The following is a 115,343-nucleotide window of genomic DNA, read 5'->3' on the forward strand; positions in this document are numbered from 1 at the left end:
CGTTCCGTGCAAGTATCGGGCTTTGGTGAGTGTAGCCACCTTACCCCGCCATGACGCCTCGTATCCGCTTCCTGTTCGTCAGGCCAGCGTTTTGCCTCGGGCTGCCTTCAGATTCCCCCTCGCGAGGGACACCCTTGCCGTCGGCTAGCACTTCCCCTTGCAGGGCGTGCAGGGGACTTTCACCCCCAAGTCATCCTGAAGCACCACCCCCAGGAACAGCGCCGGTCAAGGCGCTGCGCGCCATGCCTGGCGCACTACCAAAAAACCCTCCAAGATTTATGGAGGGTTTATATTTTATTAACCTTATACAGAGTTAACAACATTTCATTTTATTGATCAAGATCTCTCGGGCTTTGCAATACCTATTAGCAAGGCTAACTTATAAGTAGTTGAGTAAATCTTAAAGTAATAACACAACAAATATGCCAAAAACTTTCTAGAAAATGAGAGTCCTTTTCTACCAAAAATATTTAACTGTCTTCGTGGAGGAAAATAGCCTTTAAGAAGAATTAAGAAAAAGGTATTTTTAGAAGCATTATTTTTATTGCATACTTCCCCACCGATCACCCTTTTGCGTTTTTTAAGCATAGCTTTCATATCGGCACGAGCAGGATGATTTACAATAACGTCTGGAGCATACTCAATAGATATACCTTTATCTTTTGCTCGCCAGCCCCACTCATTATCGCCTCCTGACATTAATGTATCGTTAAAAAGCCCAACCGTATCAAAGTGTTTCGCCAATGTAATCATATTGGCAGTTGCTGCTCCTCCAGTCTGAGCATATTTTTCCTGATCAAAGGCAAAAGCCTTCTCATAAATTTCGACTAGGGTAAGCTTATCAGACTTAAAAAAAAGCTCTATTTTTCCTGCTATTCGCTCTACGCCTTTATCAAAATGGTTAATAGCAGCTTCCAACCAGTAAGGATCCGGAATACAATCCGAATCAGTAAAAGCAATAATTTCACCTTTCGCCAATTTTAAAGCTGCATTTCTTGCAGCATATGATCCCGGCTTTCCCTCTTTAATGATACAGAAATTGTGAGGCAAAGAGAAATCAACAGGTGGTGTATCCTCTGGTGCATTATTTACAATAATAACTTCAAAATCATCCTGGGGAAATGTTTGGTTTTTCAAAGCATTAACACACAGCTTCAATCGAGCCCAATCATGATAAGTAGGCACAATTACTGAAGCTCTTGGGCTGCTAACCTTCGTAACCCCACCTGCATCCTCTATCGCACTTTTACATTTCACCGCTTTTTCAAATTCATAAAAAGACATTTAGTTGCTCTCCCCGTAATTATTAAAAACCTGAAATAATTGACGTCTGATGCTCAAGCGAAGTTTTCAGGCTTGGGGTGATATATTCCAGATAATTTCGTGTCAGGTGGTGGGTATCAGACCACATCAATCTTTCATCAAAATATGCCGGACATAATCCCTCAACACAAATTAATTCGGTAAAGTCTATGGAGATAAACAGAGGTATTTCACCTACATACGCATCTGCAGGATTAACAGATAGCAACACTTCTTCAATGGGTCGAGCGCATAGGCTTGCCTCATGACGGTTCTTCCAAACGCAATAGCTTGGATCACTTTCAAACCAAGGATTATCTCTTATACCCATTACTGGAATACCTAAAGCAGATATTTCCTTCCATTTTTCCACATGTCCAGCAGGAACAAACTCAACAGGATTCCCTACTACTAATCTATTATCACGGGGACGATTCGACCTCGTCGAATTTGTTATAACAAGATCAGGGGACAGGTCACTTAAATAATCAACAATATTTTCATTCCATAACTTACAAGTATCATTACCTTCCACAATTTCATAGCCAAGGGAACAAGAATTCTTTATGATACTTATCACTTTAAATCCATATTCATTCCCTAGAATTGAGAAAAAAGGCTCCCACTGACCTATATGTGACCCGCCTACGAGTGCGACTACATTTTCTGAAGAGGTATCTCCAAAATAACAAGATGAAATTTTGGACTCTGTAATGACCGTAGCACAACCATTATCTCTGTCCATGGTCTCGCCTAAGTCATTAGAAATGGCAGTAACATACCCATAGTTCAAATTGGAAGCATCGTCTTGTATAGAAATCTTACCGCCCTCGAATGCAGATTTTTTAAAATCAACTTTTACATCATGCAGATTTTCAATATAGTATTTAGCACCCAATCCAAGTGTAACCGAAGGAATGAAAAATGAAAAACCTGCAATATAGGAGATACAAACCCTAGACTTAGGTATTTTCCTAAAAGGCTTTTCAATCAACCAGGTCGTAATACTAGCCAGCAAAACTCCTAATACAACAATGGTCATACCTTTTACAACGCCTAAATTTGTTGTTTCATAATAGTGCTGAAAAAAAACCAATATCGGCCAGTGCCAAAGGTAAATGGTAAAAGACATGGCACCCAGCATGACAAGATATCTATTTGACAACAACCTATTCACCAGTGTACGTTTTTCAGGTTCGTTTCCTGAAATAATGATAAAAGCAGCTGAAACAACAGGAAATAGCGCGACATATCCAGGGAAATTCCAGTCGCTAGGAAATGCTATACCGATGCTAAAGAGAATAAAAACACCTAGAAAAGAGATGATTGATGCCGTTTTTTTATTCAACTTAATATAAGGAATAAATATAGCAACCAAGACACCGACTAGAAACTCCCAGACTCTTCCCAAAGGATTAAAATAGGCTGTGTTAGGAGTAAAATGCGTAGAGACCAACGAGTAAACAAAAGAAATAAAAAAAACTATAGAAACTCCCAACATTAAAGGTATCAATGATTTCATTTTGTTTGAAATATACAATAGTGGCCCAATAAGCAAAGGGAGAAAGGCATAGAATTGCACTTGAATTGATAGCGCCCAATACTGTTGAAAAGGGCTTGCTGGGTCTCCAATTTGTAAGTAATCAACCTCTCTTCTTATTAGCAATAAGTTTTCTAAATGCCCTGCGCTAAAAATAAATTCATGTATTGTAGCCACCCAGTAAACAGGTGGTACAAAAAAATAACTGAGAATGAAAGTCGTTAAGAGTACAACATAAGCGGATGGAGCCACCCGTTTAATAATTCCTCCCCAAAAATGAAAGGGCTTTATATTACCATCCCTTGCATACTGACGAAGCAACATTCCGGTCATTAGAAAACCAGATACAACGAAAAATACATCGACACCTCCAGATACCTTCTGAAACCAGATATGGAAAACAAGCACCAGCATCGCGCCGATGGCACGAACTCCTTGTATATCCTTACGATACTTGTTATCTAGAGTATAAACATCAAACGTTTTGTTCACTTCTATCCTCCTTAATAAATAGCAAAAACATTCAACACATCTACCCACAGATGCCCTTGAGGGCCTCCAGAGGAGAGTTTAAAGTCTGCGTAAAGGAGTTTTCGGCAAAAATAGATAATTTTCTTACTCATCAACGGGTATTTTCTAGAAAAACCAACCTCGAGTTAAATCAATTAGCTCCTAAGTAATCATTCATTAGTATTTTGATAAAATCATCTATGTATTTCGTATTCACTTGCTCACCATCTTCAGCATTAACCGTTAACACTGGTAGTCCTCTTTTCTCAAATTCCCCCGATCACTTTTTTTCTTTTTTTTGAGCTTTTCTACAATATTCAGCAATTTCATATTCATGTTTATTTTTATAATATGGCAACAGGTTAGGTTACCAGTCTTCCTATAACACATAAGAATGCGCTCCGCTATAATTTCTGGCCGAGCGGTCATATACACAATAAACCTTTTTTCCATCAGCTTACTAAATAAAGCCTTATCCTTTCCCCAATTATCACTAATTTCATATCTGAAGTGGTGAAAAAGACCTTCGTCTATTACCAACACAGTCGGAATTTTTTTATCTTCAACATATTTATCTCTTGCTCTTGGAGTAATAACGTACTGGGAATACTTAAACCTTTATTTTTCATTCTCCAAACTTATTAACTTGTAATCTAAAATTCTTTTATAAGCACTATCGATGTTCGTATTACGTTGTAGTCTGGCAATCCACAGTTTTGCAAGAATCAAACCTTTAATTAACCTCTTTTCTTCCATATAATCTATCAGAGTACTCTTTCCCACCCCTGGACACCCTACAACTTCTATAAAAAGTGATTTATTTGCGTTCTCTATCTGATAATCAAAGACACCTTTCACAAAAAAATGCGCCTTATACTTAAAAGTACGCAGTTGACCTAACCAGTTTTTTGCGATGAATTCTAATTGTGTCATGGCCAATCACCTAATAAGGAAAATGTTGCATAGATTTATTATTATTCGCTGAGATATGCTGACGTCAGACAGGATAGTTAGTGTTAGCGATACAACAGTTACCGCGAATCCTCTGAGAATTGCGCCGTTATTTAGACAGTTTACTTCACCACTTTAATTTCGAAAAAACCTCTGCAATAAAAAAGAAAATTTTTAACCACTTAGCACACGCTCCCGTAATCTACAGTAATATGACTGAGGTATTACTAGAGTCGCCAAGGTCATCCACTGGCGGGGCCGCATGCTAAATAGTATTAATGAGCATATATCTTTCTTAACCGACTTTCCAACTATCTTTTTTTCAACCGCCCATGACAATATTTTACGATTAATGGCGGCATTTAGATAATGTTTTTCAAGCCACGTCAGGCCAACTTCACATTCACTCTTTAAGTCTAAGCAAGGATGAATTTGAATCATATTATTTTTGTCGCTTACCACGCCACTATTATGAAGCAACCACATGCTCGTAACGGTGGGATCATAGTGAACCATTTTAAGACTGCATATAACTTTTAACCAAAAATAAACATCCCCAGCACGTCGGTATCGATCAACAGGAAAACCACCAAGGGCCATGAATGTATTTTTATGTATGCAAGCGCCGTTCATGTGAATGAAATCAGAACGTGAGAACGCTGCTAAAGCTTCCTGTCGACTCATGACTCCATTTTTTAGAGGTTCACTTCTCGGAATTACTATATTTCCTTCCATCTTCCGAAATGCATTTACAAAAAGATTAACAGATGGGTTTTCGGAAATAGCATTAGCAAACCTTGAAAGGTGGTCATACACAAGCAGGTCGTCTGCATCAAAAAAAACCAACCATTCAGCTGTTGCCTGCTGTGCTCCATAATTGCGTGCTGCGTAGCCACCTGGGCCTGGCTTATCTCGCTGGAACAATCGCAGCTTACCCTTGCGTTCCTCTTGCAATAAAATCTGGAGAGACCCATCTGTAGAGGCATCATCAACGACAATAATTTCAAAATTCTTAAAGGTCTGATTATAAAGACACGAGAGAGAGTCCAACAAAGTTGAAGCCTTGTTATGAACAGGCACTATGACAGAAAACTTATACATAAACTCACCTCGTCTTAAGCTATTAGCCAACTTTAGCCAAAAAACTATAAACTTTCACATTTATAAATTCTCAATGGAAGACATTGACTTTTAACCGGTGAGTCAATGTATTCAATTTCAGGTGAAAACAAAAAACCTTCAACCAACCCAGCTGTTACAATACCAGCTTTTTTTAACTGTCTTCTTCGTAATAATTTTAATATCATATATAAATCTAAACACATAATTTTTACTACGACATGAGCTGGACGATATTTTTTTGTGACAAATATTCTATTTCTTATTAAGTACTTATAATACTGAAGGCGTACCTCACTATTTTCAGAAATAATATTTAGCACTCCTTTCTCTTGCCGTAAATGCATCACTTTGCTGGCACCCACAACAAACCCGGGAACATCTTCCGTTATTCTTAATGTATATTCAGTATCCTCGCCCCATATGAACATATCGGAAATAGGCAAACCATACCTGTCAATGGTACCGCGGGGAACAAGAATAGATACAAAAGTTGCTCGATCAATGGAGACAACACCATATTGAGCAAATTTTGGCCAATCTTTATATCCAATATGATTAATTTTTTTGTTGATAGAAGGTGAATTAGTTACATAACCATTTTCAGTAAAAGCAGTAGAGATCAGGTAGGCTCTGTCAATACCATTTTCATCCAAGGTATTATCTGCTTCAATCAATCTTTGCAAGGCAAACGGCTCCGGAATGACATCATCGTCCATCATCCAGATATAATCAGCTCCTTCCTTATATGCGAGACGAAACCCAGCATTGAATCCACCTGCAGCACCTACATTCTGCGACAGCAAATACACTTTTAGATTCGGATAGTCCAATTCACTTAGCATTTCTTGTGTATTATCATCGCTAGCATTATCGACCACAATCACCTGGTCACAAATGCATGTTTGTGAATAAATGGCAGCTAAACATAGCTGTAGCAAATCCTGCCGATTGTAGGTGAGTATCACCGCGATCACCTTGCTCATAGTGTCCCCTGCATAATCATGCCCTTGAAAACTCAATACAGCGTTTAATTATTGACTAACATATACATGCGATTAATACGGCAGCACCTGACCTTAGTTACCATTTTAATATAATAAACATTTTTGTTTGATATAAAGAGAAGCCTGGAATTTCGTGCATTCGTAAAATGCAAATGGAGAACATACACACTTTATGTCGCTAATTATTTAGGATTATGCTATTCCAGGTGCGATCCCTAAAGCATATCAAAGATGAGCATCATTATAATTTCCAAAGGCTCACCCTTTTCAAGCGACGCCGGATGCTTCTTGGAATGTTATTATAAAAAAATTTAACAAAAGCAATTGGAAAATAGTAAAAAGGAGCTTTAAGCTGTCGTAATTTTTTTATACTAATTTTCAATGAATTAAATGTATAACTCAATCGATTTCCGACTTCAAAGCTCTGTCCTTCATGAAGTCGTTTAACTGTTAGCGGTAAATCCACTTGGTAAAATATAAAACCTTTTCTCAGAGCGCGTACCCACAGGTCTATATCGACCTGTCTAAACAATGCTTCATCGTACCCTCCAACCTCATCAAAAAATCGTCGAGAGAACAATATAGAGCTATGATTTATTGGATTGTTAACATAAAAACTATCACACCCCATTGGTGTGACGGAGAATCCTCTACTAATAACTAACTCCCCTTCCCCTTCTCCATAAACGATCTGGCTAGCTGTTACGACAAGCTCCACATTTGGAAATAGGCTTATAGTAGCGACCTGCTGCGCCAATTTTTCGGGTAGCCATTGGTCGTCTGCGTCGATATTGGCCAGCCACGGATAACGAGTATGATTGACAGCAAGGTTAAGCGCCCGCGCACGACCAACACCTTGCGTATCCACTAACTGAACCTGGACAGGGGCCATGTGACGTAACTTCTTGAGCACTTCCCAGGTATCATCGTCTGACCCATCGTTGACCACAACAACTTCTTTAGGTAGATAGGTTTGAGAAAAAACGGAAGAAAGACTTGATTCCAGGTATTTGGATCCATTTTTCACAGTCATAATGACAGAAATATCAATCTGATTCATTAGGCCACCTCCATGGCATCAGACAAGCTGATGATGAGAACCTTTTCTATTAATAATAATTATCATTAACAGACAGTAAAAACTCACTAGCATATTAACTACAGAACTAACAATTTATTTAGCCAGAAAATAATTTATATCTCTTTTCTATCGGCGAAATTTCATATTGACTACTTTCCATATCAATAATTTTATTTTATTCTTGGCAAAACGAGCCCCAAGCTGATCTTCAGGATTATATATACGGCTATCACTAAAACAGAAAACAGGCTTACCTGCTTCTCGACAAATTAGTTTTGCTTGATAAGAATTAAACTCGACAAACAAGTCCGCCGTGGATGCAACAAAAGTCTCAACCTTGAATTTCACCTGCGAATCAATAGTCATGACATTCTTATTATTTTTCTTCATAACGAGATTACGATACGAAACCCCGTTATCCATCAGTAAAGCTTCTACCTTATGTCGGTTTGACTCACTCTGAGACGTAACGATTGTATCGATATCTCTTGAAGGAAGGTAACGAAAGCGTGTAGTACCTGTATCATCGCAAAGTTCGTTTTCTGACATCATCCCCTCAAGACAAATACAAGACCTACTCATTACATTATGATGAAATATATTCCATTCAAAAGCTCTTGGATGGGGAAGAAATTCAAGAATAATATCTACATCACTTCTGATTGGCTTGCCTGAGTAAATAGCCAGTGTCGATGCACGTGCTGCTAACCAATCGGGGAGCGCGTTAATTTCGTTTCTTATTGAACCTCCGGTCATTATACTGTCGTCTACAATAAGAACTTTTTGTGCCTCCCAGGGAGAGTTCAAATCTTTTCTCACGCATCGCGTAAGCCCTTTTTTCAATGGATAATTATTAACCCAGGATGAAATATCCGTACAATTTATATTTAGTGCAAGTGCAATCATGTAGGCGGGAACCATACCACTTCTTGGTACCCCGACGACTAAGTCCCAGTCACCAGAAAATTTTTCAAAATTCTTTGTAATATCCCTGCCGAGATCACCATATGACTTGAACTGAATCTGCATTAAGTTTTCTCCGACAACTCGCTCAATATTTTCAGCAACAGCTATCTACCACCCATTTAGCTGATACAGATAGATATATGGTGACCACCAATCGAAATACCTATTGCATCAGTGATGCCGCAGCTATTAAATTAGATAAAATCAGGAAATTAGTATCGAGGCTGTTAGTACTTTTGCAGGGTATAATGTAGATAACACGCAGCACTACGCTACAATTTTATTTAGCAGTAATAGTATCAAATGGTTTTTGCACCCTATTACGAAGCTCTGGTTTTCCTATACCCATTGCTTCAAGCATAACGGCATTGACTTTATGCACATCGTATTTATCTTTAGCAATCTCGTGGGAGCGCTGTCCCATGGTTTTAACTAAAGCTGGTCTGTCAATAAAGTGTTGCATGGCTTTAACAAGCGCATCGACATTTTTTACAGGTATCAAGTAGCCGTTATCGCCATTAGTGACGGTTTCTCGACATCCAGGTGCATCGGTAGTGATGACCGCTCGCCCCATAGACATGGCTTCCAGAATTGAGCGCGGCGTGCCTTCTCGGTAATAACTAGGCAGTACAAAAACGCTACTCTCGGCAAGTGCCAGGCGCACATCATTCAGCCAACCCAAGTGTTCAAGCGATCCCTCTCCCACCCAAGTATCCAGCTCTTGTTGCGAAATCGTATCGGGGTTGCTGTCGATATCACCAGCCAGTTGAAATACTACCTCAGGGTGCTGCTGCTTGATTCGCCTAGCTGCCTCAGCGTACTGGCGGACACCTTTGTCTGCCAACAAGCGAGCAACCAATAAAAAACGTGGCGGCCCATCAGGTAAAGGGGCTGTAGCAAAATGCGCCATATCGACCCCTGACCCATTGAGCACTTGGGAAGGTACGCGATCGCGTAGTATTCCCAAATCACGAAATAAGCTTTCATCATCGGGGTTCTGGAAAAACACCTTATCCACCTTATTCAAAGCTGCCGAATAAAGTCTACGCACCAGATGGAAAACCAGAGCGCGCTTACCGCGTGCCTCTCCGGCAAAGGCATATCCCAGGCCAGTGATCAATGCATAACGTTGAGGAACCTTCGCCAGCCAAGCCGCCAACATCCCATACACCACCGGCTTGATGGTATATGCCAGAACGACATCGGGTCGTATATTACGCATCAACAAGTAAAGTGCTTTTAGCGTCAAAAAATCATACCACGGGTTAAGGCCTGTTCGTTGCATGGGGATATCGTGAACAAATACTCCCCAAGCCTCTAACTGGCGGCATGTCCTTGGATCATCATGTAACCCTGGTGATGCCGCATGTACTTCTAATCCTGCACTAATCAGGCTTTGTACGAGCGGCCCCCGAAAATTGACTAAGGAATAGCTTGAGCCCGACACTAGCAGAAAGCGACGTTTTGGTTTATTAAGCTTAGAGTTCATGCTGCCTCCTCAACGAACACCAGATAGTAAAAAATTACCAGCTAAAAACATATAAATTCGAAAATATAAACGCCTACTTATAATAAAGACCCATGCATAACATAAATGCATCCTTAAAGTAGTGAATATAAACAAAACCATGTGATACATGGAATATTTAATTAGAAGCTAGATATGAAGATTCTAATGGGCTGGGCCTACCTACTGAATAATAAGTAAATCCTTTCGCCCTCATTCGGCGCGGCTCATAAATATTACGCCCATCAAAGATAGTGGGTTCAGTTAATTTCTCTTTAATAAGATCAAAATCAGGTGCACGGAAGTTCTGCCACTCCGTGACGATAATCAAGGCGTCAGTATTCTTTAAAGCTGCTTCTTTGGTTCCACAAAGGATTAAGTGATCATGACTCCCGTAGAGACGCTGAGCTTCTTCCATGGCTTCCGGATCATAAGCCTGCACCTTGGCACCAGCTGCCCAAAGTGCCTCCATTAGTACCCTGCTGGGGGCATCGCGCATATCATCAGTGTTGGGCTTGAATGAAAGCCCCCAAATGGCGAAGGTCTTACCCTTTAATTCAGCATGGAAGTGCTGGCTTATCTTATTGAATAGCGTGTTTTTTTGCTCTTTATTACGCGACTCCACTGCTTTGAGTAATTTGGCGTCAAAATCAATGGTATTCGAGACGTGGATAAGAGCCTGCAGATCTTTAGGAAAGCACGAACCGCCATAGCCCACACCGGGATAAATGAAGTCGTAACCAATGCGTGGATCCGAGCCTATTCCTTTACGCACCGCCTCAATATCGGCACCCAGACGCTCAGCCAGGTTTGCCATTTCGTTCATAAAACTGATTTTGGTAGCCAACATACAATTAGCTGCATACTTGGTCAGTTCGGCACTTTTTACATCCATCACGATGATCTTGTCGTGATTACGATTGAAGGGGGCGTATAGCTCGCGCATGACTTCAATCGTGGCATCGCACTCTGTGCCGATAATAATACGATCAGGCTTTTGGCAGTCTACGACCGCACTACCTTCTTTTAAAAACTCAGGATTAGACACCACGTCAAACGCGATATCATTGCGTCCGCGCCTTTCCAGCACTTTTTCCACCTCGTCACGCACTTTGTCAGCACTACCTACAGGTACGGTGGATTTGTTAATGATAATTTGGTTCTGCTCCATATGTTCGGCAATGGTGGCAGCCACAGTGAGAACGTACTTGAGATCAGCACTACCGTCTTCGTCCGGTGGAGTTCCCACAGCAATAAACTGCACTTGGCCATGGTTGACTCCCGCGGCCGCATCGGTAGAAAACTCAAGGCGCCCAGCGGCGTAGTTCTCTTTTACTAAAGATTCTAGACCAGGTTCATAAATAGGGATGTTGCCCTGCCTAAGTTGTTCGACCTTATGATCATCTAGATCGATGCAAACAACATGATGGCCAACTTCAGCCAGAATAGTTCCTTGAACCAGGCCTACGTAACCCGTGCCGAAAACTGTAACGTTCATTGGATTTCCTAACTGGAGAGTAAAGTGGTGAGAAAAATTAGAGAGAAGTTTTATTTAGGCAAGCTATGAATTTCACTTATGGTGCTGCTCGCCTTATTTGGCGAATAGTAACTTCGATACCATTCGACAAACTTGGCAACGCCATGAAAAACTGATGTGGCGGGCCTATAACCAACCTTTTTTTCTAATTCACTTGAATCCGCATAAGTGTCTGGAACATCGCCAGGCTGCAAAGGCAGTAGATCCTTGATGGCCTTTCTACCTAATGCTTTTTCAATGGCTTCGATATAGATGTTGACCGTCACAGGATCATTATTGCCAATGTTGAAGATACGAAATGGCGCATTGCTGGTAGCAGGGTCAGGGTTATCGCTATTCCACTCAAAAGCAGGAGTGGCTATATCATCACTGGCGCGAATAACGCCCTCAACAATATCATCCACATAGGTGAAGTCGCGGGTATGGCAGCCATAATTGAAAACCTGGATGGGCTCATTGGCCAAAATATTTTTGGTGAATTTAAAAAGCGCCATATCTGGGCGCCCCCAGGGGCCATAGACGGTGAAAAACCTTAGCCCGGTGGTCGGTAATCCAAACAAATGACTATAACTGTGGGCCATCATTTCATTGGCTTTTTTGGTGGCAGCATAAAATTGCAGTGGATGGTTGGCTCCTTCATGCTCGGAAAACGGCATTAAAGTATTAGCGCCATAAACACTACTGGTACTGGCGTACGTCAGGTGCGCAATGCTGGAGTAACGACACGCCTCCAAAACATTAGTAAACCCAATCAAGTTACTTTCCACATAACTAAGTGGGTTTTCCAGCGAATAACGAACCCCTGCTTGGGCAGCTAGATGAATAACTCGGTCAAAGTGGTGTTCATTAAAACACTCGGCCACCGCCTGTTGATCAGCTAGATTAGCGCGAATAGAAAGGTAGTCGTTTCTTGTCTCTTTCGCCGTCTGCTCAAGAATTTTTAGGCGCGCCTCCTTAATGGCAGGGTCATAATAGTCATTGACGCTATCAAAGCCGACGACACTATCACCGCGCTCCAGTAGCCGCTTGGCAGTGTGAAAGCCGATGAATCCGGCATGGCCGGTAACAAGAATCTTCATTTAATAACTCCATGACGTGGGAGGAATAGAGGGCATTGGCAGGAGTAGGGCAAATAACAGCGCTAATCTCAGCTGCGTACAAAGCGCTGAATATGGCGCCAGCTCACTCGCCTCAAGCCATCCAACGTCAAGGGCACCAGAGCCACTGAACGCACCATGGCAAGTAACGGACGCGGAAGCTCACTCAGACATAAGGTTCGCGGCAGGCCGGTATAGGGAAACCAACATTGTCGATAGGAGCTCTGCCGGGCTGAAGGAGGTAAATCGCCGGTAAAAATCGAAGGTACGGCGTACCAGGCATAGTTGCCTTTCAGCGTCTTTATTTCGTCAGAACCGGGCTGTAGAAACTCGAAATCGATAATCTTTAGCCCTTGGCAAGGGTCATAGATAAGGTCATGCGGATTAAGATCGATGCATTCATAGCCAAGACTGCGATAGTGCAAAATAACGGCTCTCACGCGCTCGATGGCCCAGATAGGCAGCAAACCATGATTAGAAAAAGGCGCACGAGGCGATAAAATGCGTTCCATGCAATTGGCATAGCGCTCAAACACTAGATAATGAGTACCGACTTCTAGCAGACGGGATACTTCTGGCAGAGAGGCACCGAGTTCACGCGCCTTTACTTCACGCTCTAGGTAGCGCTCACGCCCAGGCCGAAATGTCTTGCAAATCGCCTCAGTGCCATGAAAATCCACCAGCTCTACTTTGGCTCGGCAAACCTCTTTACTTAGGTCAGCTAATACCGGGTAAGGTGTGCGAAATGCTGCATCGTTGCTTAGGGCTGCTTCACGTATCTTACCGATCTGCTCGGGCACCAAGGTTTTGAGATACTTAAACGCCTGATCCGCATCGCGGGAGCAATGTATCGGACTCTGTTGTTCTGCTTTGCTCTCCTCTGGAGAGAGCGTGGCACTGAAGGTTGCCCTGATGGTAGGTAGTCTTAAATTGGGAGAGTCACTCGACATCCGCTTCACCGGTACTGGATGGACATCCTGTACCACAAGCAGAAAAACTGGCGGCGACCCACTGCTGGCAAAATTTCCTTGCTCTTGTCCATCATCAAGAACCCACTGAGCGAGCGCCTGTTGCTGCCCACTTTCGATTGGCACGCTACACAACACATTAAATCCATAGTGATCAAGCAACTTAAGAAGGGTGTCCAAATACGCCAACTCACACTCTCTAATCAGAAAAACAGTAATCCCGGATAGCCACTCTTGTTGCTCGTCATCAGATTGTTTGTTCGTCATGACTTGCCTCCTTGTGCTAAAGAGAGCACTTATTTTTAAATAAGCATTGATGACATGCTCAATAATGCTTTTCGCATCACTCAAGCATGAAAAGTGGTGATCAGAGCGAGGGGGAAACGGCTCAGTCGCTATGGCGTAGGCGCCGGAAGTAAACGGGTTGCAGCAAAGTTGGTAAGATTCCGTCGTCTTGTGATAGCCAGCGATTCAATAAGATTCTCAACCTTCTTTGGGTACGGAGCGTAATACAGGGCCTAGTCTGGCGACCGACCTTAAGGCTGTGTTCGTTGCATCAACATGTTGGCGTTGCGTATCTGAGGTCATGGTCTGACGCGCTTTCCATACCAGGTCGGCTATTTCGTCCAAAGGGTTGTAGTCCAGTGGAGCCGACTGCAACAACTGGCGGATACGCAGGTGATCAGTAGCGATAAATGCCTGCTCCAGCTGCTTTAAAAAGGCTTCGAGCCTCGGCCATTCCCAGAAGCGCTCTTTTGAAGTCATGATACGATCATGGCGCGTCTTGCTGACGTCATGACCTATCAACAATTCCTCGTAAAGCTTTTCACCAGGCCGCAAGCCGGAATAGATGATTTCGATATCCCCTTCAGGATGCGCAGCGTCTCTTACCTCCAATCCCGAAAGGCGAATCATATTCATGGCCAGATCATGAATGCGTACCGGTTCGCCCATATCGAGCACGAAAACCTCCCCACCTTCCCCCATGGCGCCAGCCTGGATAACCAGCTGAGCAGCTTCGGGAATTGTCATGAAATAGCGGGTGATATCCGGGTGAGTCACCTTCACGGGGCCGCCCTGCTCAATCTGCTGACGAAACACTGGGACAACGGAGCCACTTGAACCCAGAACATTGCCAAAGCGCACCATGCAGAATCGAGTGTTGGACTGAGAATGTGCGAAGGCCTGACAGATAAGCTCAGTCAAACGCTTGGATGCACCCATGGCATTGGAGGGGCGAACCGCTTTATCGGTGGATACCACCACAAAGGTTTCAACATTGGCCGACATTGCCGCCTTGGCCAGATTCAATGTGCCAAAGACGTTATTACTCACTCCTTGCACGAGATTAAATTCCACCATCGGCACATGCTTGTAAGCAGCAGCGTGGTAGACAGTATGCACCTCGAAACATTCGAACACTGCCTTAAGACTGCCCGAATGCTGCACTGAGATAAGCAATGGTTTTAGCTCGCACCGTGACGCGGTGCTTTCGATATGTTGCTTCAACTCTTGCTCAATGGCGTATAGCGCAAATTCGCAGTTATCGATCAAAAGCAGGCGGACAGGATTCTGATCAAGAATCTGACGACACAGTTCACTGCCTATCGAGCCTCCTGCCCCCGTCACCATGACCGATTTATCGCGGATATTGGCCTCCATCAGTTCGGGGAAGGCAGGCACAGACTCCCTACCCAATAAGTCCTCCAGCGCCACATCGCGAAGTTCACTGATTTTGGCTCTACCGGCAATTACATCGGCGCTACCAGGAATTGTCTTAAGAGGCACGGAAAGGCCCGAAAGCCAGTGCAGTATCTCGCGGCGACGCCAACGTGGGGCGCTGGGGATAGCTAACAAGACCATTGTGGCGCGGTGTTCTTGAACCAGAGCAGCTAATGCTACCGGCTGATGTACCCGCAGCCCTTCTACCATGGCGCCTTCCAATCCCCGCCAGTCATCAACGAAGGCCACCGGCTGGTATTCCTCTCCATTGCGCAGAGCAGCCACCAGCTCGCAACCCGCGGCCCCTGCCCCATAAATCACCACTGGCTTGCGCTGTCGAAGCTGACTGTGGCGATACAACTCTCGCAATAGAAAACGCAGGCTACCGATACCCAACAATAAGAGCAGCGCATAAATGATGATAATAGATAGTCCAATGGGCGAGTTAACCATGTAACTGGCCGGCGCTACTAACAAAGTCGATGCCAGCACAACAACAGCGATAGTGGATACAGTGGCATGGCTCATGTAGCGAATGACGGCGCGATAAAGCCCTAACCAGCGGAAAAGCAAAAGGCTTATCGGAACTAACACGCTGATGGTCATCCACAAGGAAATGCTGCTGAGTGGTTGTAGGCTTTCCAGGTGAATCATTGTGGCAAGTTGCAGGCTACCCACCACAATCAAACCATCAAATACAACAAGTACCCGGCGCTTTATGGAGCGCGGCGCCATTGATAACGACTTTATTAAACTAGCCATAGTTATCTCTATCCGTCCTTGCGGGTTGCCAAGTTACGGCGCTGGCAGCCGCATTATTGAAGTGGGCGATCAAAAACGAGATTTTGACGGGAAGCCGCTATCGAGCCTTCTCGATAGAGATGCCAACAGATCACTAGTAGTACCCAGAATAACGTCGCGCGCAGCCCGTTATGAGTAGTGGAATAAATCAATGGCCCTGCTACTCCAGCCCAGATGTAAAGGGGAGCTCGGCGCAATACGGTGGCTATTATCGATAGGAAAAGCACTAGGCCTGGCAAGCCATAAGCAAACAACATGTTAATAAAGGAGGAGTGGATTTCGGCCCCATCATATGGTGCAAAACGCTGCCGTTCGGCTTCTCCTGCCCCCAATATTGCGTAGGCGGGAAAGTTAGTCAGTCGGTCAAACTTGCGTTCTTCATACACACTATCAATTTTGCTTGGTGCTCGATCCATACGCGCTTCCAGGTTGCGCAACACCTGCCCCTCAGTACTAATATTGGCGAGCACAACACCTCCCAATAATAGTGGCACCAGCAGCAACAGGCGCGCAAAGTACTTGACCTGCTTAGCATTTGCTATGGCCCAGCCGATCCCCACCATAGCCCCACCTCCCATAGCGGCCAACGACGACGCCGATAAGATCCCCAACACGCCGCTAGCTAGCCCGGCCAATGCCAAAGGCCTCATTTTAGGGTGAAAATCATCGAGCATTAACAACACCACTACGCCACATAGCGAAAAGTAGGCCAGCTGATTGGGATTATTAAAGCTGCCAGTGGTGCGGTTGATCCCCAAGGCTAATTGCACTAACACATGGCCACCGGCGATCACTAGCGCAATAGAGATGCTATTTCGAATAAGCCCTATGGCACGTTCACCGTAAACGCTTAGGAAACGCAGCAGCCCCATACCGATTAAAAAATTGAACAGGAAAAACTGGGCTGGTCTAAAAAATTCAGTGGTTTCCATCACTAACGTCCAGCTAAGGCATACCATTACTACCCACAACACCATTAATCCCCAGCACATAGCGAAGGGTGAAACTTTCAGGTGTTTGTCTCCTAATGACATCAAAAGCATCACGCCGGCAAAACCGATCAGCACAAAATCAGCCAGCTGTGGCCCACCGCTGGGAAACAAATAAAGGCTGCTTAGCGAAAGCCCCACAAACAGCAATAGCGCACCGATCAGATTCATGGCGATACCTTTTTTCTACTGTGGCTAGAGGTTAGCCATCATCTGGAAGGTATGATTGCGACTGGCCAGGTCATCATAAGTACCTGCATCACTTACTTGCCCGTCCTCAAGCATATAAATTATGTCGCACTCTTTGACCGTGGCCAGGCGGTGGGCAATAAGCACCACCGTCATTTGGCCTGCGAAGCGCTGGATATCTTCCATCACACGACGTTCGGTGATCCCATCCAGAGCACTGGTGGCTTCATCAAAAACTAATACACTGGCTTGCTGATAAAGAGCACGGGCGATACCCAAACGCTGACGCTGTCCCCCTGATATCTGCACTCCGCGCTCCCCGATTCTAGTTTCGAGCCCTTCGGGAAATCGCATGATCAGTTCATCGAGTTGCGCCATGTGTAGGGCTTCTTTGACTCTCTCAACATCAATATTTTCGCGTTCAATGGCAAAGGCGACGTTTTCGAGGATCGTGGCATCGGACAGAAATATCTGTTGCGGCACAAACCCCACACTGGCATGCCAATTCCGCAAGTTCTCCTGCGTTAAAGCCACACCATCAATGAGTATTTGCCCTTGCTGAGGCTCGATCAGACCCAGCAATAGATCCACAGCAGTACTTTTACCACTGCCAGAAGCACCGACTAAGCCGACCATCTTGTTGACCGGAATTGTCAGAGTCAGGCCATTCAGCGCCCGTGCTCGCGCTCCTGGGTAGTCGAAGGCGACCTCATGAATTTTGATTTCTCGCTGAGGAACCCACGGCATTGACTGAGCAGCAGGCTTAGATTCACTGCCTGTTTTCAGTTTTATGGTTTCCTCACTGCTGGCGATCAAATCTTCACGGATTGCATCATAAGCCGCCAGGTTGCCGCGTATTTTAGTAATGGAGGTATAGATTTTCTGAAAGCCAGGCAGCATCTTGAAACCGGCTAGGGCATAAATTGAAAGCGCCGGCAAAATGGCGCCCAGATTGCCTTGGTAGAGGTTAAGCAGGTAAAGAACCAGCAGGATTACCGAACCAAAGGCCACTAGCTCGATAGCATAACGGGGTGCCTCACTCAGTCCTTGTGTTACACCTTGGCCTCGCGCTATGCGGTTGCTGGCCTTTTCAAACCGCGTGGTAAAACTCGCCTGACGATGCAATAAAAGAAGATCTTTGATGCCTCCAAACCCTTCAGTCATCAGCTTGAAGCGTTTCGATTGAGCCTCAGATATACGCCTTCCATTAATGCTGAGAAAGCGCCGCACCGTCTGATAAAGCAGTAGATAAGTGGCGAGGAATATCACTAAGCCGGATATTGCTACAACAGGGTTATAGATAAAGATAGCCAAGCTCATCAAGGTCACCATGACCGCCTTGGCGTTGAGCTCCATCGCTGGATTTATCACCTTTGTCGTAACGCGCTGGACTTCAACGGAGACCTTGCTGATCAGGACACTGGTATTCTGGCTCGAATGAAATAACCAAGGTTGATACAGATAATAACGATAGAGGCGGCTAGAGAGTTCCGCTCCCACTTGCTCACTGTAGAGCGACAGCCGCCAGGTGGTATACATGGAAATTAGCGCTGCCATTAACAACACTCCAAGTACCATACCGCCCAATAGACTCAAGAAGGACTTGTGGCTTTGCATTCCGCTATAGGTATAAGCCCAGGCTAACCAACCATTGCCCTGGAGTTTGCTCATATCTCCGACCACCGCCATAAAAGGCCCAATGGCGATGACACTGGCAATTTGAGCTAGCGCCATCACAATGATCAGTGCCTGAAGCCCTAACAATCGGCGGCGCTGTTGTTGCGTTAGTAAAGAATAAAATTCGCGCAATTGATTAAGCATATTGGCTCACCGGTAAGCATAGAGGTAGCTGCCATAGTATCCGTGACGGCTGCTGGTCGGCTTCTTAACACCATTTAGAATTCCACCTTTGAGCCTCACACCAGCACTCTCAAGACGACGCTTAGCGGCTTTGATTTCGCCAGGAGGGTTCGTGTCGAACCGCACCACCATTAGACTGGTACCAACCAACTTGCCGACTACCGAGGCATCGGTTACCGCCAGAATCGGGGGCGTATCCACGATTACCAGGTCATAGTGCTGGCTTATCGTGTCTAGAAAGTCGTGAAAACTCTGCTGCATCAAAAGCTCTGATGGATTAGGCGGTACGCTTCCTCTTGCCACATAATCAAGTCCATCAAGCTCACTATGGCGAATGGCCTCCTCCACACTGATACGCCGTGCCAACAACTCTGAAAGTCCCTTTATTCCCTTACCGTGAAAGGCATGGTGCAAATGGCCGCGGCGCATATCAGCATCGATTAACAACACTTTTTGGCCAGCCTGGGCACATACCGCCGCTAAGTTCGCGGCTATGAAGCTCTTACCTACCCCCGGACTAGCACCAGTAATCATCAACCGATTGTTATCGGATTCGAGCATGGCGAAGTAGAGGCTGGTACGAAGCCCACGCAATGCCTCAACGGCAATTTCAGCGGGTTTCTTGACGGCCAGCAAGCCACGAAAAACTTCTTGGGCTTTCTTGGCACGACGCGGACGAATACGCTCGGTAAGCCCTGCCTGTTCACCGGAATTCGGTAAGGTGGCATAGACAGGCAGACCCAATTCTTCAAGCTGCTCGGGGGTTTTGATAGACCGACTAAGCAACATACGAACGATCACTAATAACATTGCCAACAAGGCGCCAAACAGGCCGCTAACAGCGGTTATTAAAGGGATACGTGGAGCAATGGTACCGGGGGACAGCATGGCCGCATCCAAGATACGCACATTGCCTACTGTGCCAGCCTTCACCAAACGCATCTCTTGAAGCTGGTTGAGTAGCTGGACATACACTTGCTGATTGACCTGAGTATCCCGAGTAAGACGCAGCACTTCCTGTTGGGTTTCGGGTAATTCACTCACCAGAGCGTTAAGTCGGTCACGCTCGGCTTCTAGCTGGCCGCGTTGTCTCAGTAACGTTTGGTAGTTAGGGTGTGAAGGACGGTACCTCTCAGCCAGATCCGCTTCCCGCATAGCCAACTCACCAAGCTGGTTTTCCACATCGACTACCCGAGTAAGCAGGTTCTGTGTCTCGAACGTCAGGTCGACAGAGTCACGCTGAGCTCGGTAATCGTTGAGCATGCCTTCGGCATCTGACAATTGGTTGCTAACCTGAGGAATTTGCTCGTTGAGAAAGGCGATCTGTTTTTCTGCTTCTTCTGAATGACGCTGCACGTTTTGAGTCAAAAAAACGCTGGTCAGCGTATCTAGTGTTGGCTGAATCTGGTTTTGATCCGCCCCGTTCAACGTCAGTTCATAGACGCCCGACTCTAACCCACGCGGAATGATTTCAAAGCGATTCTTCAGCTCACTTATTGCACTAAGAGCAGACGTTCTTACTAATGTGAATTCTGCGCCGGGGTGGGCCTCTGCCTGGCTGACAAAAAGACGATACCCCAATTCATCATTCTGTACCGTTTCCCCAACGCTACCAGTAAGCAGCGTTTCTTCTTCCAGCAGCAGCTCGAATTCACCGCCGTCGAGAAGCCGCAACACATGCTCCCCCCCCACGTTCTCCTCGGGAACATCGAAACGAGCGACTCGCAGTGATTCCCCAGCCCACACATAGGGGTTACTCCAAGCATCATCCACAGAGTCTGCTAACCACTGGCGAATGAATTCAGGCGTGAGGCTCTCGAACCACTGCTGATTAACTCCATGATGAACCAGAAAGTCCCCCACCACCGGCAACCTACGCGGCTCAACCTGAATGGCAAGGTCAAGACGGTCAGCGGTTTCACCCAACACCATACGTGACTGCAGAATTTCGAGCTCAGCAGAGGTAGGGTTGCCTTGTTGCGGCTCTCCCAATGACTCCATAAACGCCAAGTTCGATCCTCGGGTCTCTATCTGAACTAAGGCATCGGCCTGATAAATTCTCGGCTGAGAGCTGGCATTAAAGTAGCCCGCCAGCAGAAAAAATCCCGTCACCGACACAATAAACCAGCGATGATCGGACAGCGTGTCTACCAACTTACGCAGATTAAGCTCATCGCTCTCTCGAGGTGCTGGCGACGGCGCTGGTGAAGGGAAATTAGTCATGGAGATGCCTCATCACTCAGAAAATATATTAAAGCTCACCGGCATCAATAGCAGACGTTGCAAAGTCGCCTGGCAAACTAACTGATGGCAACAGCAGGGAGATCACAGAGTTCCAGCGAGCCAGCGGTGCTGACGTCACGTACACCACATCCTGCGGCTCAAGAGGAAAGCGTGTTCCTAGCAATAAGCGAGTGGCATCCTGAATATCCAACTGATAGACGGTGGCAATTTTCTCGCTACCCGGCGGGTTTCCCCTTACTACGAAAATACCCGACGGCTGGGCGCGATTTTCATTCACACCACCTGCCCTTCCCAATGCATCCGTCAACGTGATGCGTTCATTGCCCAGGGCAATGGCACCTGGACGGCTAACCTGTCCCAGAACGACCACGTTTTGATTTTCCATGGTGGGCACGTGAAGTAGATCGCCATCACGCAGTAACCGGTTTTGTGTCATATCCCCTTGACGCATCATGGCGTAAAGCGATATCACCTCTTCACCACCATTGCGGCTTAGGGTGACATTACGCCAATCCGCATTATCACGTGCCCCGCCTACTTCACTAATGGCATCAAGTACCGTCATCGGCACAATACTCAGAGGCAGAGTGCCGGGGTTTTCCACTGCACCACTGATGTACACTTTTTGGGAGTTAAACGCCGCAATGCCTACCTCTACCTGCGGCTCATTGATTACTGCGGACAATCGCCGTGCGATTAACTCGCGCACCTCGTCAAGCGTCATGCCCTCGACTCTCACACGCCCTACGTAGGGATAGAACATCGTGCCATTGGGCCGTATACGGTTCCCGGTTTCCGCAGCGGAGCGCTCGGCACCGGCAGGAATCGTTAATTCTGGATGGTCATAGACGATCACGCTTAAAATGTCCCCAGGCCCTACCCGATATTCGTAGTCTTGCACTTCTTGATTCAATGCTTGAGACGTGGCTTGCGTGGTAGGCTCTTCTGGGACATACAACCTATCTACAAACTCTGGTGTAATGGGTTGTACGTCCACTCGGCCATCAAGCGATTGGTCGAGCTCGCTTTCATCAATATGCCCGCCTGGGGCCATGGCACAGCCACTTAATATCCCCAGCAGCATGATGAACATTAGATAGCGAACCAGCCGCAATGGGTTTTTTCTGGTTTCTACACCTTCTATTTCTTTGAAATTATTCATTTTTTGTTCCCTTTGCTTTGTGTCTTACCACGCTACCGCCCGGGGATTTTAAATGGCATTTCCCAGAGCCTATTTGGAAACTCGCCTTGGCAGTGCAACCTTCGAGCCGCCATAAGACATGAATGCCATTACGGCAGACAAATATAATGTTACATAAAAAAACAAAAAACATACTTTGATTTACTTCATTGCTGAGGATGAGATAGCTAACGCTATTTAGGCGTTTAGAAATGAGGTTTGGCGTCATGGGTGAGAGGAGAGGAGATCATGCCTAGCGGTATTAAACATTTAATGATAATAAAAAATTTATATTTAAAATTAACGGTGATTTTCAACCCAGTTGTCCAAATGGCTGCACTTAAGCAGCCTGTTTATTACGCTCGATTTCCTGCACTTTCCCTGGGTTAAGCGACACTGAACCAGTGACCTCCCAGTTTCGGGTGCTGCCCGACCAGCGTTTCGGATATCGGCGCTTAGCGCTTTCATAAACCGCTTTACGGCGTTCAAGCCGTTTTCGATCAACACCACGATGCCGGTCAGCTGGCGTGACATATTGGATGCCACTGTGAAGGTGCTGTTCGTTGTAAGCCCGCTCGAACACCAACATCCATTCTCGTACCGCGCTCAGCGATGTAAAGCCCTTGGTGGGCCACGCTGGGCAATATTTGACGGTACGGAACAGTGATTCCGAGTAAGGGTTGTCGTTGCTTACTCTCGGTCGACTGTAAGACATCAACATCCCTAGCTCGGTTAACCTCGCTTTGAGTGTATAGGACGTCATTGGCGCCCCATTATCCGAGTGCAACACCGGTGGCTGATGCCAGCATTTCTCACGCAATAAGGCACGCTCCATCAGCTGTTTAGCCAAATCGCCCGCTTCCGTCTCATGAACTTCCCAGGCAATGATTTTGCGGCTGTAGATATCCATGATCAGGTAGAGATACCAGTGCTGGCCTCGTACAACGGAGGCGCAATAGCTAATATCCCAGCTCCAAATCTGGTTCGGCCCTGTCGCCGTAAAACTGGTCGGCGCGGGGACTGTGCGGCGTGCTTTCGTACGGCCACGATGGTGCTGCTGGTGATGCTTTTTCAAGACCCGATAAAACGACGATTCGGAGGCCAGATAGACGCCGTTGTCTGCCAGTAAGGGCACGATTTGAGACGGCGGCAAGCTCTGATACTCGGGACGATGACAAGTGTTCAAAATGGTCTGCTCTTCCTCATGCGTCAGCTGATGCGGCTGCCTGCCTTGTGCCGCCTGTGGACGCTGATCCTCAACAACAGTGCCACACTCAGATCGCCAACGCTTTAGTGTGCGCTCGCTTACATCGATAATACCGGCTGCTTGATAGCGGGAAGCACCACCCACAACCGCTTCGTCAAATAGCGCGATGAGCCTTGCACGTTCGTCGAGCGGCGTTAGTCGTCCTCGCCGCTGTCGGGATCTTCGCTGTACAAGGCGTCGAGCTTTTTTGAGAGCACCAGTAACGACGTCGTCTCTGCCACTACCTTGTCTTTGCGACGTACTTCCGCTTTGAGCTGCTTGATGGTCTTACGGTCTTCTTTACGCTGCTTGTGCGCCGCTTTTTCCTGATCTTCTTGCCGACCAGCGCCTTCGAGGCAAGCCGCTTTCCACTGTTGAATTTGCTCGGGATAAAGGCCTTTTTCGCGGCAGTAAGTGCCAAGCTCCGCCTCTGACAGGGTGGCGGTTTCGATGACCACGGCTAGCTTGGCGTCGGGCGACCATTCGCTGTCGCCTTGGGTGTAACCCGGCACAGGCACTCCTTTTACTCGACACTGTTTTAACCAACTATACAGCGTCGCGTCAGAGATGCCTTCCTCTGTCGCTACCGATGCCACACTGTGATTATGGGGTGGTAACAACTTCTTCAGGACGGCTGCTTTACGCTCTGCAGAATAACGTGGCACAAGGACTCCATGCCGCTCCCTCTGGATTAGATTCAGGCGATATCACCAACCGGACAACAAGGCTGACAGAGGGGGTTAATAAGTTGTAAAAAGTTACAAAAGAAGAAATTTCAAGTTACAATCGCGGAACAATTGTAATATCGCCTTAATTGAGGGGTTTCTTAGTGACAGTGGTCACATAGAAAAAAGCCACCCTTGGAGGGGCGGCCATAAGTTGGTCTTTGAATCCGCTCACGCCTTTTTGGGTTTCCACCGCTCCCTCAGTGCCGTCTTGAGGGGGCTTGGAAAGCTAGATAAAATCTTTCTTTTGCTGGCGCTGAGAAGGCGTTTCGTATAGCTATGCGATCCCTTTTTGGCGGAGATTTTATCAGACGCTGTATAGACTCTATTATCTTCACAGCAATAAACGGCTTTCCCCGATATTTTTGCAATACTTGCAGCCTGCCTGGTAGCACTCTCAATGAAGAAAGTGTAATCCGAGTTCTTATAGAACAGGCCCTTGTGCGTAGAGTGAATCCCCTGGCGTTGGCGCTCCTCTTTCGAAGGCAGATCCAGCATGACCAAGCGCTCATAGTCAATTCCCTGTTGCTTCAGCCACTGCTCTGTCTGGCTACGGTACTTCTCAAGACGGTTGGTTACCAAGCAGCCGATTCGGCCAGCAGGTAGGAAAAGAAGCTCCGCGTTATTCAAAAACGCAATGTACTGCTCTCCATCATCGTTCTGAAGGTCGGTAGGATCGACGCACAGTACACCATCGATATCGACACATGACTGGGAAAGTATGGCAGGAGTGAAAAGGTTCCACTGGAAAGCACAAGGCGATTCTAGCGTGTAAAAATGAAAATCAACATGTTGCTTACCGTCGGGATCAGCATAGATCGCCAAGGTATCTATTATACAAGGACAGTTTTCGGGGATAGCACTCCGTGCTTCCTGCACAGTCTTCCCTGTAATGACGCTATCATCGACGAAAAGAACTTTTTTCGCGTCCCAGGCGGCTCCCGGCGGCTTTTCTTCCTTTCTACGCAAGCGAGTTTTCAGCGGTTGGTTGTCAATAAAGTCTGGGAGCCCCATCATATCGAGATGCAAACCCAACGCAACCATGCTGGCAGGGATGATGCCGCTACGGGGAATACCGACCACCAGGTCGTAATCCTTCCCGTGAACTTTGAACAAGGACGCAGCGATGTCCTCACTTAAATCACCATAGGATTTGTAATTCATTGTCTATCCCTCCTTATTTATCAGGCTTGACCGCCAAATTAATGGATGGTTAGGTAGAATCGCCTTTCTTGTAAAACCCAGCGGTGATGGCCCTAAACACAAAGACATACTCTCGGTACGTCACGCCTCTACCCAAGATGGAGCATCACGCCAGAGAGTTAAAAAGGCTTTTCCGATAGTTTCTGCAATGAACAAAATCGCTTAGTTACGACTTATAGTGGAACGGTAACTTTATCGAATGACAAAATCGTGTCACTTAAATGATAGGTTATATGATATCTCCAGAAAAAATTATTAAAACTACAATAAAAAAAATACAAGCATTTGTTTCTGTTAAATTTATTCACCTTCATAGTCTAAAGACAGAAACCTCAATCTTCTACTTTATTGGCATTTAAATCAGGCATTTTTAACAATTTTACTCCTTCAAAATAAATGAGAAAAACAATACATAAATCCCATCATAAATACAAAGATCAACATCTTAAAAACAAGAAATACATAATTAAAAAATAGCAAAAAAACAGCAAAAAAATCATTACTTAATGATTAGTCAACTAAAAATTTTAAAACGAAAAATGGATCTAATACTGACATGCACATTGGCCATACCGCAGACAGATCAAGCAGTAAAAAAGAAAAAGAAGCGATGGCGATGCCTCTAGAGCCTCTCTGCCCACGTAAAGGCAGCGTCCTTTAGCAACATATGGATATGCTCGAAAACTTCCCTGGATTTTCGGTAAGGATCGGGGATATTGCGCCCTTTGCCACTATCTAGCCAACGACCTAGCAATAGCGTCTTACCTAAGGCTTGGGGTACGTGTTGTCCTACGGCACGGCGCTGGCCCTCAGACATCACCAGAATGAGATCGGCTTCCTGTATCATTATCACCGTTAATTGCCGTGCCTGGTGGCTGGTCACATCCAAACCATCGGCCTCGGCCAATTGACGTGCAAACGGGGATACAGGCTCGCCTTCCAAGGCGCCCAAGCCTGCAGAACTGATATGACGCTCGGGTAGCCGCTGTTTAAGAAATGCCTCAGCGACAGGACTACGACAAATATTACCTGTACACACCACTAAAATACGCTCGAACATGTCTTACTTATCTCCTGGGTGAGCAGAGGTAGACGTTTTCAAATGACACCTTCAATGCTCCCACTGAATAGCAAGCAACCCAAGGGTTTCGTAGATTGCCCTCTCAGTCTTGCGTAGCTCACGGGCAGAGGGCAGCCAATAAGCTAGCGCTAATCCCTCCGTTCGATCGGCCAAATAATGGGTAGGTGCAGCAACTGGAGCTAGGCCTGCCGCCTCGAAATGACGCATAGCGCGCGGCATATGCGACGCTGATGTCACAATCAATACTTGCGCACCTTCACCGAGCAGCGCCCGAACTGACTTGGCCTCTTCAGCAGTATCGTTGGGCGACACCAGCGTCACGATACTCTCTGGCGGAACCCCCAATGCTTCGGCAGCTTCGGCGTAACCATGAGCCATGGTCATTTTTGGATCTTGCCCTCCCCCTGACACTACCAGTAGCAAGTCTGGACGCTCATGCCATAGCCGCAGGCCTTCCATCAGACGCAAACCCGAACTTTCGCTGAGCCTGCCGGTTATCGACCAAGGGCGATCCGGCTGCCAACCACCCCCGAGGACTACCACTGCTTCGATGTTCTGCTCTTCAGGCCATTTCTCCCAAGCGACATATTGAGACTCCAACGGCCCTAGCAAATTATCTGCCACTGGTGCCCAGGCCGCCAGCAATAGCAAGAGCATTGCTAACGTCATTATGCTGTGACCCAGGCGGTACCACCCAAGCTTACGAATCAACCATCCGATAGTAAAAGTGAGGGCCATCAGAGACATTGGCATCAGCAATATCGCCGTCAGGCTTTTCATTAGTGTATACATGGCAACCATCTTGCAGAACTTGCTCGGAAACGAGAACCCAAAGGAAAATCAGCCAGCTAGCATACACCGCTACCCCTGCTGGATAAGCAAAAAAAGAATAGCTTAAGCCAAAGCCCATAAAAGTGATTGGCAGCAATATACCAGCCACGGCATAGGAGCGCTGAGTGGCGCTTTCAGCGCGTAAACCTGGGAAAAAAAGCCACAGGGGAATGAGATAGAGGCTCACGACTATAACAAGACCTGGCAGCCCTTTTCGTACCCAGGCATCCAGAAGGTCGTTATGCGCATGCCAGTAATTGCCTAACTCGGGGCTTAGCACGCCTTGAGTCTCTAGTCTTTGCATGGCGGGTAGATAGCCCTGATGCCCGTAGCCCACGAGGGGACGTTCATAAATCAGCCAGAATGCGCCGCGATACATTTCCAAGCGAGCCCCTACGGAGCCATAGTCAGCGCCTTCCATGTAGCGATGCACCTCGGCCACCGCCTTATCCACCCTTTTTTCTACGCCGCTATGGGGCGTCGTATACACCCCTATCATCACAGCTATTGCAGCAGTCAGTGCCAACCATCGCCACAGCGCTCGCCAGCGACGCGCATAACCGTAATAAAATACCCATATCACTAGCGGCAGTGCCAACCACCCGCCCCGGGTGCCAGAAAGAGCCGAGGCTAGTCCGCCCCCCATTGCGCCGCTCAGCAAAAGCGCTACCCAAAAAAAACGTGTTGATCGCTGTTGCCAGGCCCACCCCAATCCGGCCAAACATAACAGCGACATCAATAGCGCAAGATTGCCGAAAAAGATTGAATGTAACGGTGGGTGGCCTGTAGCACGGGTTAAACCGACTATCCATTTTTGCCACGCCGCCCAACCCCCTGCACCCAATCCACTTAGCGCTAAACCCACCCACCATGCTGAAGGACGTGGTGGAACGGCGCGCACTAACATAAACGCCAATGCCGCGAGCCAAGCTGCACCAGCTAATGGCAAGGCCCGCTCCAAGCTAGAATGCCAAGCGCCAGCCACTACTTCGACAATACCGACTCCTAGTAGCAACGCCAAAAGAAGGCCATCACCACGCCCCATTGGTTTTCTAAAAAAGCTACGCCTTTGTCGCTCATGCCTAGCAAGAAACGACCATATAATAGTGATCGCCAATCCTAGCCAATAGCCCAAGGGGGCCAATAGCGGTAACACGGTGATTGCTAAAGCCTGCATGCAGTATTTACCTTGTAGGCTACAGGAGTGCGCATGCTTTATTGTCTCACCCGGTCTCCGCTTCCTCTACCCATCACAGTGAGGAACAGGTAGCGAAAATACGTCGGCATCGCCATTGTCGCCAACATTTTTTGATCCGTTTCTGCCAGTAATTGAGGCGTAGACATATCAATATCGTTAAGTTGCGCCAGCCCGGTAATTCCTGGGCGAGCATTGTATACACCACGCTCAGTACGCTCTTTGATCAACTCATCTTGCGTGTATAAGCAAGGACGAGGCCCCACAAGGCTCATATCCCCTTTCAATACATTCCATAGCTGCGGTAACTCATCCAATTTGGTACGCCGTAAGAAATGACCGAATTTGGTAATTGAAGAAGAATCCGCAAGATGCGAAGCAACCCAAGCGGTATCAGGCCTCATAGTACGAAATTTAATCAATACAAACGGCTGGCCACGGTATCCCACACGCTTTTGCAAAAATAGAGGAGACCCCGTGTCCCAGTAACCGATTAAGGTTAATATAAGCAATAATGGCAGACCAATGAGTAGGCCCGTGGCAGCAAACAGGATATCAAAAAATCGTAATATTTTAGTCATGATGTCAATACCCGCATGGTTAAGTCACTATTATTACCATATAAAAATTAGATCTTGGCAACTTCCACTTCAACAAGAATACGCTTTATCACCCAAACAAAGGCAACCAAAGAGTAACGATCTCGAAGAGAAGTATATAAACAAGCTGTTTATATAGCTATAACTATTAACCTCACAATTTAGGCATATTTTCTCATTCTATTTTACTAGACTCACCAATTAGAAATTAAGCAAAAAAAGGCTAAAACAATTCCTGTTAACGCATATTATTTAATAAGAAATATAACGAATGCAGTTTTGTTAACAGAGGTCAGCCGTAATTTTCATGACATCACAACGATTAACTCTGCAGAAAAAGCCAGTCCAGATAATGATCTAAAACTGAGCGACATTTCTTTGGCGCGCAATGTCTCTGAGGTGCTGATTAGAAACCAGTGACAATGCCTCGAAAGGTAATTTTTTCAGTAGGTCTGAGGGTTACTCTAGGTTTAGGGCACTACAGGTTTAGGAGGGGAGTACAAGCTAAAGCGGGCAGGATATCAGAAATGGAGGCGGCCCCAAAAGCCACATCCCGGCACACGCAGCCACCACTACCGTTGCTCCCTTCCGGGCCTGGCGGGGTTCGCAGTTTAGCGTTGCGGGAGGACCTAAGGGACCACCATAACGGCACACTCTGTTATAGAATAAGTGTGCTGAGGCTGATGTGGTGGCTACGCCCTGATTTGAACAGGGGACCCCATCATTATGAGTGATGTGCTCTAACCAGCTGAGCTACGTAGCCTTTCCCTCATCAACGGGTGCAGATTATGCCTACCTTAATGACGAAAGGCAAGCCGGATTCCGGCTTGCCCTGCTAGTCAACAAAGCGTATCGAAATCGACTTACTGAATAGCGGCGCGCACGGCCTCTGCACCTGGCTCGCCGTCTCGTGTTGTAACGCCGTCTAACCACTCGTCCAGTAGGCTATCATTGGCCTTCAAATAGTCACGCGCCGCATCACGGGGATCTTCGCCATCATCCATGATCGCGCTCATGAGCTGATTTTCCATTTCCAGCGTGAAGGTCATATTGCGCAGCAAGGTACCCACATTCGGGCACTCATCCACGAATCCCGCTCGGGTATTCGTGTGCACAGTCGCGCCGCCTAAATTTGGGCCAAAATAGTCATCAGCATCAGCAAGATAAGCCATATCGAAGTTGGAGTTCATGGGGTGCGGTTCCCAACCTAAAAACACCATCCACTGCTCATTAGGCACCCGAGCGCGCAGTTCTGCCAGCATGCCGGCTTCACTGGAATCGATCACCTGCCAATCGCCTAACCCATACGCATCGTCATCGATCATCTGCTCAATGAGCTCGTTGCCGTCGTTACCCGCTTCGATGCCATGCACACTACGCTCAAACTGCTCCGCATGTTCCGCTAAATCGTTAACCGAGGTTACCCCCGCATCGTAAACGTATTGGGGTACTGCCAGAGTGTACTTTGCCCCTTCCAGGTTGGTTGCCAAGCGCTCAACTTCACCGCGCTCGATATAGGGATCACTAATAGAGGCCATCGAGGGCATCCAGTTACCCAGGAAGACATCGAAATCATTGTTCCGCATACCGGCGTAGGCAATCGGAACGGAAACGGTGTCGACGCTTGGCTCATAGCCAAGCCCTTCGAGGACTTCACTAGCGAGCGCCGTGGTGGCGGTAATATCCGTCCAGCCCACTTCGGCAAAGCGTACACTGCTGCACTCATTTGCATAGGCTGCCATGGGCAGACCCGCTGCCAGCAATAAAGCACCTGCATAGCGTGAAGAAGTTCTGCTCATCATCGTAGTCCCCTTTTATAAGCTTATTGCCAATACGTATTGCCAAAACATATTGGCAAAACATGGATACGAACACTCAGTTGCTGCCGTGGTCGCAGTGCGTAGAAATCATCGGCGCCTTTTTATTGATTGAACGTTCAATAAAAAAATGCCATCATTGTTAGGTAATCATGTCTACGCCTGGGTTTCAAGCAACGACCCTGTTAGGCATTCAACGAATTAGGAGAACGTCGTGCCAAAGGTGGGAATGGAACCGATACGCCGCCAGCAGTTAATCAACGCGACTATGGCAGCCATTGATGAAGTCGGCTTAGCCGAAACTACCGTGATGCGAATTGCCCGCCATGCGGGCGTGTCAGCGGGCATTATCAGCCACTACTTTGGCGGTAAAGATGGCTTGCTGGAAGCGACGATGCGGCAAATCCTGACCGACCTGTCCGGAGCCGTTGCGGTGCGTCGCCATGCGCTGGAAGACGACTCTCCCCGCGCCCATATCGGTGCCATTATTGAGGGTAACTTTGACCGCACTCAGGTCACCGGCCCCGCCGCCAAGACATGGTTAGCATTCTGGGCCAGCAGCATGCATAAGCCTATGCTGCAGCGTCTGCAAAACGTCAATGATCGCCGTCTTTACAGCAATTTATGTCACCAGTTCCGACGTGTTATGCCCCGCGTAGAAGCCCGCAACGCAGCACGCGGCTTAGCCGCCATGATTGATGGGCTATGGCTGCGTGGCGCGCTAACGCCAGAAGGCCTTGACGCCGAAGAGGCCCGCTACCTTGCCCACACCTATCTCGACCAGCTTTTTGCTCATCATGGATGCACCAACAAAGCATCCAATATTTACCTTTAATTTTCTGATTCTTGGAGATCGACATGGCCGCTCAAGACGTACAGCCACTTTATATTGATGGTCGCCAGGTAAACGCCACTTCAGGCGATACTTTTACCGTTACCAACCCTTTCGATGGCAGCCTGCTGGCCACTATCGGCCAAGCCAGCCAAGCGGATGTTGACACCGCGGTCACCGCAGCCCAGCGCGGCCAGCGCGAGTGGGCCGCGATGAGCGGCATGGAGCGCTCACGCATCCTGCTGCGCGCCGTCGCGCTGCTGAGGGAGCGCAATGACGAGCTAGCTGAGCTTGAAACCCGCAATACCGGCAAGCCGATCAGCGAAACGGCCAGTGTCGATATCGTTACCGGCGCAGATGCGCTGGAGTACTACGCGGGCCTGGCGCCGGCTATTGAAGGCAGCCAGATCCCCCTTCGCGACAGCTCTTTTGTGTACACTCGCCGCGAGCCCTTGGGTGTCATTGGTGCCATTGGCGCCTGGAACTACCCGATCCAAATCGCCTGCTGGAAAGCCGCCCCGGCGCTGGCGGCAGGCAACGCAGTGGTATTCAAGCCCAGCGAAGTGACCCCGCTGACCGTGATGAAACTAGCGGAAATCTTTACCGAGGCAGGCCTGCCCAATGGCGTCTTTAACGTGGTTCAGGGCGACGGCCGCGTGGGCGCCATGCTCACCGAGCACCCAGGCATCGCCAAAGTCTCGTTCACCGGCGAAGCAGGCACCGGCAAGAAAGTGATGGCCGCCGCTGCTAGCTCAACGCTGAAAGACGTCACCATGGAACTGGGCGGCAAATCGCCGCTGCTGGTGTTTGCAGATGCCGATCTTGATCGCGCTGCAGACGCCGCCATGATGGCCAACTTCTACTCCAGCGGCCAAATCTGTACCAACGGCACGCGGGTATTTGTTGAACGTAGCGTTAAAGACGCCTTTGAAGCCAAGCTGGTGGAGCGCGTTAAGCGCATCAAAGCAGGCGATCCCATGGATCCCAGCGTCAACTTTGGCCCCCTGGTCAGCTTCGAGCATCAGGAGAAAGTGCTCTCCTATATTGCCCTGGGCAAAGAGCAAGGCGCTCGCCTGCTCGTGGGTGGCGACGACTGGAACACTGGTAGCTTTGCCAATGGCGCCTGGGCTGCACCCACCGTGTTTACCGACTGCACTGATGAGATGCGTATCGTGCGCGAAGAGATCTTTGGCCCGGTGATGTCGGTACTCGCCTTTGATGATGAGGCGGAAGTCATTCGCCGCGCCAATGACACCACCTACGGCCTGGCCGCCGGTGTCTTCAGCGAAAGCTTGAACCGCGCCCACCGCGTGATCCACCAGTTTGAAGCGGGTATTTGCTGGATTAACACCTGGGGTGAGTCACCCTCGGAGATGCCAGTAGGCGGCTATAAAGAGTCGGGTATTGGTCGCGAAAATGGTGTTGAGACGCTCAATCACTACACCCAGACCAAGTCGGTACAAATCGAGATGGGGCCGTTTGAGTCAGTGTTTTAAATCAAAGCACCACTTTTGGCGCACTAACCGACCAGGGCGCTGGGGGTGGCTTGTAGCGAGGGTCTTTTCCCATGGATGGGAAAAGTAGCGCCCAGGGATGGGTTCACAGCGCCCTCGCGTAAAGCTACCGCCAGGAAGCCCCGCCCCATCTTCAGACTCGGTAATTCACTATGTCTCAACCACGCGAATTTGATTACATCATTATCGGTGCAGGCTCGGCGGGCAATGTGCTCGCTACCCGCCTCACCGAAGACAGCAACGTCAGCGTACTGCTTTTAGAAGCGGGCGGGCCCGACTACCGCTTCGATTTCCGCACCCAAATGCCTGCCGCTTTGGCTTACCCACTACAGGGCAAGCGCTACAACTGGGCGTTTGAAACCGACCCCGAGCCGCATATGGATGGTCGCCGTATGGAGTGTGGTCGTGGCAAAGGGTTGGGCGGCTCCTCACTGATTAACGGCATGTGCTATATCCGCGGTAATGCACTCGATTACGACAACTGGGCCAAACAGCCCGGCCTCGAAGATTGGGACTACCTAAGCTGCCTGCCCTACTTCAAAAAGTGCGAAGCCCGCGACATTGGACCCAACAGCTACCACGGTGGCGACGGCCCGGTCAGCGTGACCACGCCCAAAGCGGATAACAACCCGCTTTATCGCACCTTTATTGAAGCCGGCAAGCAGGCTGGCTACCCGGAAACCGAAGACGTTAACGGCTACCAGCAAGAAGGCTTCGGCCCTATGGATCGCTTCGTCACGCCCAAAGGCCGCCGCGCATCAACGGCCCGATGCTACCTGGATACCGCCAAACAGCGCCACAACCTCACCATCGAAACCCATGCCGTTACCGATATTATTGAATTCGAAGGTAAACGTGCGGTGGGGGTACGTTATGAGCAGAAAGGCGAAAAACAGCAGGCCTACGCCCGCCGTGAAGTACTCCTGTGCGGTGGCGCCATCGCTTCCCCGCAGATTCTGCAGCGCTCAGGCATCGGCAACCCTGAACTGCTGAAGGAACTGGGTATCGAGACGGTTCACGCCCTGCCCGGCGTAGGTGAAAACCTCCAGGATCACCTGGAGATGTACATCCAGTACGAGTGCAAAGAACCCATCTCGCTCTACCCCGCGCTAAAGTGGTACAACCAGCCCAAAATTGGTGCTGAATGGCTGTTCAATGGCACCGGCGTGGGCGCCAGCAACCAGTTTGAATCCTGTGGTTTTATCCGCAGCCGCGATGAAGAGGAGTGGCCCAATCTGCAATACCACTTCCTGCCCATTGCCATTAGCTATAACGGCAAGAGCGCGGTGCAGGCCCATGGCTTCCAGGCCCACGTTGGCTCAATGCGCTCAGAAAGCCGTGGTCGTATTCGACTTACCTCGAAAGATCCACACGCCGCGCCCAGCATCCTGCTCAACTACATGGCCAAAGAGAAAGATTGGGAAGAGTTCCGCGATGCTATTCGCCTGACTCGCGATATCATCGCTCAGCCAGCCTTTGATAAATACCGTGGTCGCGAGATAGCACCAGGGCCCGACGTGCAGTCGGATGCCGAGCTCGATGCCTTCGTCAAACAGCACGCCGAAACCGCCTACCACCCCTGCGGTAGCTGCCGTATGGGCGAGGGTGAAATGGCCGTCACCGACGGCCAGGGTCGTGTCCATGGTATTGAAGGCCTTCGCGTCGTAGATGCCTCACTGTTCCCGGTGATTCCCACCGGCAACCTGAATGCGCCCACCATTATGTTGGCCGAGAAAATCGCCGACCGTATCAAAGGCCATGAGCCGCTTCCCCGTGCCAGCGTTGACTATTACGTCGCCAACGGAGCACCGGCCAAACGCGCCTGAACATTTAGTCTGTTTTTTACTCCAAACGCCATGGCTTGTCGCCATGGCGTTTTTTTTGGCTACGTTAAAGGAACAAGCTACGCCAAACGTGCCTAAAAACTTGCGTGTGATAGCCCCCATCTGCCAATATTCAAACAAGTGTTCGACTCAATATCTCAACAACGATGTTACTCGCGTTTTATTAACAACAGTCGGCCTGCAACAGTGGCCAGCAAAAAGAGAGATAACCTATGCTCACCCTACTTCTGATCGTGCTCGCCATTGTCGGCTTGCTCGTGGTCATGCGTCGCGAAGCAGGCGCTCCCGCGGCGCTAGCTGTGTTTGGCGTATTAGGCCTTGTTGGCCTACTGTTTGACGCGGAAATCATTGGTGGTCTGCTGCTTCTTGGCGCTGCGGCAGTAGCCGTGGCAGGCCTGCCTGCACTGCGTCGCAAGTGGCTCACACCGCGCTTATTCGCCACCTTTAAAAAAGTCGCCCCCAAAGTTTCCGCCACCGAGCGCACAGCTCTGGAAGCGGGCAGCGTTTCCTGGGACGGAGAGCTATTTTCAGGCAAACCCCAGTGGGAAAAACTGCTCGCCTTTAAAGACGATGGCCTACGCGACGATGAGAAAGCCTTCCTAGCCAATCAGTGTGCGAAAGCCGCTGGCATGTGCAACGCCTGGGACATCGCCCAGGAGCGCGCCGACCTGCCCCAGCAGCTTTGGGACTACCTGAAAAAAGAGGGTTTCTTCGGCATGATTATTCCGAAGGAGTACGGTGGTCTTGGCTTTTCGGCTAAGGCTCAGTCCATGGTACTGCAGAAGCTCTCCGTCAATGAAACCCTGATGGTGACCGTGGGCGTACCCAACTCCCTCGGCCCTGGCGAGCTGCTGCTTAAATACGGTACCCAAGAGCAGAAAGATCATTACCTGCCGCGCTTATCCGATGGCCGCGAGATCCCCTGTTTTGGCCTCACCGGCCCCCGCGCAGGTTCTGACGCTACCTCGCTGCCAGACACTGGCGTTGTATGTAAGCAAACCATTAACGGCGAAGAAGTGATCGGCCTGCGCCTTAACTTCGAAAAACGCTGGATCACTCTGGCGCCCATCGCCACAGTCGTTGGTCTTGCCTTCCGTCTGTTTGACCCGGAAAAATTGCTGGGTGACGAAGAAGATCGCGGTATTACCCTGGCGTTGATTCCCCGCGATACCGACGGCATGGAAATCGGCCGCCGTCACCACCCTATCGGCAGCCCGTTTATGAACGGCCCGATTATCGGCAAAGATGTCTTTGTTCCGCTGGACACCATCATTGGCGGCCCAGACATGATCGGCCAGGGGTGGCGGATGCTGGTGGAGTGTCTGTCTATCGGCCGCTGCATCACGCTGCCGTCAGGCGCCACCGGCACCGCGCGTTACGCCCTGGGCTGGAGCGGCGGTTTCACCCGTGTTCGTCGTCAGTTCAACGTGCCGGTTGCCGAAATGGAAGGTGTGCAAGAGCCCCTCGCCCGCATGACGGCGCTGGCCTATATCTCCCAGGCCACCGTGTATCAAACCGCCAATATGATCGACCACGGCGAAAAACCCGCCGTGCCCTCAGCCATCCTGAAGAGCCAGTTGACCGAGTTCCAGCGCGTATTGCTTAGCGATGCGATGGACGTTCACGGCGGCAAGGCAGTCACTCTTGGCCCGCGCAACTACCTCGGTATCGGTTACAGCGCCAACCCGGTGGCGATCACCGTGGAAGGCGCCAACATCATGACCCGCAACCTGATGATCTTTGGTCAGGGTGCTATTCGCTGCCACCCCTACGTACTAGAAGAACTGGCTGCCAAAGACGCCAACGATATGCAGGCGTTCGATAAAGCCTTCTTCGGTCACGCGGGCTTGATCTTTGGTAACGCTGCGCGCGCCTTTACCCTCGGCTTTGGCATTGGTAAAGCCAGCGTACCCTTCGACGGCCCCGCCGCCGCCTATGCCCAGGATATTGCCCGCCTCTCCGCTGGCTTTGGCCTGTGTGCCGATGCTGCCATGGCAAGCCTGGGTTCAGCGCTGAAGAAACGTGAAATGATCTCTGCACGGCTGGGGGATGTGCTGTCTAACCTCTATCTCACCTCAATGGTACTCAAGCAGTGGCAGGCAGGCAGTAAAGTAGAAGGCGAAGAGGCGCTGTTGCACTACAGCTGCCGCTTCCTGCTCCAGCGTGCCGAGCAGGCGTTTGTGGAGATTTTCGATAATCTACCCAACCGTGCGCTAGGTAAAACGCTCAACGCCGTAGTAATGCCCACCGGTCGCCGCTGGAATAAACCCCACGATGACCTGGCCCGGGATATCGCTAAGCGTGTGTCTACACACAGTGCCCTGCGCACCAAGCTGCTGGAAAACACCTGGGATGCAGACGACGGTGAACAGCGCAACCCGCTGGCGCGCTACAACGCTTTGCTGGTCGATTATGACCGCGCCGAGGCGATCTACCGCACGGTGAACAAGGCGTATGCTAAAGGCGAACTCCCGCAAACGGCGCTGCATCCTGAGGCTCGTGTAGAAGCCGGTCTGGAAAAAGGCCTGATCAATGAAGAGGATGCCGACTTTATGCGTACCTTCGAGGCCGAAGTACTGGAAATGCTCACCGTGGACGATTTTGCCTACGATGCCTTTGCCAAGAATAAGTCCACGCTGATCGAGCACAACGGAAAACCTGCGGTAGCGCCTAAGCCGGAGGAAGAAAACGTTAAGTAATACCTCTCTTGTTCAAAGCGTTACCTGTAAAAAAAGCCGACTTCTGCATGCCAGGAGTCGGCTTTTTTGTGTTCACTTTCTACACCTAAATGCGTAGACCGAGGAACCAAAAACGCGTTGCAAGTTCGCAAACGATCAACTAGCCTTTCGTAAACGAAAACGATCTACCTTATCCAACAACAATGACGCTAGCGAGATCGGCATGTCCTTACATTTGCAAAATATCGATCACATCGTTAACGGTGTGCCCCATATCAGTGGGATAGACTTAGCCCTAGAGCCAGGATCCTTTAATGTGCTGCTTGGGCGAACACTTGCTGGCAAAACCACTTTAATGCGCCTAATGGCGGGGCTTGAACCACCCACCCGCGGCAAAATTATTATGGATGGCAAAGACGTCACGAACGTCTCAGTGCGTAAACGCAATGTCTCCATGGTGTACCAGCAGTTTATCAACTACCCCAGCCTCACCGTTTATGACAACATTGCGTCGCCGCTTAAACTGGCCAAACACCCAAAAAGCGAAATTGATAAGCGGGTTGGCGAAATTGCTGAAATGCTGCATATCGAGCACCTGCTTAACCGCTACCCGCAGGAACTCTCTGGTGGCCAACAGCAGCGTACCGCCATGGGGCGGGCCTTGATCAAAGATGCCGACTTAATTCTGTTTGATGAACCGCTGGTCAATCTGGATTATAAGCTCCGCGAAGAGCTACGCGATGAGTTGCGTGATCTGTTTAAAGCGCGTAACTGCATTGCGGTATATGCCACCACCGAGCCCAATGAAGCGTTAGCGCTGGGCGGTAACACGGCGGTACTGCACGAAGGCAGGCTTCTCCAATACGGCCCTACCGAGCAGGTCTATCGCGAGCCCAATGGCCGCTTTAGCGCAGAAATGTTCTCCGAACCCCCAATCAATATCGTTCCCGGTCAGCTGACCGACAGCGAGATCACCTTCGACCAAACGCTTCACTTTCCCTGCGATGACGAGCTAAAGCGTCTTGAACCGGGTGATTACGACTTTGGCGTGCGAGCTTCGCATCTCACTCTACAACCCCAACAGGCCGATGACCTGGCCCTGGATGTCCATGTGGATGTAGCGGAAATTAGTGGCTCTGAAACCTTCCTGCATGTTCGCCACGAACGCTTCCCCTTAGTGCTGCACTTAGCGGGTATTCACCAGTTTAGTGTTAATGAACCTCTGAAAGTTTACTTCCCCACCCATCAACTTTACGCCTTCGACAAGCAGGGTCACACGGTACATATTCCTGCACGTCAGGGAGGAGCTGCCCATGGCTGAGATCACACTAAAAGGCTTAGCGCACTCCTACGAAAAAACACCCAAGGGTGCGGCAGATTACGCCATCCGACAGATGGATCATGTATGGCATCAGGGCGGTGCCTATGCCCTATTGGGCCCTTCAGGGTGCGGTAAATCGACCCTTCTGAACATTATTTCGGGCCTGCTTGAACCCTCGGAGGGTGACGTACTTTTCGACGGTCAGCGGGTCAATGAGTTGCCCCCAGAAGAGCGCAATATTGCCCAGGTGTTCCAGTTTCCGGTGATCTACGACACCATGACGGTGTTCGATAATCTTGCCTTTCCCCTGCGCAATATGAATACCCCCGAGTACCGGGTGAAACCCAAGGTACTCGAAGTCGCCGATATTCTTGAGCTGACCCCTTTGCTGGATCGTAAGGCCAAAAACCTGACCGCCGACGAGAAGCAGAAGGTCTCCATGGGCCGTGGGCTGGTACGTGACGACGTAACGGCGATTCTGTTTGATGAGCCGCTCACCGTTATCGACCCGCAGCTAAAGTGGAAGCTGCGTCGCAAGCTCAAAGAGATTCACGAGCGCTTCAATATCACCATGATCTACGTGACCCACGATCAGCTCGAGGCCTCTACTTTCGCGGATAAAATTGCCGTGATGTATGAGGGCCAGGTGGTGCAATTCGGCACCCCACGTGAGCTGTTCGAGCGCCCTGCGCATACCTTTGTGGGTTACTTTATTGGCAGCCCGGGCATGAATTTTATGGCCGTGGAATATCGCGACGATCAGGTAATGTTCGGCACACAGCCACTGCCGGTTAGCGAGCAGATGAAGCACGCTGTCGCCAGCGCTGCCAATGCCAGCGCTAACAATATTAGCCATAACAATATAAAACTAGGCATCCGCCCCGAGTTTATCGCCATTTCCTCAAGTGAAGTGGCCAATAGCGTGCCGATTCAGGTGACCAGCGTGCAAGACCTGGGCACCTACTCCCTGCTGACCTTCAAACTCAACGAGCAAACGTTTAAGGCACGCCTGCCCGAAGGCCATCCGCCGGTCAGTGAAGCGGCGTTTGCGCACTTCGATGCTGCTCACGTAGCGCTGTATATCGATGAATACCTAGTGGAGGCTGGTCATGAATAACAAGGTACCCAATAACAGAGCCTGGCTACTGGTGCTTCCCATGCTGGTTTTGGTGGCCTTTTCCGCCATCATTCCGCTCATGACCGTGGTCAACTACTCGGTGCAGGACGTGCTCGGGCCGAACGCACGCTTTTTTACCGGCACTGAGTGGTTTCAAAGCATGCTCAACGACGACGCGCTGCAGGCAGCGTTTCTGCGCCAAATTTCGTTCTCGCTGATTATTCTGGCTATTCAGATTCCGCTAGGGATTGGCATCGCGCTCATTATGCCCAAACGCGGTTGGCAAGCCTCGGCGGTGCTGATCCTGATTACCCTGCCGTTGCTGATTCCCTGGAACGTAGTGGGCAGTATCTGGCAAATCTTTACCCGTGGCGATATCGGCTTAATGGGCTGGGGCCTGCGCGAACTGGGCATTGAATACAACATTACCCGTAATGCCGGCGACGCCTGGGTAACCATCATTTTAATGGACGTGTGGCACTGGACGCCGCTGGTGGCCATGCTGTGCTATAGCGGTCTCCGCTCGATTCCCGAAGCCTACTATCAAGCAGCACGTATCGACCGTGCCTCAAAATGGGCGGTGTTCCGCTACATTCAGCTCCCCAAGCTAACCAACGTGCTGGTCATTGCCGTGCTGCTGCGCTTTATGCACTCTTTTATGATCTACGCCGAACCCTTTGTACTGACGGGCGGCGGGCCGGGCAGTGCCACCACTTTCTTAAGTCAATCACTAACCACTATGGCTGTCGGCCAACAGGATTTAGGCCCTTCTGCAGCTTTCTCGCTGATCTACTTCCTGGTCATTCTGCTGGTGAGCTGGGTGTTCTACACCACCATTATGAATATGCAGAAAGACAAACCGCCGCACGGAGGTGCCTAACATGAGCTATCAACTCGAAAACACCCAGCGCGGTGAAAAGTACAACACCATTTTTAGCAAAGTTTCACCGGCCAAGCGGCGTAACCGTACTGCCCGTGCACACTGGCGCTCACGTATCCTGCTTGGCCTTTATCTGGCGCTGATGATTCTGCCCATTTACTGGCTGATCAATATGTCGCTCCAGACCAATAGCGAAATTCTGGGCTCCATGACGCTGTGGCCCCAGAACCTTACTTTTGATAACTACATCGGCATCTTCACCAACTCAAGCTGGTACATGGGCTACGTCAACTCGATGCTCTATGTAGCGATGAATATGCTGATTACCATCTGCGTCGCGCTACCCGCCGCTTACGCCTTCAGCCGCTACACCTTTATTGGCGACAAGCATCTGTTTTTCTGGCTGCTGACCAACCTAATGGCGCCACCTGCAGTATTTCTGCTGCCCTACTTCCAGCTCTACTACTCGGTAGGCCTGTTCGATACTCACATCGCCGTCGCGCTGGCTCACTGCCTGTTCAATATCCCCCTCGCTATCTGGATTTTAGAAGGCTTTATGAGCAGCGTGCCCAAGGAGATCGACGAAACCGCCTATATCGACGGCTATAGCTTTCCGCGCTTTTTCGTCAAGATTTTTATCCCCATGATCCGCTCAGGCATTGGCGTCACGCTGTTCTTCCTGTTCATGTTCTCCTGGGTGGAGCTGTTGCTGGCCCGCACGTTGACAGCCACTGACGCCCAGCCCATTGGCATGATCATGACGCGCACATCGACTGCTTCTGGGATTGACTGGGGCACTTTGGCCGCCGCCGGTGTACTCACCATCATTCCCGGCATTCTGGTGGTCTACTTCGTTCGTAACCATATCGCCAAGGGCTTTGCCCTGGGCCGTACCTGAGGAGATCTCACTATGTCTTGGATGGTATGGACAGTGCCCACCGCCATATTCTTTTCATCCATTGCGGCCATGCTGGCAGGCATGACGGTATGGGAGATCATGTCGCCCACTGTTGAACGCAAAGGTTTTTTACCCATTGCCACCACTCGCGGGGATCGGCTGTTTATCGGCCTGCTCTCCGCAGCCTTTATCCATTTGGGCGTGATCGGCTTTACGTCACTCTCCATTTGGATAGCACTAGCGGTATCAGCCGTATGGCTGCTGGTTTTAATGCGCTGGGGATAGCCCTTGGGGAAATGCCATCAGCGTTTAATCGGTATCAAGGACGGCCAAGCCATCAAGGAAGAACACAACAAAACGAGGTCAACATGCAAAAGCACGACAATAAATCCAAACTGACTAAATTCAAACTGACAACCCTCGCCGCCAGCTTGTTGCTGGCGTCGGGAACGCTGTCAGCGCAAGAGCAGGATACCCGTGCCATCGCTGAACGCTTGGTCGACGAGCACTTCCAGAACTCAACCCTGAGCCGCGAAGAGCAGATCGAAGAGCTGATGTGGTTTGCCAACGCTGCCGAGCCTTTCCGCGGCATGGATATTCAAACCGTGGCTGAAGGCCTCACGACTCACGTTTATGAAAGTGAAGTGCTTGCAGAAGCCTTTAGTGAGCTGACCGGCATTAACCTGACCCACAACATCATCGGTGAAGGTGATGTGGTGGACACCATGCAGAATCAGATGCAGTCGGGTAACAGCATCTACGATGGCTTCGTCAATGACACCGACTCCATCGGCACGCATATTCGTTATGGCACCACCATCAACCTGTCTGAAGCGATGGAGAACGAGTGGGCCGACTATACGTTGCCCACCCTGGATTTAGACGACTTTATTGGACTGCAGTACGGCACCGGGCCAGATGGCAGCCTCTTTCAACTGCCCACCCAACAGTTCGCTAACCTCTACTGGTTCCGCTATGACTGGTTTACCGACCCTGAGCTGATGGCACAGTTCGAAGAGGTCTACGGCTACCCTCTTGGCGTTCCCACTAACTGGACGGCCTATCAAGATATCGCCGAGTTCTTTACCGAGCATGTCGGCGAAATAGATGGCACCAAGGTGTATGGCCATATGGATTACGGCCGCCGCGATCCGTCACTGGGCTGGCGCTTCCACGACTCCTGGCTCTCCATGGCAGGTATGGGCAGCCCCGGCGTCCCTTCCGGCAACCCGGTGGATGACTGGGGTATCCGCGTCAACGAAGATAGCCAGCCAGTAGGCGCAAGCGTAAGCCGCGGCGGCGCTACTAACTCACCGGCCTCGGTATTTGCCATGCAAAAAGCCGTCGATTGGCTGCGTGACTATGCCCCTCCTGAAGCACAGGGCATGACCTTTGGTGAGGCTGGCCCGGTACCTGCGCAGGGACACATTGCCCAGCAGATTTTCTGGTACACCGCCTTTACTGCCGACATGACCGACCCTGCAGTCGCAGTGACCGATGACGAAGGCAACCCGCTATGGCGCATGGCTCCATCCCCCACCGGCCCTTACTGGGAAGAGGGTATGAAGGTCGGCTACCAAGATGTAGGCGCCTGGACGTTCTTCGATTCAACGCCGGAAGATCGTCGCACCGCGGCGTGGCTGTTCGGCCAGTTCACCGTGTCTAAAACGGTGTCTTTGGAAAAACTGATGCACGGTCTAACGCCGATTCGTGAATCTGACATCTTCTCTGAGCAGATGACCGAGATGGCCCCCAAATTAGGCGGCCTGGTGGAGTTCTACCGCAGCCCCAACGAGTCGAACTGGACGCCTACCGGCACCAATGTGCCTGACTACCCACGCATGGCCCCACTGTGGTGGCAAAACCTGGCGCCTGTCATGAGTGGTGAAGTCACGCCTCAGGAAGGCTTGGACAAACTGGCGTCGGATATGGACAGCACCATGCATCGCCTAGCCAGGGCCAACGTCTTCGACAGCTATGCGCCCGTGCTCAATGAAGAGCAGGATCCGCAATACTGGCTGGATCAGGAAGGCGCACCCAAAGCCAAGCTGGACAATGAAATGCCCCAAGGCACCACCGTTCCTTATGACGAAATGATGGAAGCCTGGATGGCAGCCGGTACGCGCCAAGAGTAATCACGCGTAACGCTTGCAGGGTGGGCAACCGCCCTGCAAGGGTTTCATTGGCGGCAGGCCATAGCACAAGAGAAAACACCCAGGGCACCAGGGCTATTTATTTGTTAATTGGATCCGCTATGAAACTGCGAAATCGAAATATAGAAAAATTACCTACCGAGACCTTTGATGCCCTGATTATAGGGGGCGGTATCAATGGCGCGGCCACTGCGGCGGCGCTGGCTGGAAAAGGCGCTAAAGTCGCACTGATTGATCGCGGCGACTTCGCTGGCAGCACCAGCATGCACTCCTCCAACTTAGTTTGGGGAGGCATTAAATACATGGAAAGCAAGGATTTTGCACTGGTTCGAAAATTGTGCAAAAGCCGCAATCACTTGATAAAGAGTTACCCCTCTACCGTGCAGGAGATTCGTTTCCTGACCACTATTTCGAAAGGTTTCCGCCACTCACCACGCTACCTATGGGCGGGCACCTGGCTTTACTGGCTGATGGGCAACGGCTTCACTAAACTGCCACGCCTGCTTTCGCCTAACAAGATTAAGCAGCAAGAACCCATTATCGATATTGAGGACGCCGTTGGCGGCTTCGAGTACTCCGACGCCTACCTCCACGATAATGACGCACGCTTTGTGTTCAACTTTGTGCGCCACGCGCTTAACTATGGAGCAATTGCCGCCAACTACGTCGAGTCACTCGGCGCCGAACGGGTCGGCGACCTATGGGTGACCAAAGCGCACAACGTGATGGATGGCAGCACCTTCGATATTCATGCCAAGGTATTAATCAACGCTGCTGGCCCCTGGGTAGATCAGCATAACGAGCTGACCGGCCAAAAGACTACCCATCATCACCTCTACTCCAAGGGCATTCACCTCATCGTTCCACAGCTAACCGATTCACAGCGGGTGTTGGCATTTTTTGCCGACGATGGAAGGCTGTTCTTCGTCATTCCCATGGGCAATCGCACCTGTATCGGCACTACCGATACCCATATGGAGCATCCAGAGGTAGACGTTACTGCTGACGATATCGCCTTTGTGCTGGAAAATATCAATAAACGCCTAACGCTAGATCAACCGCTCACACAAGACGACATTATCTCGACACGCTGTGGCGTAAGGCCTTTAGCCATCAAAGATGATCAGGGCAGTGACCGAGACTTTTTACAGCTTTCTCGCAAGCATGTGGTCGATACCAACATTGAGAGTGCGCATATCAGCATCTTTGGTGGAAAACTTACCGACTGTTTGAACGTAGGGGATGAGATTGCCGAAGATATAAGCCGCCTGGGCGTTTCACTTTCAGACCCCAACTTTCGGTGGTACGGGGAACCTGCCAAGCCCGTGAAACAGCAGTTTATGGATCAAGCCAAGCGTATGAACCTAGATGCCATGACCGCCTCTACGTCATCGGAGCTGCTCTCCTCTCGGCTGTGGCGGCGCTATGCCGATCAAGCCATACCGATGCTGGAGAAAATTCGTCAGGATCCCGCTCAGGGCGAAATCCTCATTGAAGGCACTGAGTACATCCGTTGTGAAATTGAGCATGCCCGCGACCACGAGATGATCACCCAGCTTGAGGACTTCCTGCGCCGCCGCGCCAAAGTTTCTCTGGTGGTACCTCATGAGCAGTTACGCCATTCCACAGGTTTAAAGGAAGCGTGTCGGGTACTGTTTGGTGACGACGCTGAAAATCGATTTAGCCAGTACTTCGAACAAAATCGCGATACTGCACTTCCGCCGACATCGACAGCGGTTTAGCATAAAAAAGCCCCCTCACCGAAGTGAGGGGGCTCAAACAATCAATAAGCGCGTCTTGCCCTACTCTTCGTCTTCAATTCGCATTTGAGAGTCCCCTGAGAGCACTTCATCCCAAGCTTCTTCCAGTGTGCAGCCTGAGCGGCTATCCACTGTGTCGATGACCTCAACGGCATGCTGCAGTGATTCACGGTTGCCCTTCAGTGCCACAACAAGTCTAGCGAGATCTTGTTTGCTGAAAGTGCTGGCGATGCTGTCGGCTTGTTGGCTCAGTTCGATGCAGTTCATTAGTAATACCTCATGGTATGGTCATCCGCTGCTTAACCGACTATCGGTTAAAAAAAGCAGCCATCTTAGTTAACGACGTATGGTGACGTTGCTACTCATGCTGGGCCGGATAAGTGCCCAGTTCGGCAACTGCGAAACGGTCACAAGCTTTGCAAGACCTTCGCCTTTAGCGCTCGGGTAATACTGAAGCGCTATGGTTCTGTAGCAGAGATCAGGGCAGTGACTCGGGATAACGAAGCACCCTCCTGATCCATGGCTTCACTATGGTTCACTGCAACAAAACCCACAATGCATCATTGGCAGCAGGGGGGGTTGTAACTCGACTACATAAACACTCATTAAGTGTTAAGTGTGTTAAAGACTTTCATGAGGGGCGCTAAAAGCGAAGAAAGGCGGCCAATGGTTTAATTGGCCGCCGCATTATAAAGAATCGAAAGAGTTAATAGATAGTGTGCTTAAGTAGGGGGCTAAATCGTTATTACCTAAGGCGTAGAGCGCACGCGCGAAACCGCATCCAACCAGCCTTGATAGAGCTGCTCGCGAGTGGTCTCCTCCATAGCAGGCATAAAGCTCTTCTCACAGCGCCACAGCTGCTCAATCTCTTCGAGGGTTTGATACCAACCTAAACGCAACCCGGCTAAGTAAGCAGCCCCCAGCGCGGTGGTTTCCAAAATCGTAGGGCGATCCACCTGGACACCCAGCATATCGGCAAGAAACTGCATCACCCAGCTGTTCTTCACCATGCCACCGTCGACGCGCAAAGTGCCTGGTGCGGCCTCCATGTCGTCGTTCATACAGTGCTGGAGGTCTCGGGTTTGATAGCACACCGCTTGCAGGCCAGCGGCGACTATTTCAGCGATACCGGTATCGCGAGTTAACCCAAAAATAGCGCCGCGGGCTTTGGGATCCCAGTGTGGAGCGCCCAAGCCGGTAAAGGCGGGCACCAGATAAACGCTGTGGCCACTGCGGGTCTCCTGGGCCAAGGCCTCCGTCTCTGACGCATCGGCAAACAGGTTCAAGCCGTCACGTAACCACTGCACCGTCGCCCCCGCCACGAAAATACTGCCCTCCATGGCATAGGTCGGCTTTCCATTAAGCCGGTAGCCAATGGTGGTCAACAGGCGATTGCGCGACAGCGAGGGCGTTTCGCCGGTATTCACAATCATAAAACAGCCTGTGCCATAGGTGCTTTTACCCATCCCCGGTTGAAAGCACGCCTGCCCCACTAAAGCAGCCTGCTGATCCCCCGCTACCCCAGCAATGGGGAGCGCGGCACCCAGCCAGTACGCTTCGGTGGTGCCAAAATCATCGCTGGAGTCTTTCACTTCGGGCAATAAATTGGCGGGAATATTAAACAGCGCCAGCAGCTCTTCATCCCACTCCTGAGTATGGATATTAAACAACGCTGTACGCGAAGCATTGGTGGCATCGGTCACGTGCTGCTGACCGCCTGTCAGCCGCCAGATTAAAAAGCTATCTACCGTTCCAAATGCCAACTCGCCCTGCTCGGCGCGCTCCCGAGCACCCTCAACGTTGTCCAGTACCCAACCAAGCTTGGTGGCTGAAAAGTAGGGATCAATCAATAGGCCCGTTTTAGCTTGAACGGTATCGGTATAGCCTTGATCGCGCAGTGACTGGCATAAATCTGAGGTGCGGCGATCCTGCCAAACGATGGCGTTATAGAGTGGCTTACCCGTTTTCCGATCCCACAGAATAGTGGTTTCCCGCTGGTTGGTAATGCCGATCCCGGCTATTTGGTCGGCGGAAACTTCAGCGTTACGCATCACATCTCGGCAAGTCGCCACCACGGTTTCCCAAATGTCTTCGGGGTTGTGCTCAATCCATCCGTCGTGGGGGAAGTGCTGAGTGAATTCTTGCTGGGCAACAGCGGCCACCTGGCCTTGGCGGTCAAACAGAATGGCGCGAGAACTGGTGGTACCTTGATCAATGGCGAGTATAAAAGAGGACATATCGAGTTCGCTTTGTTGTATTATCTTTCGATTTTGTATGATTGAAAACCTCTGATTAACGCGATGAGCGCAGGCCAGACAAGGCAAAAATCAACGAAAAAGCGGAGTTTACGGGGTGTAAATGAGCATTTTGAGGCGATTTTTAACGCTGTATGGCCAAGCGCAATAGTTAATCAGAGGTTTCCACGTTTTCGCTTTATTATCATCCAAGGCTACTCTAGCCGCCCAAAATGCTCAAGGCTGAAACTACCTCATTAAGCAATGTAGAGCGCCACATCGTGTTGCGTCAGCAAGCGCTGAATCGCGTCTGGGGGTTTGCGGTCGGTAAATAGCGCATCCAGCTGTTCCAGGTTACCTTGCCGAACAACCGGGTTACGGTGAAATTTAGAGTAGTCCGCCGCCAGATAGATGCGCCTGGAATTGGCGATAATCGCCTGAGCAACGCGCACTTCCTGGTAATCAAACTCCAGCAGTGAGCCATCCTCATCGATACCGCTGATGCCGATAATGCCGTAGTCCACTTTGAACTGATTGATAAAGTCGATCGTTGCTTCACCGATAATGCCGCCGTCCCGGGAGCGCACCTGACCGCCGGCGATAATCACGGTGAAATCCTCTTTATGTTGCAGGATAGCGGCAACATTTAAATTATTGGTAATGATCTCAAGGCCCTGGTGCTCTAACAGCGCTTGAGCAATCACTTCATTGCTGGTGCCGATATTAATAAACAGAGAGGAGTGATTCGGGATGTGCTGTGCTAAACAGCGGGCAATGCGCTCCTTTTCTTCCAGATGCAGTGTCTTGCGCGTGCTGTAGGCGGTATTGACTGTACTCGACTCGATTCCTACTCCGCCATGCACCCGCCTCACCCGGCCCTCATTGGCCAGGGTATTTAAGTCGCGACGGATGGTTTGTGGTGTCACGGCAAAATGATCGGTGAGCTGCTCAATACTCATATAGCCGTGCTGACGAACCAGCTCGACAATGGCATCCTGACGAAATTGTTGATTCATAAGCCCGGCCTGTTCGATTTTTATTGATATCTGAACATAATCTAGCAAAATTTTCGAAACCTAATAGCACTATTCATACAATTCCGCAGGTGCCAAACCGACAGACCAAGCGGCGACCTCGCCTATTAAAGCGGCCACACCCATAGGATCATTGGGATAGCAACCACCAGCACCACCAGTGATAGCGGCAAGCCCAGTTTCCAATAATCACCAAAGCGGTAGCCGCCAGGCCCAAGCACCAGCGTATTGGATTGGTGCCCAATAGGGGTTAAAAACGCACAGGAAGCGCTAACAGCTACGACCATCAAAAACGGATCCAGTGAGACGTCAAAGCCATTGGCTAAGCTCACCGCAATCGGTGCCATCAGTAGCGCAGCCGCCGCATTGTTAACCACATTGGAGAGCAGCATAGAGAGTAAAAACAGCCCTATCATGGTCACCACCACCGGCCAATCGCTGCCAAAACTGAGCAGCGCGTTAGCAATCAAATCTGCACCTCCACTGGTTTCTAATGCTTCGCCCACGGGAATCATCGCCGCGAGCAGCACTATGACGGGGCCATCAATGGCCTGATACCCTTCCCGGAGTGGTAACACGCCAATCAGGAGCGAAATCAGTGCCGCACTACTCATGGCCACCGCTGCGGGGAGTAGATCAAACAGCATGGCGACGATTGCCAAGGCAAAAATAGCAATCGACATAGCAAGTTTGCGTGGCTGCCCCAGATGCAGTTCACGGCTAGCCAGGGGTAGACACCCAAGCGAGGCCAGGCTATCTGACATCTCGTTTTCACTGCCCTGGAGGAGCAAAACATCACCGTTTTTAAAACGAATATCCCGCAACCGCTGCTTCAAGCGCCCGCCATCCCGTGCGACAGCCACCAAGTGCAGGCCAAACTGATGGTTTAAGCGTAGCTGGCGTACGCTGCGGTTAATCATCATTGAGTCGTTACGCACCACGGCCTCGATCAGTTGCAGGCCCTCGGTATCCACGGGCTGTCGATCCTGCGCAGAATCTTTCTTATTCACAGGATCCTTATCACTCTCCGTAGGCTCAGCATCCTCCGCCTCAGGGTCTTCCTCCAACTCTGCAATCGCGCTTAGCCCTACTTTGTCTTCCAGCATTTGAAGCTCATCAGGCCCTGCTTCTAATAGCAGAATATCGCCCTCTTCCAGTGCGCCGTGGAAGTTATAGCCTGCACGGCGGTTGTCATCACGCACCACCGCTAACACGGGAATGGTTTCGTCCAGTTCGTCGCGCAACTGTTGTAGCGTTAAGCCTTTGGCTTTCGACTCTTCACCCACTTTCAATTCGACTAAATAGTTGGCGGTATCGAACATTTCATCCGTAGAGGCCTGGCCGCTACGCTTGGGCGTCAAGCGCCAGCCCACCAGAACAATAAAGGCCAGCCCCGCCAGCGCAACTACGATGCCAACAGGCGAGAAGCTAAACATACTAAATGCTTCATCTGTCACATCACGGCGATAACTGGAAATAATGATATTGGGTGGGGTACCAATCATCGTGGTCAGGCCGCCGAGCAGAGAGCCAAACGCCAGGGGCATAAGCAGTAAGGAAGGCGAGGTGTTGTGTTCGCGGGCAAGCCGCATAGCTACCGGTAGCAGCAGTGCCAGGGCGCCCACATTATTCATAATACCTGACAGCACAACAATGGTACCCACCAGCACCAGGAGTTGGAGCAGCAGGTTTTCCCCCACTTTAAGCACTTGGTTGGCAATAATATCGACCACGCCCGAGCGCTCAAACCCTCGGCTAAGCACCAGTACAGCGGCCACGGTAATCACCGCCGGATGGCCGAAACCGGCGAAAGCGCTTTCGGCCGGCACAAGCCCCAGCATGACCGAACCCAACAACGCTGCCAGCGCCACTAAGTCATAACGAAAGCGTCCCCATATAAACGCGGCGAGCGTTAGCCCAAGTACGATAAACACCAGTGTGCTAGGTGTAAGCGTTAACCCGCCAAGATCCAATGCTTCAATACTTACGTTTTCAATACCGGAGCCCTCAGCGCTTGAGCCCTCAACACTTATGTCCTCAGCCGACATCCTTTTCCCACTCCCTTGCTGGCGTTTGAAAGTTCACCATGCGATTGATGCAAAACACGCTTTAACATGACTATTTCTTCTGCACATTAGACGTTTACTATACAGAGGTATAGACCCTGCATACGCAAAGCCTATAAACACATAGCCAAAAGGGACAAAAGCTCGGCAAAGCCGAGCTTCATATCGGTAGTGTAATGAAGGGTAAAGCGGGCTAATAAAAGCGCTTACTTTTGGCGCTCAACAATAATGTGAGCATCAACAATCTTATAGCGATGCGTGCAGCCTTTGAGATATAGGAAACTTCACGGGGCCCTGGCCAACCGCTTCAGGCTGCCCCTGCTGCTGCTCTCAAAGCTCTATCGTCGGATAAAACGAATTCGCTACGGCAAAAGAATAGTTGAGCCCGTGGTCTTGCGGCTTTGCAGGGCGTCTTGGGCTTTGCCAGCTTCTGCAAGTGGGTAGCGGTTGGCGATATCAATGTTGACCTTACCGCTTTCAATCATGGCGAAAAACTCTTCGCACATCATCTCCAAACGCTCGCGGGTGTCGGCGTAGCCATTCAGGCTGGGGCGGGTCACGTAAAGTGCGCCCTTCTGATTCAGAATGCCGATATTAACGCCCTCCACCGGGCCAGACGCGTTGCCAAAGCTGACCATCAGACCACGGGGCTTCAGGCAGTCCAGTGACATTTCCCAGGTGTCTTTACCCACCGAGTCATACACCACATCGCACATATCGCCGTTGGTAAGCTCGCGTACGCGCTCTACCACGTTCTCTTCGCTGTAATTAATTGTCGCCCAGGCACCGTTGGCCATGGCTAGATTCGCTTTTTCCTGTGAACTGACTGTGCCGATCAGCTTAACGCCTAACGACTTCGCCCACTGGCAGGCAATCGAACCTACCCCGCCCGCTGCGGCGTGAAATAGAATGGTTTCGCCACCTTTTAGTTCATAGGTTTGGCGAAGCAGATACTGCACGGTAAGGCCCTTGAGCATACTCGCCGCTGCGGTGTCGAAATCAACGAAGTCGGGTAGCTTGACCACTTTAGCCGCTGGCAGCGTATGCAGTTCAGCATAGGCGCCCAACGGGCCTTGGGCATAGGCCACGCGATCGCCAACCTGAAGGTGTGTGACTCCTTCGCCAACCGCATCGACCACGCCTGCACCTTCGGTGCCTAGACCAGAAGGCATGGAAGGGGTTGGATAGAGCCCGGTACGAAAATAGATGTCGATAAAATTAAGGCCAACGGCTTTATTAGCAATACGTACTTCACCCTGGCCAGGTTCAGCAGGGGTAACGTCGACCAGTTCAAGTACCTCAGAACCGCCGGTGCGGGCAAATTGAATACGCTGAGACATTAGGACTCCTTATTGTGTAATTCGGCTATTATTCGAGTTGATACGCCATCTCTGAATAATGCTAAGCATGGCAACAGGTGCTGCTATACAAGCGCGTCATGGCATTTAAATCAAGCTAGCACGCTAGCGTATTTTTACCCACTAGAACGCGAGGCAATGCAATCCTGCTGTCATGCGCCCATGCTAGTATTAGCGCTTCTTTATCGTCTAAGGCTTAGAGATTTGTCATGACGCATCCCGCTATTCAACTCCCCGCGCTGATTGCCCACCGCGGCTACTCCGCCGCTGCCCCTGAAAACACCCTCGCCGCGGTGCGCGCCGCCTATGAAGCGGGAGCCACATGGGTAGAGCTGGATGTGCAGCTACTGGGTGATGGCACCCCGGTGATTTGGCACGACGGCGATGTAGCACGCTGCTCAAACGGACGGGGCGGACTCGCCTCCATGAGCTGGGCGAAGGCGCAAACCCTGGATGCCGGGGCTTGGTTTGACGATCGTTTTGCGGGTGAGAAGATGCCTAGTCTCAGCGAGATGTTGGCACTGCTTAACGAGCTGGAAATGGGCGCCAATATGGAAATCAAGGTCAACAAAGGCCGCGACCCCATCGCGCTGGTGGAACGCGCGCTGCCGGAAATGCTCGACACTCTCCCCCCCGAGCGCTTGATTATCTCCTCCTTCAATGCCGCGGCTCTTGGCCACTGCCGTCAATTTGCCAGCAAAGAACGGCTGGCCCTGGGTGTGCTGTTCGGTAGCGTGCCCAAAAGTTGGCATGAGCAGTGCGAGGCCATTGAGGCTTTTAGCGTGCACCCCCACTGGCCGCGTTTGAAGCGCGCCCAAGCCGACGCTATGCAGCGCGATGGCTATCAAATATTGTGCTATACCGCCAATGACCCCAGTGCCTTTCATAGCCGCTGGGAGTGGGGCATCGGCAGTGTCATCACCGATGAACCCGCCGCGTTCAAGCGCTTTTTAGACAGCCATTGATAAACTCTAACAACTTATAAGTTCACACACTGACAAGGAGTCCACCGTGAAGTACCTAGGAGCCCATGTGAGCGCCGCTGGCGGCGCAGACCAAGCCGTGCAGCGAGCAGTGGAAATCGGTGCGGATGCGTTTGCGCTATTCACCAAAAATCAGCGTCAATGGAAAGGTAAACCGCTCACCGATGAGGCGATTCAAGCCTTTCGCGATGCCTGTGCCGAGCACAACTTTTCTGCAGAGCAGATTTTGCCCCACGACAGCTATCTGATTAATCTGGGTCACCCCGAGCAGGAAGGGCTGCGCAAATCCCGCGATGCGTTTCTGGATGAGATGCAGCGCTGCGAGCAGTTGGGGCTGACGCTGCTTAATTTTCACCCTGGCAGCCATTTGAACAAAATCAGCGAAAGCGACTGCTTAAAGCGTATTGCAGAATCCGTTAACGAAGCGCTAACGCATACCCAAGGCGTTACCGCAGTCATTGAAAATACCGCTGGCCAAGGCACTAACCTGGGTTGGCGCTTCGAGCATTTGGCCGAGATCATTGCCCACGTGGACGATAAAACTCGCGTGGGGGTGTGTATTGACACCTGCCACGCCTTTGCGGCGGGCTATGATCTACGCACGACAGAGGCCACCCAAGCAACGCTTGATGAGCTAGACAGCGTGGTCGGCTTTGAGTATCTGCGCGGCATGCATTTAAACGATGCCAAAAGCAACCTTGCCAGCCGCGTGGATCGCCACCATAGCCTGGGTAAAGGCAATATTGGCCTACCTGCCTTTACCACCATCATGCAGGAACCACGGATTAACGGCATTCCAATGATACTGGAGACCATCGAACCCGAGATATGGGCCGATGAAATAGCTTGGCTACGCGCTCAAGCCTCCTGAAGTGGATACAAAGAGTCAGCCTACGATTCAGCGGTTTTTGCACGCCCGGTAATGCTTGCCTACGCTTAAACTCCTTTACCCAAGCCCCAGCCTACGTAAGGAGTGTGTAATGAGCGATACCGATCTTGGCAGTTTAGATGCCCAGACCCTAGCTCACTTGTTTGCAAGCCGAGAGGCCTCCCCGCTAGAAGCGACTCGTGCCGCTCTTGATCGAACCGAGCGCTTCAACCCAGACGTTAACGCCTATGTGTATGTAGATGCTGAAGGTGCGGAATCGGCGGCCAAAGCCTCGGCGCGGCGCTGGGGGCAAGGCAAGCCGCTAAGCCCCATCGACGGGGTGCCGGTATCGCTTAAAGACCTGACCCAAGTGGCAGGCATGCCCTGCCGAGAAGGCTCGTTAACCTCTTCTGAAGCGCTATGTGACACCGATGCGCCACCCGCACGCATGCTGCGTGAAGCAGGCGCCGTCATTTTAGGTAAAACCAACACGCCCGAATTTGGCTGGAAAGCCGTGACCGATAACCGTGTCTTCGGTGCCACGGCTAACCCCTGGGATACTCGGTTAACCCCCGGCGGTTCTTCCGGCGGGGCCGCCGCTGCTGCGGCACTCAATATGGGGGTACTGCACCAGGGCGGCGACTCCGGCGGATCCATACGTATCCCCGCGGCGTTCACCGGTGTTTTTGGCTTCAAACCCACATTTGGCTGGACGCCCCAATGGCCTCCAGCTAAAGAACCCAGCCTATCGCACCTGGGGCCGTTAACGCACACCGTGCGGGATGCGGTTAGCATGCTCAATGTGATGGGCCGTTACGACTACCGTGACCCTTACGCCACCCGCGGGCAGCCCGAGTGCTGGGGGATGGATTTGGATAAAGGTTTAACCGGACTACGGATTGGCTACTCGGCTGATCTTGGCTACGCCAAGGTAGATCCACAGGTTGCCGAACGCGTGTGAGAAGCAGCCGGCAGACTGGAGGCGTTGGGCGCTGAAATCGTCGAAGTGCATCCCGGCTTTTCGTCACCGCTGGATACCTTCCGTAAGCTGTGGTTTACCGCCTCTTTAGAGCAGTGGTCACAAATGGATGATCACCAGCGTACGCTGCTGGATCCCGGCATGGTGGCCAATGCCCGTGAGGCCGAACCCTGGAAAGCCGTTGAACTGTTTCGTGCCTTGGCAGATCGTGCGGAGTTAACCCAGCTCCTGGAGCACTTTAACCAAGAGTATCATCTACTGATGACCCCCTCGGTGGCGATACCGCCGTTTGAAATTAACCAGGAAGTTCCCCTCAGCAGCGATATGCGGGACTGGGAAGAGTGGGCGCCCTTTAGCTATCCTTTTAACCTTAGCCAGCAGCCCGCCGCGTCAGTGCCCTGTGGTTTTACCGATAACGGTTTACCGGTGGGTTTTCAGCTTGCGGGTGGCAAGTATGATGATGTGCGGGTACTGCGTGCCTGCCACGCCTACATGGAAGCGCACCCGCCGCGCTTTCCCAGCGTACCCAACCCCGCCCAGTATGCTTGACAGCTGGGCTGCATAAACTGAGCCGCATGAAAAAGCTCAGCCAAGCATAACGCTCGGCTGGGCTTTAGCGGTCAATTAGGAGCATTACATCGCCGAGAGTTTCTCTTGGTCTAACACGCCAGACATACGCACCATAGCCAGCGCTTCGTCCAAGCTGCCCATCTCTTCGATCATCACTAACTCGCTCTCCAAACTCACCGGCTGACCGGCTGTTTCAGAGAGCAGTTTTTCAAGAGAGGCTATATCCATAGCGTCGTCTAATTGGTGAACATCTACTGAGGCGCTGTTGCGGCCCGGCAAATAGATGGTGCCATTAGAGAAATCCACGGCGTAGGCAATTACTCCGGGTACAATAAAAAACAGCAAGCCGACACCATTGGCGACAGCAATAACCGGATCAATATCACCGCTCAATTGCCCTTTACGCTCAGGGTGAAAAAGCGTACCACAACCACTCAATGACACGATGGAAACGCCAACCACGGCGCCGGTCAACCAGCGACGAACTGCTTGATGCATGAAGGTTCCCTCAAACAAAATAGTAACGATAGTCGAAATAGCATATTGAGCTTTCGTTTTTTGCCGACTATCGCGCCATAAAACTTGCTCAGTCTAGCACAACCATCCAAAAGCATAGATCAATTGAACATAAGCACTATTTTGCCGCTTTAACCGCTAGGCCGTACAATGGCCCCATTCAACGCCTCCAAGCACTTTTTCAAGAATTCAGTTTCAAAAACCAGTCTTAAAAAAACTTAAGGAATGCTCACGCCCATGCGCGCCAGCCAATTACTGATTGCCACACTCAAAGAAACTCCGGCTGACGCCGAAGTCATTAGCCACCAGCTAATGCTCCGTGCCGGGATGATTCGCCGTTTAACCTCAGGGCTATACACTTGGCTGCCCCTTGGCCTGCGCACACTGCGCAAGGTGGAAGCCATTGTGCGCGAAGAGATGAACCGTGCCGGTGCTCAAGAGGTACTGATGCCCGCCGTGCAGCCCGCTGAGCTTTGGCAGGAGTCTGGCCGTTGGGAGCAGTATGGCCCCGAGCTGTTACGCCTGAAAGATCGCCACGACCGCGACTACTGCGTCGGCCCGACCCACGAAGAAGTGATCACCGACCTGGTGCGCAAAGAGATTGCCAGCTATAAACAGCTGCCGGTCAATTTCTATCAGATTCAGACCAAGTTCCGTGACGAGATTCGCCCACGCTTTGGGGTAATGCGCTCCCGCGAGTTCATCATGAAGGATGCTTACTCCTTCCACCTGGATGAAGCCTCGCTGAAGCAGACCTACCAGGATATGTACGACGCCTACACACGCATTTTCACGCGGCTGGGCCTCGACTTTCGCCCGGTAATTGCCGACAACGGCTCTATCGGCGGCACCGGCTCCCATGAATTCCACGTACTGGCCGACTCGGGCGAAGACGATATCGTATTCTCCAACGCCTCCGAGTACGCCGCAAACATGGAAAAGGCCGAAGCCTTGCCTGCCCCAGTGGGCAGCGATATACAGCGCGAAGCACCTACCCAAGAGATGCATCTGGTAGATACACCTAATGCCAAGACCATTGCCGCCCTGGTTGAGCAGTTTGATCTGCCGATCGAGAAAACGGTCAAGACCCTCATCGTACGTGCCGCTGAAGGTGGCCTGATTGCCCTATTGGTGCGCGGTGATCATGAGCTGAACGAGGTAAAAGCAGAGAACCTTCCCCAAGTGGCGGCCCCGCTGACCATGGGCAGCGAAGAAGAAATTCGCGCAGCAGTTGGTGCAGGCTTTGGCTCGCTTGGCCCGGTGAACCTTGATATGCCCATTATTGCCGACCGCAGCGTTGCCCTGATGAGCGACTTTGGCGCGGGTGCCAATATTGAAGGCAAACACTATTTCGGCATTAACTGGGAGCGTGATGTTGCCCTTCCCGAGGTGGCCGACCTACGCAATGTGGTGGAAGGCGACCCTTCTCCCGACGGTCAAGGCACGCTCTCTATCAAGCGCGGCATCGAGGTTGGCCACGTCTTCCAGCTTGGCCAAAAGTACTCCCAGGCCATGAACGCCAACGTACTGGGCGACAACGGCAAAACCAGCCATCCTTGGATGGGTTGCTACGGCATCGGCGTGACCCGTGTGGTCGCCGCGGCCATTGAGCAGAACCACGATGAATCCGGCATTATCTGGCCTAACGCTATTGCGCCCTTCCAGGTGGCACTGGTGCCGATGAATGCACACAAATCCCAGCGTGTTCGCGAAGAGTCTGAACGTCTTTACCAAGCACTCACCGCCGCTGGCTTAGACGTCTTGCTGGATGACCGAGACACCCGGCCCGGCGTTAAATTTGCCGACTTGGAGCTGATGGGCGTTCCTCACCGCCTGGTAATCGGCGACCGCGGCCTGGACAACAGCGAACTGGAATATAAAGGACGTCGGGATAGCGAAGCCACCATGGTGCCTGCAGATCACATCATCGATTTTTTGCGTGAGAAAGCGAGTAGCTAAGACCGCAACGCTTTGCGGAGTCTTGCCGAGCGGCGCTGGACTTGTCACCACAAGCCCAGTGGCCGCTCAGCCGTTGCCGCAACGACTGCGATGGCAGTTTGGGCGAAACGTGGTACCCGGAGCGGGTATTGCAAGCATAGCGGAGTACCTGGCGTCAGGCAGCATTGCGTTAAGTGTTGGCCTACCGTTAAGCCAAACACATGACTTTCTTGCATAATCCATCCACTATTAAGTTTAATACTGCACGGGCTAACTAAGAGCCAGCTTAATACGGGATGCCGACCTCAATGCCAAAGCCAACACGACTGCGTCACCCTTTTATGGGTTTTGTCAGTGTATACCCACTCCCGCTATTGGCACTGGCGGTTATCAGCCTACTTATCCCCACCGCTAATGCCGCTCAGATAACCGTCAGCAGTAGTGATGGCCAACCCCTTGCGGATGCAGTTGTTGAGGTTTACTACGATTCGGCGGCGGCCAATCCTCCTCAGGAAGAGAGCATCTATCAGCGGGGTGCTGCCTTTCACCCCAAGGTACTCGCCGTACCGACCGGCAGCTATGTGGCATTTCCCAACCAAGACACCACCCGCCACCACGTCTACTCTTTTTCACCGGCCAAAACCTTTGATTTAAACCTCTACTTGCAAGAAACACCGCCACCGGTTCACTTCGACCAAGCAGGGGTTGTCGTCTTAGGGTGTAATATTCACGACCATATGCAGGCGTTTATTGTAGTCAGCGATGCCCCCTACTCGGCGATAACGGGCGCCGAAGGCATGCTTTCCCTGCCCATGCTGCCAGCTGGTGAGCATCGTGTGCGCGTGTGGCACCCGCAACTTGATGACAGCCAGCAAGTTTGGTGGGAAGGTATCATTACCGACAGCGACCAGTTGGAAGTCAATTTAGAACTCAACGCACTGCCACCTCCAGCGCCAACCCTCTCTCCCCTTCAGCAGCGATTTAAAGATGCTACTTAAGACCCTAGCAGGGTTCAGAAGGTGGAACTCAACCACTTAGTGAGGTTGCTATGCGCTTTAGAACGCGCCTAATGCTCGTACTATTGACAGTGGTTATTGTCTCGCAACTCGCTACCGGGGTGGCGTTTCTTCGTGCGACCCAAAACGACGTCATTGCAAAAGGCTCCCAACGTTTAGAAGTGGGTGCCAATGTATTGGAACAACTGCTGGACGCACGCGGTGAGCAGTTAGCTAATAACGTCGCCATTCTTGCCGATGACTTCGGTTTTAAAAGCGCCGTTTCCACCCAGGACACCGATACGCTCTACTCCGTATTGGCCAACCATGGTGATCGAGCCAAGGCGGATATCGTGTTACTCAGCGGCCTGGATGGGCGTATTTTGGCAAGCAGCCATCACGCGCAAAATAGCCCAATGCCTTTCCCGCAGTTGTTCGATCGAGCCAGCCAAGAAGGCGAAGCTGTTAGCGTCGTCATCGCCGAAGGGCAGCCGTACGAGTTTGCCCTGCTGCCAGTGCGTGCCCCCAACCTGATTGGCTGGGTGGGTATGGGCTTTTTAATCAATGAAGCGGTCACGGAAGAGATTAATGTATTAACCGGGTTGGACATCAGCGTAGTCAACTATCGCGACAACGGCGAGATCAGCTACCTTGCCAGTTCTCATCCCGAGCAGCTGGCCCTGGAATTAATGAGCGGGCGTGACGATGAGCTAATCGAAGGTGAATATGCCTTACACAGCCAGATGACGCCGGATGCCGAGTACCTGACCTACGCGTCTCAGCTCTATTCCGATGACGTCAACCAGACCTATGCGTTGTTACAACTCTCACGCAACGAGCTGCTTGGCGCTTACCGCTCGCTGCAGTGGCAACTGCTGGGAATCATTGCTTTGATCCTGCTGTTTACCGTGCTGATTGCTATGTGGAGCGCCCGGAGTATGAGCAAACCGTTAATGGAGTTGGCGAAGGCGGCACAGCGCATTGGGCGCGGAGAGCGTTTCACTGAGTTACCGATCGGTACTGAGCGCAGCGAAACCGGGCTTTTAGCGTCGACGCTACTGGCCATGCAGGAGGGTATCGCTCAGCGTGAGTCCACTCTTCATCATCAGTCCCGTCACGACTTACTTACCGACCTGCCCAATCGCATCAGCGCCCAGGAAGATATCAGCCTTTTGATCAAACGCGGCGAGCCGTTTACCCTTCTGCGCCTGGCGATTAACAACTTTCGCGACATTAATGACACCTTCGGCTACGCGCTGGGGGATCACGTGCTGGTCACCCTGGCCAAACGCTTGCAGCACTTTGATGGCTCGGAGAGCACAGCCTACCGGATTGATGGTGATGAGCTGCTACTACTCGTCAAGCAGTCAAGAAGCGACTTTGCCTGGCGTACCCGACTGTTCACTACGCTGCATCACCCTATCGATCTTGATAAATCACCCATCACACCCTCACTTTCAGCAGGGGAAACCAACTACCCCGACCATGGCGACAGCCCACAATTGTTGCTGCGGCGATCCGATATAGCGCTGGATATGGCACGCCGTCACCGGCACCACCACCAACGCTACCTGGAGGGTCAGGATGAGCACCATTTGCGCCAGCTCACCCTGATTCGCGATCTACAGGATGCGGTGGGCAACGGTGAACTGTGGATGGCCTACCAGCCCAAAGTAGACACCCGTAACGGCCGTGTCGATCAGTGCGAAGCGTTGATGCGCTGGCGTCACCCGTCGTTAGGTTTTGTGCCACCCGATGAGTTTATTAGCTTGGCCGAGCGTTCGGGAAGCATCAGCATGCTTAGCCACTGGATGTTAGCCAATGTCTGCGCTCAACTGCATGCTTGGCAGCAGCATGGTTACCACTTATCGGTAGCAGTTAATCTCTCCGCCAGTGATGTGGTGGATCGCCAATTAGCTGCTTATTTGGCTAGCCTGCTTGAGCGCTATCGTCTTGCCCCTGCCCGCCTGAGTATCGAAGTCACTGAAAGTGCCGTTATGCAGGACGTTGATGCCGCCATGGCCACGTTGATGGAGCTCAACCAACTAGGGCTGCGTATCGCGATTGACGATTACGGCACCGGCTACTCTTCCCTAGCGCAAATCAAACGCTTGCCCGTGGATGAACTCAAGATCGATAAATCGTTCGTGTTGGCCATTGATTCCCAAAAAGATGACTTGACGATTGTCAGCTCGACCATCGAAATGGGCCACAGCTTAGGACTGCGCTTAGTGGCCGAAGGCGTCGAGAATCGCGCCAGCGCCGAGCTGTTAAGCAAGCTTGGCTGTGACTTTTTACAGGGCTATTGGATTGCTAAACCAATGCCAGCTGATGAACTCCCCGCCTGGTTGGATAATTTTACGCCGCTCTCCTTGCCCCACCCGATGTCTTCCTTACTAAAGGCGTTCCAGAGAAAGCCATGATGTTATTTCAATCTATATTTTCACCATCCAGTTCACCCTTTCGGCACTTTTTTTTCAGCTGCCTTGCGGTCTGTTTAGCGCTTGCGGCCATGCCCTCCTATGCCGGTAGCCGTATTGTAAGTACGGGCGGAGTGAGTGCTATTGAAGGGGCCGCGGGGGGTGGCTTATCGCCTTGGGCAGTGCTGGCCAGCACCGCCAGCGAACAGGAAATCGGCGTCACTGCCGCCGCTACCCGTGCCTGGGTGGACGATTATCGGCTAACAGTGACCGGCGCAAGCCTGAATGTTTATGACCGTATTGAAGTCTCAGTGGCGCGTCAAACGCTTGATCTAGACACCCTGGGTGGCGAGCTAGGCCAGGATATTTACGGTGCTAAGGTGCGCTTGCTCGGTGATGTGCTCTATCACCCTTGGGGCATTTGGAGTGTTGGGATGCAACATAAACGACTGGTTGATGGCACCATTCCCACCGCCCTCGGTGCCGATAAAACAAGCGGTACCGATATGTATCTTAGCGCCAGCAAGTTGCTGTTTAGCGCTGTTGCCGGGCGCAATATGCTATTCAACGCCACCCTGCGCAATACCAATGCCAACCAGGGCGGTCTGCTTGGCTTTGGCGGCGATCAGAGTAGCCGCTCGTGGATGGCCGAGGGGAGCGTGGGCGTTTTTATTACCCCGCAATGGGTTGTCGGTGCAGAGTATCGCCAGAAACCCGATAACCTAAGCGTAGTTAAAGAGGATGATTGGCAAAGTCTCTACAGTGCCTACTTCTTCAATAAGCACTTATCACTCACGGGCGCGTGGTTGAACTTAGGCGACATTGCCGGCCTACCTTCCCAACGCGGCGGCTATCTTTCACTTCAGGCAGCTTTCTAAGCGGGGCGCTATGAGCTTTCCACACAAATACAAGCGGACACACCGTGGTTTAATAACGGTTATTTTTGCAACAATCGCAATTACGCTCGCAGGCTGCACTCATCAGTCAGCCACTCAATCAACAACGCTTTACGAACGGCTTGGCGGTCAGGGCACTATCGACACGGTGGTCGAGAATCTCTTATACCGAATTGCGGATGATCCCGAAGTAGTGGTGTTTTTTGCTAACACCAATATCGATTTATTTGCTGAATCCCTGGCCAGCCAGCTATGCGATGTAAGCGATGGCCCCTGCCACTATGAAGGCCCGCCGATGGATCGTGCTCATCAACATATGGGGCTAACAGATGCACATTTTAATCGCTTGGTGGAACATCTCGATGCGGCTATGCAGGCGGAGGGTATTGCCCTTGGCGCACGTAATGAACTGCTGGGCAGACTCGCCCCTATGTACACAGACGTTATGCGTCTTCAGTAACCTGCCAACCGTCACGGCCCATCGCTTTTACCCGGTAGAGTGCTTTGTCGGCGGCTTCGTAAGCGTAGGGAAACGTTGCTTCATCGGCTACAAAACAGCTCCCGCCAACGCTTAACGTCACGCCTTTTTTATCCGGATGGGCAGAGTGGGCAAAACCAGCTTCCCGCAGCCCTTCAATTAGCTGACGGCAGTAACGCTTCAGCGTGTCGGTGTTCGGGCAGTGAAGTAGTGCCGCGAACTCATCGCCTCCCAAGCGGTAGAGCTGCGCTTCATCATTCAGCGTTTCACCAATCAATGTGGCCAATTGGCGCAAAAGGGTATCGCCTTGCGGATGCCCGTAGGCATCGTTGTACTGTTTAAAAAAGTCTATATCGACCAGAATCAGCCCCAGCGACTGGTGCTGCTGCACCAACACATCCTGATGCAAAGCGCTGCGATTACCGATCCCGGTGAGCGGGTCGCGCATGGCGCGTTTCATCCACTCGAAGGTCTCTTGAGTGGCACGATCAGTGCGTCTTAGCTGGCGCTCATGGAGCCACCAAAACGCCAATCCCATCACAAAGATCAATAAACTGGAGTAGGTCAGCACCTGACTATGCTGACGGGTGCTTTCGGAAAAATCGTTAATCGCTGCGCCCCGACGATCAAGCTGATCCATCTCAATATGGGTTAAGCATTGAATCGGTGCGAACAACGCCATCGCCGCAGCGATACGGTCAATGCCCCGCGCCGCGAGCAGCGCCACCAGCCGATCCAACTCCTTCAAACTAGGCTCAACGCAGGTATATTCACGCCGATAAATGTGCACATCGGCTAAGCCGTAGGCCAGGTCAATATCCAAGGCTGCGGCATCCCGCGCATCTTGCTCTGCCTGGTCACTCAATAGCTCGGATTGGGCATTTTGTAGGTAGACCCGTGCCCGAGTAGAAAGCTGCTGACCTGTAAGGCTCCCCGTCTGGCTGAAATAAGCCTGTATTTCGGGGTATACCCAGCGCGATTCATAAACAATCAACACCATAAGTGCCAAAAAGCTCATCAAGCTCAATGATAACCACGTAAAATAGCGGTGCTGGCGAGCTAAAGGCCGGGGACGAACTGTGGGCTGCGCGACGGGCCTAGTTTTGGATGTCACCACTTCGCCTCTATGCTACGAATCATCCAGATCCAGTCATTGAACTCACGCAGGTTTTCTACGTCGCGATCACCCTTGCCCTGATTATTGTAGTCACGCTCTACCAGCCGCACAGGGCCTCGCGTACGGATGGTGAGCGGATCGCCATCCTCAGAGCTAATCAGGTACCAGTTAGGGTCGTCCCACCCTTCTAAGGTAACCTCGTAGTCGTCCCAAGCGGTAAAGTGAAGCGCCGGGGGCACTTCGCCAAACTGTTCAATCAGAAAGGTGCGAAACTCGACGCCCTGCATCTCCACATCGCGCCCTTGATAGGGGTCATAGAGTGTAAACGTCGTATCAGACATGTCGTGCAAGTCACTTAAAGCGACCTTTTGAGTGACATCGCCGTTGATCATATTTACTGCCTGGGCAAAGGCAGTCGCGGGAAGTATTATGCCCACGACAATTAACGCGCACGCTAACCGATCACGTACACGACCCCACGGGCTGTGGTGTAAGGCAACTGCGTTCATGACAAAGCATCCTAGTGTAGTCATTGCTTCAATGGACTTTACCAGAGCACGCCTTGCATTGCTCATTAACGCACGCTATGCGATTGCAACTTTTCAGCACATTTCAGGCAAAAAAAAAGCCAGCCCATGGTGGGCTGGCAACAGGAGGTTTACTGCGATAGCAAACCCCCTCCCCTGACAAGGTTTACATGAGGTGGGAAAGCTACTTTTTACGCTCATCTTTACGTAGATGATCACGAATCACGAAGCCCACCCACCCCAGCATAAAAACGATCACTAACGCGACGGTCACTAAGCCGAAAATAACTGTGTCATCCCAATACATGGTGAATCCCCCCGCCGTGATGTATGCGTTCATACTAGCCACTCAACGGCAGAAGAATGCTGACCTAGATCAAGTTACGGACGGCGGGCGTAAGCGGTTAAACAGGAAATTGATACTGATCAATTTTTGGGCGTGATTAGCACTACAGCACCTTGCGGTCTTCGACTTTACTGTGTTCGGTACCTGGTGGTAACGGATGGCCTTTGGCTAATTCTGCACGGGTAGCTTCGCGTACGTCTAAAATGGTGACTTTATAGTTCAGCGTGCGCCCGGCCAGGGGGTGATTGGTATCGACGGTGACGCGGTCGCCATCGACTTTGAGTACCGTAACAATTTGCGGCCCGGCTTCGCCCTCAGTTTGAAAGCGGCTGCCCGGTTCCAACTCAGCGTTACCAAAAGAGCCACGGCTGACTTCTTGCACCAAATCTTCGTTACGCACACCGTAGGCATCCGCGGGCATTAGTTGAACGCTGAGCTCGGCACCAACGGTTTGACCTGCTAGTGCACTCTCCAACCCTGGCACGATATTGTCGTGGCCATGCAAATACTCTAGCGGCTTATTGCGCGCCTGGGAGTCATCCAATACCTGCTTGCTGCCATCGTTGAGCACGTCGCTGAGGACATAGTGCAAGGTAACTACCTGATGCGCCGTAATCGACATGGAAAACTCCTCTCCGGTAAGCTGTCGGTTTTGTGATAGAACTTCGCGATAGAACTTTGTGATAGCACTTTGCGATAAATACACTGCCTCAGTTTATCACTTGGCCGTTGCCAGCGTCTTTCCACCAGGAGTAGCGTTTAATGTTAAACCCCACCCCCCAGCGCACTTGGCTTGCTGCGCTGGCTATTTATTGTCGTGCCCCCGTTATTACCATGCTGTTTTTGGGTTTTTCTGCAGGCCTACCCTTTTTATTAGTGTTTTCAACACTCTCCGCCTGGCTGCGTAGCGACGGCGTGGAGGTAGCGGCAATTGGCTTTTTTGCCTGGATTGGCATGCTCTACTCGATCAAGTTTTTCTGGGCGCCGGTAGTAGACCGGTTAGCGCTCCCGATTTTGACCCGCGCCTTCGGCCAGCGCCGCGGTTGGATGCTGTTAGCCCAGGGGTTGATCGTTGCAGGGTTAGTGGGGCTGGCCGGTTTGAGCCCAGTGGGTAATCTCGGCTGGGTGGCCCTCTTTGCCCTGCTGGTGGCGTTTGGTTCAGCGACGCAAGATATCGCTATCGATGCCTATCGCATTGAGTCCGCCGATGACGATGTTCAGGCCGCCATGGCCTCGACCTATATTATTGGCTATCGCGGTGGCTTACTTGCCGCCGGTGCCGGCGCGCTGTATATCGCGGCCTCTGCCTCTTGGGATGCGGCCTACCTGAGCATGGCGGCGCTAATGGGCATTGGCGTTCTCACCGTGCTGCTGCGCCCTGAACCGAAGCGCGCTTCGCTTTCTATTCAACTTATCCATGAGCCTAAGGTACGGGCGTTTATTCGCGCCAGCCGCGGTAAGCCCAAACTGTTACGCCGCCTGGGTGCCTGGAGCATTGGTGCGCTGGTCTGTCCGTTTACCGACTTTTTTCGCCGCTATGGAGTGAAAGCGCTGTGGATTTTGGTGTTTATTGCCGTATTTAGAATCAGCGATTTGGCCATGGCCTCCATGGCCAACCCGCTGTATATCGACCTGGGCTTTTCGCTGGCAGAGATTGCTAACGTGACCAATATATTCGGCATTGCGATGAGCATTACCGGTGGAATTCTAGGCGGGCTATGCGTGGCGCGCTACGGCATTGGCCCGCTGCTGATCTTCGGCGCGGGGTTGGTGATGGTAACTAACCTGCTGTTTGCCGTGCTTGCCGTGGTGGGTAATCAGTTGCCCATGCTGGTGGTGACGATTATCGGCGATAACCTTGCCAATGGCTTAGCCAGTGCGGTGTTTATCGCCTTTCTTTCCAGTCTCACATCACGCGCCTATACTGCAACGCAGTACGCGCTGTTCTCATCACTAATGACGCTGCCAGGAAAGTTTTTGAGCGGTTTTGGTGGGCTGGTCGTAACCTCTCAGGGCTACCCAAGCTTCTTTGTCATCGCAACGTTATTGGGCCTTCCCGCCATTATCTTGGCAATTTGGATCAGCCGAGACAAGCAGTTAGTACCTACCCCCAAGCCTGCTTAAGCAGGCTTGAAGGTTTAGGCTAGCGGTGTGCTTCGAGCCAGTCCAAGGCCCCTGGCGTAGTCCGCCACTGATCGCGCATCAAGGTGCGGTACTGCCACGCTTCCGCCCGGGAGCCGGGGTCAACTTGACCATCGGGGTGAGGCATGGAAGGCCGCGGGCTCTCTGCACAAATTAGCTCTAACGCGTAACGGTTATGGCCAAGCACATCGCCTAGCGCCGCTTCTGCCGCCTCACGCTGCTCTAACCGATAGAGTGCCAGGGCTTTACCCATCAAAAGCCCCAGTACCAGCGAGCCGTCGTCGTCACTCTCTTCCGCAAGTGCCAACGCTTCCTCGTTGCGATCATCGCGCAGCAGCTGGTCAAGTACCAGCTCGCGCAGGCCCAAGCTATCCTCCTGGTCGATCAGCAGTAGCTCCTCGGCGAGCTCCCTGGAGTGCTGTCGCGCCCCGCGCTCCATGCCAACCACCAACGCTAACCCCGTGCGTAGCAGCATGGCGTTGTTGGCATCGTCCCAGCAAAGGTTGCCGTCGCCTTCGGCGCGGGCTTGTTCCAACCACCTTGAGAGGCGCAGCGCCAATGGTTCCAGCAGGCTTGGGGCCATCCACGGCAGGCTGCCAAAGCGGCTGGTGAGCGCCAACGTTAAGTCTTGCACTACCTGTGGGGCGTCCAGCCACTCGGGATGTGCACAGAGTGCCGACATCCACTCAATGGCGTTGCCCCAGGGGTCATCTCGGAAGCCCAACGCTACGTCTTCATCCACCAACACCTGAAACTGCTCATGCCAAGCGGCAAACAGAGTCTCTTCACGAGCACTGGTGTTATATAGCAATCGCCCACTTTCAGGGTCGGCGCTTACATCGATTTTGGGGGCAGTGGGCAGCGCGGCCAGCAATGCCTGAAGCGCTACCAGCGGCGTTGCCAGATCCTCTTCCGCACTCAGCAACTGATCGGCAAGCGTCGCGCCGGGGTTATCCGCCAACGCGGCTAAAAAATCCAACTGATCTTCATCCAGATCACCCTGGCGAACCAGGCGACGATACCAGAAATTGGCGCGCTCTTTGGCTTCCTGTTCGTGCCCTTCATGCAGCAACAGCATGGCTTCGATGTAGGCCAAGGTAGGCGAATCGGGCAGCGCCTGCTGAGCCTTCACAAAGGCACCGCGGGCACTATCCAGGTCATCGTTATCCAAGTGCATCAGGCATAAACGCTCAAGAGCCACGCCGCGCAAAAACAGCGGCCCCCGCTCCATCACATCATCAAGTAGGTCAGCACGTTTACGGCTAAAACCGCGCTCTTGATAAATATCCAGCAGGATTTCAAAGGCAGGCTCGGCCTGCTCAGGCAGCCGTGACCAGTCACTACCATCGAAGAGTGATTCAAGGATTTGCATAGCGCGGCCCGTCTGACCGCTTTCAGCAGCAATCAACCCGGCTTCCAGTAGCGCTTGAGCCGGAGCCTGTCGGCTATCCAACGCGGCTTTCAGGGTCGCGCCCTTCCATTCGCGCAGCGAGAGCATCCACATCATCTGATCGGGGATCTCAGTGGGAAACTCGATCTGATAGCAACACTGCTTGAATTTGCGCCCTGAGTCACACCAGCACGGTTCATTACGCCCCGGCGTGGCGAGGGGCTCACAGGCAAAGTCGAGCCGCTCTAGCGGTGTTTGCGACCACAGCACTGGTGCCAGCGCTTGGGCCATGGACACATCGCCTTCAAATGAATCCGCGCCTTTGGCACGCACCCAGGTCATAAAATCCGGATAGTGTTCTTGTTGCCTGATTGCCGAGAGTGCCCCGGAGGCGAATCCCAGCAGCTGATCGACCCATACCGCCAGCATTGCCGTCTCCATGTTGTGACAGGATAGCTTGTTAAACGATGTCGTGTTCAACGATATCGAATTAAACAATGACCTGTTTAAAAGCGGCATAGTTTAGCATGAAGGCCGACATGGTCGCAGTGGCAATCGGTTGATCATTAATAGGCTCGATGTAATAGCGGAAGCGTGCGCTCGTGCATATTCAGTCGCGCGCCCAAACGCACTAAATTCCAATAGTGACCGTTCAGCGCCCGGGAAAGCAGCAGCGTTTCTGCGGGAGGCTGTAGGCGATCCATCGCCGCCCACACTTTAGGAGTTAGCTCGCGCAGGCGACGGTGCACCCGCACATCGCTGAAATCCTGCTCGCCCGGCTCAAACAGTGGCGCGATACATTCAGCGGATTCACGATAGAGCGCCAGCGGCGCGCCCTGCCCCTGGCGGCCACCCATTTGCATCAAGGCTTCGTCCATCCCCATGGGGTCATGCTTCAAGGTGGCATCCAACAGTTGCATCATCGCCTTTATGCGCGCATCGGGGACCGCAATTACCGCGCCCAAATCGTAAATCACCAGCCGCCCTTGGGCATCGGCTGCGAAATTACCCGCATGGGGGTCGGCATGTAGTTCGCCGTAGGTAAACAGCTCTTGGGTAATCCAGTCTGCTAATGTCTCGGCAATGCCCTGGCGCGTCTCGCCATCTGCCTCGGCTAATTCGCGCAATGGCGCTCCTTCCACGTAGCGCATCGCCAGCACATGAGGGCCGGAGAGCGCTGGCAAAGGCTCGGGAATCACTAGCCGTGGATCATCCTTATAGCGCTCACGGTAACGGGCCAACGCAGCAGCTTCGGCGTGATAATCCAGTTCCCCACGCAGGCTTTCAGCAAGCTCTTCAAATAGGGCATCCAAACGCGCCTGGGGTACTTTGAACCAGCGGCCTAAACGCATAATGCGTCGCACCTGGATTAAATCGCTCTCCAAAACATCAGCAAGGCCGGGGTACTGCACCTTAAGCACGACCGTTTCGCCCTCATGAGTGGTCGCGCGGTGAACCTGCCCCATGGAGGCGCTGGCAAAGGGGCGCTCCTCGACTTCGCTGAAATAGTGGTCAATGTCGCCGTACTGCTGAACCAGCGCTTCATGAATACGTGGCCAGGGCATCGGTTCGGCCTGGCGCTGCAGGCGGGCAAGCTCCTCGGCAAGATCGGGCGGTAGCAGATCGTCCCACTGGGACATAATTTGGGCAAGCTTCATGGCCGGGCCTTTAAGCTCTGAAAGCCCCTCAAACAGCGCTTCGCCCAGGGCTCGCCAATCCGCTTGGCCACCTAAACGGGTTTTCAGCAGCGCTCCACCAGTGCGTGCACCCAACCCCATTAAACGTCGTGTTCTACCTCGATCACGCATTGATGATGCCCCTTAAATACCAGCCCTGACCATCAAATAGATTGCTATCAAACAGATTGCTAGCCAACAAAACTATTTGTACATAATTTATACAACTTAACAGTATCAGCAATTTATCGCATCACTACATTGACCTGCCCCCTCTGGCGCCAATGCTGGCCAGCGTCTGCTACCATAGGCGCCATCAAAGGATACGATGAAGGCTTCGCTGCTATGCGCCTGATAATTGCCGAAAAACCCAGCCTCGCCCAAGCCATTGCCGAGGCGTTACCGGGCACTAGCAAACGCCAGGAGGGCGCGGTGCTATGTGGCGACACCACGGTCACTTGGTGCCTAGGGCACTTATTAGAGCAAGCGCCACCGGAAGCCTATGACCCCGCTGACAAGCAGTGGCGGCTGGATCGGCTCCCTATCGTGCCGCAGCAGTGGAAGCTGATGCCACGCCCCAAGGCGCGTGGGCAGCTCGCGGTGATTCGCAAGCTGATCAAACAAGCCACCGATGTGGTTCACGCGGGTGACCCTGACCGCGAAGGTCAGCTGCTGGTGCAGGAAGTGATCGAGTACATGAAGTACCGTGGCCCGGTACAACGGCTGCTGATCAGCGACCTTAATAAACCTGCAGTGAGCCGGGCGCTTGCCAAGCTACGCTCCAACGCCGATTACCAGCCGCTGTTTCAGGCAGCCCAGGCCCGCTCTCGCGCCGACTGGCTGTATGGCATTAACCTAACCCGTGCCTGGACACTCACCGGCCGACAAGCGGGGCACGACGGTGTGCTTTCTGTCGGCCGTGTGCAAACCCCGGTACTGGGATTAATCGTGCGCCGCGATAACGCCATCCGTGATTTTGTGCCTCATCCGTTTTATCCACTATGGGTGGATCTCAAGGTTGCCCAAGGTCAACTGCGCGCCTGGTGGGCGCCCAAAGAGCACCAACCCCTTGACGATCAAGGCCGTTTGATTGACCGCAGGCCCGCCGATGCCCTGGCGGCTCAGTTACCCGGCGCATCAGGGCAACTCACCAAGCTCGACCAGCAGGAGAAACGCCAGGCACCGCCACTGCCCTACTCGCTCTCTGCTCTTCAGGTAGACGCCGCCCGCCGCCACGGGCTCTCTGCGCAGATGGTGCTGGATATTTGCCAGCGGCTCTACGAGCGCCACAAGTTGATCACCTACCCCCGTTCAGACTGCCGCTACCTACCCGAGGAGCATCTTCAGCTTGCTCAGCGCAGCCTCACCAGTGCCTGCCAGAACGATGAAGCGCTTCAGCAGTGGCTGAATGGAGCAGACTTTACCCTGCGCTCCAAGGCGTGGAACGATAAGCAGGTCGGTGCCCACCACGCAATCGCACCGACCGGAAAACCCGCTGATTTCAGCCAGCTCTCCGCTACCGAAGGCCATGTGTTTCGGTTGATCGTGCGCAACGTGATGGCGCAGTTCTACCGTCCTCTGCGCACCTTCGAAGTCAAAGCCGAATTTACGCTGCTTAATGAAGCCTTCCGCGCCCGCGGGCAAAGCATTCTCGACCCCGGCTGGAAACCGCTATTCACTACTCGGGATGAAACACCACCGCTGCCGCCGCTGACCCAAGGCGAGCCCTGCCAGGCGCTGGGAGCAGGCGTAGAGGAGAAGGAAACCCGCCCACCGGAACCATTCACTGATGCCAGCCTGATCAAGGCCATGATGAACATTGGCCGCTACGTGGACGACCCGGAAGTGCGCCGTACGCTTCGCGACACCGATGGCCTGGGCACCGAAGCCACCCGGGCGGGCATTATCGAAACCCTGGTACAGCGCGGCTACCTGGTACGCCAGCAAAAAGCCCTGCGTGCCACCAAACTGGGTAGCGCCCTAATCGCCGCCCTGCCCAGCGCGGTAAGCACGCCGGAGCGCACCGCATTATGGGAGCAGCGCCTGCGCGCAATTTCCGAACAGCAGGACGACCCTGGCGCGTTTCAGCAAGCGCTGTTGGATGATTTACGCGGCCTGCTCACCCACAGTGACGCTGCCAAGCTCAGGCAGAGCCTGCAAACCGCCCAGGGTGAGGCCGGTGGCCCGCCGAAACGCACGGGTAAGCCGAGAAAGAGCTATGCAAGAAGGAAAAGCCCCAGTGGGAGAAAGAAGGCTTCCAACAAATAACAATTATACCGTCTGGATGTAGTTCCCTGATTATAAAAAGGCGAGGCCTTACCAGAGGATTTAACTCTCTGTTCATTCACGCCCTCTAGTTTTTGCATTCGGCTCCCATCAAATATCGGTATTGTCTTCGTCATCGCCCAAGGACGAAGACTTTTTGTTGCTGATTGAACCGGAAAAGAAAGGCACTACGTAGAGGACTACCCAGGCCAGCAGCGTACACAGAACCGCCGTCTGCTCGCGTCCCAGGCCGACGGCTATGCCAATTGCCGCCGTTAACCAAACCCCTGCCGCCGTGGTAAGCCCGGACGTACCTTTTTCATCTTTACGGGTGATAATGGTGCCGGCACACAGAAAACCGATGCCTGCAATCACGCCTTGGATGACCCGGCTCATTTCCGCATCAGAGATACCCGTTTGCTGAGGTATAAATATAAACAAAGCCGCCCCCATACAGACCAGCATATGGGTGCGTATTCCAGCGGCCTTGCCTCTCTGCTCTCGCTCGAGCCCCAATAGACCGCCTAGTACAGCCGCCAATAGCAAGCGAATCACAACAATGATGAATTCACTCAGGTCATTAAAATCTGAAAACTCGGATATTATAGTATTAATAATTACTTCCATCGTTTCGTTCCTTGATTGCCAGAGCGACGGCTCTTAAATACTATGAGTTGAATTCAGGGGAACAGCATTTCTCACCTGCAGTAGGACGAGCATCAGCTCGGAGATACACTTTAGAAGCTCCTTGAACAACAGCGAAGCTTCGAAGGTCATCCAGCAGCGTGGCCTGTTAACCAAGTCAGTAAGGTGGATGGGTAGCTTGCCTATAAGATAACGGTATAAAAGTCCTCCACTATCAATTCATCAACGTACACAACCCACCCGGCACCGCCAAAACCCAATCACTGATCGCTTGAATGGTTGGGTCATGCCGTCGGCTTTCTGGGTAGACCAGAAAGAACGGCTTACCTTCAAATTCGGGGCCGAAAGGTTGCACCAAACGCCCCTCTTCCAACTCATCCTGAATCAACTGGCGGCTCATCAGCGCTACACCCTGCTCCCCAACGGCAGCCGAGATAGCGTGGGTCTCATCAGAAAAGACCAGCCCGGCACTCACGTCCAGCCCAGGTACCCTTGCTTCTTTCTGCCACGTCGCCCAATCCAGTGGTGATGATATGGCCCCCTGACTGCTGAAGTGAATCAATGGGTGCAAAGGTAGCTGTTCTACCTCGTGTAGACCAAGGCGTGGGCTACAGGTCGGGATAAAGGTGTTATCAAACAGCTTCTCGGCGACCAACCCTGGCCAACGGCCATCGCCATAGCGAATGGCAATGTCTGCCGTTACCCCATCCAGAGGAACCGACTCATGCGAAGCATGAATACGCAGATCTATATCTGGATGGGAGTCACGCAGCATACACACCCAGGGCAGCAACCAGCGCACCGCAACCGCTGGCGTTGTAGAGAGCGTAACGGTTTGGCGAACAGGTACAGCACTCAACCGCTCGACAACATGACTAATGCTATCAAACGCAGTCTCCAGAACCTGCAGTAGCTCACGGCCCTGAGGTGTCAGCGCCAACTGTCGGGGTTTACGTAAAAATAGGGTAACGCCTAGCGCCTCTTCAAGACCCCGAACCTGATGGCTAATGGCAGTGGCAGTAACGGATAATTCCTGCGCCGCCTGCTTGGCACTTTCATGGCGGGCAGCGGCTTCGAAAGCTCGTAGTGCTGAAAGCGAGGGTAATCGGCGATGGTTCATGAATGAGTTTCACTCATCTATAGCTGCAAGAAAAGATCGTTTGTTCAGGCTGAAAGGCAAAGCCTAAGCTAAGCCTGTTGTTAATCATAGATGAGTTCAACTCAGATTAGGAGGCCACCATGACACACATCCTGCATATAGACGCTAGCGCCCGCCCCGGTATTGCTGGCACAGATAACCACGGCTCGCATAGTCGCCATTTAACCTATCAGTTTGTCAGCCAGTGGCAATCAAGCCGACCGCAAGACACGGTTACCTATCGCGATATTGGTCAAAACCCACCGTCGATTATCAGCCACGACTGGATTGCGTCTGCCTTCGCCCCCGAAGAGCACCGAGAAAGCTGGATGAAGGACGCACTGACAGAGAGCGACCATCTGATTGATGAGTTAATTGCTGCTGATATTGTGGTAATCGGAACGCCGCTATACAACTTCGGTATGCCTGCCGCCCTCAAGGCGTGGGTCGACCAAGTAGTACGGCCCGGTCGAACGGTAGAGTTCGATGACACCAACCCGATAGACCCTTACATACCCAAGCTCACAGACCGAAAAAGGCATGCCGTTGTGCTCACCGCTAGAGGCGGCGTAAATATGGCGCCAGGTGAAGAAATGGCCCATATGAACCACCTTGAGCCACACTTGGCCACAGCACTGGCATTTATCGGCATCACTCGCGTTCACTACATCGCGATCGAAGGACAGGAAGTGGGCGGCGAGGTATTGGCCAAATCGGTTGCTGCCGCGATACAGAAAGTTGAAACGCTTGTTGAAGAGTTGCAGGTAGCGTTGGAAAGCACGCCATCACCTCAACCGGCCTAAATTATAGTTAATGGTCTTTCATCGTAAATACGCTGAAGTATAAGGAGCGGCTATCGCTACCCAAGGATGTCCGCTCCTTTATGCCCTTCTGGTACACCTTGAACTAATAGCACATCGCCCTCTGTATTCCGGGTACGCAATGGGCGGATCGCTTTATAAGCAGCCGAGTCATACCAACCTTGCGCATGCTCCATGGAAGGAAATTCAATCACCACCATATCCCCTGTCCACCCTCCCTCAAGCGGAATGTATGGCCCACCATGCACGAGGTATTTGCCCGAGAACGGCGCGAGGGTTGCATCAATGCCTTCTAAATATTGTTTAATTTCAGGATCGAATCGGGTTTCGCGGATAAGAGCAACGGCGTAAGCAGACATTATCACCATCCTTCATTTAAACGAAAAGAGACCTCCTCCCCAGCACTTCAAAAACAAAAATAGCATTACGTAGCCTACCTTGCACTCGCAGCCAACCGTGCACCCAACGCGACGAAAAGTGCTCCAAGGGATCTATCCATCCATAAACCAACGTGTGGTTTTCTCTTTAAGTAAGCACCCAACTTAGCACCAGCCAAAACCAAAGGGGGCTCTATTACGGCAGCAACTGCAATAATAAGGCTGCCATGCAATAAAAGCTATGCCTCGGCTGGGCCAGCGCCTTCCCCGATAAATTGCGGCAGGAAAGCCAGAAAGAAGATAGCGACTTTGGGGTTTAGCGCAGATACCAGCATGCCCTGCCAATAAACAGTGGAGAGGTTCTTGTTACCCGGCTTTTCTGCAGCGACAAACTGATCCCCTTGAGACAGCAACATTTTAATACCGAGCCATATCAGGTAGGCGGCCCCTACCCATTTAACAATCGAAAACGCCAATGCAGAGGTGGCTAAAATAGCCGAAAGACCAACTGCAGCCATTACTACATGGAGCGCCGCTCCTGTCCAAATCCCAAACATAGCGGCAAACCCTTGTCGTCGCCCGCTACGTAATGTTTGCCCCAGTATGTAGGCAATATCTGGCCCCGGCGATAGGTTCAAAAGCACGGCCGCTGATAAAAAAGTCATCCAGTGCAGCAATGTATACTCAAACATAAGCGCTCTCTTGTATTTTTCCTTTGCCAAGCTAAAAGAATGTTAACGTGCTAGTTGGAAAGGTTCAGCTGCCAGGAAACGCCGTATTTATCATTCAACCATCCGAATTTTTCACTAAAGCCGTAATTATCTAGAGGCATCAAAACCTTACCTCCATCGCTCAATGCTTTAAATACGTCTTCTATTTCTTTCTCTGAGCCGCACTCAACGTGTAATGACATTGTTGGCGTAAAACTGAACTGATGGTCGTAATAGCTATCCATTGCCAGGAAGAGAGTGCCGTTTATCGAGAAGCGGGCGAGCTTAACTGCCCCTTCGGGATCATGCCCCCCAGCTTCGACACGCTCGATATCGATGATTTTCGAGTTCTCAAATAGCGAAGTGTAAAACTTGATAGCTTCTTCGGCTTTACCGGCCTGATCCCCCACAAACATTAAAGATGTTTTGATAGTCTTCACTTTAACCTCCCATTTCATTTGACGCGCTAAGCGTTACTGTAGAAAGGTCTGCAAAACAGACGCGACATTGACTGCTGTGGTTAAGAGGCATTCTTGAGCTCCTGTTTAATGAAATCCCCTTTCGCCGCCGTATAGGCTTCTCGGTCTGACGTAAATTCCGCCGCCCACAGACGCTTCTTTTTCTCATAACGTTGCGCCAGTTCAGTATCAGCGCGCAGTCTATTGCGAAAAGCCAATCGCCGATGCCACTCTTCACCGCCATACACCATAAGATGCAGATGATGCGTCCTACGCCCCTCGGCCCATCGCATTAACCAACGCCGCCCGACCAAGGAAGCGTTGTACGCTAATGATGTCGCATATTTGGCACGGCACAACGGCTCCAGCAAGTCATCAGCCTGGTGCATTGACTCTACGCCTGCCAGGATATCGATGATTGGCTTGGCCGAGAGACCATGAACAGCGGTACTTCCGATGTGCTCAATGGCTAGAAATTCATCTGGAAATAAATCCAGCAGCCTGTCTCGCTCCTTCTCGAATAGAGCTGGCCAAGCCATATCATATGGAAATAGCGCGACCTCCTCATGGATGGCTCGATTTAAAGATTCCGTTTCATCCATGGCTGAGGCTCCCCTGTATCGAAAATTGTTGCCTATGCTTCATCTGATAACAGTGGCGGCATGGGGCAATCGAGAATATCGGCCATGGCACGGAACAGTTCGGCTTCGGCAGGCAGAATACGTCCACTGTGCTCAATACAGCGCGCCATCGCTTGCAACAGCGCAGGCTTATGCAGAGGCTTTAAGCGCCGCAAACGCTCAACGGCCAGGCTAAGCGCATGCATATCACTTATATCGTCAGTGGCCCTCAATGAGAACGGCAGCTCACTCTCAGCGGCATCGAGCGCGGCGCTTATCTCAGCCGGGTCATCTTGACCGGCGGTGGCAAGCACCGTCAGTAGCATCTGACACTCCCGCTGCAGGTCGTTTATCTTGAGGTTTGCAAGCCCACTGCCTTGCTTGCTGATGTTATTCAACACCAACTGATATAGCGTCCACTCCAACAGACTGACCTGACCATCCGCCTCAATCAACCGTTCCATACAGAGGCGAAAGTGCTGGGCCTGCTCCATCGAGAGCGACCGTAACGCTGGCAGCGTCAGTTCTATTAGAGGCAAGCGTAACTGTACATCCAGCCTCAACATTTCCGGGCCATAATCCATCAGCGCTCGGTAAACATCTGGCAGTGCAACTTGATGCAACGCCTTAAGCTGATGCCTACGCATTGTCTTATCCTGGCTAAGCAGCAGTGAATGGATCAGAGCACGAGCGGTATGGGGCTCATGGGCGGCGATTTTAATCCGCTCAGGTAGCGCATCTAGTGTCGCTCTAGCCTGGTTAAGATGGCGCTGGTCAGGCTGGCCCATGGTGTTAATGGCGGTTTGAGCAGAGGCACCGGTTAACACAGCGGCCATTGCCCCCGTTCCCGTGGCTGTTCCCGAGCCGAATCTGGGCTCCGCTTCAGACCGCTCACCGTTGCCTTCTGGTTCTGTTGCGTCATTCTCGGCTTGCTGGATGGGCCAAGTGACTTCGAAGCGGCCATTCCAGTCTGGCATGACCCGCTTGATACGATCTTTAATCGGCGGATGGGTGGCCATCATTTGGCTAAAGCCCTGCCGTACGCCTTGACCGAAGAACAGGTGGCTGAATTCCGCCGCCTGTGTCGCTTGCAGGTGAGAACCCTGGCTGTGCGAGCCGATTTTAACCAGCGCATTACCAATCCCCTTAGGGTTACGGGTAAACTGCACCGCAGAGGCATCCGCCAGATATTCACGCTGCCGACTAACCGCCGACTTGATCAAGTTACCAAAGAAGGTACCTGCATAACCGATCAGCATTAGCGCCGCCCCGAGCGCTAAAACGACTGCTCCTGAGTTGTCGCGTTTTCCACCGCCGACCCGCCGAAAGCGCATACTACGCAGCACTGTTCCGCCCAATAAGCCAATGATTAGGATGCCATGCAGTATGCTGATCAGGCGCATATTCAACCGCATGTCACCATGCAGAATATGGCTAAACTCATGAGCTACGACGCCCTGCAGCTCATCCCGCGTCAGGTTACGGATCGTGCCACGAGTAATCCCGATCACTGCATCATTGGTTTGATAACCGGCGGCGAAGGCATTGATGCTCTCCTCCTCCAGCACATACACGGAGGGCACTGGCGTACCAGAGGCAATCGCCATCTCTTCGACCACATTGAGAATACGCCGCTCATCAGCATCACGGGTATTAAGATTGATCTCGCGTCCACCAAGGGCTTCTGCCACTACCCGGCCACCACGCCTTAGCTGACTGCGTTTGAATAGCCCGCCCAGCACCACGACGGCCAACACTGCAATAGCAACGCCAGTGACCAGTTCAATCGAGAGTGCCGACCACATTCCCTGAGCAGAAAGATTGGTTTGTGTAGCGGATTGCTCCCCCATTAAATGCAGCGCGATGGTAATTGCCAGCGTGGTAACAGCAATCAGGGCAAGTACTGCCAGTACCATCAAAACGACCAGACGCCCGGTTTTACGACGAGCGTTATCCTGCGCGGTAAAAAAATCCATGTCGCGTTTTCCCTGAGCTTAGAACGACACCGTCGGCGCCGCTTGAATCTGGGCGCTGTCTTCAAACTCTAACAACGAGGCATCCTGCCCATGGCCGAACATGCCCGCAACTGCTACCGGCGGGAAGCTCTGCCGATAGGTGTTGTAGTGCATCACCGCATCATTAAATGACTGCCGCGCAAAGGCCACTTTGTTTTCAGTGCTGGTTAGCTCTTCTGACAATTGCTGCATATTTTCTGAGGCTTTTAGATCCGGGTAGGCTTCCATGACCACATTGAGCCGCCCCATCGCCTGTGTCAGCACGCCCTCTGCACCGCCCAGGTCTGCCATGGCTTTGGCACTGCCTGGGTTTGCCGCGGCCGCTTTTAGCCCAGCGGCGGCTGTATTACGAGCCTCGATGACCGACTGCAGCGTCTCCCGTTCATGGCTGAGGTAACCTTTTGCGGTCTCTACCAGATTAGGAATCAGGTCATGCCGACGCTTAAGTTGCACTTCAATTTGCGCAAAGGCGTTCTCAAAGCGATTTTTCAAAGACACAAGTCGGTTGTAGATACCGATGACGTAAAACGCGATAACGGCGATGATCGCCACAGTGATGATGATAGTGAGCACTATGGTTCTTCCTTATAGTAGGCATTCGTCAGTAAAAGCCGGTCTATGAAAAGCTAGACAATGAATGCCTAGCTAGTGAAAAAAGTAGCCACCAAGTTCAATATCCGACGTTCACACATCACTTTGCAAGCTTAGGGAGAAAGGGAATGTCGACATAGCATTGCTCAAGATCACCTTTCTCATAAAACACTGTGATCGTATCGGTACCTGCTCGAAACGATTATCGAGCAGGGCCTGAAGCTCGCCGCCGGTATACTCTGGGACTTAGGTGAACCTAAAGAACAGGCTTGCAAACAAACGACAACAACCACACATTGCACAGCAACCAAGGCAGAATAAAATGACGACTCCTGAAGAAAACAGCGTCGATAATGAAGCCATTCATTGGGATCAGGATATTAGCTACGGCCAGTACCTGGATCTGGAACCCTTGCTTGCTTGCCAAAATCCCGCTTCTGATGAACACGATGAATTACTCTTTATCGTTATCCATCAAGTATCGGAGCTATGGATCAAACTGTGCCTTCACGAAGCTCATGGTGCCGCAGCGCATATTCAAGAAGATAACCTGCGCCCTGCTTTCAAGATGCTAGCGCGGGTTTCCAGAATTCAAGAACAGCTTATCAAGGCCTGGGAAGTGTTGGTCACCATGACCCCCGCCGACTATGCCAGCTTCCGAGACAGCCTTGGCCAAAGCTCTGGGTTTCAGTCCTATCAATATCGGGAAATGGAATTCCTGTTGGGTAACAAGAACGCCAAGCTAATCGAAGCCCACCGATCAAAACCCAAACACTACCAAAAACTTCAGGAATCCCTCCACTCACCCAGTCTGTACGATATCGTGCTGCAGCTGCTTGCCAAACGCGGCTTCAGCATTCCGGAAAGCAAAACCCAACGCGATTGGAGTATTCCCTACACCGCCAGTAGCGAGGTGGAAGCGGTCTGGACGGAAATCTACCGCAACAGCGAACAACACTGGGATCTATACGAGCTTGCTGAAAAACTGGTGGATGTCGAATTCAACTTTCAGCGCTGGCGATTCAGCCACATGAAAACAGTCGAACGTATCATTGGTTATAGACGCGGCACAGGGGGAACGGCTGGGGTGAACTATCTGGTCAAAGCGCTGGATCTTCAATTCTTCCCGGAACTGTGGAGTGTTCGGACGACGATATAAGCACTTGGCGCACTACTGCGCACCCAGTTTAACTACCGTCATGATATTCAAAACAGCGACATACAATTTTTCGGAGCAGCCATATGCCTGTAAGCCTGGATAGTGTTCGTGAGCGTGACCGCCAAGACCCATTGGCAGACTTTAAAAGCCATTTCGCTCTGCCCGAAGGCGTGCTTTATCTTGATGGGAACTCACTGGGCGCTCAACCTAAGGCCGCCAAACAGGCGGTCGATGAGACTCTGGATCAGTGGCGCGACCAACTGATCAAAGGCTGGAACCAGGGCTGGTTCGATGCCCCGGAACGCCTGGGCAATCTACTAGCCCCGGTGATTGGTGCGCAACGCGGTGAGGTGAGCGTTACTGACAATATCACGCTAAATATCTTCAAGCTGCTGGGGTATATCCTCGGCCAAGGCAAGGAGGGTCGCCAGGCGGTTCTTAGCGAAGGCGGCAACTTCCCGACTGATGGCTACATCGCCCAAGGCTATTGCCGCGTGAGTGGCGCCGAGCACCGCTTCCTGCCCGAAGGAGGCAACTTGGCCGAACACCTCGACGGTGTAGCCGTGGTGGTACTGAGCCAAGTTAATTACCGTACTGGCAAATTACGCGATATAGCCACCACCACGAAACTGGTGCACGACCACGGCGCGGAAGTCATCTGGGATTTGGCCCATTCCGCAGGCGCACTGCCCATTGATCTAAACGGTTGCGGTGCTCGCTACGCCGTAGGCTGTACGTACAAGTACCTTAACGGCGGCCCTGGCGCGCCAGCTTTTTTATACGTGCATAGCGATCACCAAGACAAAGGTTGGCAGCCGCTTTCCGGCTGGCACGGCCATGCATCGCCCTTCGCTTTTGAAGCGGATTACACCCCAGCGGGGGATATTTCCCGCTTTCGCACTGGCACCCATTCGGCACTGGCCTACGCCGCTCTGGAAGCCTCACTCGCCCTATGGAGCGAGGTGGACATGCAGGCGCTGAGAGAAAAAAGTCTGGCCATGAGCGACCTGTTTCGAGAGTGTTTAAGCGATATTTTTACCACTCATAATATTGACGATATAACCCCGTCAGCCAGTGAGCGCGGCAGCCAGGTATCACTGATGGATAGTCAAAACGGTTACGCTATCGTTCAAGCCTTGATTGCCCGCGGTGTGATCGGCGACTACCGGGAACCCGGCTTAATGCGTTTTGGTTTTACTCCGCTCTATCTCAGTTTTAAAGATGTTTGGCAGGCCGCCCAGCACTTCCGCGAGGTAATGGAAAGCGGTGAGTACCAGGATCCGCAGTTTCATGTACGTGGTGCCGTTACCTAATAGAGGTACGTGATGACTGAGATACCCCTGAACCTCGCCTACTCGCCGAGCCATTTCGCTCGGGATTTCGAAGCCACTTTAACGCGTCAGGCAGCTTTAGGTAGTGACCTAGTGGCACGCCACCAGCCGATTACCCTGCGCTACGGTGAAGATCCGGCGGCCCGCCTCAACCTGTTTGTTCCGGAAAGTACCGCGGGCCCCTGGCCGCTGATGCTATTTATTCACGGCGGCTACTGGCAGGCGCTGGATAACACCGCGACGGACTTTCTGGCTGAACGCTACCTGGCCCGTGGCATGGCTTTCGCCTCCCTGGGTTACGGCTTAGCACCGGAAACCTCCATTAACACCATGGTGAACCAGTGCCTTGAAGGGATTCCGGCGGCATACAACGCCCTCGCGGATAACGGTGGCGTGTGGTCGATTGTATTAGGCGGTCATAGTGCCGGTGCTCAGTTGGCTTACTGGGTAGCCGCCAGTGGTGATATACCCATTGATAAGTTGATGCTGGTTAGCGGCGTTTATGACCTAACGCCATTGGTGGATACCTACGTTAACGAAGCGATGGAGCTCAGCCCAACCCAAGCGCTTGCGTTAAGCCCTATATTTGCCGATTCGAGCAAACTACCCTCATGCCAAGTGGTGATCGCCGAAAATGATCCGCCCTCTTTCCGCCAACAAGCACACGATTTTGTAGCAGCGTTAAAGACTAGCCATATCCAAGTCGAGCTCGTGGATATAGCTAATTGCGATCACTTTGATGTGTTAGATGCTCTATGAGTTTGAACATACAATCGGCAGGAGCAAGTACAACAATGGCCAAAATAAGCGGCCGAATAACGTTTAAAGCAGTATTACCCACCCTATCTCAACCGTGAAGCGCCGCCTCAATGTCCGCGATGTTGATTTTTCTCATCTGCATCATCGCGTCGAATGCGCGCTTAGCGACGGCAGGATCGGGATTGGTAACGGCCTTAATCAGCACAGCAGGCGTTATCTGCCACGATAGTCCCCATTTATCCTTGCACCAGCCACAGGCGCTTTCCTTGCCACCATTGCTAACAATGGCATTCCAATAGCGATCCGTTTCGGCTTGGTCATGCGTTGAGACCTGAAAAGAGAACGACTCATTGTGCGTAACCCCAGGCCCGCCGTTGAGCCCAAGGCACGGAATGCCCATCACGGTAAACTCGACGGTCAATACATCCCCCTGCTTACCCGATGGAAAGTCTCCCGGTGCGTGATGAACCGCCCTGACAAACGAATCAGGAAAGGTATCAGCGTAAAAGCGCGCTGCCTCTTCTGCGCCACCATCGTACCAAAGGCAAACAGTGTTCTTTGCGGGGGTTGCCATATCACATCTCCACTAAAACCATCGCGTCATCAAGCTCAGTGAAATATTTACCGCGCTTACCAAGTCTCCTCAGAGCCCGGTGGCCCCATATCGATCTGCATATCAGGCGCTATATCCACTACGCCTTTGATCTTTTTCAGCCGTTCCGCCGTGGCATCGTCAGCCGAGCCGGTAATGCAACCGATCTCCTCCAGCACCTCCTGGATATTTAATCCTTCAGCGCTGAGACGTGTGGCCATTTCATTTATCGGTTGATCGCTGGAAATAGTGATCAACCATAGCGCTACCGCTGACATCTGGCGTACCTCCCTAGTAAGTGCACTGGCCGGCCTGAAAGGAGCGCCTGCCCAGTGCGTCGCCCAACATCAAGGCGCTTGTACCAACCCAGCTCCCACGCGGGATTCAGGCGATGGCAGCTCTTGCACCGAAGCCACTAGCTGTTGCCACAGTTTCCTTCCCCGTAATGAGGCATCAGACTGTGCCCACAGTGCCGCGCAGCCTGCCACGTGTGGTGCCGCCATGCTGGTGCCACTGATCGTCTTATGGCGAGTGGGCCGGGGCCATGAGGAGAAGATATCGCGCCCAGGCGCGGCAATTTCGATCTTGCCATGATTGGAAAAGCTGGAAGGCTTCAGGTTCGGATCGAGAGACGCCACCGACATCACGGTAGGCGAGTTGGCAGGCGCCCCTGTATTGGTTGCAGAATTTCCCGCTGCAGCGATAACGAGGCACCCATTACGCAGCGCCGCTTCACCAGCATGGGTGTAGGCGGCCTGCACCGGGCTCTGGCTGCCAAGCGACATCGAGATCACTTCACACCGGTTGGCTATGGCCCAGTTTAGGCCAGCGAGAACGCCCGCCCCGGTACTGCTGCCCGAGTTGGTCAGCACCTTGCCGACGAAGACCTGCGCCTCATACGCGATCCCGTAACGCTGAGTGTTTTCACCGGGCGCCTGGGGGCCACAGGCCGTGCCGATACAGTGAGTACCGTGCCCGTTAATATCCTGCACCGGCTCCCCGACGAATGAGCGGGTAACGAACTCCCTACCCTCGAAATCCGGGTGGCCAAGATCCATCCCGGTATCCAGAACGGCGACTTTTATACCCGCGCCACTCCAGCTACTTTGCGGCACCTTACAGCGTTTTAGCCCCCAAGTTGGCCGAAGGGCGTCCTCTTCAAGGTTCTCTTCGCCTTCTTCCAAATCCAGCTCGACGCCAAGATCACGAGCGATGGTGCTGGCTGCCCGCAAAAAACCCCGTAGATATTCAGAATTTTCAGAAAAGGCGAAATACTCTGGCTCAATAATTTCGATGGGACTATCCGCGGCTACTTTACCCAGCGCACTCATGCCATGCTGCTGTAGGGCATCGCCGCCTACCAGCGCTACTCCAATCTCTGGAAATACCATTGCCTCAGCATCTCCGGCATCTTCCAGGCTAATGGCTTGATCGGTGAAATCCCGCGCATCAGCGATGCGAAATTTCTGGGCTTTTAGCGACTTAATGCCCTCTTCTACCCGCCCCTCACGATAGCTAATAAGAAAGCGCCCGGTTTCAAGGCAACTGCCGCCCCGCTCTAAGGCTGCCAATAGCAATTTTTCGGTGCCGCATGAAACAGTGGCGAGTAACTCACCCGCTGGCGTACTGCCTTTTCCGTTACCTGTCGGTTTTTTCGCCATCGTAGACATCCTTTTCATTTAGCTGGTAAGCGATATGGAATAGGTGAATCATAGACACCATGCAAGGGAAAGCATGCCTAGCTATGCCACATCCACCATTTCAGCTTAACGCACCTGATATGCTTCGCCAGATCGATTTCAGGCTACGGCCCTTAAACATACAGGGCGCTTAAACGAAGGAGGATAGATCATGGCCGTTATGGGTTAATCTCAGTAGGGAGGCACTCGTCATCGCGGAGTGTTAGCACTTCGAAACCAGAGGATGTGACCGCTACCGTATGCTCCCACTGAGCAGACAATTTCTTGTCACTGGTCACCACCGTCCAGCCATCCCGCTTGGTTTTTATCTTGGCCCTGCCCTGATTAATCATGGGCTCGATGGTAAACACCATCCCTTCTTTCAACGCCAGGCCTCTGCCTCTCTTCCCGTAATGCAGCACTTGCGGCTCTTCATGCATTTCGCGACCTATTCCATGGCCGCAATACTCACGAACGACAGAGTATCCGTGTTTTTCGGCATATTGCTGAATTGCGTAGCCTACATCACCCAATGTGGCACCTGGCTTGACCGCGTGTATTCCTTGCCACATGGCCTCGTAGGTTTTATCGACCAGTCGCTTGGCATAGGGAGTCACATCGCCAATCAGATACATCTTGCTGGAGTCAGCAATAAAGCCGTCTTTCTCCAGGGTAATGTCGACATTGACGATATCGCCTGTTTTGAGCATTTGCTTCTCGGATGGAATGCCATGGCACACCACGTGGTTGACTGAGGCATTCAATACGTACTGGTAATCGTATTGCCCCTTACTGGCCGGGCGAGCCTGCAATTGATCGACGATATAGCGCTCGGCCCAATCGTTAATAGCCATGGTGGATACGCCGGGCGCTATCCGTTGGTCGAGATGGCTGAACACCAATCCGAGTAGCCGTCCGGCTTCCCGCATCAAACGCAACTCCTCCTCGCTTTTCAGCGTCAGCTCACTCACCGACCACCTTCCTTACTTCAACGTCGGCTTGTTTCATTTGCTCACGCATGATGTCAGAGAAGGTCATTCCCGGATTGGCCTCAGCCAGCATGCCCACCTTTATCCAGTACTCTGCCTGGGCATTGATTGAGCGCACCATGACAGTGCTTGCCTTGCGAATATCCTCATGCAACTGGTCATTGATCTTAACGATACCCATCACACCACCCAATATATGAAACGAATATGGAATATATACGAATCATATATTGCGTAACGATTGGCGGCAAGGCTACCTGATTACGTTGTTACGGGGACACGTTGGCCAGAGGTTCCAACGCCAATACTTCTTTGCGCAGCACAAGCTTCGGCTTCTCTAACGAATCGCGCCACTGAACACACTCCTGCTGTTGCTGCGAGTCGTTATCGGGGTTTGCGACGAAGGCATCCAGCCAGGCCTGGCGGGAACACAGGTCTTGATACTCCCCGAGCAGGCGCTGGCGGTACTTCAGTTGGGACAGAAACGGCTCAGGGGTCTCTGGATTCAGATCAGCCAGGTAGCGAATCCGCTTCACGCCCTTACGCAGTTCATGGAACCCGGTGTCATGGGTATCCAACGAGAGTGCCGCCAGGTCTTCATCGTGGCGTGCGATACGCTCATTCAGTACCGTACGGATACGCTTTGGCGTCAGTTTCGAAAGTGCCTTACCAACGTCATCGGAAGCGATAAAGTGCTGCCATGCCTCCATCTCCTCAGCATACGCCGGTGCACTTAACTGCTGGCACAGCGCCTGGTGGCGTTCCCGCTGGCAATCCTGCAGCCACTGCATCAATCCCTGGCGACTACCAGAAGTGAGCGGCGGGGGCGTCTTGGCCATATCCTCCAGAAACACATCAATATCACGCAGGTCACTGGTAGCCTGGGCACGTTGCTTGAGCCGCTTAAGCATCTTTTTCAGGCCAGGCACTCGGGTAATGGCGCGCACGGATTCACCCACTGCCCGGCTACGACGCAGATTAACCCGGTACTGGTGCAGGAACTCAGGATCAATGCCTGCGATGACACCGGCTTCCAAGGCACGGATCATCTGATACTGGTGCTCCATCATGTCACGCATGCGGCTGGCGGTGTCGTTATTGCGTTTAGGTGGTTGGGGGGCAAGGCGCTGAAAAAGAGGATAGCTGGCCGCTTCCGGGGTCAGGAACCCTGCCAGTTTGGCTCCGTTATGCCCCGCGCTTTTCCAAGAAGAGCCGGACAGCGTGAAATGCAGCACGCTCCCGGTGGGCAGTGAATGCGGCGCAGCCTTGTCGAGCCAACGAGCCAGATCATGCAGCGCAGGGTTATGCCCAATCACCAGGACTCTTTCGGCTTCGTTTGGCAACGATTCGAGCCAAGCCTGCAGCCCGCCACCATCGAACGTATAAAGGTCTTCATCGAAGTGAACCTGGTTGACCAGGGTATAATCAGGCAGTTGGCCTGCGATCTCATCGAAGGTTTCCCGCGTGCGAGCCGCTGTACTGACGTAAATCCCCCCTTCTAACGCTTGCCAGTGCTGAAGCACATGCGCCATCGCCGCTGCCTGACGTTTACCACGCTTTCGCAACGGCCGTTGGTGGTCGGTCATGTCGCCACTGGGCTGTTTAGCTTTGGCGTGCCGCATTAGGTATAGGTGCCGCATTAGGTATAGGTGCCGCATGGGTTCGCTCCCAAGCACAGTATGATACGCAAAGTTTAGTACACGCCCATCTTCTAGGGAGAGTGCTGTCGAGGCTTCACCACAAACCAACTGGCCAACACCAGGCTACCGAATAGCGTGTACACCACCACAAACACCCACTCCGGCAAAGTGAAATAGAGCAGGCTGTGCAGCCAGTACTGAATAAACGAGCCCGAATAGGTGACGGCGCCTGCCTCTGCCCTCAGCGCCATTTCCCAGGTGGTTAACGGGCAAACCACGCCAAGCCAAGCCTGAACCACCACATAACCTATGGCGCATAGATGCATGATACGAAAGGTTCTATTGCGAACCCACCGCCAGCTGAAGAAGTAGCCTGCGTAAATGGCGACCAGGCCTAACACCACGAAGGCCACAAACAGCACGTGGAGAATTAAAAGGGTGTCGGCGAGCATTAGCAGCAGTGATGGGGGCATAGGAAAGCGCTACTTGCTGCCAACGGGTGAATCTGGTGCTTCGACGACATCGCTGCAGACGACGACTTGGTTCCTCCCAGCGCGTTTGCCAACATAAAGCATCTCATCCGCTCGTTTAATTAAAGACTCCAGATCGGCTTCCTCTGAATCGGTAGCCGCCACGCCAACGGTGACGCTTGGGCGCAGTTTGCCCATCTCTTCTGTTAACGAAAGTTCAGCCACCTTCTTTTTCAAACGCTCTGCTACCATTTGCGCATCGCTCGAGCTGGTGTCTGGGAGTGCGACAACAAACTCTTCACCACCAAAACGTCCTATCACATCCGTTGGGCGCAGCGATTCTGCACAGACTTCGGCAATTTTGGTTAGCACCCAATCCCCATGGCTATGCCCCCAGGTGTCGTTAATGTGTTTGAAGTGATCCACATCGATCATAAACAGGCTGAATGGCACCTTGTGGGTTTGCGAGTGCTGCAACAGATCTTTAGCCAGTTTTATAAAATGGCCGCGATTATTCAGGCTGGTCAGCGCGTCCTGCTCAGCGACTACCCTCAGCTGTTCTTCCAGTGATTTTCGGTGCGCGATCTCTTTGTGTAACTGGTGGTTATTCTCTCGCTCTTCTTGAAGCAGTGTATATTGCTTACGCTGCAGGCATTCCAAGCGCAGCAGGGCGAAAAACCCTACAACGCTGCCCATAATCAGCAACAGTGCGACCAGTAGCGTCGCTATCGGGGCAAGACTTGCGAACAGCACCGCAGCCACTAAAAAGCCAATATTTAAATAGAGGCTGGCCGCTGTCACGACTGTTAGCGGATTGGGAATCAGAAGATAAAACGCCATGGTAGCCACCACCACCGCGGTGATTTGAGTGGGGAGGCTTTCGGGTCGTAGGGGGACAATCAATATAATGCCCGTGGCAAATACCCACAGCGGTAAGGCGTGCAACCAAGCACGGTAATCATTGCCACCCCAGCGCCGCACAACGAGTGCCACCAACAGGCAAATGCTCACCACCACTATTCGCATGGTAAGCAGCAGATAGAACTCCCTGGTAAGGCCCAGCAGGTAGTAATCCGCAATCGCGAACATGCCAAAGACACATGCCGCAACGCTCACAGCAAAGCTAAACTCAAGCCGCACGCTTTCCTGGATAGAGCGGCGATACATCAACTCACGGCTGGCATCGCAAAACTGCCCGGTTAACCCATGCACCTGATACTGTTGTTTCTGTAATGGCACAGCCCCACACTCCCGACGTCACGTGGCAATTTTTCTTATTTTATCAATAACGCGATGCCACTCACCTCAACATTCAGCAGGCGTAACCGTACGATAGCTGGCCGTGGCCTTTTCCAGCCCTTGCTGTAATGCCCGAATGCGCGATTCATGGGCAGGATGCGTAGAAAGAAATTCAGGGGGCTGACCACCACCGCTAGCAGCCATGTTGCGCCACAGGGTCACGCTCTGCTGCGGGTCAAACCCCGCACGGGCCATAATTTCCAAGCCCATCAAATCGGCCTCCTCCTCATGGGTGCGGCTGAAAGGCAGGCTAATGCCCAACTGGGCACCGATACCCAAGGCCTGCATCAATTGCTGGTTGCCAAATTCCTCTTCCCCTAATAACCCCACCACCAATAACATGGCTTTAATGCCAAGCTGCTGGGTAAGCCGCTCATTGCCATGATCCGCCAACACATGCCCCACCTCGTGCCCAATCACCGCCGCTAGCTGGGCTGGCGTCTCGGCCACTCGCAGTAGCCCGCTATGCACCCCGATGCGTCCACCCGGCAGAGCAAACGCATTGGGGGAAGCATCCTCAAATACCACCACTTCCCAGCGTTCAGGGAAAGCGAGCCCTGGGTAGCTCGCCTTAGCGCCAGCCACCACTTTTTCGGCCACGCACTGCACTAATTGATTAGCCTGCGTATCGCGATTGATCGGCTGGCTATTGCGCAGCTGATTAAAGGCATCTTCTCCCATGTCAGCCATTAACGCGTTCGGTACTAACGCCAATTGGGAGCGCCCGGTGGGCGTTTCCCCACAGCCAGCCAAAGAGGCCAGCAACCCCAAAAGAAAAAGAGGTAACAGAAATCGCCGATGCATCGGATAGTATCGCCTGGATTAAGAAATGTGCAGTAGAGTGTAAGGCGCTTCGCAGGCGTGGCGCTCGTCGCGTTCATCAACGCTACCCAGCCCAAGGTGCCGGTCGTTATCGTAGGCCACAAACAGGCGGACATAATCCAACTCAGTATGAAGCTCTAGCGAACCTACCACTCCTTGTCGGAGCAGTAGATATCTTCGAGAACCTCCCCGTTAAAGTAACGGGGAGACACGCCTAGAGTTCTTCGCTGCGAGGTATTATTCGTTAAGGCTGTAAATCACTCAGGCGTTTGCGCTTCGTCGCGCATCACTTCGAGCGAAGTGATTTCAACGGTGAGCGCATCACGCGTTGTTTCTAACTCACTTACCCGATCACCGACCGCTGAAAGTTGGTTATTGGCCTCTTCTATCTGAGTATTTAGCGCTTCAAGGTCAGCTTCAACCTGACTGCGGGCATCTTCTGCCTCTTGACGAGCCTGTTGCGCGGTATCGCTGGCGGCTTCGGCCTCTTCAATCTCTGTGTTGAGCGCTTCAAGGTCTGCTTCAGCCTCGCTGCGAGCGTCTTCTGCGTCTTGACGAGACTGTTGAGCGGCATCGCGGGCGGCTTCGGCCTCTTCTTTCTCTTTTTCTACCTCGGCGTAGTTCTCATTCAGCTCTTCAAGGCTGCTCTGCCGTTCGTCGACCTGCTCATTGAGGGTCTCCACTTCTTCTTCGCGGGTTTCACGCTCGCCCCGTAAAGCCTTCAAATCTTCTTCAGCGTGGGAAATATCTGCTCGCGTCGAAGCTAGCTCGGCTTCAGCATCAGCTTGCTCAACCTCAAGGGCGCTCATTCTCTGCTGCAGTGTTGCTAAATCAAGCTCCGCGGCTTCAACCTCAGACATCTCCGCCTGAATCTGTTGATGCTCCCGCTCAGTTTCAGCCAGACGCGCTTCGAGCGCATCCATACTGTCTCCCCGCGACCCAGCAATGGTGTGCGCCACCACGGCCCAGACCACCGCAATAATCGCGATGACCAAGAGCACCTTTACCCGGTTATCGCTCAACAATGCTATCGTTGATGGTTTATTTGTCCCTGTCATTGGTGCAATCCTCTCGCTTAAGCGTTATCGCTAATATAGCAGCTAACGTATCTACGTCAGCAGGCCGTCATCTGCCCCGTTGTTAATATGGAGGAAAGTTTTTGATTCGGCTAGAAACGATCATTCAACACATTCATGTACCTGAAGCCATGGCTCCGAGGAAAATTTTTCCAATAGCAACGCCTAGCTTAGATACCCCACCCCTGCCTAGATCCTTTCACCCCAGGGGTTTTAACGCGCTGCGCAACCGCTGAGTCAGGTGTTCAGGTTGGACTGCATTCAAAGAGACGGAGTCAGATTTTTGAAAATGACAAAACTGAACGATGGCTTCCACAAAAGCAGTAACGACTCTATGTTCATCAAAAGGGTGTGGCTCGAAATATAAGTTCTTGATCTCTAAGTGACTGGTTTTGCGATGGACTTTACAATCCATCCGGCCAACAAATGCATCGCGATAAAGTAGCGGCAGGCAAAAGTAACCATACTGACGCTTGGCTTCGGGCACATAACATTCCAGCTGATAGTCGTATTGAAACAGCGCCCTGAGCCGCTCCCGCTGAATGACACTGTTGTCGAAGGGGGAAAGAATCAACATTCGCTCTTTCAAACGAGGAAGAGGGCGTTCGAGCGCTCCCCTTTCCAATATAAATACATCGCCACTGCTCACTTTCACTCTCTCTAAATCACCCTGCGCTAACCTTTCATTTACCAGGGCATTCACAGCTTTGCGTAACTCTGTATTTCGGCGCAGATAGGTCAGCCCTTTGAGTGAAGCAAACCCATGACAGCTCAATTGTTGGTCTACAAGGTGCGCCGCATACTCCTCCATGGAGGGCATCTGTAAATTTACGTGAGATGGCAATACCCGCTCGGTTAGATCATATGTCTTTTGAAAACCGTCGCGGTCGCTGACCATCAGATCGCCTTGCATATACAGCTGTTCAAGTGCCTTTTTGGCGGGCTTCCAGTCCCACCAGCCTGCACGTTTGATGCTGCTAGCCCCTACATCTCGAGACCGCAGCGGGCCATCTGAACGTATGCGAGCCAACAACTCTCCCATGAGCTTTTTATCAGGTGATCTAAACCAATGCGTTTGCCCACTTTTGATAGCGTTTTTGTAGGGCAAGGAAAAGCGAAAATCGGTAATGGGTAAAAATGCAGCCGCGTGCGACCAATACTCAAAAATGTCTTTATTGATCAACAGCTGGTTCAGCATGTGTGGCTCAAACCCTGGTACTCGGGAGTGAATAACATGATGATGGGCTCGTTCCACCACAGATATGGTGTCTATCTGAACATAACCCAGGTGGTTAATCGCTTTACGGGCACCGGCTAAGCCACGTCCATAAGGCTTATTCTGCAGCAAACCTTGCGCAGCCAGAGCAAGGCGACGTAAGCGCGACAGCTCTTGTGGGCGTTTAATTTCAGTGATTGTCATACTTGCCTCGAAGCTCGTCATTAACAGTACAAGTTTGCACTTTACCCAATGGCTACACGCCTAGAAGCGGCAAGCGCTTAAGCTTGTGGTACTTCAGAGCCAACTCGATGCAATGCCTTAACGGAACCTGTTCGATATTCACACTCAGAGGGAGCACAATAGCTCTCTTACCCTCATACTCAAATTCATCAGGATATATTTCTTTGAACGTTTCAATCAAACATGTTTGGCAGTGAAAAAATACCTTAATGACGTCTGGATCTTTAGGTTTCCAGTCGATTCGAATGGTAGTGCCCCCTTTGACAAGATAACTAGCTTCTCCCCATTTAAGCGCTTCTTCGACATCGCCAAGCTCATCTTCAGCAGCTACTGCCAGAATGAGTTGTCGCACGCTCTCAAGCTGCAACCGTGCGCCTTTCGGGTAGCTTTCAAACTTAGCCTGAACATCTGGATTCACGTTAAACTTACTCCAGGGTTAGCAGCGAGAGGCATAAAATTCATCTATCACACCAAACCGAAAGGCCATCGTTCCACGATAGTCTCAACATGCCGGCTCCCACCATTCTGAGTTACGTCCATAGTGTCTAATTACATCAACCTTGCTTTCAGCATGTTGAGTTACTATCAGTTAGTCAGATTTAGCTGCCAATAGCCAACGTCGTGCCATTGATCGAACTTAAACCCTACCTTTTCAAAATGGGCCACTTTTTTCATGCCCATTTTTTCGTGCAGTGCAACGCTGGCCGGGTTGGGAAGCGTGATACCGCCCATCACCGCATGAATACCGCACTCTGTGAGCGTGGAAAAGAGCGTTTCGTACAGCTTTGCGCCCAAGCCCCTACCGTGCGCCTGATTGGAAAGGTAGACGCTGACTTCAACTGAAAATCGATAGGCGCTTCTCTCTTTCCATTTGGTAGCGTAGGCATAGCCCACCACATCACCCTCTTCTACTGCCACCAACCAAGGCAAACCTGCCCCCTGAACGTTTTCAATCCGGCCTTGGATGTCTGAACCCAATACTGGCTTTTCTTCAAATGAAATAGCGGTATTTTCGATGTAGTGGTTATAAATGTGCGCTATGGTTTCCGAATCACCCTTTACGGCATCTCTGATCATGTTTTTTTCCATTTATATTCTGACGGTTTACGTTCACTGATTAACATAATTCAACTTCCGCTTTCGTGATCAGCTAGAGTGCCGTTTAAGCCAAGCTAAGCCGCAATAAGAGCCGCCCTCTAACCACCGCACCGCGTTGCCAGAAACTCGCCATTGCCAACAGGTACAGTGCACGTGGTGAAATCAGGATCTGCCGATACCAGCGCCATAAAATCAGCCATTTCATCTGCATGGGAAGTGGCGTTATCCACCACAAGCAGTCCGCCCTTGCGTAAAACTCGCTGGATATTCGGCCACCAATTCACATAATCAGAGCGCTTTGAGTCTAAAAAGAGCAGATCGAAACAGGCATCGTCCAGGCTTTCAAGAAGCCCACCCACCTCCCCTCGCTGCTGAGTGATGACATCAGAGAGGCCTGAGCGCTCAAAATTTCTCGCGGCCATCTCAAGCTTGTATTCGGAAAGCTCAACAGTGGTAACGTGCCCACCAACCCTCTGCACTGCCTGAGCCAGCCATAAGGTGGAGTACCCATTCGAGGTGCCAATTTCCAGCACTCGTTGAGCATTGGTTGCTTGAACTAGTACCGATAGGAACTCCCCCGTATCACGGGTGATATTGAGCATTCGTCTTGGGCGCTCAGAAATAGCAGCATCGTTTTGTTGGCCAAATTGCTCAAGTTCCGTTAGCAGTTCTTGAAGGGTTTCACTCATAGTTGTCTCCCGATACGAACACATCCAATTTACCGTCTTTTGCTTATACAGGTCGCTTAGCAAGCAGTGCCCAGACACCCGCCGAAGAGAGTAACGTTCCGCCAACCAAGTTGAAGCGACGCTGGGCGCGACGCGATGCCAGCATCTTGCGCACCGATGCTGCGAATACGGCGTAGAGAGTGGCATTAAGCGTTGCCAACGCCACAAACGTGATCGCAAGTATCCACAGTTGTTGCCCAGCATCGGCGTTCGGGCTGACGAATTGCGGCAAAAAGGCGACGAAGAAGATAATGCCCTTCGGGTTGAGCGCAGTAACGAGATAGGTATTGGTGAAAAGCTTCCAGCGCGAACCTGATACCGCCGGTGTTACCGGCTGCACAGAGGATATACCGGCACGCAATAGTTTGATGCCCATATAGAGAAGGTATAAACCGCCGATCCACTTGATCACAGTGAACCAGAATGCCGAGGTGGCTAACACCGCTCCCAAGCCAAGCAGTGAAAAGAGCAGCGCCGTTGAATCACCCAATGCCACCGCAGCAACAAGCGGAATATTGGCGCGCCTACCTTGGGCGATAGAGTAGCTGACCACGGTCAGAATCGTTGGCCCAGGGATGGCGAGCAATGCCACCGACGCCAGGGCAAAGGCGAACCAGATTTCAATAGACATGGAAAGCTACCTCACAGGTTGTTAATGCTAAGTTAGCATAAGCTCAACAATGATTGGAGTGCTCTGCTAGAAGCTAAGCGGCTCTAGCTATCATTCTTGCTTTTAACCATCAGCACATACCCAGCTGAGCGGCGATCCAGCGTCCCAGCGCCAGGGAACCAACAAAAGCACCGACTAGCCCCAGATAGGCGCCAACCATCCAACTGCGATGCTGCTCTATCCTGCCCTTGAGGATAGCCACCACTGCAACGGCAAGAGCTACTAACACCCACAACGAAAGCAGATGAATCGGTCTAAAGTGACCTATCAGCGGCAGAACGCCACCACCAGCTCAAGGAACGCCTAACGACCTACGCTGCCATAGAACGAGAGTGGTTTAGCAACCCAGAGACGTTCACGCCCGTCCAGCGCGCTCCCTGGCACACGCTGAGGCTTGGCCAACGCCTTACCGAGACGTGGGTGGAATGGGTCGAGGAAGTGATGGAAGAGGATTAGCTATTGGTGAAACCAGCTTCTCGTGGAAGCTTGGGGCTTTGGAGGGAGGGATTGTTATCGGCCAGGAGCTAACTTCAAGAAAGCCTTGACGTTTCAATAACAAGAGCAAGTTGGTGGGTCGAAATTAACCAAAATTTTGCAGGCAAGGTCTGCATCTATCAAAAAACACCATAACCACTTATCAATAATCAACCGTGGTCAGGCCATGATGATTAATGGATCGTTCGAAGAAAAAAGAGAAACTCTTGACAGACCTCCCTATACTGTATCTATCCACTGACGAAATACCAATCAAAGGGTCGCTGTGAAGATTGGGGATAATCGCCAGCTTGGTAGTTTTCCTCACTTACCCGCCCGGCGGCCCCTCGTATGAACCTTGCCCTGGGCATACCTCAAGGTGTTCGTCATGAACCAACTTTCACAAACCGCAATAGAGGAGTTCAAAACCAATTTTTCAGGAAGCGTGATTCTTCCAGAAGATAAACAATACGAGGAAGCGCGTCAGATATGGAATGCCATGATTGATCGCAGACCCTCCATGATTGCCTGTTGCACTTCACCTGACGATGTTGTTCAGTCCTTAAACTTCGTACGCCGGCACGATCTCCCTTTCTCCGTGCGCGGCGGTGGTCACAACATTGCAGGCACCTCTGCCTGCGACGATGGCGTTATGATCGACCTCTCGCAAATGAAGAGAGTAGACATTGATCCAGAACTTCACCTTGGATACGTCGAGCCAGGTTGCAACCTGGCGGACTTCGATGCCTCTGCCCAAGCGTATGGTCTTGCTACCCCACTGGGCATCAACTCCACCACGGGTGTGGCCGGTCTGACCTTGGGAGGAGGATTCGGTTGGCTAAGCCGAAAGTACGGCATGACCATCGACAACCTGCTTGGCATGGACGTCATTACCGCCGATGGCCAACAGTTGCATGCCAGTGAATCGGAAAACGACGACCTTTTCTGGGGGCTTCGCGGTGGAGGCGGTAACTTCGGTATCGTTACCCGTTTCGAGTACCAATTGCATCCGGTAGGCCCGAATGTTCTATGCGGTCTTATCGTCTTTCCCTTCGACGAAGCAAAATCGATCATCACACAGTTCGCCCGCTTCACGCAGACGATGCCAGACGAACTCAACGTGTGGATGGTGACGCGCAAGGCGCCCCCCTTGCCTTTCCTGGCCGGGGCAGTACACGGGAAAGAGATTGTCGCTCTTGCCATTTGCTACGCAGGCGACCCCTTAGAAGGCGAGAAACACATCGAACCGCTTAGAAGGTTTGGTAACGCATACGGCGAGCATATCGGTGTGCAGCCATATATCGACTGGCAAAAAGCGTTCGACCCACTGTTAACGCCAGGGGCACGCAACTACTGGAAGTCTCATAATTTCTCGACGCTGGCAGAAGAGCCGATCGATGCTATCATCGAATACGCTGGTGCCCTACCGTCTTCACAGTGCGAGATTTTTATTGCCACGATAGGCGGTCAAACAGGCCGAGTGCAACCCGAAGCGATGGCGTACTCGAACCGTGATGCTAATTATGTGATGAACGTGCATGCTCGTTGGGAGACGGCCGTAGAGGATGAACGCTGCATTGCCTGGGCGCGTGAATTCTTCAACCGGTCACAGCCTTATGCCAGTGGAGGTGCCTACGTCAACTTTCTGACCGGAGATGAAGCTGACCGCACTGCCTTCGCCTATGGAGCGAGCTATGAGCGGCTGGTGGCGCTCAAGAAGAAGTTCGATCCGACAAACCTCTTCCGTATCAACCAGAATATCCTCCCGACCTGAATGCATTTCGCGTCATAGCGCTATAAGCTTTAGAGTTCAAACTGTGCAACCCCCTGAAAGCGTCGCGGTTGTTCACCTGCGCTGGCACTCTGCTCCTTCGAAGTCGTCCAGCGCTTGCCAATGATGAGAAAGCTTCTCTGAGACAAGAACATGGCCCTTGATTCTCCAGGCTTTCCACGTTTCACCGATCTTCTTCATGACGTTTTCATTAGGACGTCCTGAACCGAGGATCCCAGAAATGAAAAGGCGCTCCATGGTATGGCCCCAAGCGGATGGTGGTAAGGGGTGGGAAAGTTTAGTGACACAGATTAGTCAGGACAAGTCCAACACGAGACTCCTAAGATGATTAGTCCAGCCTGGCTGTCGATGATGAAGAGTCATGTCCCCACCATTCCAATGCATAGAAAAGTTTACGGAAATTCTTTACGCATAACCTTCTTCATAGGGCGTTAGGGAGGGCAAGGCGCCGCATATAAAGAAACGACCGAATTGTATTCCTTCAGATATCGTCCAGAAGCAGTCTTTGAGTTAACTCCGTTCACAAGTGAGTTTTTAGAATACCACCTTAGCGTCAGCTCTGGCGCTAAGATCAAAAACTGCGAGAGCACCCATTCTGCTCAGTTCCTGCACGTCGATTCGAGCGGGAATCCTACATGGATGACCCGGCTCCCAAACACCGCCCTCCATCCGTGGTGCATTGAAGGCGGCAATGAGGTGGCCACATCTCGCAGGGCTATTCCAAGCACCCTTTGTTCGACCTCTCCATCGTAGCAATGCCGGGAGAGCCGCCAGAAAGCGAGCAAGTAGTGACGGTAAGACCCGACGGCGGTCTGGAGCTGCTCGATAGTGTGGATATTGCGGTGGTGCCTGGCTGGCATGACCTGAACGAAGCCCCGCCACCCGAGTTGGTTGCGGCGCTCGTCCGCTGTCATGACCGGGGCGCCCATGTGGTGGGGCTCTGTTACGGCACCTATGCCCTAAGCCTATGCCGGGCGGCTTGATGGCAGGCGGGCATCAACGCACTGGATTGCTGAGCAGGACTTCAGAGCCCGATTCCCAAAGGTCAAGCTGGTCACCAATGCACTCTACGTGGAGGAGGATCAACTGGTGACCTCGGCGGGCACGGCCGCTGGCATGGATTGCTGCTTGTGCCTGGTGCGCGAGTATTACGGCGCGCAGATCGCCAACAAGATTGCCCGCGTCATGGTGGTTCCGCCGCATCGGGAAGGTGGGCAGGCACAGTTCATTGAACAACCGGTTGCCGTCTCCACCCAGGATGCCCATATCAATCGCCTGCTCGACTACCTGCGCGAACATCTGGCCTCCTCGCACACTATCGACGAACTCGCCGCCCGAACGGCCATGAGTCGGCGAACCTTTACGCGCCATTTTCATAAAGCCACCGGAATGACGGTCGTAGAGTGGCTGGTCAACGAGCGTTTACGGCGCGGGCGCGAGCTGTTGGAAACCACCTCCTTGTCGGTAGAAGCCATTGCGGAAAAAAGCGGCTTTCACACGGCAACTTCGTTTTGGCAACATTTCAGGCAGCGCCATCAGGTCAGCCCCCGCGACTGGCGCAAGATCTTCGGCGACAATGTCTGACTATCCTGCCAAACTTCTCGTGTCAAAACGTCAGAATTGGCGCTGCGTACCCCTTCTCAAAGCAAAGGAGTTGCAAATGAAGCACCATGAAAAACTTGGACAAGTTGGGCGCAAAAGCTTTTCCCTACTGGCTCGGCTCGGCCGCTACGAACTAGCAATGCTGCTATGCGTCGCGGTACTTTCCGGTGGAATTTGGGGGTTCGTCGCGCTGGCCGACGAAGTTATCGAGGGGGACACCCGTAGCATCGATGAGAGCCTACTGCTCGCCCTTCGCAACCCCGCAGATCTTAGCGACCCGATCGGGCCAGGCTGGGTTGAGGAAATGGGCCGGGACTTCACCGCACTGGGCGGTGTCGGCGTGCTGGTACTCATCACATTGGGCGCCCTAGGCTACCTGTTACTTGCCAGACACTATCGCGCGGCTCTCTTTGCCTCAATCGCGGTGCCCGGTGGCATACTTCTCAGCACTGTGATGAAGCTGGGCTTTGACCGCCCTCGCCCCGATCTCGTGCCTCATGAAGCTATGGTCTATACCGCGAGCTTTCCCAGCGGCCACTCAATGATGTCTGCCGTGACCTACCTCACCCTGGCAGCGCTACTCATTCGCGTACAGCCCGCGCTGAGGCTAAAGGCTTACCTTTTGATACTGGCGATATTGCTGACCTTGCTGGTGGGCATAAGCCGCGTTTACCTTGGGGTTCATTGGCCGACCGATGTACTTGCCGGTTGGACGGCCGGGGCTAGCTGGGCAGCACTGTGCTGGATCGTGATGCACTGGCTTCAGCGGCATGGGCAGTTAGAACCGGAAGAGAGCAGTTCCAGCATCGAATAACGTGGCTCAAACAGCGCTGGGTAACACAGAGGGTGTTGCCCAGCCACCTGGAAGAACGAATATTTAGCTTGAAGCCGATTAAAAGGGGCTGATGACATCCAGACCAGCCAGCCACGCCAGTGCACTACTTGCAAAATCAGCGCTTTTTGGGCGTTCTGGGAGGAAAATAGCCGCTTAAAAGCCAGCGTAGAATATTGCTCGGTTCAATTATCGGACAAAAAAATAACTTTAGTCACAGCTAACAAATAAGCTTAACCCTATAGAAACAAAGAATTAGCTTGTAGTGGAGCAAGGTACAGTCTGTCTACTTCCTGAAGATTTCATATGGCCAGGGTGAGGCCAGCTTTTACGTTTTAGCAGAGTATTAACTATATACAATGCGCGTCGACACTTTATGCGCTAACATCAGCTCACGGAAGCTGGTTTCATACAGCTTAACGGGTCAACTAATGGATTAATAGAGGCAAATAGCATGAGCAAAGGAAAAGACAGTAAAAAAGACACTAAAAAGAAACCCCTTCTAACAGCCAAAGAAAAGAAAGCTGCTAAATCATCAAAGAAAAGCGAAACCAACGTACTAGGTAACTAAGCGAGCCTAACTCAGCACTACCGCTCACTGCTAAGACTAATAGCAAAATGCAGTAGTGTTAGGAGTTACTTTTGATAGAACGAAACTTTGTTACCTTACATAATTTCAAACAGCCCCTTCACGCTCTTGCCTTTCACTTTTAATTGACCACTGCATAAACCACGCCAATAAAAACTGCAAAGGTAAGCGGGCATATAAATACAGCCTAGGTATATAAAAATATTGCTCAGAGTATAATGCCAGATTTATATCGGCAGATATCTGACGGTGCTTTTCAGCTTAGGGAGACCCATGAGCAGTTGCACCGCTACACGCAGCAACACGCCTGCCTAGCGTCCTGTGTAAGCCTTAATCGCCACTCCGGAACTCGCCTATATAGCGAATGGTTTCACAAATAAAGTCTATATTTACCTTAAATAAAAAAACGCTCAGGAAAACGAGGTGGAGAGGAAGGTAAACCGCCCAACCACGCTCTCGTAAATCAAGGGCTCGACCTCAAGCGAACAAGCAGGCATGGTGAGTATTATTATCCACCATCAGCGAACCAACAGGAGGTTATGCCAATGCCGAACTCTCTTACTCAAAACCTATGCAGGATGGGGCTATTATCGCTCTTGGTGCTGTCTCCCAATGCCTTCAGCCAACAACAACCGGGGGCAGCCTCCGGTAATGATGTCACTACCGAGTCGTTCCAGGATTGGGAAGTCCGTTGCCAGCGTAGTGCCGAGGGCCCGAGCCCTTGTGCGATGTCGCAATTGATCACTCAACCTGACAGCGACCAACCCTTGATGCAGGTAATTCTTGACTACCCGCCTCAGATCGATGACCCGGTGATGAGCTTCTTCGTGCCGCTAGGGGTACGTCTGGCCCCGGGCTTGCAATTCAGTGTGGATAACGCTGAGCCAGTCCAATTCCCCTATCAGGTATGCCAAGAGCAAGGGTGCCGTGCTGACGTGCCCATTGAGTCGTCGATGTTGCAGCAACTCCGCAGTGGCAATACAGCAACCCTCAGCATGATTAGTCCACGCGGTGAACGCATGGACATAGATATTTCGCTGATCGGCTTTACCGATGCTAGTACCCGCATCGCTCCCTGATCTTAGGGGCCTTGCCCGACAAAGCCGGCTAAAAGGGCCGGCAAGCCTACTAAGCCGTTGCCAGCAGGCGTATGTTTACGCCTGCTGCCGTGGTGGCAATTACAGAGGTTACGCCTTCATCATAAGCCAACTGCCATCCCTCACCGAGGCTACCCGCTAACACAACTACTGGAACACCCATTTCCCGTGCGCAGCGGGCAATGCCAATTGGGGTCTTCCCTGCCATACTTTGACCGTCTAGCCTTCCCTCGCCGGTAATGACCAAATCGACAAGCTCAAGTCGTTGTCGAAACCCGACCTGGGTCATCACCAATTCAATACCTGGACACAGCTCCGCCCCGAGAAAGGTGCGTGCCGCGAACCCCATCCCTCCAGCAGCCCCTGAACCGGGTAATTCACGGAAGTCATTTCCCAGAGTCTCAGCCACCTTGCTGGCGAAATGTGCTAGTGCAGCATCCAATATGACGACATCTTTTTCGCTAGCGCCTTTTTGAGGGCCGAATACAACACTGGCACCGCGCTCACCGACCAGCGGATTATCTACATCCACGGCGGTCTCAACGATCACCTCAGACAGACGCGAATCAAGTCCATCAAGCTCCACTTGAGCAAGATTGATCAGAGCCGCCCCACCGGGCGACAGAGGTCGTCCTTGGTCATCAAGCAATCTTGCCTCTAAAGCCTGCAGCATGCCTGCACCCGCGTCGTTGGTCGCACTCCCCCCTAGCATGAGTATTATGCGCTTAGCACCCGCGTTCAGAGCGGCGATAATCAGCTCACCTACCCCATGGGTGGAGCTATGCAGTGCCGTGCGCTCCAGAAGAGTCAGGTGCTGCAGACCACACGCTTCAGCCAGTTCAATATATGCTGTGAAATTAATGGGATGCCAGCCCCACGCTGCCTGACGAAGTTCTCCCAAAGGTCCCTGCACCGTCTGGTAATGCCGCTCCGCTCCTGTAGCGTCAATCAAAGCATCCAAAGTACCTTCCCCACCATCGCCCATCGGGCAAGCATCATACTGTGCAGATGGTAAAGCTCTACAAATACCGTCAGTGATCGCGCTGACGGCCTCGCTAGCCGAGAGAGCATCTTTAAAGCTATCTGGCGCTAGGATGATGTGCATCGCTCACCTCCTCTAGGTTCTCCTTAGGATGGCGTGCCGAGCGGCGGGTGCTGTTTCGCAGCATTGGCGTTACCGGGAGCATGATGTGCTCCGTATTAATGTCGATCTGATTGATTTGTGCCATCAGTAGCTCAGTAGCCTTCAAGACCATTAATTCCACCGGCTGTTTCAGGGTTGTCAGGGAATGACTCGGCCAATCCGCCATCGGTATATCGTCGAAACCAATGACCGATACGTCATCAGGCACTGCAAGCCCGAATTCATGCCGCAAGGTATCAATAGCAGCGATTGCCATCAGATCGTTAGCACAAAACAGCGCATCCGGTGGTGTTGAATTAGCAAACAGGCGCCTCGTTGCATGGCAGGCATCTGCGTACCGGTAGTTACCGACCTCCATCGCATAGCAATCCACACCCACATCGGCAAGTCCTTTCAGAAAGCCGGCTTGCCGCTGGAGGTCGGTGGAAGAGTCTGGCAACCCTGCCAGATAGGCAATACGGCGATGACCAAGGGAGGAAAGGTAGTGACCTGCCCAATACCCCCCGCTGTAGTTATCACTGCCGACTTGGCTTATACCATCAAAATTGACAGTACGATTGATGACAACGAAAGGAATACCAAAATTCGCCACCTCCTCTGCCTGGGCGCTATCCATGGTTATCGCCAGCATCAGCACCCCCTCGACTTGGCTTCTAATTATGTCGTCAATTACCGTAGCGAAACCGTTATCTGACGGAGCAAAGAAAAGCTGAAGATGGTAGCCCTGTTGCTGAAAGTAGCGTGACGCCTTTTCCAGCATGACACTGTAGAAAGGATTTTCGAGGCTGTAAGCCACTACAGCAATGGTACGACTCGATCTGGTAATCAGCGAGCGCGCAATGGAGTTGGGGCGATATCCTAGCTCCCGGGCTGCCTCCAGCACCCTTTTGCGCGTTTTCTCCGCCACCTTGGCATCAGCTGAAAAGCTGCGACTCACTGCTGACTGAGACACACCAGCTAACTTCGCCACATCGCGGGAGGTTACGGATTTTCTTTTCATGCATCACGCTCCCAGAGGGCCGTTTAGATCATATACAGCCCGATTCATCAGAACCAAAGGCAGTGACTTACCGTACTCACTCTCAAACCTTTTCAAGAGACCGATACTGGTCGATCTTTTTCACGTAAACTTTGCTGTTATCTAATGCTCCTTGCACTTCATCATCGGTTAGCTCTCTGACCACCTTAGCGGGCACACCCATAATTAACGAGCGTGGAGGGAATCGTTTGCCCGAGGTGACCAAAGCGCCGGCACCTATGATGCAATGATCACCAATTTCTGCGCCATTGAGTAAAGTTGCGTTCATGCCCACCAGTACGCCATCGCCGATTTTACAACCATGTAACATGGCTAGGTGCCCTACGGTCACCTGACAGCCGATGTCGACCGGGTAACCAGGGTCGGTATGTATCACACAGCCATCTTGCAGATTGCTGCCTTCCCCGACGGTGATAGGTTCATTATCCCCTCGTAGCACTGCGCCAGGCCAGACAGAGACTTCGTGAGCAAGATGAATACGCCCGATAAGCGTAGCTTCTTCCATCACCATGGCATCTGGCGCTATCTCGGGAACGTTACCTTCGAGTCGATATACTGGCATTAAGTACTCTCCCTAGAAGCCGACTTGGTCGCCACCTTTAAGTTGAAGTATCTCGCGTGCTTCGTCGGGCGTTGCTATTTCAAAGGAAAGGCCTTCGAGAATTTCGCGTACTTTGGCTACTTGTGCTGCGTTGCTTTCGGCTAACTTGCCCGGAGAAAGCCATAGTGAGTCTTCAAGGCCGACGCGAACATGGCCTCCAATGGCTGCCGCCTGAGCAGCAATCCGCATCTGGTTGCCTCCGGCACCCAGCACTGACCACTCGTAGTCATCACCGAATAAGCGGTTGGCGGTTCGGCGCATATGCATAACATCCTCGGGGTGGGGGCCGATACCGCCCAGGATGCCGAACACACTCTGCACGAAGACTTTTCCACTAATAATGCCGCGATCCATCAAATTGCGTAAATTGTAAAGATGGCCAATATCGTAGCATTCACATTCAAAGCGAGTGCCGTTCTCTGCACCAAGTGTCATGGCCTTTTCGATATCAGCGAAAGTGTTCTTGAACACTAAGTCGCGACTATTCTCAAGATGGGCGCGCTCCCAATCGTGCTTGAGATCCTCATATCGGTTAAGCATGGGAAAAAGCCCAAAGTTCATCGACCCCATGTTCATAGAGGCAAGCTCAGGCTTAAACTCCATGGCTGGCCGCATACGTTCCTCAACGGTCATGTGAGGGCTGCCACCAGTGGTAAGGTTGATGACCGCGTCGGTAGCTTTCTTGATACGCGGTAGAAACCGCTCGAAGACAGCTGGATCTTGTGTGGGCTTACCGTTATCGAGATCGCGGGCATGAAGGTGAAGTATGGAAGCGCCTGCATCAGCGGCAGCGATACCAGCCTCGGCAATCTCTTCAGGTGTTACCGGTAGGTGTGGCGACATGGAGGGCGTATGGATGGCACCGGTTACTGCACAGGTGATTATGACTTTACGTTTATTAGCCATCAGAAGTTTCTCCTAGTTAAAGTGAAAAAGTTATTTGGTATCGATATGGCGCTGATGAGCCATCAGCGCCATTAGGCGTCGGTCGCGCCAAGCTTGTCGCTCAGCTAGACCTTCGGAAGGTAGCTGTGACCGGCGTTCTTGGCCCAAGGCAGCCAGGGTTGCGGTATCCCAGGGGTCATCATCGCTGCGCTGACGGTCGACATCGCGGTAAAGTGGCCCATAGCGCTGGCCGTAATCGACGACTCCATTAGGCGCATTGAGGTCGATGGTCTCGAAAGGCCCCATAAACGACCAACGCAGGCCAAGTCCGTGTTTAACTGTCTTATCCAGATCCTCAGCGGAAACATAGCCATCGCGAAACAGGCGTAGCGCTTCGTTCAACAATGCGCCTTGCAAACGATTGAGAATGAAGCCTTGGACTTCCTTCCGAACCAGTATCGGGGTTTGCTGAGCCTGTTCCATCAGTTGCATGGTGCGGTTCACCGCTGCTTCCGAAGTGTCTGGTGATGGGGCTACTTCGACGAGTGGAATCAAGTAAGGCGGATTGACGGGATGTGCTACTAAGCAGCGCTCAGGGTGTTTCAGATGGTTTGTGAACCGAGACGCGGCGATGCCGGAGGTAGAGCTAGCCAACACGGTATCTATGGCCACCACCGACTCAAGTTCTGAATAGATACGTCGTTTGGCATCAATGTCTTCTGGCCCACATTCCTGAACGTACTCAACATCCCTCATAGCATGCGCCAGATTGTTTTCTGTCTGGATGAGAGATAGCGGAACCTCAATATCTTCAATTAGGCCAGCCTGAAATAAGTCTTGAAGAGACTGCCGAATGCCGTCTCGGACTTGGCTGAGAGCGCTAGCATCAACATCATAGAGACATACAGACATCCCGCTTCGTGCAAAGACAATGGCCCAAGCCCGGCCAATCAAGCCTGCGCCGATAATTCCTATACGTGCTGTCATGAGGCTGCTCCTATATCAGTCACAAAGACTCAACGTTGGCGCAGACACTCAGCGCCTGGCCTGAAACATTGGAACCACCAGGTGCCGACAGGAACAGGGCCATAGACGCTATGTCGGAGGGTTCAACCATGCGTCGCATAGATATCTTAGAAAGATTTTCCTGCTCCATTTCGGCATAGCTAAGCCCACGCTTGACCGCACGATCTTCAATGACCTTTTCGATACGCGGTCCACGCACGATGCCAGGTAGAATTGCGTTGACTCTCACCCCTTCTGGGCCGAGCTCAATTGCCAAGCTCTTAGTCAGTCCGACGACAGCCCATTTGCTGGCGGCATAAGGAGTGCGGTATGCAAAGCCCAGGCGACCTGCGACTGATGCCAAGTTGATCAACAGCCCCTGGCTTTCCTTCAGTAACGGCGTCGCGCGGTGAGCAACCCGGTACTGACCATTGAGATTGATGTCGATAGTACGGGTCCAGGCGTCATTATCGATCTCATCGATCCCCGCAGTGGGCCCTGCGATGCCAGCATTATTAACGACGACGTCAAGCCCACCCAGAGAGACGACATCTTGGAACAGCCGGTCGACGTCTTCCTCTTTGCTGACATCCGCCACAGTGTGTGAGATGCCCTCCGGCAGCGAGGCCAAGGCCTGGGTGTCGATATCACAAACGTGCACTCGTGCGCCCGCCTCCTGGAAGGCCTTAGCGATTGCTAAGCCGATACCATTGGCACCAGCGGTAATCAGCACTCTGAGGCCATGGCGTGGCGTTAAACTTTCTACAACGGTCATAAGGTTTCTCTCCTTGGAGGGGTTTACAGCGAAGGCAGCCAAGTAGACAGGAAAGGCAGCAGGCTGATAATCAGAAGATTGATGAGTACGATTCCTACGAAGGGCAGTACGGACCAGGTGAGTCGAGCGATACTAATATTAGCTATCTGTGATGCCACGAAGAGGTTGAGGCCGACCGGTGGGGTGAACATTCCCATGGCCAGGTTGACCACCATTATGATCCCGAAGTGGACAGGGTCGAATCCGAAGCTGATCGCAATGGGTAACAGGATAGGCACGAAGATCAGGATCGCCGCTGCTGCCTCAATAAACATTCCTGCAAACAACAGCAGGAGATTGGCCAGGATAATGAACAGTAGTGGGCTGTCGATGGCCGATATTGCGAATTGGGACACCATATCAGGCACCCTTAGCCGCTGAAGCATACGACCATAGAGTCCTGCAGCGCCGATGATGCTTAGCACAATAGCGCTGGTAACAGCCGATTGTTTGAGGATATCAACCAGGCTGCTCAGTTTGATTTCCTTATAGATGACAAACCCGATCAGGAAAGAGTAAGCCACCGCGATGACTGCGGCTTCAGTCGGCGTGAATATGCCACTGTAGATACCGCCCAAGATGATGACTGGCATAAGGATTGCCAGGATCGCCTTGCGCCCCGCCCGCAGGACGTCCATCCAAGAACTCTTTTCGATACTCCCAGCCAAACCATTCGCCTTGGCGAAGAAGTAGGCAAAGATCAGCAGAGTCAGCGTTACTAGGATGCCGGGCAGAATGCCTGCGATGAACATGTCCCCCACGGACACATTGGCAGCTATCCCGTAAAGAATCAGCGGGATGCTGGGCGGGATAATGACGCCGAGGGCGCCGGAGGCAGCTTGGTTGGCGGCGGTATAGCCTCCAGGGTAACCCTTGGCCAGCATGGCCGGTATCAAGATGGAGCCGATGGCAGCGGTTGTGGCTGCGCCAGATCCTGAGATGGCCGCGAAGAAAAGTGAAGTGACGATGGCCACCATCGCCAAGCCGCCCGTCATACTGCCGACCAGGGTGTTGGAGAAGTCGACCAGACGCCGGGATATTCCACCGCTCTGCATCAAGGAACCCGCGAGGATGAAGAAGGGTATCGCCATCAACGGGAAGGAGTTCACCGAAGCGATGAGCTGTTGGGGAACGATCAACATGGGTGATAAATCCCCATGCCAAATAGTTATCGCAGAAGCTAGCCCGAGAGAGAGAGCAATGGGTACGCCGATGATGAACAGCGAAATCAGCAGTAGGAACAAGAGCAGTGCCATGGTCAGTTCACCTCCTGCTTGGGCTGATTGTGAATATTGAGTGCCTCATCAAGCAACAGCCCCAGGCTATTGATCATGATAACCACGCCTCCAACGGGAATGGCCATGTAAGGCCACATCATAGAAATTCTAGTACTGGGTGCTGTCTGGCTGGCGACCCGATCCATCAGGTCGTAACCGTGTTTCATCAAGATAAAGGCGAAGAGAGCGGAACACAGGATGATGGCAATTCGCAGCAGGCGCGCCAGTGTTCTTCCAGCGTGTTCCAGTAAGATGTCCACGGAGATTAGTGTGCCCTTACGATAGGCATATCCAGCTCCGAGAAAGGTCAACCAGAGCATGGAGAAGCGGGCTATTTCATCTGAGAAGAACAGCGGGCTGCCTACGACAAAACGGGCAAATACCTGCCAGAAGATAAGTACCGTCATCACTAACAACAATCCGGCCAATATCCAGCCGATCAGACGGTTAAACTCATCAATGGCTCTGTGGGCCAGTAGTAGATAAGACTTCATGGCTGCCTCATGCGTCGGAAAAGCGCCCGCAGGACGTCGTGTTACCTGCGGACGTTGTGGGCTCAGTATTCGTAATTGACGGCAGCGTCGACCAGATCCTCACCGATGGTGGGGGCCCACTCTTCAAGGACAGGTTTGACCGCTTCGCGAAACGGGGCAAGGTCGGGATGGGTTACGGTCATGCCCAATTCTTCGAGTTGCCCGAGGTAACGCTGTTCTAACTCCTGACTGGCCTCACGCTGTACCGGCAAGGCAATCTGGGCCGCCTCCATGATGATCGCCTGGTCTTCTTCGCTGAAAGAATTGAACAGATCCAGGCCCATCATCAGTGGCGCTGGCGAATAGACGTGTTGTGTCATGTTCAGGTAGTCCTGAACTTCGTAGAAGTTAACGTCATAGATGGTGGCCAAGGGGTTTTCCTGGCTATCCATAACACCTTGCTGGAGGGCGGTGTAAACCTCGGTCCATGCCATGGGTGTCGCGTTAGCACCCAGTGCTTCCCAGGTATCGACCTGGACGCGACTTTCCTGTGTGCGGTGGTTAATGCCTTCCAGATCGCTGGGTTTCTCGATTGGACGTACCGAGTTGGTGTTGTGGCGGAAGCCGTTCTCCATCCACGCCAGAAACTTCACGTTCATGCCTTCCTCGGCCAGCCGTGCGAGCTCCTCGCCATGCTCGCTGTCTAGAAAGGCATAGGCATGCTCGTGGTTCTCGAAGACGTAGGGTAAGTCAAAGAGCATGAATTCATCGACGAAGCCTCCCATCGGACCGGTGGAGGAAATGCCCGCATCGATGATGCCAAAGCCCATGCCTTCAACGACTTCGCGTTCAGCACCCAATGCGTTGTCGTAGTGGGGCTCAATGGTCAGTCGGCCTTCTGAGAGGCGCTCAAGCTCGTCACCAAACTTAAGAACCCCAATACCCTGCTGTGAGTCAGGGCCGAGCGGTAGACTCACATTGATAACACGTTCTGCTTGTGCAACAGCTTGGGTTGAAGCGACCAAAGCGATGGCAGCGGCCAAAGATGTGAGCGGAAGAAAAAGCTTCATACAGCACTCCTAGTTGTAATCCAGCAATAACGCTGTGCGTATTGTCGTTGTAGTCTGTCAGTTGCTTCATACGGGCCTCAGCCATGATTCTGCAATGCTGCTCAAGCCCAATTGAAGTTATAGAAGAGAATGCATACGTATGCAAAAATATTGGAGATATGCCTTTAAAATCTAGTTGTATCTAACTGATTAAAAAGGAATATACTTTAGTATTATCCATGAATACGTAGTCATATATGTTTAACAAATACGGGGGTCATTATTAATATAAGCTGAGTGAAGTAATACGCAAGCTTCCCTGGATTATTTTTTTAAAGGTAATCAAGAGCTTATAAGCAAAACGTTGAATGAAGGCAGAGACTCTGCCCCCAATACAATACAATACACCCCACTGTCCGAGACAAAATCTGTCAGGTCTGACTAATGAACAGAAACTCATTTCACTGGGATGCATAGTGCGGTGCTCTTAGATTGCTCTGAGTTGTTGCGTCAGCAGTTTATGGGGTTTCGGTAACAACGAGTTAGAATGTCAGCTTTGAACGGTAGCACCCATACAGGAATTTCCTGTTTCGGCCAGAAGCCGCCATTGAGACTTTCCTGATGTAACGCCAACATTCAGCAGCGGCCTTTACGTAGCGAAGCGGAGAAAAGGCCATCCGGTGGAGGGCCGAAGGCCCAGAACGAACTAGAACTAATGGTTAGATTAAAACAATATCCGCACGGCCTGAGCTGCCTGATGGGGAATCAAAACCGTAAGAGGTGGAGCCTAATGAGGTTTCGCGAGCAGGTGCTGAAAGTCGCCGCCACGCTCACCATGCATGCATTGCGGGTGACCTTGCACCTGGGAGCCGCCGCCGACAATTGGTGGCCAACCCTAATGCGAGGAGGGCCAAGATTGGCCGCATTGTCCTAACCGCCACCACGACCGCCTTTCTTAAGGCATCGTCCAGTGGTCGAGGGGGCCGTGAGCAAGCGCCCCGCCCTCTTTACTTGATATTATAAGCGACAAGTATTTAGAGAATAAATGAGCATATGTGGCGGTGCTGCCATGTCGTTGGCAGAAGAATAAGAACCGGAAGCGTGCGATCAGCCACTTTAACAAGACCGTGATGAATCACACGGGTTACCAGTTGACGGTTATGACCACGCTGATCATTGGGGTGAAGAAAACAGGTCTGTCCCCATTTTTGTCCCCCATTTTCGATACCGGAAGCGAAATGCAGCCGTTGGTCTAATGTTAGAAGAATGGGTATGTGATTTTCGACCTACGGACATGACTGATGACTGACTACTTTGTTCAGGCGTTTATCTACCTGGTGGCAGCGGTAATCGCGGTGCCACTGGCCAGACAGTTCGGGCTGGGGTCGGTACTCGGTTATCTGGTGGCCGGTGTGGTCATAGGACCGGTGACAGGACTGGTGGGTCAGGAGGCCCTTACTCTTCAGCATTTTGCCGAGTTCGGCGTGGTAATGATGCTGTTCCTGGTGGGGATGGAGCTTGACCCAAAATCCCTCTGGGCCATGCGGGTCAGGCTGCTCGGTCTTGGCGGCCTGCAGGTCACACTGACTGCAGCCGCCGCCACCTATTTTGCTTGGTCCCAGGGGATGGCCTGGCAAACAGCCGTGGCAGTAGGGTTTCTCTTCTCCCTCTCTTCAACAGCGATTGTCTTGCAAACACTTACCGAAAGGGGGCTAGTCAAAACCGAAGGTGGCCAGAGTGCCTTCTCAGTGCTGCTTTTCCAGGACATTGCAGTGATTCCCATGCTGGCCGTTATCCCGCTGCTGGCCGTGTCCGAAATGTCCGGTAGTGGCAGCGAGGGCGGGCATAGCAGCCTCAGCCTGGTTGAGAACCTGCCGGGCTGGGCGCATGGGCTGGCCGTTGTCGGCGCGATCGTGATCGTGATTATCTGTGGCCATTACCTGAGTAGGCCGCTGTTCCGCTACGTGGTGCAATCCGGCATGCGGGAAGTATTCACCGCCGCGTCCCTGATGCTGATTATCGGCATCGCGGCGCTCATGAGCCTAGTGAACCTCTCACCTGCGCTCGGCGCATTCCTGGCCGGTGTGGTCCTCGCCAACAGCGAATTCCGGCACGAGTTGGAAGCCAATATCGAACCTTTCAAGGGGCTACTGCTGGGGCTTTTCTTCATGACCGTAGGCGCGGGAATCAATTTCGGCGTTCTGGCGGCTTCATGGGATACGATCTTTCTTCTCGCCCTGGCGGTTATCATTGGCAAGACGCTGATTCTGTTTGGCTTGGCTTTCGCATTCGGCATCCGCGGCAGTGAAGGCTGGTTGTTCAGCCTCGGGCTGGCCCAGGCCGGTGAGTTCGGGTTTGTGCTGCTGACCTACAGTACCCAGAACCAAGTTATCCCTGCAGACACCGCTCAGGTGCTGTCACTGGTGGTGGCCCTGTCCATGTTCCTGACACCGCTGTTGTTCATTGTCTATGACCGGGTGGTGCTGCCACGCTATCAGAAGGCTTCCAATGAAGAAGCAGAGCCGGACGAGATAGAAGAGCAGGCCCCGGTGATCGTGGCAGGGGTCGGCCGCTTCGGACAGATCGTGTGTCGTTTGCTTCGCGCCAACAACATTCCCAGCGTAGCCCTGGACCATGCTCTGGATCAGATCGAAAATCTGCGCCTGATCCAACTGAAAAGTTACTTTGGCGACGCCACCCGCATCCAGCTACTGGAAACCGCCGGCATTGCCGAGGCACGCCTGCTCGTCGTCGCCATCGATGACCGCGACCGGGCCGTGAGCCTGGTGCGTCACGTCAAACAGCTTTACCCAGAGGTCTGGATACTCGCCCGCGCCTTCGACCGCGGCCATGGTTACGAGCTGCGTGAAGCCGGCGCCGACGACGTGGTGAGCGAGACCTACTACTCCGCCCTGGAACTCGGCGGCGAGGCCCTCACGGCCATGGGCGTCCACCCACAACGCGCGCGCCGGATGACCCGCTCCTTTATCGCCAGCGAAAAAGCCCACGAAGATCAACTGTTCGACACATGGCGCAATATAGAAGAAGGCATCCACTTCAGCCCGCGCTACGGGGAGTTGTTCATGAAGCTCGAAGAGGCATTGGATCATGCCATGCGGGAGGACGTACGGCTAACCGAGGACGAAACACTGGCATGGACACCACCAAAGAACAATGGTTGATCGCGAAAACAAAGAGATACTAGAAGGCCGTCCCACGTTTGGTTGCGTCTTTTAATTGTCGACGCGCATCAGCGCTTATCCGCTTCTTGGTTGCGGCGTCGCTGCCGGTAGCCATAAGTAGCGTTTCTGACGGTTTCTTCATCTTCTAATCCGGCCCCCAGGGCACCAGCGATGGTGGCAACCGAAGTCGCGAGCCAAGCAAGGGCAGTATAATCTAGAAGGCTGGCCGCTTGGCCGAGTTGCTCTTCCAGCATGTTGGCCGGAATGAAAACGAGGACCGTGAAACAGAACAGACCCAGTAGGATCGTATAATAGAATATAACCCCAGTACTTAGCGTCAGTACAGTGACCGTATTGTAGAGGCGAACCAAGTGTGGCAGTGGGGAGTTTCTTATCGACTCCCAAAGAGAATGCGCAAGTATGATCCAGGCGATCATCGCCACCATGGAGACTCCCATCAGAAGAACAAGGCGAGGCCAACCATAATTGGCGCTGAGATTCCAAAGGGTGGGAAACACTAGGCCATAGGCACCGGTCGCGAACGCTACGGCGATGACGCCTTTGAAAGCAGGAAAGATGGTCCAGGGGCGGTTGGCGCGAACCATGCCGGCCAGGATGCGAAGATTGCCGTTAATCCATGAATCAGCAATGAAGCGTACGTCGAAGGACTCTCCCTCGCCCGATCGCGTGACCCGCCGTATCGGGAACAACTTCTCGTAGAGGCGTCTGCCCAGTAGTTGCCAGGCACCTTTGCCACGCAGGCTCTCGTGAACTTTATAGGATTGCTCAGTACGCTGCTCTTGGCGAGCACGGTCCTCTTCCGAGCTGCCATGATGCAATTCGTTGACCAGTTGCAGAATCGCTTCGCTAAGGCGACGGCGTACCGCGGTAATGCCGAAAGCGGGTAATGAGATTATTGCAACGCCATGCACCATGCTGGTTTCAGCTATCACGAAGCGTCCAGACTTGTGGATCGGCAAATCGGTAATGCAAATCGCGTAGTCCCACTGCTGATGCCGCTTGTATTCGAGAATACTCCCGATGATATAGGTGGAAACCTCTGCAGCGCCGATCAACGGATCAACGATGAGTTGAACCTCCCAGCTCAACCGGTCATCTACGTAGTTGGCCAGAAGTTCGGGTAACTGGTCGATTACCTTTTCGGCCATCTCAGCGGACATCTCCGGAGCAGGTACTAGGCCCACCACTTTTCGGCATGGGTTAACCGTCTGGATCCCTTCTGCTGCGGGCTGCTTGGTGTAGACCTCGTTTTGAGCTTT

Annotated in this window: 103 protein-coding genes, 1 tRNA gene, 1 other RNA gene and 1 pseudogene (1 of these 106 cut by a window edge); 34 read left to right on the forward strand and 72 right to left on the reverse strand. The window is 52.1% G+C overall.

What is annotated here, in order from left to right:
• Positions 1-336 precede the first annotated feature (336 nt).
• From HALA3H3_RS21845 to HALA3H3_RS21970, 25 genes are all read right to left on the reverse strand, one after another.
• The gene (locus HALA3H3_RS21845) at positions 337-1,284 is read right to left on the reverse strand and encodes a glycosyltransferase family 2 protein (protein ID WP_022523683.1); all 948 of its coding nucleotides are present in this window, start codon (positions 1,282-1,284) and stop codon (positions 337-339) included.
• Positions 1,285-1,306: 22 nt separating this feature from the next.
• Positions 1,307-3,334, reverse strand: a complete 2,028-nt coding sequence (locus HALA3H3_RS21850; protein ID WP_022523684.1) for an acyltransferase family protein — start codon at positions 3,332-3,334, stop codon at positions 1,307-1,309.
• Between the two features lie 636 nt (positions 3,335-3,970).
• The gene (locus HALA3H3_RS21860; protein ID WP_022523686.1) at positions 3,971-4,285 is read right to left on the reverse strand and encodes a hypothetical protein; all 315 of its coding nucleotides are present in this window, start codon (positions 4,283-4,285) and stop codon (positions 3,971-3,973) included.
• Positions 4,286-4,477: 192 nt separating this feature from the next.
• Positions 4,478-5,404 carry a glycosyltransferase family A protein gene (locus HALA3H3_RS21865; protein ID WP_022523687.1) on the reverse strand — a complete coding sequence of 309 codons (927 nt, stop codon included), beginning with the start codon at positions 5,402-5,404 and terminating at the stop codon, positions 4,478-4,480.
• Between the two features lie 44 nt (positions 5,405-5,448).
• Positions 5,449-6,408: a glycosyltransferase family 2 protein gene (locus HALA3H3_RS21870; protein WP_022523688.1), complete on the reverse strand. Its 960-nt coding sequence runs from the start codon at positions 6,406-6,408 to the stop codon at positions 5,449-5,451.
• A gap of 262 nt (positions 6,409-6,670) precedes the next feature.
• Entirely contained in the window at positions 6,671-7,489 is an 819-nt protein-coding gene (locus HALA3H3_RS21875; protein WP_022523689.1) for a glycosyltransferase family 2 protein, read from the reverse strand.
• A gap of 147 nt (positions 7,490-7,636) precedes the next feature.
• Positions 7,637-8,539 carry a phosphoribosyltransferase gene (locus HALA3H3_RS21880; protein WP_009286553.1) on the reverse strand — a complete coding sequence of 301 codons (903 nt, stop codon included), beginning with the start codon at positions 8,537-8,539 and terminating at the stop codon, positions 7,637-7,639.
• Between the two features lie 217 nt (positions 8,540-8,756).
• Complete coding sequence (locus HALA3H3_RS21885; protein WP_009286552.1) at positions 8,757-9,965, reverse strand: glycosyltransferase family 4 protein; 1,209 nt, start codon at positions 9,963-9,965, stop codon at positions 8,757-8,759.
• Positions 9,966-10,122: 157 nt separating this feature from the next.
• Complete coding sequence (locus tag HALA3H3_RS21890) at positions 10,123-11,481, reverse strand: UDP-glucose dehydrogenase family protein (protein ID WP_022523690.1); 1,359 nt, start codon at positions 11,479-11,481, stop codon at positions 10,123-10,125.
• A gap of 50 nt (positions 11,482-11,531) precedes the next feature.
• On the reverse strand, positions 11,532-12,599 hold the full coding sequence (locus tag HALA3H3_RS21895; protein WP_022523691.1) for an NAD-dependent epimerase: 1,068 nt from the start codon (positions 12,597-12,599) through the stop codon (positions 11,532-11,534).
• Positions 12,600-12,667: 68 nt separating this feature from the next.
• Positions 12,668-13,852: a hypothetical protein gene (locus HALA3H3_RS21900; protein ID WP_022523692.1), complete on the reverse strand. Its 1,185-nt coding sequence runs from the start codon at positions 13,850-13,852 to the stop codon at positions 12,668-12,670.
• A 216-nt stretch (positions 13,853-14,068) separates the two neighbouring features.
• Positions 14,069-16,069 (reverse strand): polysaccharide biosynthesis protein, encoded by a 2,001-nt coding sequence (locus HALA3H3_RS21905; protein ID WP_022523693.1) that lies wholly within the window; start codon positions 16,067-16,069, stop codon positions 14,069-14,071.
• Between the two features lie 53 nt (positions 16,070-16,122).
• Positions 16,123-17,268: a hypothetical protein gene (locus HALA3H3_RS21910; RefSeq protein ID WP_022523694.1), complete on the reverse strand. Its 1,146-nt coding sequence runs from the start codon at positions 17,266-17,268 to the stop codon at positions 16,123-16,125.
• A gap of 24 nt (positions 17,269-17,292) precedes the next feature.
• Positions 17,293-19,107, reverse strand: coding sequence for an ABC transporter ATP-binding protein (locus HALA3H3_RS21915; RefSeq protein WP_009286549.1), 1,815 nt, complete (start codon positions 19,105-19,107; stop codon positions 17,293-17,295).
• Between the two features lie 6 nt (positions 19,108-19,113).
• Positions 19,114-21,369 carry a polysaccharide biosynthesis tyrosine autokinase gene (locus HALA3H3_RS21920; RefSeq protein WP_022523695.1) on the reverse strand — a complete coding sequence of 752 codons (2,256 nt, stop codon included), beginning with the start codon at positions 21,367-21,369 and terminating at the stop codon, positions 19,114-19,116.
• Positions 21,370-21,397: 28 nt separating this feature from the next.
• The gene (locus tag HALA3H3_RS21925; RefSeq protein ID WP_009286547.1) at positions 21,398-22,552 is read right to left on the reverse strand and encodes a polysaccharide export protein; all 1,155 of its coding nucleotides are present in this window, start codon (positions 22,550-22,552) and stop codon (positions 21,398-21,400) included.
• 358 nt (positions 22,553-22,910) lie between these two features.
• A protein-coding gene (locus HALA3H3_RS21930; protein WP_238326102.1) for an IS3 family transposase occupies positions 22,911-24,481 on the reverse strand; the annotation gives its coding sequence in 2 pieces (ribosomal slippage) (positions 22,911-24,028 and positions 24,028-24,481; 1,572 coding nt in all).
• Positions 24,482-24,712: 231 nt separating this feature from the next.
• Positions 24,713-25,705 (reverse strand): phosphoribosyltransferase, encoded by a 993-nt coding sequence (locus HALA3H3_RS21940; protein ID WP_009286546.1) that lies wholly within the window; start codon positions 25,703-25,705, stop codon positions 24,713-24,715.
• A gap of 661 nt (positions 25,706-26,366) precedes the next feature.
• Positions 26,367-26,804 (reverse strand): low molecular weight protein-tyrosine-phosphatase, encoded by a 438-nt coding sequence (locus HALA3H3_RS21945; protein WP_009286545.1) that lies wholly within the window; start codon positions 26,802-26,804, stop codon positions 26,367-26,369.
• Between the two features lie 51 nt (positions 26,805-26,855).
• Positions 26,856-27,494 carry an ElyC/SanA/YdcF family protein gene (locus HALA3H3_RS21950; RefSeq protein ID WP_236557288.1) on the reverse strand — a complete coding sequence of 213 codons (639 nt, stop codon included), beginning with the start codon at positions 27,492-27,494 and terminating at the stop codon, positions 26,856-26,858.
• Positions 27,495-27,525: 31 nt separating this feature from the next.
• On the reverse strand, positions 27,526-28,833 hold the full coding sequence (locus HALA3H3_RS27765) for an O-antigen ligase family protein (protein ID WP_022523700.1): 1,308 nt from the start codon (positions 28,831-28,833) through the stop codon (positions 27,526-27,528).
• Between the two features lie 38 nt (positions 28,834-28,871).
• On the reverse strand, positions 28,872-29,432 hold the full coding sequence (locus HALA3H3_RS21960) for a sugar transferase (RefSeq protein ID WP_022523701.1): 561 nt from the start codon (positions 29,430-29,432) through the stop codon (positions 28,872-28,874).
• A 555-nt stretch (positions 29,433-29,987) separates the two neighbouring features.
• Positions 29,988-30,084, reverse strand: an RNA gene (gene ffs / locus HALA3H3_RS26395) — signal recognition particle sRNA small type.
• A 52-nt stretch (positions 30,085-30,136) separates the two neighbouring features.
• A tRNA-Met gene (locus HALA3H3_RS21965) sits at positions 30,137-30,213 on the reverse strand.
• Between the two features lie 100 nt (positions 30,214-30,313).
• A complete protein-coding gene (locus HALA3H3_RS21970) occupies positions 30,314-31,252 on the reverse strand; it encodes a choline ABC transporter substrate-binding protein (RefSeq protein ID WP_022523702.1) in 939 nt (312 codons plus the stop codon).
• Positions 31,253-31,481: 229 nt separating this feature from the next.
• On the opposite strand from HALA3H3_RS21970, the gene betI reads away from it, so the two are divergent.
• From betI to HALA3H3_RS22025, 11 genes are all read left to right on the forward strand, one after another.
• A complete protein-coding gene (gene betI, locus HALA3H3_RS21975; RefSeq protein ID WP_009286516.1) occupies positions 31,482-32,102 on the forward strand; it encodes a transcriptional regulator BetI in 621 nt (206 codons plus the stop codon).
• 23 nt (positions 32,103-32,125) lie between these two features.
• Entirely contained in the window at positions 32,126-33,595 is a 1,470-nt protein-coding gene (gene betB, locus HALA3H3_RS21980) for a betaine-aldehyde dehydrogenase (protein ID WP_022523703.1), read from the forward strand.
• Between the two features lie 170 nt (positions 33,596-33,765).
• A complete protein-coding gene (betA, locus tag HALA3H3_RS21985; protein WP_022523704.1) occupies positions 33,766-35,439 on the forward strand; it encodes a choline dehydrogenase in 1,674 nt (557 codons plus the stop codon).
• 230 nt (positions 35,440-35,669) lie between these two features.
• A complete protein-coding gene (locus HALA3H3_RS21990) occupies positions 35,670-38,156 on the forward strand; it encodes an acyl-CoA dehydrogenase (protein ID WP_022523705.1) in 2,487 nt (828 codons plus the stop codon).
• A 202-nt stretch (positions 38,157-38,358) separates the two neighbouring features.
• Complete coding sequence (locus HALA3H3_RS21995) at positions 38,359-39,456, forward strand: ABC transporter ATP-binding protein (RefSeq protein WP_022523706.1); 1,098 nt, start codon at positions 38,359-38,361, stop codon at positions 39,454-39,456.
• Positions 39,449-40,573 carry an ABC transporter ATP-binding protein gene (locus tag HALA3H3_RS22000; protein ID WP_022523707.1) on the forward strand — a complete coding sequence of 375 codons (1,125 nt, stop codon included), beginning with the start codon at positions 39,449-39,451 and terminating at the stop codon, positions 40,571-40,573. The genes HALA3H3_RS21995 and HALA3H3_RS22000 overlap by 8 nt, the downstream gene beginning before the upstream one ends.
• The gene (locus HALA3H3_RS22005; RefSeq protein WP_022523708.1) at positions 40,566-41,453 is read left to right on the forward strand and encodes a carbohydrate ABC transporter permease; all 888 of its coding nucleotides are present in this window, start codon (positions 40,566-40,568) and stop codon (positions 41,451-41,453) included. Before HALA3H3_RS22000 ends, HALA3H3_RS22005 begins: the two co-directional genes overlap by 8 nt.
• Position 41,454: 1 nt before the next feature.
• A complete protein-coding gene (locus HALA3H3_RS22010) occupies positions 41,455-42,351 on the forward strand; it encodes a carbohydrate ABC transporter permease (RefSeq protein ID WP_008956663.1) in 897 nt (298 codons plus the stop codon).
• Between the two features lie 12 nt (positions 42,352-42,363).
• Entirely contained in the window at positions 42,364-42,636 is a 273-nt protein-coding gene (locus HALA3H3_RS22015) for a DUF2160 domain-containing protein (RefSeq protein WP_022523709.1), read from the forward strand.
• 83 nt (positions 42,637-42,719) lie between these two features.
• Positions 42,720-44,486, forward strand: coding sequence for an ABC transporter substrate-binding protein (locus HALA3H3_RS22020; RefSeq protein WP_022523710.1), 1,767 nt, complete (start codon positions 42,720-42,722; stop codon positions 44,484-44,486).
• Between the two features lie 119 nt (positions 44,487-44,605).
• Positions 44,606-46,246 (forward strand): glycerol-3-phosphate dehydrogenase/oxidase, encoded by a 1,641-nt coding sequence (locus HALA3H3_RS22025; RefSeq protein ID WP_022523711.1) that lies wholly within the window; start codon positions 44,606-44,608, stop codon positions 46,244-46,246.
• 60 nt (positions 46,247-46,306) lie between these two features.
• On the opposite strand, the gene HALA3H3_RS22030 is transcribed toward HALA3H3_RS22025, so the two are convergent.
• From HALA3H3_RS22030 to HALA3H3_RS22050, 5 genes are all read right to left on the reverse strand, one after another.
• Complete coding sequence (locus tag HALA3H3_RS22030) at positions 46,307-46,531, reverse strand: hypothetical protein (RefSeq protein ID WP_022523712.1); 225 nt, start codon at positions 46,529-46,531, stop codon at positions 46,307-46,309.
• Between the two features lie 482 nt (positions 46,532-47,013).
• The gene (glpK, locus tag HALA3H3_RS22035; protein ID WP_022523713.1) at positions 47,014-48,501 is read right to left on the reverse strand and encodes a glycerol kinase GlpK; all 1,488 of its coding nucleotides are present in this window, start codon (positions 48,499-48,501) and stop codon (positions 47,014-47,016) included.
• 254 nt (positions 48,502-48,755) lie between these two features.
• Complete coding sequence (locus HALA3H3_RS22040; RefSeq protein ID WP_022523714.1) at positions 48,756-49,514, reverse strand: DeoR/GlpR family transcriptional regulator; 759 nt, start codon at positions 49,512-49,514, stop codon at positions 48,756-48,758.
• A gap of 125 nt (positions 49,515-49,639) precedes the next feature.
• Positions 49,640-51,580, reverse strand: coding sequence for an SLC13 family permease (locus HALA3H3_RS22045; RefSeq protein WP_022523715.1), 1,941 nt, complete (start codon positions 51,578-51,580; stop codon positions 49,640-49,642).
• A 380-nt stretch (positions 51,581-51,960) separates the two neighbouring features.
• Positions 51,961-52,938, reverse strand: coding sequence for an NADPH:quinone reductase (locus HALA3H3_RS22050; protein ID WP_022523716.1), 978 nt, complete (start codon positions 52,936-52,938; stop codon positions 51,961-51,963).
• Positions 52,939-53,165: 227 nt separating this feature from the next.
• Between HALA3H3_RS22050 and HALA3H3_RS22055 the strand changes: the two genes are divergently transcribed.
• The 4 genes from HALA3H3_RS22055 (at position 53,166) to HALA3H3_RS27520 (ending at position 56,335) form a co-directional block, all read left to right on the forward strand.
• Positions 53,166-53,921, forward strand: a complete 756-nt coding sequence (locus tag HALA3H3_RS22055; protein WP_022523717.1) for a glycerophosphodiester phosphodiesterase family protein — start codon at positions 53,166-53,168, stop codon at positions 53,919-53,921.
• A gap of 46 nt (positions 53,922-53,967) precedes the next feature.
• Positions 53,968-54,810 carry a deoxyribonuclease IV gene (gene nfo, locus HALA3H3_RS22060; RefSeq protein ID WP_009286506.1) on the forward strand — a complete coding sequence of 281 codons (843 nt, stop codon included), beginning with the start codon at positions 53,968-53,970 and terminating at the stop codon, positions 54,808-54,810.
• A 109-nt stretch (positions 54,811-54,919) separates the two neighbouring features.
• Positions 54,920-55,768: an amidase family protein gene (locus tag HALA3H3_RS27515; RefSeq protein ID WP_022523718.1), complete on the forward strand. Its 849-nt coding sequence runs from the start codon at positions 54,920-54,922 to the stop codon at positions 55,766-55,768.
• A gap of 24 nt (positions 55,769-55,792) precedes the next feature.
• Positions 55,793-56,335 (forward strand): amidase family protein, encoded by a 543-nt coding sequence (locus tag HALA3H3_RS27520; protein ID WP_022523719.1) that lies wholly within the window; start codon positions 55,793-55,795, stop codon positions 56,333-56,335.
• A gap of 84 nt (positions 56,336-56,419) precedes the next feature.
• Here HALA3H3_RS27520 and HALA3H3_RS22070 read toward each other — a convergent pair whose 3' ends face one another.
• Positions 56,420-56,854: a hypothetical protein gene (locus HALA3H3_RS22070; RefSeq protein WP_022523720.1), complete on the reverse strand. Its 435-nt coding sequence runs from the start codon at positions 56,852-56,854 to the stop codon at positions 56,420-56,422.
• 255 nt (positions 56,855-57,109) lie between these two features.
• On the opposite strand from HALA3H3_RS22070, the gene HALA3H3_RS22075 reads away from it, so the two are divergent.
• The 5 genes from HALA3H3_RS22075 (at position 57,110) to HALA3H3_RS22095 (ending at position 63,581) form a co-directional block, all read left to right on the forward strand.
• The gene (locus HALA3H3_RS22075; RefSeq protein ID WP_022523721.1) at positions 57,110-58,831 is read left to right on the forward strand and encodes a proline--tRNA ligase; all 1,722 of its coding nucleotides are present in this window, start codon (positions 57,110-57,112) and stop codon (positions 58,829-58,831) included.
• A gap of 287 nt (positions 58,832-59,118) precedes the next feature.
• Positions 59,119-59,808 (forward strand): cupredoxin domain-containing protein, encoded by a 690-nt coding sequence (locus HALA3H3_RS22080; RefSeq protein ID WP_022523722.1) that lies wholly within the window; start codon positions 59,119-59,121, stop codon positions 59,806-59,808.
• A gap of 50 nt (positions 59,809-59,858) precedes the next feature.
• Positions 59,859-62,228 (forward strand): bifunctional diguanylate cyclase/phosphodiesterase, encoded by a 2,370-nt coding sequence (locus HALA3H3_RS22085; RefSeq protein ID WP_022523723.1) that lies wholly within the window; start codon positions 59,859-59,861, stop codon positions 62,226-62,228.
• Positions 62,229-62,359: 131 nt separating this feature from the next.
• A complete protein-coding gene (locus tag HALA3H3_RS22090; protein WP_238326103.1) occupies positions 62,360-63,103 on the forward strand; it encodes a DUF3034 family protein in 744 nt (247 codons plus the stop codon).
• Positions 63,104-63,113: 10 nt separating this feature from the next.
• Positions 63,114-63,581 (forward strand): group I truncated hemoglobin, encoded by a 468-nt coding sequence (locus HALA3H3_RS22095; RefSeq protein ID WP_022523725.1) that lies wholly within the window; start codon positions 63,114-63,116, stop codon positions 63,579-63,581.
• On the opposite strand, the gene HALA3H3_RS22100 is transcribed toward HALA3H3_RS22095, so the two are convergent.
• The 4 genes from HALA3H3_RS22100 to HALA3H3_RS22110 form a co-directional block, all read right to left on the reverse strand.
• A complete protein-coding gene (locus tag HALA3H3_RS22100) occupies positions 63,565-64,617 on the reverse strand; it encodes a GGDEF domain-containing protein (RefSeq protein ID WP_053857069.1) in 1,053 nt (350 codons plus the stop codon). The genes HALA3H3_RS22095 and HALA3H3_RS22100 overlap by 17 nt on opposite strands.
• Positions 64,618-64,709: 92 nt before the next feature.
• Positions 64,710-65,225 (reverse strand): hypothetical protein, encoded by a 516-nt coding sequence (locus tag HALA3H3_RS27525; protein WP_022523727.1) that lies wholly within the window; start codon positions 65,223-65,225, stop codon positions 64,710-64,712.
• 202 nt (positions 65,226-65,427) lie between these two features.
• Positions 65,428-65,583, reverse strand: a complete 156-nt coding sequence (gene ccoM / locus HALA3H3_RS26970; RefSeq protein ID WP_022523728.1) for a cytochrome c oxidase subunit CcoM — start codon at positions 65,581-65,583, stop codon at positions 65,428-65,430.
• 109 nt (positions 65,584-65,692) lie between these two features.
• Positions 65,693-66,211 carry an FKBP-type peptidyl-prolyl cis-trans isomerase gene (locus tag HALA3H3_RS22110; RefSeq protein WP_022523729.1) on the reverse strand — a complete coding sequence of 173 codons (519 nt, stop codon included), beginning with the start codon at positions 66,209-66,211 and terminating at the stop codon, positions 65,693-65,695.
• 140 nt (positions 66,212-66,351) lie between these two features.
• Between HALA3H3_RS22110 and HALA3H3_RS22115 the strand changes: the two genes are divergently transcribed.
• The gene (locus HALA3H3_RS22115; protein WP_022523730.1) at positions 66,352-67,713 is read left to right on the forward strand and encodes an AmpG family muropeptide MFS transporter; all 1,362 of its coding nucleotides are present in this window, start codon (positions 66,352-66,354) and stop codon (positions 67,711-67,713) included.
• Between the two features lie 19 nt (positions 67,714-67,732).
• On the opposite strand, the gene HALA3H3_RS22120 is transcribed toward HALA3H3_RS22115, so the two are convergent.
• Complete coding sequence (locus HALA3H3_RS22120; RefSeq protein ID WP_022523731.1) at positions 67,733-69,550, reverse strand: SEC-C domain-containing protein; 1,818 nt, start codon at positions 69,548-69,550, stop codon at positions 67,733-67,735.
• Positions 69,551-69,687: 137 nt separating this feature from the next.
• On the reverse strand, positions 69,688-70,929 hold the full coding sequence (locus tag HALA3H3_RS22125; RefSeq protein WP_022523732.1) for an ABC1 kinase family protein: 1,242 nt from the start codon (positions 70,927-70,929) through the stop codon (positions 69,688-69,690).
• A gap of 213 nt (positions 70,930-71,142) precedes the next feature.
• Between HALA3H3_RS22125 and HALA3H3_RS22130 the strand changes: the two genes are divergently transcribed.
• Positions 71,143-73,065 carry a DNA topoisomerase III gene (locus HALA3H3_RS22130; protein WP_022523733.1) on the forward strand — a complete coding sequence of 641 codons (1,923 nt, stop codon included), beginning with the start codon at positions 71,143-71,145 and terminating at the stop codon, positions 73,063-73,065.
• Between the two features lie 108 nt (positions 73,066-73,173).
• Here the strand turns inward: HALA3H3_RS22130 and HALA3H3_RS22135 are convergent, their stop codons facing one another.
• Positions 73,174-73,689: an MgtC/SapB family protein gene (locus HALA3H3_RS22135; RefSeq protein ID WP_022523734.1), complete on the reverse strand. Its 516-nt coding sequence runs from the start codon at positions 73,687-73,689 to the stop codon at positions 73,174-73,176.
• A gap of 232 nt (positions 73,690-73,921) precedes the next feature.
• Positions 73,922-74,827 (reverse strand): LysR substrate-binding domain-containing protein, encoded by a 906-nt coding sequence (locus HALA3H3_RS22140; RefSeq protein WP_022523735.1) that lies wholly within the window; start codon positions 74,825-74,827, stop codon positions 73,922-73,924.
• Between the two features lie 119 nt (positions 74,828-74,946).
• On the opposite strand from HALA3H3_RS22140, the gene HALA3H3_RS22145 reads away from it, so the two are divergent.
• Positions 74,947-75,648, forward strand: a complete 702-nt coding sequence (locus HALA3H3_RS22145) for an FMN-dependent NADH-azoreductase (protein ID WP_022523736.1) — start codon at positions 74,947-74,949, stop codon at positions 75,646-75,648.
• Positions 75,649-75,704: 56 nt separating this feature from the next.
• Here the strand turns inward: HALA3H3_RS22145 and HALA3H3_RS22150 are convergent, their stop codons facing one another.
• The 6 genes from HALA3H3_RS22150 to HALA3H3_RS22175 form a co-directional block, all read right to left on the reverse strand.
• On the reverse strand, positions 75,705-76,025 hold the full coding sequence (locus HALA3H3_RS22150) for a DUF1330 domain-containing protein (RefSeq protein ID WP_022523737.1): 321 nt from the start codon (positions 76,023-76,025) through the stop codon (positions 75,705-75,707).
• A 257-nt stretch (positions 76,026-76,282) separates the two neighbouring features.
• Positions 76,283-76,735: a LysE family translocator gene (locus HALA3H3_RS22155; RefSeq protein WP_022523738.1), complete on the reverse strand. Its 453-nt coding sequence runs from the start codon at positions 76,733-76,735 to the stop codon at positions 76,283-76,285.
• Between the two features lie 50 nt (positions 76,736-76,785).
• Positions 76,786-77,193 (reverse strand): VOC family protein, encoded by a 408-nt coding sequence (locus tag HALA3H3_RS22160; protein ID WP_022523739.1) that lies wholly within the window; start codon positions 77,191-77,193, stop codon positions 76,786-76,788.
• An 80-nt stretch (positions 77,194-77,273) separates the two neighbouring features.
• The gene (locus HALA3H3_RS22165; RefSeq protein ID WP_022523740.1) at positions 77,274-77,813 is read right to left on the reverse strand and encodes a GrpB family protein; all 540 of its coding nucleotides are present in this window, start codon (positions 77,811-77,813) and stop codon (positions 77,274-77,276) included.
• 32 nt (positions 77,814-77,845) lie between these two features.
• A complete protein-coding gene (locus HALA3H3_RS22170) occupies positions 77,846-79,807 on the reverse strand; it encodes a M48 family metallopeptidase (RefSeq protein WP_022523741.1) in 1,962 nt (653 codons plus the stop codon).
• An 18-nt stretch (positions 79,808-79,825) separates the two neighbouring features.
• Entirely contained in the window at positions 79,826-80,422 is a 597-nt protein-coding gene (locus HALA3H3_RS22175) for a LemA family protein (RefSeq protein ID WP_170834116.1), read from the reverse strand.
• Between the two features lie 337 nt (positions 80,423-80,759).
• Between HALA3H3_RS22175 and kynA the strand changes: the two genes are divergently transcribed.
• The 3 genes from kynA (at position 80,760) to HALA3H3_RS22190 (ending at position 83,686) form a co-directional block, all read left to right on the forward strand.
• Positions 80,760-81,596: a tryptophan 2,3-dioxygenase gene (kynA, locus tag HALA3H3_RS22180; RefSeq protein WP_022523743.1), complete on the forward strand. Its 837-nt coding sequence runs from the start codon at positions 80,760-80,762 to the stop codon at positions 81,594-81,596.
• 83 nt (positions 81,597-81,679) lie between these two features.
• Positions 81,680-82,909: a kynureninase gene (kynU, locus tag HALA3H3_RS22185; RefSeq protein WP_022523744.1), complete on the forward strand. Its 1,230-nt coding sequence runs from the start codon at positions 81,680-81,682 to the stop codon at positions 82,907-82,909.
• A gap of 12 nt (positions 82,910-82,921) precedes the next feature.
• Positions 82,922-83,686 (forward strand): alpha/beta hydrolase, encoded by a 765-nt coding sequence (locus HALA3H3_RS22190; RefSeq protein WP_022523745.1) that lies wholly within the window; start codon positions 82,922-82,924, stop codon positions 83,684-83,686.
• A gap of 88 nt (positions 83,687-83,774) precedes the next feature.
• Here HALA3H3_RS22190 and HALA3H3_RS22195 read toward each other — a convergent pair whose 3' ends face one another.
• From HALA3H3_RS22195 to HALA3H3_RS27530, 17 genes are all read right to left on the reverse strand, one after another.
• A complete protein-coding gene (locus HALA3H3_RS22195; protein ID WP_022523746.1) occupies positions 83,775-84,260 on the reverse strand; it encodes a VOC family protein in 486 nt (161 codons plus the stop codon).
• A gap of 56 nt (positions 84,261-84,316) precedes the next feature.
• On the reverse strand, positions 84,317-84,556 hold the full coding sequence (locus HALA3H3_RS22200) for a hypothetical protein (RefSeq protein WP_022523747.1): 240 nt from the start codon (positions 84,554-84,556) through the stop codon (positions 84,317-84,319).
• A 69-nt stretch (positions 84,557-84,625) separates the two neighbouring features.
• A complete protein-coding gene (locus HALA3H3_RS22205; RefSeq protein ID WP_022523748.1) occupies positions 84,626-85,939 on the reverse strand; it encodes a S8 family serine peptidase in 1,314 nt (437 codons plus the stop codon).
• A gap of 197 nt (positions 85,940-86,136) precedes the next feature.
• Complete coding sequence (gene map, locus HALA3H3_RS22210; protein ID WP_022523749.1) at positions 86,137-86,928, reverse strand: type I methionyl aminopeptidase; 792 nt, start codon at positions 86,926-86,928, stop codon at positions 86,137-86,139.
• On the reverse strand, positions 86,921-87,127 hold the full coding sequence (locus HALA3H3_RS22215) for a ParD-like family protein (protein WP_022523750.1): 207 nt from the start codon (positions 87,125-87,127) through the stop codon (positions 86,921-86,923). The genes map and HALA3H3_RS22215 overlap by 8 nt, the downstream gene beginning before the upstream one ends.
• A gap of 88 nt (positions 87,128-87,215) precedes the next feature.
• The gene (locus HALA3H3_RS22220; RefSeq protein ID WP_022523751.1) at positions 87,216-88,604 is read right to left on the reverse strand and encodes a CHAD domain-containing protein; all 1,389 of its coding nucleotides are present in this window, start codon (positions 88,602-88,604) and stop codon (positions 87,216-87,218) included.
• Positions 88,605-88,657: 53 nt separating this feature from the next.
• A complete protein-coding gene (locus HALA3H3_RS22225) occupies positions 88,658-89,059 on the reverse strand; it encodes a DUF2784 domain-containing protein (protein WP_022523752.1) in 402 nt (133 codons plus the stop codon).
• A gap of 9 nt (positions 89,060-89,068) precedes the next feature.
• Complete coding sequence (locus HALA3H3_RS22230) at positions 89,069-90,295, reverse strand: GGDEF domain-containing protein (RefSeq protein ID WP_022523753.1); 1,227 nt, start codon at positions 90,293-90,295, stop codon at positions 89,069-89,071.
• Positions 90,296-90,361: 66 nt separating this feature from the next.
• Positions 90,362-91,159, reverse strand: coding sequence for a M48 family metallopeptidase (locus HALA3H3_RS22235; RefSeq protein ID WP_022523754.1), 798 nt, complete (start codon positions 91,157-91,159; stop codon positions 90,362-90,364).
• 18 nt (positions 91,160-91,177) lie between these two features.
• Complete coding sequence (locus HALA3H3_RS26975; RefSeq protein WP_022523755.1) at positions 91,178-91,330, reverse strand: hypothetical protein; 153 nt, start codon at positions 91,328-91,330, stop codon at positions 91,178-91,180.
• A gap of 104 nt (positions 91,331-91,434) precedes the next feature.
• The gene (locus HALA3H3_RS22240; RefSeq protein ID WP_022523756.1) at positions 91,435-92,235 is read right to left on the reverse strand and encodes a coiled-coil domain-containing protein; all 801 of its coding nucleotides are present in this window, start codon (positions 92,233-92,235) and stop codon (positions 91,435-91,437) included.
• A gap of 217 nt (positions 92,236-92,452) precedes the next feature.
• Complete coding sequence (locus HALA3H3_RS22245) at positions 92,453-93,673, reverse strand: winged helix-turn-helix domain-containing protein (protein ID WP_238326104.1); 1,221 nt, start codon at positions 93,671-93,673, stop codon at positions 92,453-92,455.
• 52 nt (positions 93,674-93,725) lie between these two features.
• Positions 93,726-94,130: a DUF1801 domain-containing protein gene (locus tag HALA3H3_RS22250; protein WP_022523758.1), complete on the reverse strand. Its 405-nt coding sequence runs from the start codon at positions 94,128-94,130 to the stop codon at positions 93,726-93,728.
• 167 nt (positions 94,131-94,297) lie between these two features.
• Positions 94,298-94,801: an arsinothricin resistance N-acetyltransferase ArsN1 family B gene (locus HALA3H3_RS22255; RefSeq protein ID WP_238326105.1), complete on the reverse strand. Its 504-nt coding sequence runs from the start codon at positions 94,799-94,801 to the stop codon at positions 94,298-94,300.
• Between the two features lie 107 nt (positions 94,802-94,908).
• Complete coding sequence (locus tag HALA3H3_RS22260) at positions 94,909-95,499, reverse strand: O-methyltransferase (protein WP_022523760.1); 591 nt, start codon at positions 95,497-95,499, stop codon at positions 94,909-94,911.
• Positions 95,500-95,542: 43 nt separating this feature from the next.
• Positions 95,543-96,169, reverse strand: a complete 627-nt coding sequence (locus HALA3H3_RS22265) for a LysE family translocator (RefSeq protein ID WP_022523761.1) — start codon at positions 96,167-96,169, stop codon at positions 95,543-95,545.
• Positions 96,170-96,278: 109 nt separating this feature from the next.
• The gene (locus HALA3H3_RS27530) at positions 96,279-96,485 is read right to left on the reverse strand and encodes a DUF2306 domain-containing protein (protein WP_081742528.1); all 207 of its coding nucleotides are present in this window, start codon (positions 96,483-96,485) and stop codon (positions 96,279-96,281) included.
• A 44-nt stretch (positions 96,486-96,529) separates the two neighbouring features.
• Between HALA3H3_RS27530 and HALA3H3_RS26400 the strand changes: the two genes are divergently transcribed.
• From HALA3H3_RS26400 to HALA3H3_RS22295, 6 genes are all read left to right on the forward strand, one after another.
• Positions 96,530-96,664 carry a hypothetical protein gene (locus HALA3H3_RS26400; protein WP_231500688.1) on the forward strand — a complete coding sequence of 45 codons (135 nt, stop codon included), beginning with the start codon at positions 96,530-96,532 and terminating at the stop codon, positions 96,662-96,664.
• Between the two features lie 406 nt (positions 96,665-97,070).
• A complete protein-coding gene (locus tag HALA3H3_RS22275) occupies positions 97,071-98,456 on the forward strand; it encodes an FAD-binding oxidoreductase (RefSeq protein ID WP_022523763.1) in 1,386 nt (461 codons plus the stop codon).
• A gap of 806 nt (positions 98,457-99,262) precedes the next feature.
• The gene (locus HALA3H3_RS27180) at positions 99,263-99,457 is read left to right on the forward strand and encodes a hypothetical protein (protein ID WP_199105108.1); all 195 of its coding nucleotides are present in this window, start codon (positions 99,263-99,265) and stop codon (positions 99,455-99,457) included.
• Between the two features lie 106 nt (positions 99,458-99,563).
• Positions 99,564-100,058: a helix-turn-helix domain-containing protein gene (locus tag HALA3H3_RS27185; RefSeq protein ID WP_199105110.1), complete on the forward strand. Its 495-nt coding sequence runs from the start codon at positions 99,564-99,566 to the stop codon at positions 100,056-100,058.
• A 76-nt stretch (positions 100,059-100,134) separates the two neighbouring features.
• Positions 100,135-100,890, forward strand: a complete 756-nt coding sequence (locus tag HALA3H3_RS22290) for a phosphatase PAP2 family protein (protein ID WP_022523767.1) — start codon at positions 100,135-100,137, stop codon at positions 100,888-100,890.
• A gap of 1,146 nt (positions 100,891-102,036) precedes the next feature.
• A complete protein-coding gene (locus tag HALA3H3_RS22295) occupies positions 102,037-102,576 on the forward strand; it encodes an invasion associated locus B family protein (protein WP_053857070.1) in 540 nt (179 codons plus the stop codon).
• A gap of 49 nt (positions 102,577-102,625) precedes the next feature.
• Here HALA3H3_RS22295 and HALA3H3_RS22300 read toward each other — a convergent pair whose 3' ends face one another.
• From HALA3H3_RS22300 to HALA3H3_RS22340, 9 genes are all read right to left on the reverse strand, one after another.
• Positions 102,626-103,699 (reverse strand): glycerate kinase, encoded by a 1,074-nt coding sequence (locus tag HALA3H3_RS22300; RefSeq protein ID WP_022523770.1) that lies wholly within the window; start codon positions 103,697-103,699, stop codon positions 102,626-102,628.
• Positions 103,674-104,738: a LacI family DNA-binding transcriptional regulator gene (locus HALA3H3_RS22305; protein WP_008957891.1), complete on the reverse strand. Its 1,065-nt coding sequence runs from the start codon at positions 104,736-104,738 to the stop codon at positions 103,674-103,676. The genes HALA3H3_RS22300 and HALA3H3_RS22305 overlap by 26 nt, the downstream gene beginning before the upstream one ends.
• Before the next feature lie 82 nt (positions 104,739-104,820).
• Positions 104,821-105,339, reverse strand: coding sequence for a gamma carbonic anhydrase family protein (locus HALA3H3_RS22310; RefSeq protein WP_022523771.1), 519 nt, complete (start codon positions 105,337-105,339; stop codon positions 104,821-104,823).
• Positions 105,340-105,351: 12 nt separating this feature from the next.
• Positions 105,352-106,284, reverse strand: a complete 933-nt coding sequence (locus HALA3H3_RS22315; protein ID WP_022523772.1) for a beta-keto acid cleavage family enzyme — start codon at positions 106,282-106,284, stop codon at positions 105,352-105,354.
• A gap of 30 nt (positions 106,285-106,314) precedes the next feature.
• Positions 106,315-107,250, reverse strand: coding sequence for a 3-hydroxyacyl-CoA dehydrogenase (locus tag HALA3H3_RS22320; RefSeq protein WP_022523773.1), 936 nt, complete (start codon positions 107,248-107,250; stop codon positions 106,315-106,317).
• 19 nt (positions 107,251-107,269) lie between these two features.
• Complete coding sequence (locus HALA3H3_RS22325) at positions 107,270-108,043, reverse strand: SDR family oxidoreductase (protein WP_022523774.1); 774 nt, start codon at positions 108,041-108,043, stop codon at positions 107,270-107,272.
• A gap of 23 nt (positions 108,044-108,066) precedes the next feature.
• The gene (locus tag HALA3H3_RS22330; protein WP_008957886.1) at positions 108,067-109,338 is read right to left on the reverse strand and encodes a TRAP transporter large permease; all 1,272 of its coding nucleotides are present in this window, start codon (positions 109,336-109,338) and stop codon (positions 108,067-108,069) included.
• A gap of 2 nt (positions 109,339-109,340) precedes the next feature.
• Complete coding sequence (locus tag HALA3H3_RS22335; RefSeq protein WP_022523775.1) at positions 109,341-109,853, reverse strand: TRAP transporter small permease; 513 nt, start codon at positions 109,851-109,853, stop codon at positions 109,341-109,343.
• A 62-nt stretch (positions 109,854-109,915) separates the two neighbouring features.
• A complete protein-coding gene (locus HALA3H3_RS22340) occupies positions 109,916-110,902 on the reverse strand; it encodes a TRAP transporter substrate-binding protein (RefSeq protein WP_022523776.1) in 987 nt (328 codons plus the stop codon).
• A gap of 673 nt (positions 110,903-111,575) precedes the next feature.
• Here HALA3H3_RS22340 and HALA3H3_RS27535 point away from each other — a divergent pair.
• Positions 111,576-111,815: pseudogene (locus HALA3H3_RS27535) on the forward strand (IS1380 family transposase); the annotation flags it as partial.
• A gap of 367 nt (positions 111,816-112,182) precedes the next feature.
• On the forward strand, positions 112,183-114,063 hold the full coding sequence (locus HALA3H3_RS22355) for a monovalent cation:proton antiporter-2 (CPA2) family protein (RefSeq protein ID WP_022523779.1): 1,881 nt from the start codon (positions 112,183-112,185) through the stop codon (positions 114,061-114,063).
• A 68-nt stretch (positions 114,064-114,131) separates the two neighbouring features.
• Here the strand turns inward: HALA3H3_RS22355 and HALA3H3_RS22360 are convergent, their stop codons facing one another.
• Positions 114,132-115,343: the 3' portion of a hypothetical protein gene (locus HALA3H3_RS22360; RefSeq protein ID WP_022523780.1), read on the reverse strand. Its footprint extends 6 nt past the window's final position; 1,212 of the gene's 1,218 nt are visible here — the last part of the coding sequence; its start codon lies off the right edge, out of view; it ends in the stop codon at positions 114,132-114,134.

This window comes from Halomonas sp. A3H3 (assembly GCF_000982975.1).
GTDB lineage: Bacteria > Pseudomonadota > Gammaproteobacteria > Pseudomonadales > Halomonadaceae > Vreelandella > Vreelandella titanicae.

What these genes read in the sequence shown, in the direction of transcription:
- HALA3H3_RS22120 (WP_022523731.1), bottom strand. Translation starts at nt 69,550, where the DNA reads ATGCTGGCGGTATGGGTCGATCAGCTGCTGGGATTCGCCTCCGGGGCA.
- HALA3H3_RS22145 (WP_022523736.1), top strand. Translation starts at nt 74,947, where the DNA reads ATGACACACATCCTGCATATAGACGCTAGCGCCCGCCCCGGTATTGCT.
- HALA3H3_RS22130 (WP_022523733.1), top strand. Translation starts at nt 71,143, where the DNA reads ATGCGCCTGATAATTGCCGAAAAACCCAGCCTCGCCCAAGCCATTGCC.
- betB (WP_022523703.1), top strand. Translation starts at nt 32,126, where the DNA reads ATGGCCGCTCAAGACGTACAGCCACTTTATATTGATGGTCGCCAGGTA.
- HALA3H3_RS22305 (WP_008957891.1), bottom strand. Translation starts at nt 104,738, where the DNA reads ATGAAAAGAAAATCCGTAACCTCCCGCGATGTGGCGAAGTTAGCTGGT.
- HALA3H3_RS22290 (WP_022523767.1), top strand. Translation starts at nt 100,135, where the DNA reads ATGAAGCACCATGAAAAACTTGGACAAGTTGGGCGCAAAAGCTTTTCC.
- glpK (WP_022523713.1), bottom strand. Translation starts at nt 48,501, where the DNA reads ATGTCCTCTTTTATACTCGCCATTGATCAAGGTACCACCAGTTCTCGC.
- HALA3H3_RS21900 (WP_022523692.1), bottom strand. Translation starts at nt 13,852, where the DNA reads ATGACGAACAAACAATCTGATGACGAGCAACAAGAGTGGCTATCCGGG.
- HALA3H3_RS22200 (WP_022523747.1), bottom strand. Translation starts at nt 84,556, where the DNA reads ATGTCAGCGGTAGCGCTATGGTTGATCACTATTTCCAGCGATCAACCG.
- HALA3H3_RS22000 (WP_022523707.1), top strand. Translation starts at nt 39,449, where the DNA reads ATGGCTGAGATCACACTAAAAGGCTTAGCGCACTCCTACGAAAAAACA.
- HALA3H3_RS21920 (WP_022523695.1), bottom strand. Translation starts at nt 21,369, where the DNA reads ATGACTAATTTCCCTTCACCAGCGCCGTCGCCAGCACCTCGAGAGAGC.
- HALA3H3_RS22125 (WP_022523732.1), bottom strand. Translation starts at nt 70,929, where the DNA reads ATGCGTGATCGAGGTAGAACACGACGTTTAATGGGGTTGGGTGCACGC.
- HALA3H3_RS22010 (WP_008956663.1), top strand. Translation starts at nt 41,455, where the DNA reads ATGAGCTATCAACTCGAAAACACCCAGCGCGGTGAAAAGTACAACACC.
- HALA3H3_RS21910 (WP_022523694.1), bottom strand. Translation starts at nt 17,268, where the DNA reads ATGAATCTGATCGGTGCGCTATTGCTGTTTGTGGGGCTTTCGCTAAGC.
- HALA3H3_RS22195 (WP_022523746.1), bottom strand. Translation starts at nt 84,260, where the DNA reads ATGGCAACCCCCGCAAAGAACACTGTTTGCCTTTGGTACGATGGTGGC.
- HALA3H3_RS22235 (WP_022523754.1), bottom strand. Translation starts at nt 91,159, where the DNA reads ATGCATCGGCGATTTCTGTTACCTCTTTTTCTTTTGGGGTTGCTGGCC.
- HALA3H3_RS21860 (WP_022523686.1), bottom strand. Translation starts at nt 4,285, where the DNA reads ATGACACAATTAGAATTCATCGCAAAAAACTGGTTAGGTCAACTGCGT.
- HALA3H3_RS22205 (WP_022523748.1), bottom strand. Translation starts at nt 85,939, where the DNA reads ATGGCGAAAAAACCGACAGGTAACGGAAAAGGCAGTACGCCAGCGGGT.
- betA (WP_022523704.1), top strand. Translation starts at nt 33,766, where the DNA reads ATGTCTCAACCACGCGAATTTGATTACATCATTATCGGTGCAGGCTCG.
- HALA3H3_RS22225 (WP_022523752.1), bottom strand. Translation starts at nt 89,059, where the DNA reads ATGCCCCCATCACTGCTGCTAATGCTCGCCGACACCCTTTTAATTCTC.
- HALA3H3_RS22080 (WP_022523722.1), top strand. Translation starts at nt 59,119, where the DNA reads ATGCCAAAGCCAACACGACTGCGTCACCCTTTTATGGGTTTTGTCAGT.
- HALA3H3_RS22295 (WP_053857070.1), top strand. Translation starts at nt 102,037, where the DNA reads ATGCCAATGCCGAACTCTCTTACTCAAAACCTATGCAGGATGGGGCTA.
- HALA3H3_RS22155 (WP_022523738.1), bottom strand. Translation starts at nt 76,735, where the DNA reads ATGTTTGAGTATACATTGCTGCACTGGATGACTTTTTTATCAGCGGCC.
- HALA3H3_RS22215 (WP_022523750.1), bottom strand. Translation starts at nt 87,127, where the DNA reads ATGGGTATCGTTAAGATCAATGACCAGTTGCATGAGGATATTCGCAAG.
- HALA3H3_RS21905 (WP_022523693.1), bottom strand. Translation starts at nt 16,069, where the DNA reads ATGGCTAGTTTAATAAAGTCGTTATCAATGGCGCCGCGCTCCATAAAG.
- HALA3H3_RS22055 (WP_022523717.1), top strand. Translation starts at nt 53,166, where the DNA reads ATGACGCATCCCGCTATTCAACTCCCCGCGCTGATTGCCCACCGCGGC.
- HALA3H3_RS21995 (WP_022523706.1), top strand. Translation starts at nt 38,359, where the DNA reads ATGTCCTTACATTTGCAAAATATCGATCACATCGTTAACGGTGTGCCC.
- HALA3H3_RS21925 (WP_009286547.1), bottom strand. Translation starts at nt 22,552, where the DNA reads ATGAATAATTTCAAAGAAATAGAAGGTGTAGAAACCAGAAAAAACCCA.
- HALA3H3_RS22050 (WP_022523716.1), bottom strand. Translation starts at nt 52,938, where the DNA reads ATGTCTCAGCGTATTCAATTTGCCCGCACCGGCGGTTCTGAGGTACTT.
- HALA3H3_RS27525 (WP_022523727.1), bottom strand. Translation starts at nt 65,225, where the DNA reads ATGAACGCAGTTGCCTTACACCACAGCCCGTGGGGTCGTGTACGTGAT.
- HALA3H3_RS22140 (WP_022523735.1), bottom strand. Translation starts at nt 74,827, where the DNA reads ATGAACCATCGCCGATTACCCTCGCTTTCAGCACTACGAGCTTTCGAA.
- HALA3H3_RS27515 (WP_022523718.1), top strand. Translation starts at nt 54,920, where the DNA reads ATGAGCGATACCGATCTTGGCAGTTTAGATGCCCAGACCCTAGCTCAC.
- HALA3H3_RS22265 (WP_022523761.1), bottom strand. Translation starts at nt 96,169, where the DNA reads ATGTCTATTGAAATCTGGTTCGCCTTTGCCCTGGCGTCGGTGGCATTG.
- HALA3H3_RS22220 (WP_022523751.1), bottom strand. Translation starts at nt 88,604, where the DNA reads ATGCGGCACCTATACCTAATGCGGCACCTATACCTAATGCGGCACGCC.
- HALA3H3_RS21875 (WP_022523689.1), bottom strand. Translation starts at nt 7,489, where the DNA reads ATGAATCAGATTGATATTTCTGTCATTATGACTGTGAAAAATGGATCC.
- HALA3H3_RS21990 (WP_022523705.1), top strand. Translation starts at nt 35,670, where the DNA reads ATGCTCACCCTACTTCTGATCGTGCTCGCCATTGTCGGCTTGCTCGTG.
- HALA3H3_RS22075 (WP_022523721.1), top strand. Translation starts at nt 57,110, where the DNA reads ATGCGCGCCAGCCAATTACTGATTGCCACACTCAAAGAAACTCCGGCT.
- HALA3H3_RS21845 (WP_022523683.1), bottom strand. Translation starts at nt 1,284, where the DNA reads ATGTCTTTTTATGAATTTGAAAAAGCGGTGAAATGTAAAAGTGCGATA.
- HALA3H3_RS22045 (WP_022523715.1), bottom strand. Translation starts at nt 51,580, where the DNA reads ATGTCGGCTGAGGACATAAGTGTTGAGGGCTCAAGCGCTGAGGGCTCC.
- HALA3H3_RS21865 (WP_022523687.1), bottom strand. Translation starts at nt 5,404, where the DNA reads ATGTATAAGTTTTCTGTCATAGTGCCTGTTCATAACAAGGCTTCAACT.
- HALA3H3_RS22030 (WP_022523712.1), bottom strand. Translation starts at nt 46,531, where the DNA reads ATGAACTGCATCGAACTGAGCCAACAAGCCGACAGCATCGCCAGCACT.
- HALA3H3_RS21970 (WP_022523702.1), bottom strand. Translation starts at nt 31,252, where the DNA reads ATGATGAGCAGAACTTCTTCACGCTATGCAGGTGCTTTATTGCTGGCA.
- HALA3H3_RS22085 (WP_022523723.1), top strand. Translation starts at nt 59,859, where the DNA reads ATGCGCTTTAGAACGCGCCTAATGCTCGTACTATTGACAGTGGTTATT.
- HALA3H3_RS22070 (WP_022523720.1), bottom strand. Translation starts at nt 56,854, where the DNA reads ATGCATCAAGCAGTTCGTCGCTGGTTGACCGGCGCCGTGGTTGGCGTT.
- HALA3H3_RS22190 (WP_022523745.1), top strand. Translation starts at nt 82,922, where the DNA reads ATGACTGAGATACCCCTGAACCTCGCCTACTCGCCGAGCCATTTCGCT.
- HALA3H3_RS21940 (WP_009286546.1), bottom strand. Translation starts at nt 25,705, where the DNA reads ATGAATTACAAATCCTATGGTGATTTAAGTGAGGACATCGCTGCGTCC.
- HALA3H3_RS22260 (WP_022523760.1), bottom strand. Translation starts at nt 95,499, where the DNA reads ATGAGTGAAACCCTTCAAGAACTGCTAACGGAACTTGAGCAATTTGGC.
- HALA3H3_RS22150 (WP_022523737.1), bottom strand. Translation starts at nt 76,025, where the DNA reads ATGTCTGCTTACGCCGTTGCTCTTATCCGCGAAACCCGATTCGATCCT.
- HALA3H3_RS22240 (WP_022523756.1), bottom strand. Translation starts at nt 92,235, where the DNA reads ATGACAGGGACAAATAAACCATCAACGATAGCATTGTTGAGCGATAAC.
- HALA3H3_RS22275 (WP_022523763.1), top strand. Translation starts at nt 97,071, where the DNA reads ATGAACCAACTTTCACAAACCGCAATAGAGGAGTTCAAAACCAATTTT.
- HALA3H3_RS21895 (WP_022523691.1), bottom strand. Translation starts at nt 12,599, where the DNA reads ATGAAGATTCTTGTTACCGGCCATGCCGGATTCATCGGCTTTCACACT.
- HALA3H3_RS21950 (WP_236557288.1), bottom strand. Translation starts at nt 27,494, where the DNA reads ATGACGTTAGCAATGCTCTTGCTATTGCTGGCGGCCTGGGCACCAGTG.
- HALA3H3_RS22340 (WP_022523776.1), bottom strand. Translation starts at nt 110,902, where the DNA reads ATGAAGCTTTTTCTTCCGCTCACATCTTTGGCCGCTGCCATCGCTTTG.
- HALA3H3_RS22135 (WP_022523734.1), bottom strand. Translation starts at nt 73,689, where the DNA reads ATGGAAGTAATTATTAATACTATAATATCCGAGTTTTCAGATTTTAAT.
- HALA3H3_RS22310 (WP_022523771.1), bottom strand. Translation starts at nt 105,339, where the DNA reads ATGCCAGTATATCGACTCGAAGGTAACGTTCCCGAGATAGCGCCAGAT.
- HALA3H3_RS22115 (WP_022523730.1), top strand. Translation starts at nt 66,352, where the DNA reads ATGTTAAACCCCACCCCCCAGCGCACTTGGCTTGCTGCGCTGGCTATT.
- HALA3H3_RS22335 (WP_022523775.1), bottom strand. Translation starts at nt 109,853, where the DNA reads ATGAAGTCTTATCTACTACTGGCCCACAGAGCCATTGATGAGTTTAAC.
- HALA3H3_RS22320 (WP_022523773.1), bottom strand. Translation starts at nt 107,250, where the DNA reads ATGACAGCACGTATAGGAATTATCGGCGCAGGCTTGATTGGCCGGGCT.
- HALA3H3_RS22255 (WP_238326105.1), bottom strand. Translation starts at nt 94,801, where the DNA reads ATGGAAAAAAACATGATCAGAGATGCCGTAAAGGGTGATTCGGAAACC.
- HALA3H3_RS21870 (WP_022523688.1), bottom strand. Translation starts at nt 6,408, where the DNA reads ATGAGCAAGGTGATCGCGGTGATACTCACCTACAATCGGCAGGATTTG.
- HALA3H3_RS21890 (WP_022523690.1), bottom strand. Translation starts at nt 11,481, where the DNA reads ATGAACGTTACAGTTTTCGGCACGGGTTACGTAGGCCTGGTTCAAGGA.
- HALA3H3_RS22315 (WP_022523772.1), bottom strand. Translation starts at nt 106,284, where the DNA reads ATGGCTAATAAACGTAAAGTCATAATCACCTGTGCAGTAACCGGTGCC.
- HALA3H3_RS21880 (WP_009286553.1), bottom strand. Translation starts at nt 8,539, where the DNA reads ATGCAGATTCAGTTCAAGTCATATGGTGATCTCGGCAGGGATATTACA.
- HALA3H3_RS21960 (WP_022523701.1), bottom strand. Translation starts at nt 29,432, where the DNA reads ATGACTAAAATATTACGATTTTTTGATATCCTGTTTGCTGCCACGGGC.
- HALA3H3_RS22330 (WP_008957886.1), bottom strand. Translation starts at nt 109,338, where the DNA reads ATGGCACTGCTCTTGTTCCTACTGCTGATTTCGCTGTTCATCATCGGC.
- HALA3H3_RS22245 (WP_238326104.1), bottom strand. Translation starts at nt 93,673, where the DNA reads ATGACAATCACTGAAATTAAACGCCCACAAGAGCTGTCGCGCTTACGT.
- HALA3H3_RS22100 (WP_053857069.1), bottom strand. Translation starts at nt 64,617, where the DNA reads ATGAGCTTTTTGGCACTTATGGTGTTGATTGTTTATGAATCGCGCTGG.
- HALA3H3_RS22110 (WP_022523729.1), bottom strand. Translation starts at nt 66,211, where the DNA reads ATGTCGATTACGGCGCATCAGGTAGTTACCTTGCACTATGTCCTCAGC.
- HALA3H3_RS22170 (WP_022523741.1), bottom strand. Translation starts at nt 79,807, where the DNA reads ATGGATTTTTTTACCGCGCAGGATAACGCTCGTCGTAAAACCGGGCGT.
- HALA3H3_RS27765 (WP_022523700.1), bottom strand. Translation starts at nt 28,833, where the DNA reads ATGCAGGCTTTAGCAATCACCGTGTTACCGCTATTGGCCCCCTTGGGC.
- HALA3H3_RS22015 (WP_022523709.1), top strand. Translation starts at nt 42,364, where the DNA reads ATGTCTTGGATGGTATGGACAGTGCCCACCGCCATATTCTTTTCATCC.
- HALA3H3_RS21915 (WP_009286549.1), bottom strand. Translation starts at nt 19,107, where the DNA reads ATGCTTAATCAATTGCGCGAATTTTATTCTTTACTAACGCAACAACAG.
- HALA3H3_RS22300 (WP_022523770.1), bottom strand. Translation starts at nt 103,699, where the DNA reads ATGCACATCATCCTAGCGCCAGATAGCTTTAAAGATGCTCTCTCGGCT.
- kynU (WP_022523744.1), top strand. Translation starts at nt 81,680, where the DNA reads ATGCCTGTAAGCCTGGATAGTGTTCGTGAGCGTGACCGCCAAGACCCA.
- HALA3H3_RS22325 (WP_022523774.1), bottom strand. Translation starts at nt 108,043, where the DNA reads ATGACCGTTGTAGAAAGTTTAACGCCACGCCATGGCCTCAGAGTGCTG.
- HALA3H3_RS22020 (WP_022523710.1), top strand. Translation starts at nt 42,720, where the DNA reads ATGCAAAAGCACGACAATAAATCCAAACTGACTAAATTCAAACTGACA.
- HALA3H3_RS22095 (WP_022523725.1), top strand. Translation starts at nt 63,114, where the DNA reads ATGAGCTTTCCACACAAATACAAGCGGACACACCGTGGTTTAATAACG.
- HALA3H3_RS21945 (WP_009286545.1), bottom strand. Translation starts at nt 26,804, where the DNA reads ATGTTCGAGCGTATTTTAGTGGTGTGTACAGGTAATATTTGTCGTAGT.
- HALA3H3_RS22355 (WP_022523779.1), top strand. Translation starts at nt 112,183, where the DNA reads ATGACTGACTACTTTGTTCAGGCGTTTATCTACCTGGTGGCAGCGGTA.
- ccoM (WP_022523728.1), bottom strand. Translation starts at nt 65,583, where the DNA reads ATGAACGCATACATCACGGCGGGGGGATTCACCATGTATTGGGATGAC.
- HALA3H3_RS22165 (WP_022523740.1), bottom strand. Translation starts at nt 77,813, where the DNA reads ATGGATGAAACGGAATCTTTAAATCGAGCCATCCATGAGGAGGTCGCG.
- HALA3H3_RS22005 (WP_022523708.1), top strand. Translation starts at nt 40,566, where the DNA reads ATGAATAACAAGGTACCCAATAACAGAGCCTGGCTACTGGTGCTTCCC.
- HALA3H3_RS21885 (WP_009286552.1), bottom strand. Translation starts at nt 9,965, where the DNA reads ATGAACTCTAAGCTTAATAAACCAAAACGTCGCTTTCTGCTAGTGTCG.
- HALA3H3_RS22025 (WP_022523711.1), top strand. Translation starts at nt 44,606, where the DNA reads ATGAAACTGCGAAATCGAAATATAGAAAAATTACCTACCGAGACCTTT.
- HALA3H3_RS22040 (WP_022523714.1), bottom strand. Translation starts at nt 49,514, where the DNA reads ATGAATCAACAATTTCGTCAGGATGCCATTGTCGAGCTGGTTCGTCAG.
- kynA (WP_022523743.1), top strand. Translation starts at nt 80,760, where the DNA reads ATGACGACTCCTGAAGAAAACAGCGTCGATAATGAAGCCATTCATTGG.